This is a genomic window from Amycolatopsis sp. NPDC028719 (assembly GCF_055565395.1).
In genome coordinates this window covers 262,155-356,352 of sequence record NZ_JBVHUL010000008.1, presented here as the reverse complement: position 1 = coordinate 356,352, position 94,198 = coordinate 262,155, and the positions used below count along the sequence as shown (strand labels likewise).

Below are 94,198 nucleotides of genomic sequence, written 5' to 3'. Positions count from 1 at the left end.
TTCCCCCCCCCCCCCAAGCACCCAAGTGGGGCGTTCGGTGCGTGGGACGCACCGAACGCCACATTGGGTGCGTCTGACGCACCCAAGGCCACATTGGGGCGCTCGGGGCCAGGGTAGCTCCGAAGTCTGGGATACCAGACAGAACCACTCGGTGGGGCACTCCACCAGCGGTTCCGAAGGGGTGCAATGAGCCCATGCCGGAAAAAGTGCTCTTGGGCCCGGAACCGCTGACCGCCGCCCAGGTCGTCGACGTCGTCCGCGGCCACGCGCCCGTCGGGCTCACGGACGCGGCCGAGAAGAACCTCGCCGCCACCCGCCAGCACATCGAGAACCTCGCCCACGCCGTCACGCCCACCTACGGCGTCTCGACCGGCTTCGGCGCGCTCGCCACCCGTCACATCCCCGTCGAAAGCCGGACCGCGCTGCAGCGCAGCCTGATCCGCTCGCACGCCGCCGGGGCCGGGCCCGCCGTCGAGACCGAGGTCGTGCGCGGCCTGATGCTGCTGCGCCTGCGGACTCTCGCCAGCGGCTACACCGGCGTCCGCCCGGGCACCGCGCAAACGCTTGCGGCCTTGCTCAACGCCGGCATCACCCCGATCGTCCACGAGTTCGGCTCCCTCGGCTGCTCCGGTGACCTCGCGCCCCTCGCCGCCGTCGCGCTCGCGATGATGGGTGAAGGCGAAGTCGTCCACAACGGCGTGACCAAACCGGCCGAAGAAGCGCTGAAGCAAGCCGGCATCGAGCCGGTCGTCCTCGCCGAGAAGGAGGGCCTCGCCCTCACCAACGGCACCGACGGCATGCTCGGCATGCTCCTGCTCGCCGCCGCCGACCTGCACCGGCTGTTCGACGTCGCGGACCTCACCGCCGCGATGAGCGTCGAGGCACTGCTCGGCACCGACCGCGCCTTCGCCGCCGACCTGCAGGCCCTGCGCCCGCACCCCGGCCAGGCGACGTCGGCCGCGAGGATGTGGCAGGCGCTGCAGGGCTCGAAGATCGTCGAGAGCCACCGCGGCCCGGACTGCAACCGCGTCCAGGACGCCTACTCGCTCCGCTGCGCCCCGCAGGTCCACGGCGCCGCGCGCGACAGCCTCGCGCACGCCGAACTCGTCGGCGAGCGCGAGCTGATGTCCGCTGTGGACAATCCGGTCGTCCTCGCCGACGGCCGGGTCGAGTCCAACGGCAACTTCCACGGCGCGCCCGTCGCGTACGTGCTGGACTTCCTGGCCATCCCGGTCGCCGACGTCGCCGGCATCGCCGAGCGCCGCACCGACCGGATGCTCGACAAGGCCCGCTCCCACGGCCTGCCGCCCTTCCTCGCCGACGACCCCGGCGTCGACTCCGGCCACATGATCGCGCAGTACACGCAGGCCGCGATCGTCAGCGAGCTCAAGCGGCTCGCCGTGCCCGCGTCCGTCGACTCGATCCCGAGCAGCGCCATGCAGGAGGACCACGTCTCCATGGGCTGGTCGGCCGCGCGGAAGCTGCGCAAGGCCGTCGACGGCCTGACCACCGTCCTGGCCATCGAGCTGCTGACGGCGGCCCGCGCGCTGGACTTCCGGGCGCCGCTCGAGCCGTCGCCGGTCACCGGCCGCGTCCGGGACCTGCTCCGCACGAAGGTCGCCGGTCCCGGCCCCGACCGGCACCTGGCGCCCGAGATCGCGGCCGCCGAAGAACTCGTCCGCTCCGGCGCCGTCCTCGACGCCGCCTGTCTGGAGGTCTGAGAATGTCCCGCGTAGTCCGTGCCGCCCGCGGCACCCAGCTCACCGCCAAGTCGTGGCAGACCGAAGCCGCGCTGCGGATGTTCCACAACAACCTCGACCCCGACGTCGCCGAGCGGCCCGAGGACCTCGTCGTCTACGGCGGCACCGGCAAGGCCGCCCGCAACTGGGCCAGCTTCGACGCGATCACCCGCGAACTGACCACTTTGGACGTCGACGAGACGCTGCTCGTGCAGTCCGGCAAGCCGGTCGGCGTGTTCCGCACGCACGAATGGGCGCCGCGCGTGCTCATCGCCAACTCGAACCTGGTCGGCGACTGGGCGACCTGGCCGGAGTTCCGCCGCCTCGAGCAGCAGGGCCTGACCATGTACGGCCAGATGACCGCGGGTTCGTGGATCTACATCGGCACCCAGGGCATCCTCCAGGGCACGTACGAGACGTTCGCCGCCGTCGCGAAGAAGAAGTTCGGCGGGTCCCTGAAGGGCACGCTCACCGTGACCGCCGGCCTCGGCGGCATGGGCGGCGCGCAGCCCCTCGCCGTCACCATGAACGACGGCGTCGCGCTCGTCATCGAGTGTGACCCGCAGCGCGCGCACCGCCGCGTCGAGACGCGCTACCTCGACGAGGTCGCCGACAACCTGGACGACGCGATCGCCCGGGTCACCAAGGCCAAGCAGGAGAAGCGGCCGCTGTCCGTGGGTGTCGTCGGCAACGCCGCCGAGGTGCTGCCGGAGCTGCTGCGCCGCGACGTCGAGGTCGACATCGTCACCGACCAGACGTCCGCGCACGACCCGCTTTCGTACCTGCCCAAGGGTGTCAGCGTCGAGGACTGGCACGACTACGCGGCCAAGAAGCCCGACGAGTTCACCGACCGCTCGCGCGAGTCGATGGCCGACCACGTCGACGCCATGCTCGGCTTCCTCGACAAGGGCGCCGAGGTGTTCGACTACGGCAACTCCCTGCGCGGCGAGGCGAAGCTCGGCGGCTGCGAGCGCGCGTTCGACTTCCCCGGCTTCGTGCCCGCCTACATCCGTCCGCTGTTCTGCGAGGGAAACGGCCCGTTCCGCTGGGCCGCGCTCTCGGGCGACCCCGAGGACATCGCCGCGACCGACCGCGCGATGCTGGAACTGTTCCCCGAGAACGAATCCCTCGCCCGCTGGATCAAGCTCGCCGGCGAACGCGTCGCGTTCCAGGGACTTCCGGCGCGGATTTGCTGGCTCGGCTACGGCGAACGCCACCTGGCCGGGCTGCGGTTCAACGAGATGGTCGCCAGCGGCGAGCTGAAGGCGCCGGTGGTCATCGGCCGTGACCACCTCGACTCCGGCAGCGTCGCCTCGCCGTACCGCGAGACCGAGGGCATGGCCGACGGCTCCGACGCGATCGCCGACTGGCCGCTGCTCAACGCCCTGGTCAACACGTCTTCGGGTGCGAGCTGGGTGTCGATCCACCACGGCGGCGGCGTCGGCATGGGCCGGTCCATCCACGCCGGGCAGGTCAGCGTCGCCGACGGGACGCCGCTGGCCGCGCAGAAGCTGGAGCGCGTGCTGACCAACGACCCCGGCATGGGCGTCATCCGGCACGTCGACGCCGGCTACGACCGCGCGGCCGAAGTCGCCGACGAGCGCGGGGTGCGCGTGCCGATGCGAGACAACGCGTGAGTGCTTCCGGTTTCCTCGCCGAGATCGGCGACGTCGGACGCGACCCGAAGCGCGGTGGCTATTCGCGGCACGCGTTCGACGGGCCGGAACAGGACCTGCGCGCGTGGTTCGTCGAGCGCGCGCTGGGCCTCGAACTCGATGTCGAGACCGACCGCAACGGCAACATCTGGGCCTGGTGGGGCACGCCGGGGCGGGGCGCCGTCGTCACCGGCAGCCACCTCGATTCGGTGCCCGGCGGGGGCGCGTTCGACGGCCCGCTCGGGGTCGCGAGCGCGCTGGCCGCCGTGGAAGCCTTGCGAGCCAAGGGGTTCCGGCCCCGCAAGCCGCTCGCGGTCGTGGTGTTCGCCGAGGAGGAGGGCGGCCGCTTCGGTGTCCCGTGCCTCGGCTCGCGGCTGCTCACCGGCACGATCGACGTCGACAAGGCGCGCGGCCTGCGGGACGCCGACGGGGTCACGTTCGCCGAGGCGGCCGCGAAGGCCGGCTTCGACCCCGCTCGAATGGGGCCGGACCCGGAGCGGCTCGACCGGATCGGCCGGTTCGTCGAACTGCACGTCGAGCAGGGGCGCGGGCTGATCGACCTCGGTGCGCCGGTCGCCGTCGGCAGCACGGTGATCGCGCACGGCCGGTGGCGGTTCTCCTTCGTCGGCCAGGGCAATCACGCCGGCGCGACGCTGCTGGCCGACCGTGCCGACCCGATGCTGCCCGCCGCCGCGACCGTCACCGCCGTCCGGCGGCTGGCCCGCGCGGTACCGGACGCGCGGGCGACCGTCGGCCGGCTCGTGCCGACCCCCGGTGGCACCAACGTCATCGCGTCCACTGTGGACCTGTGGCTGGACGCGCGGGTGCCGGGTTCGGGCACGCCCGGCCTGGTCGGTGAGATCAGCCGGGCCGCTGCCGCCGCCGCGGAGGAGGAGGGGTGCCGGGTCACCGTGACCCGGGAATCCTATTCGGACGACGTCGTGTTCGACGACGCCCTGCGCCGGGATCTCGGGGGCTGGCTCGGCGGGCCGCCGGAGCTGCCGACCGGCGCCGGCCACGACGCGGCCATCCTGGCGGGGTTCGTCCCGGCCGGGATGCTTTACGTGCGCAACCCGACCGGGATCAGCCACTCGCCGGAGGAGTTCGCCGAGGCCGGCGATGTCGAAGCCGGTGCCGCGGCGCTGGCCACGGTCCTGGAGCGGCTGGCGCGATGACCCTCGGCCCGCGGGGGCGCCCCCCGTTTCCAGCCTATCGCTCGGCACCGACAGTTTTCTGGTGCGAACAGGCCTGGCTGCCCGGCGGGATCGCCCGCGGAGTCCGGATCGAGGTCTCCGACGGGCGGATCGCCGCGGTCGTGCCGGACTCGCCACGCGCCGGAAACGTCCTGAGTGGACTGACGCTGCCCGGTTTCGCGAACGGCCACTCGCACGCGTTCCACCGGGCGCTGCGGGGCCGGACGCATCACGAGCGGGGCACGTTCTGGACGTGGCGCGAGCGGATGTACTCGCTGGCCGCGCGGCTCGACCCCGACACGTACTACCGGCTGGCGCGCGGGGTCTACGCCGAAATGGTCCTGGGCGGGTACACGAGCGTCGGCGAGTTCCACTATCTGCACCACGCGCCCGGCGGGAAGCCGTACGCCGACCCGAACGCGATGGGGGAGGCGCTGCGCCAGGCCGCGGCGGACGCCGGGATCCGCTTGACGCTCCTGGACACGTGTTACCTCGCGGGCGGCATTGGCGTCGAGCCGGACGAGGTCCAGCGGCGGTTTTCCGACGGCTCGGCCGACGCGTGGGCTTCGCGCGTGGCCGCGCTCGAGGAAGATGGCCTGTTCCGGGTCGGCGGCGCGATCCACTCGGTGCGCGCGGTCCCCGAAGACGAGCTGTCCGAAGTGGACAACGCCGTGCCGGAAGCCCGGCCGCTGCACATCCACCTGTCCGAGCAGCGAGCCGAGAACGAGCAGTGCGAAGCGGCCACCGGGTGGACCCCGACCGGGCTGCTGTGGGACAACGGCGTACTCGGCGAACGGCTCACCGTCGTCCACGCGACCCACCTCACCGACCGGGACGTGCGGTGGCTCGGCGAATTCCGGGTCGGGGCGTGCTTCTGCCCGACGACCGAACGCGACCTCGGCGACGGCATCGGCCCGGCCCGCGCGCTGCGCGACGCCGGGGTGCGGCTGAGCATCGGCAGTGACTCCAACGCCGTCGTCGACGCCTTCGAGGAGACGCGGGCGCTGGAACTGGACGACCGGCTGGCCAGCGAAGAGCGAGGCAGGTTCACCGCCGAAGAACTCCTCGAAGCGGGCACCGGCCACTCCGCCGTCGGCTGGCCCGAGGTCGGTGCGCTCGCCGTCGGCCGGGGCGCGGACTTCGTCACGGTCGGCCTGGACTCGGTCCGGACGGCCGGGATCGAGCCGTCCGGGGTCCTGTTCGCGGCGTCCGGCGCCGACGTCCGGCACGTCGTCGTCGCGGGCCGCGAGGTTGTGCGCGACGGCGTGCACCTGCTCATCGAACGACCGGAAACCGTGCTGGCGAAGGAGATCGAGGCGCTGTGGCAATCCTGATCACGGGCATCGGCGAGCTCACCACGAACGATCCCGAGCTGGGTCGCTTGACTGACGCGGCCCTGGTCGTCAACGACACGAAAGTCGCCTGGGTGGGGCCGGCGGCCAACGCGCCGGACGCGGACGAGCGCGTCGACGTCGGCGGCCGCGCGGTGCTGCCGGGCTGGGTCGACAGCCACACACACCTCGTCTTCGCCGGCGACCGCACCGCCGAGTTCGAGGCACGGATGGCCGGAAAGCCCTACACGGCCGGCGGAATCGCGATCACGGTCGGCGCGACGCGGGAGGCGTCCGACGAGCAGTTGGCAGCGAACCTGCGTCGCCACGTCGACGAAGCGGCCCGGCAAGGGACGACCTGCCTGGAAACCAAGACGGGCTACGGCCTGACGGTCGCGGACGAGGCCCGGAGCGCCCGGATCGCCGCGGAGGTGGCCGACGAGGTCACGTTCCTCGGCGCGCACCTCGTGCCCCCGGGTGCCGACGCGGAGTCCTATGTGGACCTGGTGTGCGGCGAGATGCTCGACGCCGTCGTGGGAAGTGTGCGCTGGGCGGACGTCTTCTGCGAGACCGGCGCGTTCGACGAGGCGCAGTCGTCGCGGGTCCTGAAGGCCGCGGCCGGACGCGGGCTCGGTCTGCGCGTGCACGGCAACCAGCTCGGCGAAGGCCCGGGCGTGCGGCTGGCGGTGGAGCTCGGCGCCGCGAGCGTCGACCACTGCACGTACCTTTCGGACGCCGACGTCGAGGCACTGGCCGCTTCCGGCACGGTGGCGACTTTGCTGCCGGCGTGCGACTTGTCGACCCGCCAGGCCTTGGCCCCGGCGCGCCGGCTGCTCGACGCCGGCGCGACCGTGGCGCTGGCAAGCAACGCCAACCCGGGCAGCTCGTACACGACGTCGATGGCGTTCTGCGTGGCGACGGCGGTGCTGCAGATGCGCATGACGATCGAGGAAGCGGTCTGGGCGGCGACGGCGGGCGGGGCGAAGGCGTTGCGCCGCGACGACGTCGGCGTGCTGCGGCCCGGCGCGCGGGCGGACGTCCACGTCCTCGACGCGCCGTCGGTTACGCACCTCGCCTACCGGCCGGGGGTGCCGCTCACGAAATCGGTGTGGCGCGCCGGAGTTCCGGTGCGCTAACGTCGGACGCGAGGACGCGCGAAGACACAGTCCGGTATGGGTTAGTCCGGGCGGCACCAGCAGGCTTACCTGTGCGTCCCTTCCTCGGAAGCGACGAAGGGACAGCTGTGTCTGTGATCATCATCGGTGCCGGTCTGGGCGGCCTGAGCCTCGCCCACGGGTTGCGCCGCGCCGGAATTCCGTGCCAGGTCTACGAACGCGACGAGTCGGCCGGTGCGCGGAAGCAGGGCTACCGGCTGCACATCGGCGGCGCCGGCGATGCGGCGCTGAGCGAGGTGCTGCCTCCGGAGCTGCACGAACTCTTCCGCGCCACCGCGGGCCGGGCGCTGCCGCACACGAACGTCTACGACGACCGGTTGCGGCTGCTGACCCGCCTGGAAGACGAGGGCAGGCACCTCAACATCAACCGCTTCACGCTGCGGCAGATCCTGCTGCACGGCCAGGAAGTCCGCTACGGCAAGCGATTCACGCACTACGAGACCGACGATGACGGCGTGACAGCGCATTTCGCCGACGGGACCGCCGCGCGCGGCAGCCTGCTGGTGGGCGCGGACGGGATCACCTCGCCGGTGCGGCGGCAGTACCTGCCGCACGCCCGGGTCGTCGACGCCGGGCTCGTGCACCTCTACGGCCGGATCCCGCTCACCCCGGAAACCCGGGCGCTGTTCGAACCCGAAATGTTCGCGGTGTTCTCCATGATGCTCGGCCCGGACCGCACGATGGCCGGCTTCGCACCCGTCGACTACCCCGAACCGGTCGCCGACGCGTGCGCACGGCTGGTGCCGGACCTGCGGCTGCGCGACGACCAGCCGTACATGACCTGCTCGGTCGGGGCCCGCTGGGAAGTCGTCGGCCACTCCGAGGCCGAACTCGCCGCGATGACCCCGGGCGACCTGCAGAAGGTCGCGCTCGGCCTGGTCGACGGCTGGCACCCCCTGGCCCGCGCGATGGTCGGGCACTGGGACGTCCCGGCGACGTTCCCGCAGCCGATCCGCACGAGCGTGCCGATCGGGCCGTGGGAACCGTCGCGCGTGACGCTGGTCGGTGACGCGATCCACGCGATGAGCCCGGCCGGCGGCGCGGGCGCCAACACCGCGTTGCGCGACGGTGCGGCCTTGGCGTCCGCGCTGGCCACGGCCCCGCTGCTCGAGGCCGTGGCGGCCTACGAAGCCGCGATGGTGGGCTACGGGTTCGCGGCCGTGCGGGAGTCCGCCGAAAACGGCCGCCGGTACCTCGGGCAGAACCCGCTCACAGCGGAAGCGTGAACGGCGTGCACGTCGGCGTGGAGGACGCGTCGAGCGCGTGCAAGATCAGGCCGGTGACGTTCGGGTCGACTGCCTGGCTGAGGTGGCCCGACGCATCGGACGGGCAGAAGTCCTGCAACACGGTGTCCGTCGCGCCCGGCTCGTTCAGGATGCCGCTCGTGTACGCCGGGCCGGCCACGTGCACGCCGCCGCGGTAGTTCGCGCCGAAGCCAGCGAGAAGACGCAGTAGTCCCGGGCGGCGATTTTCGGCGCGTGGAAGAACCAGTTGACGGTGTCGTTCGCGCCGAGGCCGTGCACGAGCACGACGGGTTCCGCGTGCGCGGCCGACGGACGGCAGCCCCAGTCGTTCCAGCCGCTGCCCGGCGCCGCTTCGGCGACCGCCGGAGCGACCGCGCCTAAGACCTGGTCTCAAAACTCGGCGTGTCGCTAGGTGAACCAACGGCCCGCCCGTGGCTCCGCACCGCCCGCCTGTGGGCCCGGCCCGACGGACCGGAGGTCGGTCAGGGAGACTGGGGGCCAGTGCCCGCCCTCTCGACCTGGAGCCTTTGATGCCGCAAGGGACCGTCCGTTGGTTCGACGCCGAACGGGGTTTCGGCTTCCTCGCGCCCGAGGACGACTCGCCGGACGTGTTCGTGCACGCCTCCGAGATCGTCGGGGACGGCGGCGCGAAAGTGCTCCGCGAGGGTCAGGCCGTCGTGTTCGAGGTCGGCGAGAACGACCGCGGGCCCCAGGCGCTGCGCGTTCGCGTCACCGCCGATGCGGCCACCGGCAGCGCCGTGGGCCTGCTCGGCACCGTCAACTGGTACGAGCCGGGCAAGGGGTACGGCTTCGCGTCGCCGGACGGCGGCGGCGCCGACATCTTCGTGCACAGCTCCGCCATCGTGACCGGCGGCGTGGTCACCGAGGGGCAGCGGGTGGCCTTCCTGATCGTCGAAGGCGAGCGCGGCCCGCAGGCCGGGCACGTGATCCCGCTGGGAGCAGGGGCCGGCTCACCCGCTGCGGCTGGTATCGCGGACGGTGCCGACGGCACGGTGGCCTGGTACGACGAGGACAAGGGCTTCGGCTTCATCAACCCCGACTCCGGCGCCGGGGACGTCTTCGTTCACGCCCGGGCCCTGGCCGAGGGGCTGACGTGGCTCGCGGAGGGCGACCGCGTCGCCTACGAGGTGGCCAGTGGAGACAAGGGCCCGCAGGCCCGCGACGTGCACCTGGTCCGGGGCGCCGAGCCCCAGACGGCGCCGCAGCGGTCGGCACCTGCCGCGGCCGCAGGGCCGGCGGCGCGGGACGTGCCCGTACGAGGCGGCGAGGGCGTCGTCGCGCGCTACGACGCTGACCGCGGCTTCGGCTTCATCACCCCGGACGCAGGCGGCGACGATCTCTTCGCCCACGCGTCCGTGATCATGGGGTCGGAGCCGCTGCAGAAGGGTGACCGGGTCCGGTACGCGGTGCGTCAGAGCGACCGGGGTCCGCAGGCCGACCGCATCGAACGCCTCTGAAGAGGCGGCCCCACCGCCGCCGCCAGCACGGTCAGGATTCGCTTGACACCACCGTTGGTGACCCGCATCCCGTTGCCTCCAGTTACCCGTCAGTACGTGACGCAGATCATGATCAGTCACATCTCGCTGGAGGCGAGCTGGAAGAACGCTCAGAGTTGCCCGGTGTTCGTTGTGACAGGTGACAACGACGGCTTGCGGGCGCCGACCACGATCCCGGCCATCGCGACCAGGCCGCAGAGCCACGCGAACCAGTCGCCGAAGCGGGCGTAGAGGGTCTTGCCCGGCCCGACCGGGACGTCGGCGACGACCACCGTGAACGGGCGGCCGCCGGTGTGGGCGTCGGCCAGGACGTGGCCCCGCGCATCCGCGAGCATCGGTGTGCCGCGCGCCGCGCTCCACGCCACCGAGAAGCCGTTCTCGACGCCGCGGACCAGGGCGGTGCGGCTGTGCTCCCAGCCGTCGACGTCCTCGTCGGACGCCGGGATGAGGACCAGGCCCGTGCCGGCTTGGCCGTACTCGCCGCCGGGGTCGGCGAAGTTGACGTCCATGCACACCATGAGCCCGATCCCGGCGAGGTGCGCGAGTGCGGTGCCGGACGCGATGTTCGGCGAATCCCCGTTGTGCCACTTGTGGTATTCGACCGGAGCGCCGGACGGCGGCACGGCGAGAGCGGCGTTGAACCGGCCTTCGGGGGTGGTGTCGAGGACGCCGGTGACGACGTCGAGATTGCGCACCCGGGCGACTTCCGTGAAGGCCTCGACGAGCCGGGGACGACTGGCCTGGTCCACCGCGAAGGCCGCTTCCGGCAGCACGACGGCCTGGACGCCGTCCGGCAGCCGGCGGATCTGGTCCACATAGGACTGGATGAGCGCCTGACCGTCCGGGGTGGCGACGTCGACCGCCCAGCGGCTCTGTCCCGGCGCGACCAGGGCGATCCGCGTCGACGGCCCGGTGGCCGCCGGAACGCTCCAGAAGACGAGCGCGCCCAGCGCGGCGGCCACGGCGACCAGCCCGGTCAAGCGGGACCGGGCGCGTACGCCGGGGGCGAGCGCGGCGGCGACGGCGGCCGGGACGAACAGCACCAGGAACTCCACGCCCCAGCCGCCGGTGACCGCGGCGAGCCGCAGGACGTCCGGCCGGTCGGCCTGGGTGGTCATCAAGGTGCCCATGAGCCCGGTCGGGTTGAGCAGGGAAACGCCGTAGAGCGCGACGGTCCACAACGCGGGGGCGGCCAACGCCGCCAGAAAGCCGTGGCCGCGGCGGACCAGCAGCCGGAACAGCCCGGCGGCCAGCGCGAACAGGAGCGCGCTGCCGCCGAGGATCGCGATCGCCGCGGGGCGCGGGACCGCCAGCGAGTGCCAGAAGTAGCTCCAGGTGCCGGCGCTGCCCGCGAGGTAGGCGATGAACGCGCAGCCGAACGCGGCCGCGCCGGGGACGCGGGGCGCGAGCAGCAGGATCGGCAGTGGGGCCGGCCATGCGAGTTCGGGCACGGGATCCAGGCCCGTGCCGAAGAAGAACAACACGGCCGACGCCACCGTCGCGACGACCGCCCACCCCAGCTTGTTCATCACTGCCCCTTTCGTCCGGCATCGACCGTCGCAGGTGAAGCGGGCGAGGGCACTGGGCCGGACCACCGGGTTCCGGGTGGGGCTGTCCCCACCCCGGTTCATCGGAAGTTCAGGGAGCCGTCACGCGCCAGGGATCGGAGCGGGTCCTGGTGATCAGTAGCGTTGCCAACGAACAGCCTCCGGCTTCGGAAGAGGGCCGCCATGGACTTCTCGCTCATCGTGCTGGTGGTGATCGTCGCGGCGCTGGCCTTCGACTTCACCAACGGCTTCCACGACACGGCCAACGCGATGGCCACGTCCATCGCCACCGGCGCCCTGAAACCGCGGGTCGCGGTCGCCGTGTCCGCCGTGCTGAACCTCGTCGGCGCGTTCCTCTCGATCGAAGTCGCGAAGACGATCTCCGGCGGCATCGTCGACGACACGAAGGTGACCCCGGTGATCATCTTCGCCGGGCTGGTCGGGGCCATCGTGTGGAACCTGGTGACCTGGCTGATCGGGCTGCCGTCGAGCTCGTCGCACGCGCTGTTCGGCGGGCTCATCGGCGCGACCTGGATCGCGTCCGGCTCGGACGCCGTCCACTTCGGGAAGGTCGTCGAGAAGGTGCTGATCCCCGCGCTCGCCTCGCCGGTCGTCGCCGGGATCGTCGCGACGCTCGGCACCTTCCTCGTCTACCGGATCACCGCCCGCGCGAAGCAGGGCACGGTGGGCCGAACCTTCAAGGCCGGTCAGATCGCTTCGGCGTCGCTGGTGTCGCTCGCGCACGGCACGAACGACGCGCAGAAGACGATGGGCGTCATCACGCTGACGCTGATCGCGTCCGGCTCGCTCGCGCCGAACTCGGGTCCGCCGCTCTGGGTGATCCTGACCGCGGGCACCGCGATCGCGCTCGGTACCTACCTCGGTGGCTGGCGGATCATCCGGACGATGGGCAAGAAGCTCACGGAAATCCAGACGCCGCAGGGCTTCGCGGCCGAGACGAGCGCCGCGGCGGTCATCCTGACCTCGGCGCACCTCGGGTTCGCGCTGTCCACCACGCACGTCTGCTCGGGCGGCATCATCGGCTCCGGTCTCGGCCGCAAGCTCGCCGAAGTCCGCTGGGGCGTCGCGGGCAAGATGGTCGTGGCCTGGGCGCTGACGCTGCCCGCCGCCGCGATCGTCGGCGCGGTCGCCGCCGAGGTGTCGACGCTCGGGACGTGGGGCACCGTGCTGATCGGCCTCGCCGGGGTCGTCGTCGCGGTGGGCATCTACCTCGCGTCGAAGCGGAACCCGATCAACGCGAACACCGTCAACGAGTCCGAGCCGGTCGCTCAGCCGGCCAACGCCTGAGGAGCGCCGTGCACATCGATTGGGGTTCCCTCGGTCTTGTCTTCGTCGTCGCGCTCGCTTCGGTGGTCGTGCTGACGAGCCTCTTCTCCTTCGCGGTGGTGGGGCTCTCCCAGCGCGAGGCGGCCCGCGAAGCGGGTGGCTCGGGCACCGGCCCGCTGGCCGGGGCGGTCCTCTGCTTCGCGCTGTGCCTGGCGATCGTCGGTTACGGGATCTACCTGATCGTCGCCTGAGCGCGTTCCCGGAAGCCGTCCGGGAGCCCGCCGAGCAGGGGCTTGAGCGTCTCGCGGCGGGCGTCGCCCAGGTGGTTCAGCAGGTCGAGCGCCGGGGTCCACAGGTCTTCGTCGGCCCCGGCGGTGGTGATCAGCCGGCCGAGCCGGTGGGCCGGGAGCAGGCCGACGACGTGGTCGATGCGGTTCTTGTCGTCGAGCACGAACGCGATCCGCAGCAGGCCGGGGTCGTCGATCTCCTCGAGGGCCCGCCGCACGGTCGGGTCCGGCAGGTGCCCGACGAACCGGCCGAGGGTGATCCAGTCTTCCTTGCGCGCCAGCTCGGCCGCCACCGCGAGCACGGTTTCCAGGGGGATGCGCGAGATGATCGCGCTCGCCCGCCGCGGGTCGAGCTCGGCCGCGACCTCGGCGAGGAACCGCGGGTGCAGCCGCTTGGCGACGTCGACGCCGCGCGCGACGTCGACCACCCCGGCGATGCGGGCGCAGAGCAGCGGGCCGAACACCTTCTCGGCGATCTTGGCGAGCACCCCGCCGGGCAGCAGCCGCGCGGCCAGGGCCATCCGCTGCAGCACGGCGCCGTTCGCGTCGAACAGCGTGTCGGTGACCTGCACGCGGAACGCCTGCAGGTCGTCGGCGTCGACGCGGGCGAGGTACTCGAGCCGGGCGGGCTCGACACCCAGGACCCGGGCGAGTTTGAGGATCTCCGCTTCGGACTCGTAGCTCGCGGTCACAGCCCGACCGCCTTCCGGACCGCTCCGCGCAGCAACGCGGGGACGTACCGGAGGCCCTCTTCGCCCGCTTCGGCGAGCGCTTTCGCCTGCCGCCTGCGCGCGTCGCGCAGTGCGTCGGCGAGGTCCTGCCGCTCGTGCTCTTCGAGGGCCTCGATGCCTTCGGGGAGGTAGCCGCCCAACTGCTCGGCGAGTGTGCGCTCGGCCATGGTGGATCATGATGCATCATGCGGACATGACCATCGAGACGTCCACGGTCCGTGTCGGCGACCTCTCCGCCCACCTGGCTCGCCCGGCCGGCGGCTCTGGGCAGGGGATGCTGCTCCTGCCGATGATCACCGGCATCGGCGAGCAGGTGCGGGCCTGGGCCGGCGAGCTGGCCGAGCGCGGCATCACGACGTTGACCTGGGACGTCTTCCACGGCGCGAGCACCGACAACACCTCTCGCGAGGACCTCGGCGCGAAGCTGGGCGAACTGCGTGACGAGCCGGCTTTGGCGGAGCAGACGGTCTTGCTCGACCACCTGCTCGGCGACCTCGGCTGCACGTCGGCCGGGGTCATGGGCTGGTGCCTCGGCGGCCGGTTCGCGCTCCTGCTCGCCGCTCGCGACCAGCGGCTTTCCGGCGTCGTCGCGTACCACCCGACGGTCCGCGAGCCGGCGCCGCCGAACCACGACCTCGACACGGTCGCTTTGTCGACACGGATCACCGCGCCGGTGCTCGTCGCCTACCCGGAGGCCGACACCGTCGTCTCGCACGAGACCTTCGCCCGCCTGCAGACGGCATTGCAGTCCCGGTCGGGCGGCGCGACGTTCACCCAGCACTTCCCGGGCGCCGAGCACGGCTTCAGCGACTCCTCGCGGCACGGCACCACGGTCAACGCCGACGCGTACGCGCTGTCCTGGCCGCAGACGCTGGCCTTCATCGACACGCTGAAGGGTTGACTTTCGGCAGTGGTCGCCCGCCCGCGCGGCTTGTAGCTTCGTTCCTGTGCGGGAGGTGACGAAGCGCAGGTGGCGCGTGGTGCTGGACGTGCTCCTCGGGCTGTTCCTGGCTTTCACCGTGGTCGCCGGCACGGTCGAGACGCGGTCGTGGTGGGAGCTGGCCGGCGGCCTCGCCGTGGTCGCGGGCTCGGTGGCGACGGCTCGGCGGTACCCCGGCGTCTCGCTCGGCATCGCGCTGGCCGGAACGCTCGCCGTCCCGTTTCCCTACGGCGACCGCGTCCCGGTGTGGACGGTGTTCGTGCTGGTGGCGATGAGCTACCAGGCCGCGCTTCGGATGGAACGGGCCCGCCCCGCTGCGGTGATCGGTGGAGCCATCGCGCTGCTGGGCATCCCGGTGTCGCTGCTCGTAGCGCCCGACGGCCTCGGCGACTGGGGATCGATGATGGCGATCCTCGTGTTCGCGGGGCTGTCGCCGTGGCTGCTCGGCCGGTACGTCCGGGTGCGCGGTGAGCTCGCGCGCACCGGCTGGCGCCGGGCCGAGGAGATGGAAAGCAGGCAGCGCCTGGTCGCCGACCAGGCCCGGCTGCGCGAACGGGCGCGGATCGCCAGCGACATGCACGACTCGCTGGGGCACGAGCTGAGCCTGATCGCGGTCCGCGCGGCGGCGCTGGAGGTCGCGAGCGGGCTCGACGACGACCGGCGTGACGCGGCCACGCAGCTGCGGACCAGCGCCGCGGCGGCCACCGAACGGCTGCGCGAGATCATCGGTGTCCTGCGTGAGGACGCCGCGCCGGTCGAGCCGGTGCAGGGCGACCTCGGCGAGCTGATCGCGCGGGCCCGGGAGTCGGGGTTGCTCATCGACGCAGAAGTGGACAGTTCGCCTGCGCCGCCGATGGTGGCTCGCGCGGCGTACCGCGTGGTGCAGGAAGCCCTGACCAACGTGGCGAAGCACGCGCCCGGTGCCGCGGTGACCGTGCGGGTGACGAATACCGGTTCGCGGACTTCGGTGAGTGTCGTGAACGCGCCGCGGCCCGCCGGCCCGCTGCCTGGGGCCGTGTCCGGCCACCTCGGGCTGATCGGGCTGCGCGAGCGCGTCCGGCTCGTCGGCGGGACGCTGAGCGCGGGGCCGCGTGAGGGCGGGTTCGCCGTGATCGCGGAGCTGCCGCACGGCGCCGCGCCGGTCGAGGAGACCCCGGAACGGCGGGAGGCGGCCGACGACGCCGTCGGGCAGTCGACGTCGGCCCGGGCGCTGGAGCTGGCCCGGCGCGACGTGCGGCGCAGCCTGATCCAGGCGGTCACCATCCCGGTCGCGTTGTTCGGCGTGCTCCTCGCGGTCAGCGGGATCGCGTTCCTCTACCAGTGGAATGGCTCGGAGCTGCCCGGTGGCGCCTACGAGCGGATGCGGGCCGGGCAGTCGCGAGCCGAGCTGAACCTGCCGGAACGCCAGCGCGCGGCGCGTCCGGTGCGGGGCGAGCCGCCACCGGTGCCCGGCGCCGTGTGCGAGTACTACGGTGCCGGGAGATCGTGGCTGAACGACGACTACGCGGCCTACCGGCTGTGCTTCGCCGACGGGAAGCTCGTTTCGAAGGACTGGTTCGCCGAGGGGGATTCGTGATCAGGGTCGTGCTGGCCGACGACGAGGCGCTGATGCGGGCGGGGGTCGCGGCGATCCTCGGCGCGGACCCGGGGATCGAGGTCGTCGCCGAGGCCGGGGACGGGCGTGCGGCCGTGTCCCAGGCGCTCGCGACGCACCCGGACGTCGTGCTGCTGGACATCCGGATGCCCGGGATGGACGGGCTGGGCGCGGCCGCGGAGATCCGGCGGCTGCTGCCGTCGACAGGGGTCATCATGCTGACGACCTTCGGCGAGGACGAGTACATCGAGCGCGCGCTGGGGCTCGGCGCGGGCGGGTTCCTGCTGAAGTCGGGTGACCCGCGCGAGCTGCTGGCGGGCATCCACGCCGTCGCCGACGGGGCCGCGTTCCTCTCGCCGAAGGTGGCTCAGCGGGTGATCGCGCGGCTGTCGGGCGGCCGGCTTTCCCGGGCCGCGGCGGCGCGTTCCAAGGTGGCCGCGTTGACCCCGCGCGAGCGGGAAGTGCTGGCGCTGGTGGGATCCGGGCTGTCCAATGCGGACATCGCGGCGAAGATGTTCGTCGTCGAGGGCACGGTGAAGGCCCACGTGAGCACGATCCTGACCCGGCTCGGGGCGAAGAACCGGGTGCAGGCGGCGATCACGGCGTACGAGGCGGGACTGGCCGGGGGAGACGAGGCGGCCGCCAGCCGCTGATCGAGGCGCCGGCGCGGGCCGTCAGCTTCGTGGGGACGAGCCGCAGCAGGTTCATGCGCAGGGCCGTGAGCACCGTGCTGGTCACCTGCGGCCCGGCCTTGCCCGCCCGGACCGACGCGCGCGCGACCCGCTGGCTGCGCGGGCGCCGCTGCGCGTCGTAGGCGGCGAGGGCGGCATCGACATCGTCCATTGCGGACACGCTGTGGGCCAGCACGACGGCGTCTTCGAGGGCCTGGCAGCCGCCCTGGCCGAGGAACGGCGGCATCGCGTGCGCGGCGTCGCCGAGGAAGGCGACCCGGCCGCGGACGTAGGTTTCCAGGGGTGCGGCCAGGTGCTGGAGGTCGTGGTACAGCAGGGCTTCCGGCGGCGTCGCGTCGATGAGCGCCGGGATCGGGTCGTGCCAGTCGCCGAAGTGCTCCTTCAGGTAGGCCTTGAGGTCGGCCGGGCGGGCGCCGGGCTCGGTGACCGAGGAGGCGAACCAATAGACGTCACCGCCGGTCAGCGGGAGCACGCCGACCTCGGTGCCGGGGGCGAAGGTGGTGCTCAGCCCGGGGATCGTCGTCGGCCGGGCGACGCCGCGAAACGCCGAGCTGCCGCTGTAGATCGGCCCGGGGTGGTGCGGGAAGAGCGCGCGCCGGATCGGGCTGTGGATGCCGTCGGCGGCGACCACGAGGTCGGCCCGGAGTTCGCCGCCGGCGAAGCGGACGACGCCGTCTTCGGTCACTTCAGTGACTTCGGTGCCGGTCCGCAGGCAGCCGGAGGGGAGGGCGTCGCGCAGGCCGGCGATGAGATCGGCCCGGTGGATGCCGGCGAGCGGGCGCCCGTGAATGCGCTGAAAGCCGGCCGCGTCCCACCGGGCGACCCACCGGCCGCGGCGGTCGCGGAGGCCGCCCTGGTCCTGGGCGGCCAGGTGCTCGCCGAGGTCGACGCCGAGTTCGTCCAGGCAGCGCAGGGCGTTCGGCCAGAGCGAGATGCCGGCGCCGACGTCGCCGAACTCGGGCGCGCGTTCGAGGACGGTGACTGTCCAGCCCGCCCGGTGCAGCCCGATCGCGGCCCCCAGGCCTCCGATGCCGCCGCCGGCCACCACTGCTCGCATGAGTCCTCCTCTACACCTGTAGAGGACTCTACACCTGTAGAGTGCCCGGCGTGGACCGGCTTTCGCAGATCGGTGATGCGGCGATCGAAGTGATCGCGGCCGAGGGCATGCGCGGGCTGACGCACCGCGCGGTCGACCGTTTCGCCGGGCTGCCGCTCGGCTCGACGTCGTACTACGCGCGCACGCGGGCGGCGCTGCTCGAGCTGACGATGGCGCGGATGGTCGCGCTGGACCAGGTCTCGCCGCGGCCCGGCGGGCTGGCGGAGTCGATCGCGGGCTTCGCGTTCGAGTCGATCACGTCCGGCCGGACCCGGATGCTGGCCCGCTACGAGTTCGCCCTGGAGGCGACGCGGCGCCCGGAGCTGCGTGCGGTCTACGACGAAGGCGGCCTGCTGATCCGCCGCTTGGCGGTGGAGGCCCTGGCGGCCGCGGGGTCCGCCGACCCGGCCCGGCACGCGACGGTGGTGGTGAACTGGCTGGAGGGAACGATCTTCGACTCACTGGCCGGAACGGGTTCTCTTGCACCGCCGACGTTCGAGGCCTTGGTCGACAGCGCGCGGGAGCTCCTGGCCGGGATCGGGATCTCGAGTCCGTGAATGTCGCATTGAGGGACTTCAAGTCCCTCAATGCGACATTCACGGACTTCGGGCCGGGTCAGGCGTCCCGGCGGCGCAACACCTCGGCGCCCGCCAGCAGTGCCGCGCCGGCCCAGGCGGCGCAGATCAGCAACCCTGCCCACGGTGCGTACGGTGCCGGGGCCATCGTGATCGGGTTCGGCCGGCCGGCCTCGACCATCGCGTTCACCCCCGCGATGCCCGGGAAGTACGACACCAGCTCCGGCAGCCCCAGTGACGCCACGATCAGCGGCAGCGGCACCAGCAGCACGATCACCGTCACCAGCGTCCCGGCCGCGCTGCGCAGCGCCCAGCCGACGCCCGTGCACAGCAGCCCCAGCAACGCGAAGTACCCGCCCATGCCGGACGCCGTCGTGAAGCCGGCTTCGAGGGTCGTCGGGTGGCCGTGGCCGTCCTTGACCACCGCCGCCAGCGCCATGCCCGCGCAGGAAAGCCCTACGCCGTAAGCGAAGAGCACCGGCAGCAGCACCGCTGCCTTCGCCAGGGCCACGCGCGAGCGGACCGGTGTCCACAGCAGCGTCGACCGGATGCCGCCGCCGGTGTACTCGCTCGTTACGAACAGCGTCGCGAGCGCGATCACGGCGAACTGCGTCAGGTAGAAACCGCCGCCGAGGGCGATGGTGTTCGCCGCCTGGGGGTCGTCGTCGAAGTGCTGGGCGATCCCGGACAGGGTGCTGTAGCCCAGCATCAGCGCCGTCCCCGTGACCAGGCACCACCAGGTCGCCCGGACCGACCAGAACTTCGTCCACTCCGACGCCACCGCGCCGGACAAGCCGCCCGTCCGCACGCTTGAAGAAGGCACAGTCGTCATGCCGACACCCCGTACTCCACCGAAGAAGCGGTCAGTTCCATGTACGCCTGCTCGAGCGACGCCGTGCGCTCGGCGAGCCCGTGCACGCGGATCCCCAGCTCGTGCACCAGATCGCCGACGCGGGTGACGTCGAGGCCGTCCACCACCAGTTCGCCCGGCCCGCCGGGGTGCGTCGACCCGCCCTCGGCGCGCAGCCGCGCGTCGAGCTCGGCGCGTTCGCCGTCGGACGGGACACGCACCGAAACCGTGGTCCGGGAATTGCCCGCGATGAAGTCCGCGACCGCCGCGTCGGCCAGCAGCTTGCCCTTGCCGATGACGATCAGGTGGTCGGCGGTCAGCTGCATTTCGCTCATCAGGTGGCTGGAGACGAACACCGTCCGCCCTTCGGCCGCCAGCGAGCGCATCAGCTGCCGCACCCAGCGGACGCCGTCCGGGTCGAGGCCGTTGACCGGCTCGTCGAACATCAGGACACCCGGGTCGCCGAGCAGTGCCCCCGCGATGCCGAGCCGCTGGCCCATGCCGAGCGAGAACTGCCCGGCCCGCTTGCCGGCGACATCCGAAAGCCCCACGGTCGCGAGGACCTCTTCGACGCGGCTCGGCGCGATCCCGTTGCTGCGCGCCATGGCCAAGAGGTGTTTCCCGGCGCTGCGGCCGGGGTGCAGTGCCTTGGCGTCGAGCAGCGCGCCGACCTCGCGCAGCGGGTGCCGTAGCTCGGCGTAGCGCTTGCCGCCGACGAGCACCTCGCCCTCTTGCGGGTGGTCGAGCCCGACGGTCATCCGCATGGTCGTCGACTTCCCGGCGCCGTTCGGGCCGAGAAAGCCGGTCACCTGGCCGGGCGCGACGTCGCAGGTGAGCGCGTCGACGACCGTCTTTTCCCCGTAGCGTTTCGTGAGTCCCCTGAGCGTGATCATGGGCCCAGTCTGGGATTTCCGGGACGCCGGGGGCATCGGCCGACGGTCGCGGCCGGACCCCGACTTTCGGCAGGGGTCAGCCGCGGCGGCGGGTGTGCCGGGTCGGGACGGCGGCGGCCGGGTCCTCGGGCCAGGGGTGCTTCGGGTAGCGGCCGCGCAGGTCGGCGCGGACGGCGGGATAGCCGCTGGTCCAGAAGCCCGCGAGGTCCGCGGTGATCGCGGCGGGGCGGCCGGCGGGGGAGAGCAGGTGCAGCACGACCGGGACGCCGGCGAGCGTGGGTGTTTCGGTCCAGCCGAAGGTCTCCTGCAGCTTGACGGCGAGCACCGGCTGGTCGCCGCGGTAGTCGACGCGGATGTGCGACCCGGACGGGACTTCCAGGCGATCCGGGGCGAGTTCGTCCAGTTTGGACGCCTCGGGCCAGGGCAGAAGGGCCTTGAGGGCGGTGCCCGCGTTGATGTTCGCGAGGTCGGATTTCCGGCGCGCGTGCGTCAGGTCCAGCCAGGTGTCCACTTCGGACAGCAAGGTGGTGTCGTCGACCGCGGGCCAGGGCGCGCCGACGACGCGGTGCAGAAACGCCATCCGTTCGCGCAGGCGGATCGCGTCCTGGCTCCACTTGAGGAGGCCGAGGCCGTCTTCGCGGAGGCCGGTGACGAGGGCGTCGTGCACGTTCGCGTCACGCAGGGGTCGCTCGGACAGCGTGATGGCACCGAGCTTGCGGACGCGCCGGGCGACGACGTCGCCGTCCCAGGTGACCTCGTCCACTTCGGACACGGGGCCGACGTGCGTGGCGAGGGCTTCGTCGGCGGCCGCGGCGAGGCGGATGGTGCCGTGGACGCGGCCGGGGTCGCGGGTGGCTTCGGCGATGGCCAGCCATGCGGAATCGAGTCCGCTGCCGGGTGGGAGTTCGGCCGCGGTGCCGCCGGCCATGAGGTAGACGGGCGCACCGCCGGGACGCCGCCGGGCCAGCCGTTCGGGATGCGCGAGCGCGACGACCAGCGCGGGATCGGGCCGCCGCCCTCGGGTGGCTGTACCGGTTTCCGTCACTGAAGACTTCGCGGCCAAGGCCTCGAGTCGCCGCGCTTCGCGTTTCCAGCGCCGGGATCCTTCGTCGCCGGCCGAGCGAAGCCTTCTCAACTCGGCGTTGACGTCCGTCAGCGTCGCGCCCGCGTCGAGCAGCGCCACCACTTCGGCCGCCGCGCGGGCGCCGACCTCCGCGGCGCCGTCCAGCAACGCCCGCGCCAGCCGCGGGTGCAGCCCCAGCTCCGCCATCCGCCGGCCGCGGGCGGTGACCGCTCCGGAAGCGTCCGTCGCGCCCAGCGTGACCAGCAACGCCCGCCCCGCCGCCAGCGCGCCCTCGCCCGGCGGGTCCCACCACGCCAGCCCACTCCCGTCCGGCGTCGACCAGCACGCCAGCTCCAGCGCGAGCCGGGCCAGCTCGGCCGTCCGGATCTCCGGCTCCGGGTAGGCCGGCAGCAACGACTGCTCGTGCTCGGCCCAGCAGCGGTACGCCCGCCCGGGCCCCTCGCGGCCCGCGCGCCCGGAGCGCTGCGTGGCCACCGCCGCCGAGACCCGCACCGTCGCCAGGCCCGGCAGGCCACGCCGGTGGTCGACCCGCGGCACCCGCGCCAGCCCCGAATCCACGACCGCGCGCACACCCGGCACCGTCAGGCTCGACTCGGCCACCGCCGTCGCCAGCACCACCCGCCGGCGGGCACGCGGCCGCATCGCCTCGTCCTGGTGCGCCGCCGAAAGCCGCCCGTGCAGCGGCAGAACGTCCACATCGGACATCGACAGCAACCCCGAAGTCCGCGCGATCTCCCCCGCGCCGGGGAGAAAAGCGAGCACGTCACCGTCCCCTGAGGACAGTGCGGTCCGCACCGCTCGCGCGACGCACGCCTCGATGCGCTCGCTCCGCGCGGGCGGAACGTAGGAAAAGGAAACCGGATACGCCGGCGCCGTGGCCGTGATCACCGGGGCGTCGCCCAGGAGCGTGGCGAGCCGGCCCGCGGCCACCGTCGCCGACGTCGCCAGCAGCCGCAGGTCGTCCCGCAACCCCGCGCGGACGTCGAGCAGCAGGGCCAGCAGCAGGTCCGCGTCCAGGTGGCGCTCGTGGCACTCGTCCAGCAGCACCGTCGACACCCCGGGCAGCTCGGGATCCCCCTGCACGCGCCGCACCAGCAGCCCCGACGTCACGACCTCGATCCGCGTCCGCGCCGACACCTTCCGGTCGCCGCGCACGGCGTAGCCCACCGTCTCGCCGACCGGTTCGCCCAGGATCGCCGCCATCCGCGCCGCCGCGGCCCGGGCGGCCAGCCGCCGCGGCTCGGCGACGACGACGCGGCCGGAACCCGAAGCCAGCGCCAGCGGCACCAGCGTGGTCTTCCCTGTCCCGGGCGGCGCGACGAGCACCGCGGTGCCGTGGGCGTCCAGAGCGGAAAGGACCTCCGGCAGGACGGCGCGGACGGGCAGATCGGGCAGCTTCACTTCTCGGTGACCTCGGGTGGGGCGGGCAGCTGGTAACCGGACGGCCCGATGTTCGCGTTGAGCGAGCGCAGCCATTCGCCGGAGGAGATCATCTTGCGGATCGCGTCGTCGACCGCGGCCACGCCCTGGCCGTCGCCCTTGCGCAGGCCGACGCCGTAGCTCTCCTTCGAGAACGGCTTCCCGACGACCTTCAGCAGCTCGGGGTCGCGCGTGACGTAGCCCGCGAGGATCACCCCGTCGGTGGTCATCGCGTCGATCTGGCCGGCGAGCAGCGCGGTCACGCAGTCCGGGTACCGCGGGTACTCGACCAGCTGCACGGCCTGCGCGAACTTGTCCTTCACCTGCTGCGCCGGCGTCGACCCGGTGACCGAGCACAGCCGCCGCCCGTTGAGCGTCTCCGGGCCGGTGATGTCCGGGGACGTGCGCCGCACCAGCAGGTCCTGCCCGGTGGTGAAGTACGGCCCGGCGAACGCCACCTGCTGCTTGCGCTTGTCGGTGATCGAATAGGTCGCGACGACCAGGTCGACGGCGCCGGAGGTGAGGTCCGTTTCGCGCGTCGCGGACGTCGTCTCGCGCCACGTGATGTCCTTCGCGGCGACACCCAGTTCCGAGGCGACGAAAGTAGCGACATCGACGTCGAACCCGACGAACCGGCCGTCCACGGTGCGCTCGGAAAGCCCCGGCGCGTCGAACCGGATGCCGATGGTCAGGTGATCCGCCGCACTGGCGCGGGTCACCAGCGAGTCGGTCGGTGAGACCTTCGACGGACCGCAGGCCGCCGCCGTGACCAGCAGCAACGCCGAACCGAGGAGCGTCCGCCACCGCATCGCGCCCCTCCCTCCGCCACCGCCGTGCCCTCACGTAGTTCTCAGGTCCTCCCGTTAGCCTAAGTGCGTGGTGCGACCGTCCCAACCCGTACTGGACGCCGTCGGCACGCTCGCCCGGGTCGGGCTGGCGGCCGTCTGGCTCGTTTCGGGTGCGCTCAAGCTGGCGGATCCGGGACAGACGTTGATCGCCGTGAAGGCGTACGACGTGCTGCCGGACGCGCTCGCCAACCTGGTGGCCATCGCGCTGCCGCTCGTCGAGCTCGTGCTCGGGTTGTTCCTGCTCGCGGGCCTGGCGACCCGGTGGGTGGCCGCCGCCTCGGTGGTGCTGCTCGTCGTGCTCATCGCCGGCATCGCCCAGTCGTGGGCGCGCGGCCTGAGCATCGACTGCGGGTGCTTCGGCGGCGGCGGCCAGGTGGCGGCGGGGCAGACCGAATACCCGCAGGAAATCCTCCGCGACTCCGGTTTCGCGCTGCTGGCCGTCTGGCTGCTGGCGCGGCCGCGCACGCTGCTGTCCCTGGACGGCTGGCTCGCGCGAGGTCGCGGGAACTCTGACGAACCCGAGCCCGACTACTCGGGTATCGCGGAAGGGAACTGATACACAGTGGGTGGAGCTGAGCGGACCGCTCGGAAGCGTCGTCAGGCCGCACAGGCCGGGGGAGCGAGGGCGGTGGCCCAGGCCAGGGGCGCGTCGACCGACAAGCGGAAGTGGATCATCGGGATCGCCGCCGTGGTCGTCGTGGCCGCGCTCGTGATCGGCGGCGTGATCTGGACGATCTCGGACAAGAACAAGACCGACGGCCAGGTCATCGACCCCGGGAAGACCAGTGCGCTGGCCGGCGACGTCACACAGAAGCGCGACGGCGTCGTCGTCACCGTCGGCAAGGCGGGCGCGAAGGCCTCGATCGATGTCTACGCCGACTTCCTCTGCCCGATCTGCGGCCAGTTCGAGAAGACCTACAAGACCGACGTCGAGCAGGCGATCAACGACGGCAAGCTGCAGGTGCGCTACCACATGGTGCCGCTGCTCAACGACCGTTCCGACCCGCCCGGCTACTCGCTCGACTCGGCGAACGCGGCGCTGGCCGCGGCCGACGCCGGGAAGTTCCTCCAGTTCCACGACGCGCTGTTCGCGAACCAGCCCGAAGAGGGCAAGCGCGGCTACGACAAGGCGCAGCTGATCAAGCTCGGCGCCGACGTCGGCATCACCGATCCGGCGTTCGCGCAGACGATCAACGCCGGCACCTACGACCAGCAGGTCAACACGGCTTTCCAGCAGATCGAAAACGACCCGAAGCTGGCGCAGGACTTCGGCAACGGGCAGAGCGGCTTCGGCACGCCGACGGTCACGGCGAACGGCGCGATCGTCAACTGGCAGGACGCGGGCTGGCTCGCGAAGGTCACCGGCTGAGTCCGGGCAATTCGCCCACCCGGGTACGGACCGTGGTTTAGGCTGGATCCCGCACCAGGGGAACCGGGGGTGGCGCGCGCACGTCGCACCTTCCGGTGACAGGGAGGGCCAGTGGACGGTTCGCATCAGGGGTTTCACGTCGACGACGGCGCGTACGCGCGGTACGCCCGCGAGGTCGACCCGCTCGGGGACGACGTCAAGGGCGCGGCCGACAACCACGTCGGCCCGCACGTGACGCTCGGTGGCCACGGCTTCTCCGAGATGGGCGGCGAGTCCGGCTTCTCCGGCGCCTACAGCGGCCGGATGCGCGCGCTGCAGGAGCGGATGCACCGCGTCGGCGGTGGCTGGCGGCAGGTCGGCGAGGCGGCCCGGCAGACCGACCGCAACTACGCGGCGGTCGAGGGCGAGCACGGCGACGTCGTCCGGCGCCTCGGCGGCGACCTCGGGCAGGACCGCCCGTGACCGAGCACCACACCGACCAGCTCGTCCGGCACAGCCTGGAACCGACGAACCAGTTCGCGCAGAAGCTGCGGCACGACCCGGCCGCCATCGGCGGCGCGCGAGACGCGCACGTCGCGCTGCAGACGTCGGTGGGCCACACCCGTGACACCGCGGCCGACCAGCGCGTGAACCTGACCTCCGCCAGTTCCGGCGCGACGACCGACCGCGCCACCGCGACGTCGCAGAGCCTGGAGAAGGAGGTCCAGGACCTCCTCGACGAAAGCGCCGAGATCGAGAAGGCCGTCGCGGAGGCGGCCGAGAGCCTGCACGTCGGCGAGATCAAGAACGACCAGGTCCGCGACCAGATCATCAAGGAGATCTCGGCGTCGATGAAGGCGCTGGCGGCGGTCAAGTCGATCCAGCCGCCGGAGAGCCGCGCCGCCGCGTCGCGCGACATCCTGATGAAGCTGCAGACGAAGATCAGTCAGCTCACCGGCCAGGCCGCGACCTTCAGCGAGCAGACGATCAACCAGCTCACCGACATCGGGACCAGGCTCGGCGGTGGCGGCGAGCAGACGACGTCGGCGAGCAGCGCGTCCTCGACCAAGGTGGGTTCGTCCTTCAACAGCAACAGCGGCTACTCCGGCGGTGGGGACTCCGGAGGCGGCGGCGGTGGGGGCGGCGGCGGTGGCGGGGGCGGCGGCGCCGTGCACAAGCCGCGGCTGCCGGTCGCGATCCCGCCGCAGCCCGGCTCCGGCGTCGCGATCAACCTGCCCGGCGGCAAGCAGGTCATGGCGCCCAACGAAACCGCGGCGAAGGCCGTGCGCAACGCGCTTTCGCAGCTCGGCGTGCCGTACGTCTGGGGCGGGACCGCGCGCGGTCAGGGGCTGGACTGCAGCGGCCTGACCATGACGTCGTACCAGGACGCGGGCCTGCAGCTGCCGCGGACGGCGAAGATGCAGACGGTCGGGGCCGAGGTTCCCTCGATCGACCAGCTGCTGCCCGGCGACCTCGTCGTCTGGTCGGGGCACGTGGCGATGGTGATCGGCGACGGCCAGATGATCGAGGCCGGCGACCCGGTGCAGATCAGCAAGATCCGCACCACGAACGCGGGACAGTCGTTCATCGGCTTCTACCGCCCGACCGGCTAGGTTTCTCCGGTGGCCGAATTCGACATGGACCTGGCTTCCTCGCGGATCGCCGAGCAGGCGGACCGGGCCGGCGCGGAAGCCGAAGCGCGCTTCTCCCGATCCGGCCCGGTGGTCGGCAAGGCGTCGTCGCCGGACAGCACGATCGAGGTCCAGGTGGCGCCCGGCGGGTTGCTGACCGGGCTCACCATCCACCGGTCGGCGCTGCGGCACGGGTCGTCGGTCATCGCCGACCAGATCCTCGAGCTGGCGCAGCGCGCGACCCGCCGCGCGGGCGACAAGATGTACCACGCGCTGGCGCCGGTGGTGGACGCGTCGCAGCTGGAAGTCCTGGGCTATGAACCCATCCCGGACGACGACCCGGACGCCGACAGCTACTCGTACGGAAGGTGAGCGCGATGCCCACGACGCGTGAGCTGATTTCCCAGGCGCGGGCGCGCGAAGAGGCGATGGCGCGCGTGGACGAGCTCCTGGCGTCGGCGTCCGGCACGGCCCACGACCTCGACGGCCAGGTGGAGGCGACGGTCGACGGCCGCGGCAAGCTGCTGCGGTTGTGGCTGGCGCCGTCGGCGGTGAACCTGGGTGAGCGCCTGGGGCCGCTGGTGGTGGAGATCGCCCAGGCAGCCATGCGGGAGGCGACCCAGGACGGCTACAACAAGGTCGCTTTGCTGCTGGGCGAAGACATGACGTACATGATCGAGCAGATGACGGGCATGCCGGCGCCCGCGCGAGCCGAGGACGACGACCCGGGGATGACGGTCGAGGAGTTCCAGCGGCTGCGGGCGGAGCGCCTCGGTTCCGCGCCCCCGGAATCACCCGAACCGGTGACGAGCGTCGAGGACGAGGACGCTTATTGGGAGTCCTTCGACCCGGCTTCGTTGCGCTCGGATCGCTGAGCCGCCCCCGTTCTCCACGCTACCGGGGGCCACCGACAGTTCCGGTCAGTCCAGCTGCGCCACGAGGGCGACGACGTCGTCGAGATGGGCCGGCGTGGTCAGGTGCCCCATGCCCGGGAACACCCGGACGTCGCCGCCGAGCGTGCGGTGCACCGCCGGGCCCAGGCGGTGCGGCGGCAGGAAGCGGTCGTGCTCCCCGACTCCGACTACGCACGGCTGTCCGGCGCGGCGAGCCAGGAGCTCCCCCGGCAGCGGCGGCGGGGCCAGCGTCGTGCGGCAGCAGCGGGCCACCAGCGTCATCCACTCCACCTCCGTCGCGGGGGGTTCCTCGCCGGGGCCGACGAACAACCGCAGCATCCGGCGGGTGTTCGCCGTGGTGGGGCGCAGCAGCCAGAGCGTCGAGGCCAGTGCCAGGCGCGGGTTCACGCTCAGCCGCACGATCCCGGCCGGGGAGATCAGCGCGCGCGCCGCGATGCGGGGCGAGCCGGCGGCCAGGACGACGGCGGCCCCGAGCGAGTTGCCCACCAGCACGACGTCTTCGGCGTCCATCGCCGTGAGGACCTCGTCCACGACCTGGCCGTACCACGCGGACCTGTTTCGCCGGGGCCGGCGCGGGTCGCCGAGGCCCGGCTGGCCGGGCAGATCCACCACCGTCGTCGGCCGGCGGGCCGACAGCGCCCGCAGCCACGGCAGCGCCACGGCCGCCGTGAAGCTGGTGCCCGGGACCAGGACGACCCGAGCCGGGCCGGCGCCGGCGGAGGTCAGCTCCACCCGGCCCGCGCTGGTCGTCACCGTCCGGCGGTTGATCGGGAAGTCCGCTCGGGCCAGCGCTTCCGTGCACCACCGCTGCACCTCGCGCTGCCCGCGCGGGTTCTGGTAGACGACCGGCATCGCGCCAGTGTGGCTCACCCCAGCTGCGCGGTCGAGTTCGCGCCGTCCAGGGACTCGCGGATGATGTCCGCGTGGCCCGCGTGCTGGGCCGTCTCGTGGATCAGGTGCAGCACGATCCGGCGCGCCGACCAGATCTGCGGCTCCGGGGGCGACCACGGCGTCGTCGGCAGCTGGACCTCGACGTCCAGCGAGGGCAGCGAACGGACATGCGCGTCGGTCTCGGCAGCCGCGGCCGAGTAGGCCGAAAGCCAGTGCGAGAGGGTCTCGCTCATCGAGTACTGCGCCGTGTCGAGCATGCCGTCCGGGAGTGAGCCGTCCGCGGACTTCAGCACCTGGAGCCACAGGCGCTCGCCCGTCGCCAAGTGGCGGATCAAGCCGCCCAGGGTCAGTTCGCTGACCGTCGTGCGCTTCGCCGCGTCGGCGTCCGAAATGTCCCGGGTGGGGATCAGCAAGCGCTTCCGCACTTCCGCCAGCAAGCCCAGGAGGTCTTCGTGTTCGCGAGTCATGGGACGACCGTAGAAGCGAATTAGGCCAGTTCGTGACCGCGATCCGGAATCCCGGTGAGCGGAAACCGAGTTCGGTCAGAGGTCTGGACCAACGCGGAAACACTGTGTCTTAATTCAAGGCGTGAATTTCGGTCTCTCGACGAGGAGGACCCGGATGGGGCTCGGACGCAGACTGGGCATCGGCGCGCTGGCACTGGGGTTGCTGGTGGCGTCGGAGACTCCCGCCCTCGCCGGGAACAGCCCGGCGTACAAGGATTCCTGGCGCCCGGTGAAGGTCCGGGTCGCCGACCTGATGTCCCGGATGACCCTCGACGACAAGCTCGGCCAGATGATGCAGGCCGAACGCCTCGGGGTCGCCGGCCCGGCGGACGTCACCACCGGCCGGCTCGGCTCGCTGCTCTCCGGCGGCAGTTCGCAGCCGACCCCGAACACGCCGGTCACCTGGGCCGACATGTACGACGGCTTCCAGAAGGCCGCCCTCGCCACGCCGCTGGGCATCCCGCTCATCTACGGCGTCGACGCCGTCCACGGGCACAACGGGCTCTACGGCGCCACCGTCTACCCGCACAACATCGGCCTCGGTGCGACGCGCGATCCGCGGCTGGTGGAGAAGATCGGCCGTGCCACCGCGGAAGAGGTCTCCGGCACCGGCATCGACTGGGACTTCGCGCCCTGTCTGTGCGTCGCCCGCAACGACCGCTGGGGCCGTACTTACGAATCCTTCGGCGAGGTCCCGCAGCTGGCCACCGAGATGACGTCGATCATCACCGGCCTGCAAGGGCGTTCGCTCGATCGGCCGGGCTCGGTCCTCGCCACGGCCAAGCACTACGTCGGCGACGGCGGCACCGCCGGCGGTGTCAACGAGGGCAACACCGAGATCAGCGAGCAGGAGCTGCGTCAGATCCACCTGCCGCCGTTCAAGGCCGCCGTCCAGCGCGGCGTCGGGTCGGTGATGATCTCCTACAGCAGCTGGAACAGCGTGAAGCTGCACGCCAACTCGTACCTGATCAACGACGTCCTGAAGAAGGAACTCGGCTTCACGGGCATCGTCGTCTCGGACTACAACGGCGTCGACAAGATCGACGGCAAGACCGGCTTCACCCCCGAAGAGGTCGAAGCGTCGATCAACGCGGGCATCGACATGGTGATGGTGCCCTACGAGTGGCGGAAGTTCATCGACACGCTGCGCACGCTGGTCCAAGAAGGCCGCGTGCCGATGGCACGGATCGACGACGCGAACAAGCGCATCCTGACGAAGAAGTTCGAGCTCGGCCTCTTCGAGCACCCGCTCACCGACCGCCGGTTCCTGGCCACGATCGGCAGCAAGCAGCACCGTGACCTGGCGCGTCAGGCCGTCCGCGAGTCCCAGGTGCTGCTGAAGAACGAGAACCACGTGCTGCCGCTGTCCAAGCGCGAGAAGATCTTCGTGGCCGGCAAGAGTGCGGACGACATCGGCAACCAGTCCGGCGGCTGGACGGTCGGCTGGCAGGGCACCAGCGGCCCGGTGATCCCCGGCACCACGATCCTGCAGGGCATCAAGAGCACATCCTCGAACGTGACCTTCGCCAAGGACGGCACCGGGATCGACCAGAGCTACGACGTCGCCGTCGCCGTCGTGGGGGAGACGCCGTACGCGGAGGGCAAGGGCGACCGTCCACAAGGGATGGGACTCGACGCGACCGACCTCGCCACCCTGCAGAAGCTGAAGGACTCCGGGGTGCCGACGGTGGTCGTGCTGGTGTCGGGGCGTCCGCTCGACATCGCGGCGCAGCTGCCGGACTGGGCCGGGCTGGTCGAGTCGTGGCTGCCGGGCAGCGAAGGCCAGGGCGTCGCCGACGTCCTCTTCGGCGCCTACAACCCGACCGGCAAGCTGCCGGTGACGTGGATGCGCAGCGCCGACCAGCAGCCGATCAACGCGGGCGACGGCAAGCCCGCGCTGTTCCCCTACGGCTACGGCCTCCGCTACTCGCGCCACTGGTGACCGTTTCCCCGCCCCCACCGGAAGGAACACCCGCATGTCGTCAAGATCCCGCCGTCCGCTGATCCGGATATTGGCCTTCTTCGCCGCCTGCCTGGGGCTCACCCTCGGCGCTCCGGCCGTGCAGGCCGCGACGCCGTTCAAAGTGCTCGCCTTCTACAGCGGCACGTACGACGCCGCGCACATCAGCTTCGAGAAGGAGGCCAACGTCTGGTTCCCGAAGCAGGCGGCGGCCAACGGCTTCACCTACACCGCGACGACCGACTGGAACCAGCTGACGACCCTCACGCCGAGCCAGTACCAGGTGGTGATGTTCCTCGACGACCAGCCGCAGTCGCAGGCGCAGTTCCAGGGTTTCCAGCGGTACATGCAGGCGGGCGGCGCCTTCTACGGCTTCCATGTCACGGCCTACAACGACGCCGACACGCCGTCGTACGCCAACTGGTTCCACAACGACTTCCTCGGCACCGGCCGGTTCGCCTCGAACACGTGGGGCCCGACGGCGGAGACGCTGAAGATCGAGAACCGCACGCACCCGTCGACGGTGAACCTGCCGTCGACGATCAAGTCGTCGACGTCCGAGTGGTACGCCTGGCAGAACGACCTGCGCCAGAACGGCAACATCACCATCCTGGCGTCGATGGACCAGTCCACGTTCCCGATCGGCACCGACCCGAGCCAGACCTGGAACAGCGGGTACTACCCGATCGCGTGGACGAACAAGAACTACAAGATGATCTACTCGAACTTCGGGCACAACGCGATGAACTACGACACGAACACCGCGCTGTCCTCGACGTTCGAAAGCGCCGACCAGAACCGGTTCCTGCTCGACGGCCTGAAGTGGCTGGGCGGCGGCTCGACCACGCCGACCGACCCGGGCACGATCGACCCGTCGGCCTGGTACGCCGTGGCGAACAAGGCGTCCGGCAAGTGCGTCGACGCGCGCGCCGCGGGCAGCACCAACGGCACCGTGATCCAGCAGTACACCTGCAACGGCACCACGGCCCAGCAGTACCAGTTCGCCGCGACCAGCGGCGGTTTCGACCGGATCAACAACCGCACCAACCCGGCCGAGGTCATCGACGTCACGAACGTGGCGACGACGGACAACGCCGGCCTGCAGCTGTGGTCCTACAGCGGCGGGAACAACCAGCAGTGGCAGCCGGTCTCGGAGGGCAGCGGGTACTACCACTTCGTCGCCCGCCACAGCGGCAAGTGCCTCACCGTGCCGGGAGCGTCCACCGCGGACAGCGTCCAGCTGGTCCAGTCGGCCTGTGACGGCGGCGCCGCTCAGTCGTTCAAGGTCGCCTAGGGGGATGCGGCACGGCGCCTCCTCAGTTAACATGAATGCTCTTCACGTTGGCTGAGGAGGGTGCCGTGGTGCGCGGGAACCGAACGATCCTCGTGGTGGTGGCCCTGCTGGCCGGAATGCTGGCCGGCGTGAGTCCCGCGGTCGCGGTCACCCAGCCGTTCTTCTGGGGCGTCGCCACGTCGGGCTACCAGGCCGAAGGTTCGGCGCCCGACAGCAACTGGCGCCGCTATGAGCAGGCGAAGACGTCGTCGATCAAGGAGCCCTACCTCCAGTCCGTCGACTTCCGGCACCACTACGCCGAGGACATCGACCGCGCGAAGCAGCTCGGCGTGAACGTGTTCCGCTTCAGCGTCGAGTGGGCGCGGATCGAGCCGCGGCCCGGCCAGGTCGACCAGGCCGAGCTGGCGTACTACGACGACGTCGTGCACCGCGTCCTGGCCGCCGGGATGCGGCCGATGATCACCCTCGACCACTGGGTCTACCCGGGCTGGGTCGCCGACCAGGGCGGCTGGGACAGCGACCGCACGGTCGACGCCTGGCTCGCCAACGCCCGCCGCGTCGTCGAGCGCTACCGCGGCCTCGGCGCACTCTGGATCACGATCAACGAGCCGACCGTCTACCTGCAGAACGAGACCACCAACGGCGGGCTCGCCGGGTGGAAGCTGCCATGGGCGCAGGCGCGGCTGGTGAAGGTGCACCGCGCGGCGTACGACCTCATCCACCAGCTGGATCCCGGTGCGCTCGTGTCCAGCAACACCGCCTACATCCCGGCCGTGCAGGGCGTGCTCGACGCGTCGTTCCTCGACCAGGTGCGCGACAAGCTCGACTTCGCCGGCCTCGACTACTACTACGGCGCGAGCCTCGACAACCTCAGTGCCGTCCACGCGGCGAGCGGCGAGTTCTGGAAGGTGACGCCGCAGCCGGACGGGATCTACTACGCGCTCCGCTACTACGCGCGCAAGTTCCCGGGCCTGCCGCTGTACGTCGTCGAAAACGGGATGCCGACCGACAACGGCAACGCGCGTCCCGACGGCTACACGCGCTCGGACCACCTGCGCGACCACATCTACTGGGTGCAGCGCGCGAAGGCCGACGGCATGAACGTCATCGGCTACAACTACTGGAGCCTCACCGACAACTACGAGTGGGGCAGCTACCAGCCGCGGTTCGGGCTGTACACAGTGGACGCCCGCTCGGACGCCACGCTGACGCGCCGCCCGACCGACGCCGTGGCGGCGTACCGGCAGCTGATCACGGGCCACGGCGTCCCGGCCGGCTACACACCGGTGCGGCCACCGGGGTTCTGCTCGGTCGTCGACGGCCTCGGCAGCTGCCTCGACCCGGCCCGCTACCCGGGCCCGGTGGCCCCACTGGGGTAGCCCCAAGTCCGTGAATGTCGCATTGAGGGACTCCAAGTCCCTCAATGCGACATTCACGGCTTTCGCCGAAGCGTGTGACGACCGTCAGTCTCGTTCGATGAGGTGGCCGACCACGTCCGGGCCCGGGTGGGCGTGGCCCGAGCCGTCGCGGCGGACGTCGATCTCCGGCAGCTCCACCGGATCGCCGTTCTTCGCCGCACCTGCCGGACGCGGGCCGATCCACGCCACCCGCAACGCCGTCTCGCCCTTGAGGAACCGCTGTGCCCGGACGCCGCCCGTCGCGCGGCCCTTGGCCGGGTACTCGCTGAACGGCGTCACCTTCACGCTCTGACCTGTCGAGGTGATCACCATCGGCTCGCCGTGCTCGTCGTCGTCCGTGCGGATCGCTCCGAAGAACACCGCCGAACCCGCGCCCACGTTGATGCCCGCCATGCCGCCGCCCTTGAGGCCCTGCGGGCGGACCAGCGAGGCCGCGTACTTCAGCAGCGACGCCTCCGACGTCACGAACGCCAGCGTCTCCGTGCCGTCCGTCAGCCACGTCGCGCCGACCACCTCGTCGCCGTCCTTCAGCGAGATCACTTCGAACTCGTCCGACCGGACCGGCCACTCGGGCGAACAGATCTTCACCACCCCGGCCTTCGTGCCGAGGGCCAAGCCCGGCGAACCCGCCGCCTGCTCGCCCAGCGGCGCGATGCCGACGACCGTCTCGCCCTTCTCCAGCGGAACCAGCTCGCGCGCCGCCATGCCGCCGCGCAGGGAGACCGTGCCCGCCTGCTCCGGCAGCACCGGCAACGGCAGGACGTCCGTCTTGAAGGCCCGGCCTCGGCTGGTCACCAGCAGGATCTGGCCGCGCGCGGTCGTGTGGACCACCGCCGCCACCGCGTCGTGCTTCACGCGGCCGTTGCGCCGGCGCGTCTCCGTCGACTCCTCGGACTCCGCCGCCGTGCGCGCCACCAGCCCGGTCGCCGACAGGATCACCTGGCACGGGTCGTCCGTGACCTCCAGCGGACCGGACGGCTTCGACGCGGCCAGGACCTCCTTGAGGTCGCCGTCGATCAGCGACGTGCGTCGCTCGGTCGGGAAGTCCTTCGCGATCTTCGCCAGCTCCGCCGAGACCAGCTTCTTCAGCACCGACTCGTCGTCGAGGATCTTGGACAGCTCGGCGATCTCCTCGCGCAACCGCTCCTGCTCCGACTCCAGCTCCAGCCGGTCGTACTTCGTCAGCCGGCGCAGCGGGGTGTCGAGGATGTACGTCGCCTGGATCTCCGACAGCTTGAAGCGCGTCATCAAGCCGTCCTTCGCGGCCTGCGCGTTCTCGCTTTCGCGGATGAGCTTGATCACCTTGTCGATGTTCAGCAGCGCGATCAGCAGGCCGTCGACCAGGTGCAGCCGCTCTTCGCGCTTGCGGCGCCGGTACTTGGTGCGCCGCGTGACGACCTCGTAGCGGTGCCGAAGGAAGACCTCCAGCAGCTCCTTCAGCCCGAGCGTCTGCGGCTGGCCGTCGACGAGCACCAGGTTGTTGATGCCGAACGACTGCTCCAGCGGCGTGAGCCGGTAGAGGTCCGCGAGCAGCGCCTGCGGGTTGACGCCGACCTTGCACTCGATGACCAGCCGCGTGCCGTTCTCGCGGTCGGTGAGGTCCTTGACGTCGGCGATGCCGGTGAGCCGCTTGGACTTGTTGACCTCGTCGGTGATCTTCTCGATCACCTTCTCCGGGCCGACGCCGTAGGGCAGCTCGGTGACGGTGATCGCCTGCCGCCCGCGGCTGCCTTCGAGGGGCCCGGTCTCGACGTTCGCGCGCATCCGGACGACACCGCGGCCGGTCTCGTACGCGCGGCGCACCTCGTCCAGGCCCAGGAGACTGCCGCCGGTCGGGAGGTCGGGGCCGGGCACGAACTCCATCAGCTTGTCGAGCGTCGCGGACGGGTGGGTGATCAGCCACCGTGCCGCCGCGACGACCTCGCCGAGGTTGTGCGGGATCATGTTGGTCGCCATCCCGACGGCGATCCCGGACGTGCCGTTGACCAGCAGGTTCGGGAACGCGGCCGGCAGCACGGACGGCTCCTCGAGCGAGCCGTCGTAGTTCGGGCGGAAGTCGACGGTGTCCTCGCCGAGCTCGCCGACCAGCTGCATCGCCTCGGGCGACATCCGCGCTTCGGTGTACCGCGAGGCGGCCGGGCCGTCGTCGGGCGAGCCGAAGTTGCCGTGGCCGTCGATGAGCGGGACGTTCAGCGAGAAGTCCTGCGCCAGCCGCACCATCGCGTCGTAGATCGCGACGTCACCGTGCGGGTGGTACTTGCCCATCACGTCGCCGACCACGCGCGACGACTTCACGTACGCGTGCGTCGGGCGGTAGCCGTTCTCGTTCATCGAGTACAGGATCCGGCGGTGCACCGGCTTCAGGCCGTCCCGCGCGTCCGGCAGGGCGCGCGAGTGGATGACCGAATACGCGTACTCCAGGTACGAGTCTTCGATCTCGGTCTTCAGCGAGTTGTCGAAGACGTTCGCGCCGGCGCGGTCGAACGCGCTGGGATCGACCTTGGTGGTGGTGCCCTTGCGGCGTGCCACGGCTGAACTCCTTGGTAGCAGCGAAAATTAAGCGTCGATGGCGTCGCGGTCGATCCGGTCCGAAGAGGCGACCAGCCAGTTCCGCCGGGGCTCGACCTTCTCGCCCATCAGCAGTTCCAGCGCGCCTTCGGCGGCTTCGGCGTCGTCCATCGTGATCCGGCGGACCGAACGGGTGGCCGGGTTCATCGTGGTCTCCCACAGCTCGTCGGCGTCCATCTCGCCGAGACCCTTGAACCGCGGCACCGGCGTGACGATGCTCTTGCCCGCCCGCTCCAGCTCCGCGTACTTGGACTCCATCTCCTGCTGGGTGTAGGTGAAGTGCGTTTCCGCGTTTCGGCCCTTCGTGACCAGCTTGTGCAACGGCGGCATCGCCGCGTACAGCCGGCCGTCCTCGATCACCGGCCGCATGTACTTCGCGAACAGCGTGATCAGCAGCGTCCGGATGTGCGAGCCGTCGACGTCCGCGTCCGCCATCAGGATGACGCGGCCGTAGCGCATGGTCGTCAGGTCGAACGTGCGCCCGGTGCCCGCGCCCAGGACCTGCACGATCGACGCGATCTCGGCGTTCTTCAGCGTGTCGCCGAGGGACGCCTTCTGCACGTTCAGGATCTTGCCCCGCAGCGGCAGCAGCGCCTGGTACTCCGACACGCGCGCCATCCGCGCCGACCCCAGCGCGCTGTCACCCTCGACGAGGAACAGCTCGCTGCGGGCGACGCCGGTGGTGCGGCAGTCGACCAGCTTCGGCGGCATCGCCGCGCCCTCGAGCGCGGTCTTGCGCCGGGCCGCGTCCTTCTGCTGCTTCTGGGTGAGCCGGACGCGCGAGGCGTCGACCACCTTCTGCAGCACGACCTTCGCCTCGGACTTCGTCTTGCGGTCCTCGGTCCAGGCCTTCACGTGCTTGTCGACGATGCCCTGGATGACCCGGGTGATGCCGGCGGTGGACAGCTCGTCCTTCGTCTGCGACGTGAACTGCGGCTCCGGCAGCCGGACGTGCACGACCGCGGTCATGCCCTCGAGGACGTCCTCGATCGTCGGCATGTCCTCCTTGGGCTTGAGCAGCCCGCGGGTCTTGGAGATGGCGTCCTGCAACGCCTTCGCCATCGCGCGGTCGAAGCCGCGGCGGTGCGTGCCGCCGTGGACGTTGCGGATCGTGTTGGTGAAGCACTCCACCGTGCGCTCGTAGCCGGTGCCCCAGCGCAGCGCCACCTCGATCTCGGCGTGCCGCTCCACATTGGACTGCATGACGCCGGCCGCGTCCGCCGCGTTCTCCTTGTACGTGCCCTCACCGGTGATCAGCAGCGTGCCGCAGACCGGCTTCTCGCCCGACGGCGTGAGGAAGTCGACCATGTCGACCAGGCCGTGCGGGAAGTGGAAGGTCTCCTCGTTGATCGTGTCTTCGATCGCCGTGCGCAGCACGTACGTGACGCCCGGGACGAGGAACGCGGTGTTGCGCATCTTGGTCCGCACGGCCTCGACGTCCAGCGCCGCGCCGGACTCGAAGTAGCGCGCGTCGTACCAGTAGCGGATCGACGTGCCGCTGCGCTCGCCGCGCTTCATCTTGCCGACGAGGTTCAGCCCGGACCGGCGGGTGAACTTGGCTTTGGGGCCGGGCGCGTCGAAGGTGCCGGGGACGCCGTGCTTGAACGACATCTGGTGGACCTTGCCGTCCTGCTTCACCGTGACGTCGAAGCGGTGGGACAGCGCGTTGACCGCCGAAGCACCGACGCCGTGCAGGCCGCCGGAGGTCTTGTAGCCGGAGCCGCCGAACTTGCCGCCCGCGTGCAGCCGGGTCAGGACCAGCTCCACGCCGGACAAACCGGACTTCGCGTGGGTGCCGGTGGGGATGCCGCGGCCGTCGTCGTCCACCTGGACGCTGCCGTCGGCGTGCAGCGTGACGACGACCTTGGTCGCGTGGCCCGCGACGCCCTCGTCCGTCGAGTTGTCCACCACCTCGGAGAAGAGGTGGTTGATGCCCCGGCTGTCGGTGGAGCCGATGTACATCCCGGGGCGTTTGCGGACGGCTTCGAGACCCTCGAGATGGGTGAGGTCGTCGGCCCCGTACAAGGTCTCGGCAGTCACAGGGTCGTTCTCCCGGATCGTGGCTCGCGAAAATGCTGGTGATGGTGCGGACTCGGCCTGCACCGTACTGCAGGATATCCGCCACCCCCGACAACTTTCGCGCGCTCCCTGCTCCGGAGTGGCGCGCGCCGCCCGCTACTTGGGGTCGTAGCCCAGGTCGGGCCACAGGGCGAGCAGGGCTTCGATCTTCCGCGGGACCTGGAAGCTGTTCCGGAAGTTCGGCTTCTCGCCGATCGTCGCGAGGCCCTTGCGGAGCTCGCCGAACAGCGGCCTCGCGGCCGTCTCCCGGGTCAGGATGTAGCAGTAGGTGCGGCGCGGGTAGGCGAACTCGTCGGTGTAGGCCTGCAGCACGAGACCGGGGGCCTCGATCCGCGACCCGACCAGGGCGCGGCCCTGCTTCTGGCTGTAGACGCGGATCACGTGCACGCCCGGGCGGAGCGTGCGCGGCGGGTCCTGGCCCTGGCCGTCGTCGGCCCAGAAGAGCTCGACGCGGAACGGCTGTTCGCCGTTCTCGCCGGGGTGGGTGTATTCGCGCTGCAGCTCTTCGAGCCGGTAGGCGGCCTCGGCGTTCGGTTCGCCGCCCTCGACGAGGCTGACGAGGTACAGCTCGGCCGGGCGCGGCCAGGCGGGCCGGGGGACGTCGGTGGCTTCGGTCTCGGTCTCCGTCGCAACCGGTTCCGGCTCTTCGGCCGTCGGCGTGGCGGCAGCCGGTGACGTGGCGGGGGAGTCCGGCTCGGCCGGTGTGGCCGCGGCGGGCGGCGGGGAATCGGCTGCCTGCGGAACGGCCGGGGCCGGTGCCGCGGGCCGGACCGGCGACGGCGGCGGGGTCGGCGCCGCGGGGCGGACGGGCGACGGCGGCGCGGGGCGCACCGGGGACGGCGGCGGGGTCACGGCAGCGGGGCGGACCGGCGTCGCCGGGCGGCTCGTGACCACGGAGCGGGCGGGTGCCGCGGAGCGGACAGGGGGCGTCGTGCGCGGCGCGGTGACGAACTTGCCGGCGCCGTACTGCTCCAGGAGCGGCTCCAGGTCGCCCACCGTCAGCGAAGGGCCCGCCAGGTCACACCACTCGAGCCAGGCCTCCTGGGCCTCCTCGACGGTGTGCTTCTCATGCGAGACCGTCACGGCTTCGAACAGCTGCCGCGGCCCGGCGGCGGTGACGTCGGCGGAGCCGACCACCACGAACGACGGTTCGTCCTCGGCGATCACCAGCTTCGCGTTCAGCCCGCGCAGCGAGTGCACGATCACGCCCGCCTTCACCCAGTGCAGCAGGGCGTGCGGGCTCGTCGCACCGGACAGCACGGTGTCCAGGCTCGCGTCCGTGATCACCGTGTCGCCGGGTTCCAGCGGCAGCAGCGCCGCCGCACCGGGCCCCACGTGGCCGAAGGCGGCCACCAGGTTCCGGCGAGGCGCGAGCAGCGGGGTGATCGAACCCCAGATGTCGCGGCCCGTGAGAAGGCGTACCGAACGTTCTGCCAGACCCAGCCGACCGAGCTCCGCGTCCATGTCCATGACCTTACTTGGTGCCCCCTACGGCATTGACGGCCGGAATATCTCTTGCTTGGAAGTAGTTGAACGCGCATGTAAGATGGGGGTCGCGAAGGGAGCAGGTCATGCAGTTCGGAATCTTCACGGTGGGCGACGTCACGACCGATCCCACGAACGGCACCACCCCGACGGAGCACGAGCGGATCAAGGCGATGGTGCGCATCGCGCTCAAGGCGGAGGAGGTCGGTCTCGACGTCTTCGCGACCGGCGAGCACCACAACCCGCCGTTCGTGCCGTCGTCGCCCACGACGATGCTGGGTCACATCGCGGCCCGGACGTCCAAGATCATCCTGTCGACGTCGACGACGCTCATCACCACGAACGACCCGGTGAAGATCGCCGAGGACTTCGCGATGCTGCAGCACCTGGCCGACGGCCGCGTCGACCTCATGATGGGCCGCGGCAACACGGGCCCGGTGTACCCGTGGTTCGGCGAGGACATCCGCCAGGGCATCCCGCTGGCCATCGAGAAGTACGCGCTGCTGCGCCGGCTGTGGCGCGAGGACGTCGTCGACTGGTCGGGCAAGTTCCGCACGCCGCTGCAGGGCTTCACGTCCACGCCGCGGCCCCTCGACGACGTCCCGCCGTTCGTGTGGCACGGGTCGATCCGCAGCCCGGAGATCGCCGAGCAGGCGGCGTTCTACGGCGACGGCTTCTTCGCCAACCACATCTTCTGGCCGAAGGAGCACTTCCAGCAGCTGATCGCGTTCTACCGCCAGCGCTTCGAGCACTACGGCCACGGGACGGCGGACCAGGCGATCGTCGGGCTCGGCGGCCAGGCGTTCATCCGGCCCAAGTCCCAGGACGCGTGGAACGAGTTCCGCCCGTACTTCGACAACGCGCCGGTGTACGGCCACGGCCCGTCGCTGGAGGAGTTCACCGACCAGACGCCGTTGACGGTGGGCAGCCCGCAGGAGGTCATCGACAAGACGCTCACGTTCCGCGAGCACTTCGGTGACTACCAGCGCCAGCTGTTCCTGATGGACCACGCGGGTCTGCCGCTGAAGACGGTGCTGGAACAGCTGGACCTGCTGGGTTCGGAAGTGGTGCCGGTGTTGCGCAAGGAACTGGACTCGCTGCGTCCCGCCCATGTCCCGGACGCTCCGACGCACGCGTCGCTGGTCGCTGCTTCTTCGGCTTCTGTTTCGGAAGAGGTGTCGGCATGAAGCTCGCGGTGGTGACGGCGGGGCTGTCGGTCCCGTCGTCCACCCGGCTGCTGGCGGACCGGCTGGCGGCGGCCACGGTCGCCGCTTCGCCGTCGCCGGTGTCGGTTTCGGTGGTGGAGCTGCGGGACATCGCGCTGGACGTGACGAAGAACCTGCTGACCGGCTTCCCGAGCCCGGCGCTGCGTTCGGCGATCGCTTCGGTGGTCGACGCGGACGCGCTGATCGTGGTGACGCCGGTGTTCACGGCCGGGTACAGCGGGTTGTTCAAGTCGTTCTTCGACGTGCTGGACGCGGACTCGCTGGCGGGCAAGCCGGTCCTGCTGGGCGCGACGGGCGGCACCGAGCGGCATTCCCTGGTGCTGGACTACCAGCTGAGGCCGTTGTTCGCTTACTTGAAGGCGGATCCGGTGGCGACCGGGGTGTACGCGGCTTCGTCGGACTGGGGCGGGGCGTTGCAGCGACGCATCGAGAAGGCGGGGGCGGAGCTGGCCACGCTCGCCGCCGGCCGGCCCGAGGTGGCCTCGGAGCCGGCGTTCATCCCCTTCGACCAGCTGCTGGCGGGCGCGGGTGAATGATCCCGCTAGGGTGGGCTGATGGGGTCGATCAGGCAGGTCCAGATCACGTTCGACTGCGCGGAACCCGAGCGCGTGGCCCGGTTCTGGTGCGAGGTGCTGGGATACGTCGTCCCAGCACCCCCGGAGGGGTTCGCGAGCTGGGCGGAGTACGACGCATCGCTGCCCCCGGACCGCCAGGGGGCGGCGTTCGCCTGCGGTGATCCTTCCGGTGTGGGGCCGCGGTTGTTCTTCCAGCGGGTGCCCGAGGGGAAGGTCGTGAAGAACCGGGTGCACCTCGATGTGCGGGTCGGTACCGGGTTGGTCGGGGAGGAGCGCTTGGCTGCGCTTCAGGCGGAGTGCGAGCGGTTGGTCGCGCTGGGGGCGGTGCAGGAGCGGGTGCTTTTGGCCGATGAGTTCAATGAGTCTTGCATCGTGATGCGGGACGTTGAGGGGAACGAGTTCTGCCTCGACTGAGGTTTGAACTGGGGCTGCTGCGGGGTTGTGGCTTGGTTTCGCGCGGCCGGTGGGTTTGGGGCTAGCTGCCTCGAGGCCGGCGCGCTGGGAGTGGCCGGGAGAGTTGCTCGGTGGACAGGGCCGGTCCGCGCTGTGGGTGGTCTTTGGGGGCGGGTTCCGCACTGGTGGATGGTCGAGATGTGGGATCGCGCGATCAGTGTGTGGGCTGCCGGCGCGGCCGGTGCTGCCTGGAGCTTTGCTCGGTAGTACTGGCACTGGTGGAGTGTCGGGAGTAGCTGCATCGCCGATGCGGGTTCTGGGCGCTTGCGGGAGTTGCGGCCTTGAGGCGTGATCAGCCGAGCGTGGGTTGGGGATTGCTCGGGGCGTGGGTGTAGGCCCGTAGCCGGTTGGCTGCGGGCCTTTCCCGTGTGTTCACGCTGCGAATGGGAGTGGTTGGTGGAGGTTGTTGCGCCGGGGTTTTCGGCGTTTGTCCAGGAACACCGGGGGCAGGAATTCGGGTAGGCCGTCAGTGGCGATCCTTACCTGCCAACCCGAGCGGTGGAGCAACCGGTGATGGTGAGCGCACAGCAGGACCAGGTTGCTCGGCTCGGTCGGGCCGCCGTCAGCCCAGTGCCGGATGTGGTGACCTTGGCAGTGGCGTGGTGGGCGGTGTCAGCCGGGGAAGGCGCAGCCGCGGTCGCGCAGGTACAGCGCACGGCGGAGCGGGGTGGTGATCAGGCGGTGGTGGCGGCCGAGGTCGAGGGGTTCGCTGTGGGTGCCGAGGACTGCGGGGATGAGCTTGCAGTCACAGGCGTGGATCCGGGCTTCGGCCGCGGACATGGTGCCGAGGTCGCCGAGCATGGCCCGCCCGACGGTGGCCTTGGCCTTGGGCATGGTGCCGAGGGCGGCTTGATCGGGAGCTGGGTCGGGCAGGGTTCCGGTGTCGCCGAGCATGGTCTGGCCGATGCTCGACTTCAGGTCTGCCAACGAGACTGCGACCATCACGTGGGCTCGTTCGCCGGCTTGCATCGGCAGGTCTGGGGAGTTGAAGGCCAGGTCGATGGCGTCGGAGAAGGCGTCGCCGTAGCGTTCCAGTGGGGAGCGTAAGTCCGGGCCCTCGTCGGGACTGTGGCGCTCGGCGAGCGAGTCGAACAGGGCGCTGGCTCGGGCGCCGGTCTCGTCGTCGAACCGGCCGTTCAGCTCCCAGAATCCGGTTCTCTTGCGACGCAACGACAATTCGCGGCTGGAAATAGCCGGTTCGGTCTCGTCGGGTGCAGCACCGTCAGGGTCGAGGTGGGCCAGGATCCGTGCGCCGAGAGCGGCGACCTGCTTGTGCCCGGCTTTGGAGGCAAAGGACAGCAGGTGCGCCTCGGCGTCATCGCGGTGCTCGGGCGGGACCTGAGTCATCACCCCGACGATCGTGTCGATCATCGGGTTGCTCAACCGGCCATCAGACGCGGCAGCGCCGGTAGCGGGAGCCACAGCGGGAATGGGCGCGCCATCGAAGGCGCGGCTCGGGGTGAGGGCTCGGGCTCGCTTCACCACGGTCTCGGCAGCCGCCTTGGGAACGTCGGCGATGCTCGAAAAGCCGTGCGACAGAACGGTATTCGAACAACTCCATCACACCGCGGGACTCGATTTCCGCCAGCAGAGAACAGATCTCAGCCTCGGCAGACCGCACAACAGTGAGCAGCGCGGAGACGCGGTCGGCCAGAGCCACTGCGTCTGCTTGCCACACCGTTTCCCTGTCCATACAACAAGATTACCGAAGATCGAACGTATGTCATCACTCGAACTGGTGAGAACAAGTCCTCGGCAGGGACACCGTTGCGTGGGGAATCGGCGCTCTTGCACCGAGCGGCAAGCGACCACACGAAGCGCCAATTTCCCACGCCCCGGCGAAGCCGCATCTTTAAGACTGTGGGTAGTGAACCCGATAACGCAAGTGAGTAACTCCAGACCCGACAACAACTTCAACCTGCTCAAGCGAAGCGTTGGTGTCAAGCGAAGAGAAGTACCGAACCCCGGACCCGAGAAAGACGGGAACGAGATCAACCCGAAGCTCATCGAGAAGCCCGAGGTTCAAGCACTGCTGGGCAATGCTGGGCCCGGAGACCCCCACAGACCCATCCCCGGCAGCCAAGGCCAGCGAGACGGCCTCCGACACGGAAGAGACAAAGGTAAACGGCGCCAGATGCGAAGCGGGCCAATCCGAAGGCGGAGGCCGATGAGTGACGACGAAAGCCGCGCCACCACCAGGTGGATTGCCGCCCCAGCCATGGGTGTGGTCGAACACCCGCCGCCCGCAGACGAACGCGCCATGGCGGACCGTGTCCAAAAAGGACCGCAAGTAGTCCGCACTCGACGGAGACACGCGGAACGTCATCGGGTAGCCGACCATCGGCACCTCCACGTCTCCCGCGGTGTACCAGTCGAACAGCGGGCCGACCGAATCGTCGGGCCGCGCCACGAAACCGTCCAGTGACATGCAGAAGCTCGCGACGACGCCGGCCACCTCAGTCCGCCAGCATCTTGTCGAGACGCTCGTACGACTCCGTGATCCCGCGGCTCATCCCGCTCTCCAGCGCCGCGTCGCGCGCCTCGATCGAGGGGAACACCGAGTGGGTCACCATGCGCGTGCGGCCGCCGAGGTCGGTCAGCTCCATCGAGTCCAAGGTGACTTCGCCGGGTGCGCCCAGGAACTCGAAAGTCTGGACGATCCGGTCGGCGCTCACCGTGTGGTAGACGCCGCGGAAGCGGTACTCGCCGCGCTCGTCGCGGTGGATGTAGTCGTAGCTGCCCCCTGAGCGGGCGTCGAACTCGACGATCTCCATCTTCATCCTGTGCGGGCCCAGCCAGCGCACGATCAGTTCCGGGTCCGTGTGTGCGCGCAGGACCGCCGACGGCGGGGCCGCGAACTCGCGGGTGATCTCGATGAACGGCGTTCCGGGCTGCGCGGTGATCGTCGTGCTCATGGCGTTTCCTCCAGGTTTTCCAGGACGGCGTCGAGCCGCCGGTAGCTGCGTTCGGTGGCCAGCCGGTACGTGTCGATCCAGCTGGTGAGGGCTTCGAGGGCGGACGGCACGAGGTGGCACGGCCGGCGCTGCCCGTCGCGGCTGCGCGTGATCAGCCCGGCCTGCTCCAGCACCTGGATGTGCCGGGAGACCGCCTGCTTCGTGATCGCGAAGGGCTCGGCCAGTTCGTTGACCGTCGCTTCGCCGCGGGACAGCCGCGCGATCAGTGCCCGGCGGACCGGGTCGCCGAGGGCGGTGAACGCCCGGTTCAACGCCTCCTCGTCAACCGCCATCTTTATCAACCAATCTGTTTATCAAGTGATGTGTTGAATATAGCGCCGCTGTCAAGACCTGCCGAAAGTCGGGGGTGATCGACGTCGTCCGGCAGCGGCCGGGGACCTCGCCCGGTCCCTACGGTGACCCGCATGACCAGGCTTTTCCTCGTGCTCGCCGCGCTCCTGCTCGGCACCGCGACCCCGGCGGCCGCCGCAACGAACCACGACATCGACGGGTACGTCCGCGCGTACCTCGACCACACGGGCCTGCCCGGCGCCGCGGTCGCCGTCACCCGCGGCGGTGACGTCGTCCGCGTCGCCGGCTACGGCCACGACGCCTCGGCCGCGCCCCTGACCGCGGCGACCCGGCTGCCGATCGCGTCGCTGAGCAAGTCGATGACGGCCTTCGCGGTGCTCCAGCTCGTCGAAGCCGGCCGGATCGAGCTCGACGCGCCCGTGCCGCGCTACCTGCCCGAGTTCCGGCTCGCCGACCCGCGCGGCGCTCGGATCACCGTCCGGATGCTGCTGGACCAGACGTCCGGGATGGCCGACTCCACGTTCCCCGACTTGAAGCTGCCGCAGCCACACACCCTCGCCGAAGCGGTCGGACGCCTGCGTGACGCGGGGCTGGCGAGCGAGCCCGGGGCGGAGTTCCACTACCACAACCCGAACTACGAAGTGGCCGCCCGGATCGTCGAGGTCGTGGCCGGGCGGCCGTTCGCGGACTACCTGCGGACGCGGCTGTTCGCCCCGCTCGGGATGACGTCGAGCACCGCCGTCGACGCGCCACCGGCCGGGACCGGCGGGTACGTCCGGGCCTTCGGGTTCGAGGTCCCGGTGACCGAACCGGACTGGTTCACCGGCGGCAGCCACGGCGTCCTCACCACCGCCGAGGACCTCGCGAAGTGGCTGGCGGCGCAGCGGGACGGCGGCGGCGTGCTGGCCCCGGCGTCGAACGCGCTGGCGCACACCCCGGCGCCCGGCCGGGACTACGCGCTGGGCTGGACCGTCCGGGCGGGTCAGGTGGCGCACACCGGTGAGTGGTTCAGCCACACCGCGGCGCAGATCCTGCTCCCGGACGGCTACGGCGTCGCGGTGGTGACGTCGATGGGGATGGCGCTGGACAACGAGGCCGAACTGCTGGCCCAGGGCCTCGCGACCCTGGTCCAGGGCGGTTCGCCGGAGCCCGCGCTGCCGGCCGGGGTGGTCGCCGACCGGGTGCTCGCGGCGCTGGCGCTGATCACCGTGGGCCTCGCGGTCGTGGGTGTCCGGCGGGCCCGGCGGAAGCCCCGCTGGTGGCGGGTCGTGCCGCCGGTGCTGCCGCTCGTCCCGCTCGTATTCCTGCCTCAGCTGCTCGGGGTGGTATTCGCCGGAAGACGGGGTACCTACGCCCAAGTGCTCTACGTCTGGCCGGGCCTCGTGGTCGCGTTCGGCGTGGTCGCACTGGCGGGCTTGACCGTGGCGGTGGCGAGGGCGCGGGCTCTCGTGAGTGGCACGCGAGGCCGTAACCAGGAAGAATCGGGCGAAACGAGGGGAGACGCCCAGTGGGCATAGGCAAACAGGCGAAGAGGATCTCGATCGTGGTGGCGGGCGGCGTCCTGCTGGTGGTCGGGGTGCTGCTGCTCGTCCTGCCCGGCCCTGGCCTCCTGCTCGTGCTGGCGGGGCTGCTGCTGCTCGCGTCGGAGTTCCCGGCGCTCGAGCGGTACGTCGACCCCGTGCGCGACCGCGCGATGAAGGCGGCCGAGGACAGCGTGTCCTCGCCCCTGCGGATCGCCGGCTCGGTCTTGGCGGGGCTGGCGCTGCTGGCGGCGGGGATCGTCTGGGGCACGGTCAAGTCGCTGCCGTTCAGCGGCTGGAGCACCGGGTCGAGCCTGATCCTGTCGTCGGTGATCCTCTTCGCGCTGCTGATCTGGAGCTACCGGCGGGTCAAGAACCGCCGGGAGGCCGCCCACAGCGGCTGAGGAGGATACTGTCGGCGCCATGAGCGCCGGATTCCAGCGAGCCCGGCGGCCCGAGCAGATCGAGGCGCGCCGCACCGCGATCCTCGCCGCCGCGCGAGAGCTCCTGGGCGAGCGCCCGGTCGCCGACATCAGCCTGCGGGAGCTCGCCTGCCACGTCGGGCTGGCGAAGTCCAATGTGCTCCGCTACTTCGACAGCCGCGAGGCGATCTTCCTCGAAGTCCTCGACACGGCGTGGACGGCGTGGCTCGACGACCTCGAAGGAAAGCTCGGCGACCCGGCACCGGCGGATCCCGGCTTCGCGCGCGAAGAGCGTGTCGCGGGCAAGATCGCCGTGACGCTGGCCGAGCGGCGGTTGCTGTGCGAGCTGATCAGCGCGATGGCGCCGGTGCTGGAGCGCAACATCTCGCCGGAGTTCGCCCGCAGCTTCAAGGGCCGCGCCGCGGCCAGCACCGAGCGGCTCGGCGCGCTGGTCCGGGCGCGGGTGCCGGAACTGTCGGCCGACGGCGCCCGGCAGTTCGCCCTCGGCGTGGTGATCCTCGTGTCGGGGGCGTGGCCGTACGCCAACCCGACCGACGCCGTCGCGGCGGCCACGGCCGAGCTGGGCGGGGCGCCGTCGTTCGCGGCCGGGCTGGCCGAAGGGCTCACGAACCTGCTGGCCGGGCTCGTCGCGCGGCGGCGGTGACGATGTCCGTGTTCTCGAGCACGGACTTCTCGTAGCCGTTCTCGGCGACTTCCAGCATCGCCAGGCCGAGCTCCCGGTTGGTCGTCACGAAGCGGGGGAACAGCCGCCGCAGCACCGGGTACAGCGGCATCGCGACGCGGTAGAGCGTCCGGTACAGCGTGGTCTTCGACGTGATCCCGGGCAGCGGCTGGATGTAGCCGGGGCGGACGGAGAACGTCCGCAGCGGCAGCTTCGCCAACGCGTTCTCCGTAGCCCCCTTGACGCGCGCCCAGCGCACGCGGCCGCGTTCGGTGCTGTCGGTGCCGGCCCCTGCGACGTATACGAAAGTGGTGTCTGCCGGCAGCTTCCGGGCCACCGAAAGGGTGAGCTCGTAGGTGATCCGCTCGTACTCCTCCGGCGCCACGCCGACCGACGACACCCCGAGGCAGAAGAAGCACACGTCGTACCCGGTGATCGGCTCGAGGGCGAAGAGGTCCTCCTCGACGCGTTCGGTCAGCTTCGGGTGGTCTTCGCCGAGGGCGGACCGGCCGATCGCGAGCACGGCCTCGACCCGGTCGTCGAGCAGGCACTCGCGCAGCAGGCCCTGCCCGACCATGCCGGTCGCGCCGAACAGCACGGCCCTCATCGATCGGCGACCGGCAGCAGCCCGCGCTCCCCGAAGACCTTCTTCGCCACCGCCGTCGCGTTCAGCGCCCGCGGGAACCCGCAGTAGGCGGCCGACTGCAGCAGCGCCTCGACGATCTCGGAAGGGGTGAGCCCGGCGTTGAGCGACGCGTTGACGTGCACCTCCAGCTGCGGCTCGCAGCCGCCGAGCGCGGTCAGCATGCCGAGCGTGACGAGCTGCCGATCGCGCGGCACGAGCTGCGGCCGCGTGTAGATCTCGCCGAACCCCCAGGAAACGAGGCTGTCGGCCAGCTTCGGCGAGATGTCGGCGAGACCGTCGAGGACGCGCTGGGCGGTCTCTTCACCGTTGAGGTCGGTCAGGGCCTGGTGGCCGCGGGCGAAGCGATCATCGGTCATGCCGGCGACGGTAGCGGCTGGAGTGGACTCCAGGGCAACCGGCGGAGGGCCGCACCGGGGAGTTCCCGGTGCGGCCCCACGTCAGACGGCGTTCGTCTTCCGGCTCGCCACCGCGCTCGGATCGACGTAGTAGCTCGTGTACGACGTGTCCGTGCGCTGGCCTGCCGCGTTGGCGCTCCACGCGTCCACGTACAGCCAGATCTTCGTGTCGGTCGCCGGGGCGGTGAACTCGAACGTCCCCGTGCCGTCGGCGCCCGGCTGGACCACCACGTCCGGACCCGTCTCGCCGTTCGGCCGGATGTGGTAGCCGTACGCGGCCAATCCCGGCTGGACCGGCGTCAGCGTGCAGTGGACCAGCTGGCCGGGCCGCAGGTTGCCCTTCCCGTCACACGTGAGCGGCGGGGCGGCGGACTTCGGGTAGAAGCGGTAGTAGCCCGCCGCGTGCGAGTTCGAGCCGTCGGCGAACGTGCTCGTCACGTCGAGGTACTGCGTGTCGGTGCTGAGCGGCGTCAGGGTGACGCTCGCCGTGCCGTCCGGCCCCGCCGGCACCGTGACCGGCGCCGCCTGGAGGTACGTGTACGTGTAGCTCACGACGCCGGGAATCGACGAGGAGAACGTGAACGTGCCCGGCGTGGTGACGTAACCACCTTCGCAGCACTCGGGGAAGTCGGTGCTCGTGACGGTGGGCCCGTCCGAGCCGACCACGACGCTTTCCTCGTTCGTCGCCGACTCGAGCCCGGCCGCGGTCGTCGTGTGCACCCGGATCGTGTGGTAGTACGGCCGGTCCGGCACCACGGTGACCTGCGCCGTGCCGTCCGGTCCCACCGGCACGGTCGCCGGCTCGCCGTAGTCCCAGTCGTAGGTGAACGACGTCGAACCCGGAAGGACGGCGTGCAGCGTCAGGACGACCGGCTTGCCGACCATGGCGTCGGCCGGCGCGTCGACGGTGGGCGCGCCCCGGTCGATCGCGATCTGGCCGCCGCCGGGGCCGGACAGGTTCCCATTGGTCATCCGCGCCCGCACGCTGACGCGGTAGGACTTCGTGACGTCGGCCGGCGTGACGGTGATCGTCGCGGTGCCGTCCGGGCCCGCGGGCAGGGTGACCTCCGGGTCGTTGTCGATCTTGTAGAGGTACTCGGTGGCGCCGTCGGTGCCGTGCGGGCCGAACGTGCACTGCCGTGTCTCGCCGAGGAAGGCCTGGGCCGGCGTGCAGGTCATCGAGGGACCGTTGCGGGCCACGAAGAACCGGTAGTCGCCCGACGGCCCGTGGTTCCCGGCGGCGTCGAGGCCGTACGCCGACATGCTCATCGGGCCGTCGTCGCGCGGGGTGTACCGGACGGTGGCCGTGCCGCCGGGGCGGTCGGCCGCGACGTAACCGCTGTCGGTGTAGCCGGCCTGCCACTGGAAACCGGTGATCGCGGTGTCCCCGCCCGCGTCGAGCGTGAAGTCGCCGGGGATGCCGACGCCGCCCTTGCCGGGCACTTCGTACACGTAGTCGGTCGAAGTGATCACCGGTGCCGTGGCGGGCGGGGTGAAGTCCGTGGTGAACCGGCAGGTTTCGCTCCACGGGCTCGCGGCCAGGCTGTCCTTCGCCCGCACCTGCCACGCGTAGGTGACGCCGTCCGCGAGCTGCGTGCCGGGGTCGAAGTACGCGCCGGAGCCGTAGACGTCGTCCGTGCCGGTCGCGCGCTGCTCGGGGTGGTCCACCGGCCACCAGGCGAACTCGGCCGAGAAGCTGTAGTCGTCGGGATCGCTGACGGTGGCCGACATCGCGGCGCCGCCGTGGCGGACGAGCGGCGTTTCCGCGCAGGTGTGCGTGCCGGTCTTCAACGCGGTGGGCGTCGCGGGCGGCTGGTTCTTCTGCATGCTGACGTACAGCAGTGGCCGGTACGTCCGGCCGAACCGCGGGTTGTACTGCTGGCTGTCGGGCAGCCGCAGCACCATCGTCAGCGAAGTCCGGCCGGCGTCGATCGCCTGCTGCACCGCGCCTCCGGCGTCCCAGTCGAGGTAGTCCGACGGACAGACGTCGAGACTGCCCGGGCCGGCCAGCTTGGTCAGCTCGCGGGGCTGGTCGTTCCAGGTCGGCGCCTTCTTCGCCGGCGCCGTGACCCACAGTTCGGTGCCGCGCGGCGCCGAGCAGTCGGTGACCGCGGTCTCCCGGCCGGACAGCTCCGCGTAGAGCACCTTGGCGCCGCGCAGCCCGGAGAGGTCGAAAGTGAAGTAGGACTTCGCAACGTGCTTCTTGCCGTGGTCGAGCTTCGCGCCGATCGGGGCGTCGCCGGCCGGATCGGCGAAGTTCTTGTCAGGCTGGGCCGAATCGATGTACGACCACGACGCCGACTGGATCGACGTGTACTCCGTGGCCGAAGCCGGGAGCGCCGTCCCGGCCAGGATCAGCGCCGTCGTGACGGCGAGGACGCCCGCTCCGGCGGGTAGGAACGATCTTCGAGAGCCCAAAAGGCTCACCCCCTGAATGCGAAACCCGGGGACCGCGATCGCGGTCCCCGGGCACCACACGCTTCAGGTGTGCTTTCGGTTGCCTACTTGCCGCTGGAGTACAACGCGCTCACGTCCGCGTCGGACAGTGCCCGGTCGTAGACGTGGACCTGGTCGACCGCTCCGTTGAGGTAGTCGACCGGGCCGCCGCCGTACTTGCCGCGGCCGATCACCGTGTGGCCCGTCGACGCGTCGCCGAGGCAGACGCTCTTCGTGGCCGCCAGCTGCCCGTCCACGTACAGCTTCAACGTGCCCGAAGCCGCGTCGCGGACGCCGACCACGTGGTACCAGCGGTTCGGCTCCGGCGCCGTGGGCGCCAAGGCCCGCGTGCCCACGAAGCTCATCGCCAGCCGGTGGTCCTGACCGGAGTACTGCAGGAAGAACGCGCTGGTGCTGTCGCCGTCCTGGCTGACGATCGTCTGGAAGCCGTCACCCACGGCGTTGAACTTGACCCACGCCGCCGCGCTGTAGCTGCCTTCGGTGTTCACCAGGGACGCGCCCGTGTCGGCGTACTGGCCCGACCCGTTCACCGCCAGCGCCGAACCGCTCTTGCCCGCGGTCCAGGACGCGCCGCCGACGAGCGTCGCGTCGTGGTTGCCGACGACGTCCTCCGCCACCGTGCCGGTGTTCTCGTCGAACGGGTACGCGGCGATGCCGTCGATCCCCGGCGTGCCCGCGGGCACCGAAGGACCGGACGTCACCGGAGCACCCGTCGCGCCCTTGATCACCGCGAGGTTCGCCGCGCGGACCGCCGCGAAGTCCATCTTCTTCACCTGCCGGTCGTAGGTGAAGAAGCCGTTGACCTCCTTCTCGACGTCGGTGGTCTGCGTGTACACGCCGGCCGAGACGCCGCACCGCTGGGCGACCAGCAGCAGGCGCTGCTGGAGCTCGCCGTAGCGCCGGGTCAGCGTCGCGCTGTCGGGCTCCATCTCGTAGGCGAAGCTGCCCGCCGGGTCGAACTCGTGCCCGGCGACCTTCAGGCCGAGACCGCCGTACTCGCCGTCGACAGCCGCTCGAGTGCCGGTCTGCACCGGCGTTCCGGGCCCGGTGTAGGTGTGGTCGTCGTAGATGTCACCCTTGCCGCTGTCCGGTTCGGACCGGCAGCAGTTGACGCCGGATTCGGCGTTCACCAGCCGCGAGGGATCCCACGACTTGACCTCGTCGGCGATGCGGCCGACCTCGTAGTCGCCCCAGCCTTCGTTGAACGGCACCCACGTGACGATCGACGGGAAGCTGCGGTGCTGGTCGATCATCCGCTTCATCTCGGACTCGTAGTTGACGCGCGACGCCGCCGACGGCTCCACGTCGTCCTTCATCGCCGGCATGTCCTGCCACACCATGAGACCCAGCTTGTCGGCGTAGTAGTACCAGCGGTCCGGCTCGACCTTGATGTGCTTGCGCACCATGTTGAAGCCGAGCGCCTTCTCCTGCTCCAGGTCGAACTTCAGCGCCGCGTCGGTGGGCGCGGTGTAGATGCCGTCCGGCCAGAACCCCTGGTCGAGCGGGCCGACCTGCATGACGAACTTGCCGTTGAGCAGCATCCGCTGCTTGCCGTCGGCGGTCTTGCCGACGCTGATCGACCGGATGCCGAAGTACGAACCGACTTCGTCCCCGCCGGACAGCCGCACGCGCAGGTCGTAGAGGAACGGGTCGTCCGGCGACCACAGGTGCGGCCGGTCCACCTTGAGCTTCAACGGCTTGTTCGCGTCACCGGACACGCGCCCGACCGGGCGGCCGTGGTCGTAGGCGACGGCTTCGACGCGCTGCTTCACCGGCCCGCCGACCACGGCGTTCACCGTGACCGACCCGGAAGCCACGTCCGGGGTGACGTCGAGCCGGTCGATGCGCGCGGACGCCACCGGTTCCAGCCACACGGTCTGCCAGATACCGGAGGACGGCGTGTAGAAGATGCCGTCGCCGGGCTGGCGCTGCTTGCCGATCGGCTGCCCGCCCTGGTCGTTCGGGTCGGCGACGCCGACGACGACCTCCTGGGCCTTGGCCGTGGTCAGCGCGTCGGTGACGTCGACCGACCACGCGTCGTACCCGCCGGTGTGGCGGCCGACGGTCTTGCCGTTGACGATCACCGTCGTGTCGTAGTCGACGGCCTGGAAGTGCAGCAGCAGCCGCTGCCCGCCCTTGCCGACCTGCCAGTTCTTCGGGACCTCGAACGTGCGGCGGTACCACATGTTCGTTTCGTGGCGCATGATCCCGGACAGCGCGGACTCGACCGGGTACGGCACGAGGATGCGCTCGCCGAGCGTCTTCCCGATCGGCGCGGCCTCGCCCGGGGTCGCCTTGGCGAACTCCCAGACACCGTTGAGGTTCTGCCACTTGTCGCGGGTCAGCTGCGGGCGAGGGTAGTCGGGAAGGGCGTTCGACGGCGAGACGTCCTTCGTCCACGGCGTCGACAGCGGCGGCGTCAGCCGTTGCCACTGGGGTGCGTCGGCGGCGCTCGCCGCGGGGGCGGTGCCGAGGCCGGCGACCGCGACGGCGAACGCGGCGGCCGCGGTCAGCCATCTCCGGGTTTTTCGGGCAGGGCGGAACATCGTTGAGACCTCCTGTGGGGGGACGGGGCTCAGCGGGTTCGGGAACGCGCCAGCAGGCGCTGGATCACCACGACGACGAGCAGGAAGGCCCCGCTCACCACCGTCTGGTAGTTGGAGTCGAGGGTGCCGATCTGGTTGATGACGTTCTGGATCAGCGTGCGCAGCAGCACGCCGACGAGGGTGCCGATGATCGTCCCGGCGCCGCCGGTGAGCAGCGTGCCGCCGATGACGACGACGGAGATCGCGTCGAGCTCGGTGCCGACGCCGATCACCGTGACACCGGACTGCAGGTACGCGGCGGTGAGGACACCGGCGAACCCGGCGAGCGCGCCGCTGAGCGTGTAGAGGCTGATCTTGGTGCGGGCCACCGGAAGCCCCATGAGCAGCGCGGACTGCTCGGCGCCGCCGATGGCGAACACCGACTGGCCGAACCGGGTACGGCGCAGCAGGAGCCCGCCGAGCGCGAACAGGACCAGCGTCAGGTACACCGGCACGCCGACGCCGAAGATCGTGCCCTGGCCCAGCCAGAGGAACGCCGAGCCCGGGTCCACTTTGTACGTCGTCGCGCCTTCGGACGTCAGGGCCAGCAACAGACCCCGGGCGAACAGCAGGGAAGCGAGCGTGACGATGAACGGCGCCATCCCGGTGCGCGCGATGAGCACGCCGTTGACGAACCCGATCAGCGAGCACACCGCCAGCGGCAACAGGATCGCGACGACGAGTCCGTACTGCGCGCCGTACGCGGCGAGGACGCCGCCGAGCGCGTAGTTCGAGCCGACCGACAGGTCGATGCCGCCGGAGATGATCACGAACGTCATGCCCAGCGCGATCACCGCGAGGAACGAGCCCTGCAGCACGAGGCTGCGCAGGTTGTCCGCGGTGCCGAAGTGCGGGAAGGCGAACCAGGCGGCGGCGATGCCGAGCACGAGCACGACGGCCGCGCCCTGGCGCTGCAGGACGCCGGCGAACGCGGCGCCCGACGCGCTCGTCTGGCTGGTGGTGGCGGTCATCGGCTGCTCCGCTCGCGCGCGACGTAGACCGCGACGACGATGATGGCCGCCTGGACCATCTGCGCGGTGGAGTCCGGCAGGTTGTGCTTGATCAGGGTGGCTTGGACGAGCTGCATGAGCAGCGCGCCGAACACGGTGCCGAGCACGCGGACCCGGCCGCCGGTCAGCGGCGTGCCGCCGACGACCACCGCGGTGATCGCCGACAGCTCCATGAGCAGGCCGACGTCGCTCGGGTCGCTGGCGCCCAGCCGGGACGTCGCCAGCACGCCGGCCACCGCGGCCAGCGCCCCGGAGATGACGTAGACGCTGATGAGCACGCGCTTCACCGGCAGGCCGGCCAGGGTGCTGGCGGGGCGGTTGCCGCCGACCGCGACCAGGTGCCGCCCGAACGTCGTGCGCTGCACGACCAGCCCGGCCAGCACCGCGAGCACGCCCGCGACGATCACCATGACCGGGACGCCCAGGAAGTCGCCGGTGCCCAGTTCCAGGAACTCCGGGTTGCGCACCTGGACGAGCTGGCCGTGGGCGATGACCAGGGCGAGCCCACGGCCGCCCACCAGCAACGCCAGCGTCGCGATGATCGGCTGGATTCCCAGGTAGGCCACCAGGTAGCCGCTGAACAGGCCGGAGATCACGCCCGCGATGATGGCGACGATGATCGCCATCAGCGGCCCCGCGCCCAGGTAGAGCGGGATGAGCGCGGCGGAGATCGCCATCACCGAGCCGACCGACAGGTCGATGCCCTCGGTGCCGATCACCAGCGCCATGCCGAGCGCGACGATGCAGACCGGCGCCGCCTGCACGAGCTGGGTGCGGAAGTTGGCCGCGGACAGGAAGTTCTCGGTGAACGCGATGTTGAACAGCAGCAGCACGACGACGGCCAGGTAGACGCCGTAGTTCTGCAGCCACGCCGTGACTTTCGCGCGGTCCGGGGCTTTCGTCAGGGTGGCGCTAGACATCGTTGTCAGCCTCGGCTGCGATCGCGGTCAAGACGTTCTCCTCGGTGATGCGGTCGCCGGTCAGCTCGCCGACGACCGAGCCGTCGCGCAGCACGACCACGCGGTCGGAGCCGTCGATCAGCTCTTCCAGCTCGGACGAGATGAGCAGCACGCCGAGCCCTTCCTGCGCGAGCTCGTCGATCAGCGCCTGGACCTCGGCCTTGGCGCCGACGTCGATGCCGCGCGTGGGTTCGTCGAGCAGCAGGATCTTCGGGCCGGTGGCGAGCCAGCGGGCGAGCAGCACCTTCTGCTGGTTGCCGCCGGACAGCTCGGACACCTTCTGCTCCGGGCCGGCCGCCTTGATCCGCAGGCGCTCCATGAAGATCTTGACGACCTTGTCCTGCTTGGCCTTGCTGACCAGGCCGAACGGCGAGAGCGTCGGCAGCGCGGCCAGCACGATGTTCTCGCGGACCGACAGGTTCGGGATGATCCCGTCGGTCTTGCGGTCCTCGGCCAGCAGCGCGATCCCCGCCCGCATGGCGGCGGCGATCTTGCCCTTCTTGAGCGGTTTTCCGGCCAGCAGCACGGATCCGCCGTCGAGGGGGAAGGCCCCGACGATGGCCCGCGCGGTCTCGCTGCGGCCGGAGCCGAGCAGGCCGGCGAGGCCGACGACCTCGCCGGGCCGGATGCTCACCGAGACGTCGTGCAGCTTCCGCATGCCGGACAGGTTTTCCGCCTTGAGCAGCGGTTCGCGCTCGACGTCGTGTTCCTCGCCGAACGCCGTGACGCCCTCTTCGCGGATCTGCTTGATCTCCCGGCCGAGCATCTTGGACACGAGCTCGATGCGCGGCAGGGTGGCCAGCGGTCCACTGTGGACGACCCGGCCGTCGCGCAGCACGGTGACGCTGTCGCAGACCCGGTACAGCTCGTCCATCCGGTGGCTGACGTAGACGATCGCGATGCCTTCGGCGTGCAGCCGGTTGAGCACCTCGAAGAGCGTCTCGACCTCGCGCGGCTCGAGCGACGACGTCGGCTCGTCCATGATAACGACCTTGGCGTCGGTCGAGACCGCGCGGGCGAGGGCGACCATCTGCTGCGCGCCGACGCCCAGCGTGTGCAGCGGGCGCTTGACGTCGTCGTCGATGCCGTAGCCCTTGAGGAGCTCGCGGGCGTCGGCGTACATCTTGGACCAGTCGACGAGCCCCGCCTTGGTGCGCGGCTCGCGGCCGAGGAAGACGTTGCCGGCGATGCTCATCAGCGGGACGAGGTTGACCTCCTGGTAGATCGTGGAGATCCCGGCCCGCTGCGCGTCGATCGGCCGCTTGAACGTCACCGGCTCGCCGAGGTGGCGCACCTCGCCCTCGTCGGGCTGGTAGACGCCGGTGAGCACCTTGATCAGCGTGGACTTGCCCGCGCCGTTCTCACCGACCAGCGCGTGCACCTCGCCTGGTCGCAGCGCGAAGCTGACGTCGTCGAGCGCGAGGGTGCCGGGGAACCGCTTGGTCACCCCGGCCACCTCGAGCACCGGTGCGGTCGTCATGGCGACGTCCTCCTCGGTGGCTGCCGTCATCAGTACGCGTTCCCGACCTTCTGCGCGGCGTTGGTCTCGTCGTACTGGTCGTCGGTGATCACGACACTCGCCGGGATGGCCTCGCCGTTCTCGAACTTCTGCAGCGTCTGGAAGGCCAGCGGGCCGAAGCGCGGGTTGGACTCGATCACGGCGTTGTAGCTGCCGTCGGCGATGAGCTGCACGGCGTTGCGGGTGCCGTCGATCGAGACGACCTTGACGTCCTTGCCCGGCGCCTTGCCGGCGGTCTTCAGCGCGTTGACCGCGCCGACGCCCATCTCGTCGTTCTCGGCGTAGACCGCGGTGATGTCCGGGTGGCTCTGGATGAGCTGCTCCATCACGGACTGGCCCTTGGACCGGTCGAACTCACCGGTCTGCTCGGCGACCACGGACAGCCCTGGCGTCTTCGCGAGCTCGTCCTTGAAGCCCTGGGTGCGGTCGGTGGTCACGTTGTTGCCGGACGAGCCGAGCAGGATCGCGACCTTGCCGGTGCCGCCCGTCGCCTTCGCCATGGCCTGCGCCGCGCGCTTGCCCTGCTCGACGAAGTTCGAGCCGATGAAGGTCAGGTAGTCGGTGCACGGCTGCGACGTCACCTTGCGGTCGATGGTGACGACCGGGACTTTCTTGGCCTTCGCCGCGTCGAGGGCGGGCTGGAGGCCGTCGGAGTTCAGCGGCGCGACGACGAGCAGCTGGGCGCCGCGGTCGAGCATCGACTTGATGTCGCTGATCTGCTTGTTGAGGTCGCTCTGGGCGTTGGTGACGAGCAGCTTGTCGCTCGCGATGCCGAGCTTGGCGGCTTCGTCGCGAATGGACTGCGTCTCGGCGATCCGGAAGGGGTTGGCTTCCTTTTCGGACTGTGAGAAACCGACTACCGCGGTCTTCAGGTCGACCTTGGCGTAGCCGGTCTTTTCGAGCGTGCAGCCGTCGGCGGACGGCGCGACGGACTGCGCGGACGCGGCCGGCCCGCCGCCGCTGGAGGGGGCGGCCGGGGTCTCTTCGCGGCTGGTGCAGGAGGTGAGGGTGAGCGCGGCGGCGGCCGCGGCGACCAGGACCAGGCGGGGACGGGTGGACAGAGGCACGGTGACTCCTCGGGCAGCGACGGTGGTGGCCCGCTCACCGGGGTGATCGGAGTCACCGCGGGAGCCTTGAGGTACTTTTTACATCGTTGGAACAACGTTGTAAACCGGCAAATTCTCGCTATGCTGCGTGCTCACCACCTGAGAAGGAGCCGCCCGTGACCGTGACGCTCAAGGACGTCGCCACGCTCGCCGGAGTGTCGGTGAAGACGGTGTCGAACGTGGTGAACGGCTACGCCTTCGTCAAGCCGGAGAACCGCCGGCGGGTCGAGGAAGCCCTCGCCGTGACCGGGTACCGGCCCAACGTGGGCGCGCGCAACCTGCGTCGCGGCCGCACGGGGTTCCTGGCGCTGATGGTGCCGGAGCTGTCGATCCCGTACTTCGGCGAGCTGGCGGGCCTGGTCATCACGGCGGCGCAGAAGCGCGGCTGGAGCGTCCTGATCGAGCAGACGCAGGGGACGCGCTCACGGGAGCGCGAGACGCTGTCGTCGCTGGGACCGCACCTGGTCGACGGCGCGCTGGTGCACCCGGAAGCCCTGGAGGCGGCGGATTTCCCCTCACCGGGGGAGATCCCGCTGGTGATGCTGGGCGAGCACGCGGTCGACGTGCCGATCGACCACGTGGCGATCGACAACGTCCTGGCGGCGCAGACGGCGGTGTCCCATTTGGCATCTTTGGGGCGCACGCGGATCGCGGCGATCGGGCGCAATCCGGCGCGTGGGACGTCTTCGCAGCGGTTGGCGGGGTACCGCACGGCGTTGTCCGCGGCCGGTCTGTCCTATTCGGACGCTTTGGTGGCCCCGGCGGAGAAGTGGCACCGGTCGGTGGGGGCGGCGGCGATGCGGTCGTTGCTGGCTCTTCCGTCGCCGCCGGACGCGGTGTTCTGCTTCAACGACCTGCTGGCGATCGGCGCGCTCCGGGCGGTGGCGGAGCTGGGGCTCCGGGTGCCGGAGGACGTGGCGATCGTGGGGTTCGACAACAACGAAGAGAGCGCGTTTTCGCTCCCGGCGCTGACGACGATCGCCCCGGACAAGACGGCCTTGGCCGAGGCGGCGATCGACCTCGTGCACCGGCGCATCACGGGGGACAAGGCCTCGCCGGCGCAGGACATCCAGACACCGTTCGCGCTGGAGATCCGGGAGAGCACCCGCGGCGCGGGCGCCTGATCAACAGGGTGCGACGGCACCGGCACCATCTGCTCCGGACCTGGGGAGCGGCCGGTCCCGGCCCGTTCACCGAAGCCAACCCCGCCCGGCAAGACTCCCGGCCGTGCCGATGCAGTGAATGACCCATTCACCTCGTCCGACGACATGAATGACTCATTCCTGTCATCACGACCCGCCGCCCAGAACACCCGCAACCGTCAACGAACCTCAGGCGCGCGACACTGGATGGACGTCTCGCGTACCCAGAGGGTCGGTGCGGCGGGCGAGCCCGCGCCCCTTCGGAGTGTCCGGGACGGATCCGAAACTGTCGGGGGTGGCGGTTAGGTTCGGGGCATGCTGACCACGCTGGCCGTTGAGAACTACCGCTCGCTGCGTGACCTGGTGCTGCCGCTGTCCGGGCTGACCGTCGTCACGGGACCGAACGGCAGCGGCAAGTCGAGCCTGTACCGCGCGCTGCGGCTGCTTGCCGATGCCTCACGCAACGGCGCCGTGGCGGCGCTCGCCCGTGAAGGCGGGCTGCCGTCGACGCTGTGGGCGGGTCCGCAAAACGGGGCGCGTCCGGGCAAGCCGGTTCAGGGCACGGTGCGCACCAAGCCGGTCGGGCTGCGGCTGGGGTTCGCGGGCGACGAGTTCGGCTACGCGCTCGACCTGGGCTTGCCGGTACCCGGCGAGACGATGTTCAACCTCGACCCGGAGTTCAAGCGGGAGGCGGTGTGGGCGGGGCCGGTCCTGCGGCCGGCCGCTCTGCTGGCCGACCGCGCGGGCCCGGTGGTGCGCACCCGGGTCGAGTCCGGCGGCTGGGGTGACGAGCGGTTCGAGATCCGGCTGTCCGACAGCATGCTGAGCGAGTTCGCGGACCCGCGGGCGTGCCCGGAGCTGCTCGTGGTCCGCGAGCGCATCCGCTCGTGGCGGTTCTACGACCACTTCCGCACGGACGCGTCGGCCCCGGCCCGCCGATCCGTCGTGGGGACCCGCACGTTCGTCCTTTCCCACGACGGCGCGGATCTGGCGGCGGCATTGCAGACCATCATGGAAGTGGGCCGCGCCGCGGACCTGGAGTCGGTGGTCGACGCGGCGTTCCCGGGGTCCCGGGTTTCGATCGTCTCCCAGGACGACGGCCTGCTGTCGGTCCGCTTCCACCAGCACGGGCTGCTGCGTCCGTTGTCGGCGGCGGAGCTGTCGGACGGGACGCTGCGGTTCCTGCTGTGGGTGGCGGCGTTGCTGACCCCGCGGCCGCCGGAGCTGCTGGTGCTGAACGAGCCGGAGACGAGCCTGCACCCGGACCTGCTCCCGGCCCTGGCCGCCTTGGTCGCGACGGCGGCGAAGGAGACCCAGCTGGTGGTGGTTTCCCACGCTTCGCCATTGACCCGGGCGCTCGCCGAGGTCGCCGAGGTCGGGACTTTGGAGCTGGAGAAGGAAGGCGGGGAGACGAAGCTGGTGGGCCAGGGCCGCCTGGACCGGCCGTCCTGGTACTGGCCCGGCCGCTAGCCGGACGTGCGAAGGCCGCACCGGGAACTCCCGGTGCGGCCTCCCCCGACGACGTCACACGCGGATCACTTGACCGGCATCGTCACTTCGTAGATGCGGGTCTGCTGGGCGGCCGCCGCGCGGAAACCGTTGGCCCACAGCGATTCCACCCGCGAAGCTTCTTCCGGGTTCGGGTTCGCGTTGGTGCACGACGGGCCGGGGCCGCCACCCGACATCAGCTCCGAGCACGGACCCTCGTAGTGGTCCGGCAGGCCCAGCGCGTGGCCCGTCTCGTGGGCCGTGATGCGGGTCTGGTCGTACTGCTCCGCCTGCGTGTAGTCGATGAAGATCGTGCCGCTGCCGTGGCCGTCCGTCTGCGCGTACGAGCCCCGCGGGTCGTTGCCTTCCGTGTAGTGCAGCGTCGCGCCGGAGGAGCTTTCCTGGAGCTTGACGTTCGACACCGCCGCGTTCCAGTTGGCGGCGCCCGCGTTGATCCGGTCGCGGAAGGTGGGGGCGTCCGAGGTGTCGTAGTAGACGATCGTGGCCGCTTCGGCCCGCGCCGGGGCCGCGAAGGCCGGGGCCGCGGTGAGCGGGGTGGCGATCATCGCCAGCGCGACGGCGGCGCCGGGCAGCAGGTACTTCCTGGACATCGGGACGACTCCTTGCCGTGGGGAATTTGCCGGGTTTGCGCGCGCTGGGTGTCGAACTTACGGAATCGCCCGGCTCTTGTGACCCGACTTTCGTACTGCGTGGCGAACGGTGATTTACCAACCGCGGCGGAGTCTTGACATGCGTGAGGACGCATACGAGGATGCGCCGTCCGGCTCAGCCGACGGGGTCCGCCAGGGGGATCGTGCCCTCGCGCAGACGCGAGGCACGCCACGCCAGATCGTCCCTGACCAGCGGCTTTCCGCAGTTGTCGCAGGTCGCGCCCGGGCGGGTGAGCTCGCCGCAGCCGACGTGCACGAGCTGCATCGGGCCGGCCGCTTCGTCGGACGACGTGTACGCGTCACCCCACGCCCCGAGTGCGTGCAGCACCGGCAACGCGTCCGAGCCGGCCTTCGTCAGCCGGTACTCGTGGCGGGTCCGGCCGCCGTCGCGGTAGGGGAGCTTGGTCAGCAGGCCGCGGTCGACGAGCTTGGCCAGCCGGGTCGTCAGCACGTTGTCGGCGATGCCGAGCTGGCTGCGGAAGTCCTCGAACCGGGTGGTGCCCGCGGTGGCGTTGCGCAGGATCAGCAGCGTCCACGGCTCGGCGAGGACGTCGGCGGCCCGTGCGATCGGGCAGGCCGTGCCTTCCCAGGTGGTGCGGCGGCTCATGAGTGTGATCCCTCCTACCTGACTTGCTTGGAGCAAGTCTACGCCGTACAGTCGGCCGTAGCTAGCTTGCAAATAGCAAGTCAGGTGCGAGAGGAGCTCGTCATGGAGATCACGGGTGCGGTGGCGCTGGTCACCGGAGCCAACCGGGGACTCGGCCGGCGGTTCGCCGCCGAGCTGCTCGAGCGCGGCGCGGCGAAGGTCTACGCCGCCGCGCGCAACCCCGAGTCGGTCGACCTGCCGGGGGTGGTGCCGCTGAAGCTCGACGTCACGGACCCCGAGTCGATCCGGGAAGCCGCGAAGATCGCCGGAGATGTCACGCTGCTGGTCAACAACGCCGGTTCGTCCACCGGGTCGACGTTGCTCGGCGGCTCGCTCGAGAACATCAAGCTGGAGATGGACACGCACTACTTCGGCACCCTCGGCGTGACGCGCGCGTTCGCGCCGATCCTCGAGCGCAACGGCGGCGGCGCGGTGCTGAACGTGCTGTCGGTGCTGTCCTGGTTCACCTCGCCCCAGGTCGCGGCCTACTCCGCCGCCAAGTCGGCGGCCTGGTCGATGACCAACGCGCTGCGCCTGGAGCTCGCGGCGCAGAAGACCCAGGTGACCGCGCTGCACGTCGGCTACATGGACACCGACATGGCCAAGCACGTCGACGGCCCGAAGGTCGACCCGGCGGTCGTGGCCGGGCTCGCTCTCGACGGCGTCGAAGAAGGCCGCTTCGAGGTTCTCGCCGACGACCTCAGCAAGAACGTGCGGGCCGGGCTGTCGGGCGACCTCGCGGGGCTGTACCCGGCACTGGCCGGCTGACGAAACCGATTCCGCGCTTTGTCACATTCGGATGATTTTCGCCGTTCCGGGGTTCTCCGGGACCCCGGAATGCGGAGGGTCCGGCGCCGGGCGTATGAATGGGCGGGTGGCGGAGAAAGTCGAAGCCGGAATCGGCCGGACGAGGAACCGCTGGGGCGAAGGCGAACGGCTGCGCGGGGAAATCCTGGCGGCCGCCGGCCGGTTGCTGGCCGAGCTCGGCGGCGAGGACGGGCTGACGATCCGCGGGGTGGCGCGCGCGGTCGGCATCGCCCCGGCCAGCATCTACCAGCATTTTTCCGACCGCGCGGAATTGGTGCGCGGCTTGCTGGAGCACGAATACGCGCGACTGGCGGAATCGATGCGCGCGGCGGAAGAGACGCTCGGCGAAACCGACGTCGTCGGCCGGGTGCGGGCGCAGATTCACGCGTACTGCGCGTTCGCCATGGAGAACCCCGGGCATTACCGGCTGATGCTCGCGAACGGCGCGTCCCGCGCCGAGCCCGGCGGCCGGGCGGAAGGTCCGCTGCTGGACCTGATCGACCGCCTGGCGGCCGGCTTCGAGCGCTGCGTCGAGGCCGGCCACGCGCTGCGCGTCACGCCGGGCCGGGCGGCGGCGGTGGTGTTCGTCGGGGCGCACGGGCGGGTCGCGTTGTTCCACAGCGTGCTCAACCGGACGGGGGCGGAGATGGTGGAGCCGTTCGTGGACGAGCTCGTGTCGTTGGTGTTCGCTTGATCGGCCGTGTGGCGAAGTTCCGGGAGGATGCTTAGCATAGCTATGTAAATCTCCGGCAGCTTCGGGAGGTATCCGGTGGACGGCGTGCCCGCGTTTCCGATGACCCGGCAGTGCCCTTTCGACCCGCCCGCCGAGCTCGGCGAGCTGCCGCCGGTCTCGCGCGTGCGGCTGTGGAACGGCAGCACGCCGTGGCTGGTCACCCGCTACGACGACGTCCGCGCGGTCCTGCGCGACTCGCGGATCAGCGCCGACTCCGACCGGCCCGGCTACCCGCACCAGAGCGCCGCCTCGGCGGCCCGGCGCAAACGCGCGAAGTCGTTCATCACCATGGACGGCGCCGAGCACGCGGCCCAGCGGCGCCTGCTCACCGGCGACTTCCTCGTCAAGAAGATGGAGGCGCTGCGCCCGGCGATCCAGCGCATCGTGGACGACCTCGTCGACGAGCTGCTGGCCGGCCCGAAACCGGTCGACCTGGTGACGGCGTTCGCGCTGCCGGTGCCCTCGCTCGTGATCTGCGAGCTGCTCGGCGTGCCGTACGAGGACCGGGAGCTGTTCCAGGACATCACGAAGGTGATGGTGTCGAGGACGGCGACCCCTTCGGAGGCGGTCGAGGCCACCGAAGAACTGCTCGCGTACCTCGGCGGGCTGGTGGAGAAGAAGGTGTCGGCCCCGGGCGACGACGTCCTGAGCAAGCTGGCGGTTTCCCAGTACGCCACCGGGAAGATGACCGCCGAGGACGTCGCGTCGATGGGCCAGCTGCTGCTCGTGGCGGGCCACGAGACGACGGCGAACATGATCGCCCTCGGCACGGTCGCGCTGCTGGAGAACCCTGCGCAGCTCGAGCTCGTGCGCTCCGGCGACGCGGACCTGCTCCGCCGCGCCGTCGAAGAGTTGTTGCGGTACCTGAACATCACGCACACCGGACGCCGCCGGGTGGCGACCGAGGACATCGAGATCGGCGGCGAGGTGATCCGCGCGGGCGAGGGCGTCATCGCGGCGGGCGACGCCGCCAACCGCGACGGCGCGGTGTTCGCGGAGCCGGACCGCCTGGACGTGACGCGCGAGGCCCGCCACCACGTCGCGTTCGGGTACGGCGTGCACCAGTGCCTCGGGCAGACGCTGGCGCGGGTGGAGCTGCAGGTGGTCTACGGGACGCTGTACCGGCGCATCCCGGGACTGCGGCTCGCGGTGCCGGTGGAGGAGCTGGCCTTCAAGGACGACATGCTGGTGTACGGGGTGCACTGCCTGCCGGTCACGTGGTGACTTTCTCGCCGAAGACCATCCGGTGGGCGCGCGCGGTGTCCATGTACTCGCGGACGCTCGCCGTCGGCGTGGAAACCGTGGAAGGTGACGGAAACGTCGCTGACGAAGAAGCGCGGGAAGTCCACGGCGAGAAACTGCACGATCGCATCGCGCCCGACCAGGTGCGACGGTCCGCCGAGCGCGACGGCGGTGGCGTTCCCGGCCGGGGCCGGCCATTCGGCGTCTTCGGTGAAGACGGCGGCGATCCGGCCGGCGTCGTGGGTGGCGAACTCCCGCCAGGCGTGCTGGACGATGTCACGGCTCATGCCCGAGAACCCTGGGCGGAACAAGGGGTTCCGGGCCGGCAGGTTCGCGACGTCGTCACACCGCCCGGCGCAGGGCGTCGAGGTCCTCGGTCAGCCGGGCCCGGAGGAACCGGGCCCGGTCCGCGTCGTCGTCCTGCCGCGGGGTCATCTCGACCAGCATGATCAGGTCGAGGTAGACCCGGTACAGCCCGAGCCGCGCCCACGCCGGCATGCCGAACTCCGCCGGGCCGCCTGCCGCGCGGTAGCCGTCCAGCAGTTCGCGGTCCGGTTCGCGGAACAGCGTCAGCGAGACGAACTCCGCCACCGGGTCGCCCCAGAACGCCCGCTCGGCGTCGATGATGCCGGACACGCGGTCGCCGTCGAGGAGGATGTTGCCGCGCCACAGGTCGAAGTGCACCAGGACCGGCGTCGTGACCAGCTCGAGGAGCGGCTCGTGCCGGCGCACCAAGTGCGCGATCTCCGCGGCCGGCCGCGGCAGCTGCACCCGGTACGCGACGGCGTCCGCGAGAACCGCGTCCGCCATGGCCGTGAACGCCGCCGGCCACGTCGGGTGCGGCGGGTCCTGCGGGTAGCCGAACCCGTCGCCGGTCGTCTTGTGCAGCGCGGCGACGATCCCGCCCAGCTCGGTCCGCAGCCGCGGATCGGCGTCGGGCACCTGGGACCACGGCACGCCCGGGAGTTCCGTCATCAGCAGGAATCCCGGCCCCGCGGCGACGACGGACGGCAGCGGACCCGGGACCCGGCGGTAGTACTCCGCTTCCGTGGCCAGGAGGTCGTGCTCGTAGGACAACCCCGGCGCGGACGGCGCGATCTTGAGCACCAGCCGCCGCCCGTCGGCGAGACTCAGCCGGATCGCCGTGTTGTAGGTGCCGCCACCGATGTCCTCGCTCGCCATCACCGAAGCCGGGTCGATGCCCGCCGCCGCCAGAGCCTCTTCCGTGCGCACGGAAGAGAGTCTGCCACTAGCCGCCGAGCTTCTCGCTGGCGTCGGCGAGGTCCTCGGCCGTCGGCGCGTCGTCCTGGGTGAGCGCGCGCCGCCAGTAGCCGGTGAACTCGATCGCGCTCTTGTCGAGCCCACGCTCGCCGACGAGGTGACGCCGCAGCGACCGCACCATCCCCGCTTCGCCCGCGAGCCACGCGGCCACCGAGCCCGATCCGAGCGAAACCCCGCGCACGGCTTCGCGCAGCCGGCTGCCGTGCGCGGCGCCGTTCCGGTGCAGCCAGTGGACTTCGACGGGCAACGGCTGTTCCTCCGCCGCGTCCGGGACCTCCACGAACACCATCGCACTGTCCATTTCGGACAACAGGGTGGCGATGGCGGGCAGCGCGGTCTCGTCCCCGGCCAGCAGCACCGTGTCCGCCTTGGGTACCGGACGGCGGTAGGCGGCGTCCGGGCCGTAGCGGCCGAGGACGTCACCGATCGCCGCGGTCCGGGCCCACGCCGTCGCCGGGCCGTCGGTGCCTCCGGAGTGCAGCACGAAGTCGACGTCGATCGTCCCGCCGTCCCGGCCGCGCACCGTGTAGCTGCGCATCACCGGCCGCTCGTCCTCGGGGATCGCCAGGTACGCCTGGTACCAGCGCATGACGTCGTCGTCGCCCGACGGCAGCCGCACCGGGCGGCCCGGTGGCGGGAACAGGAGCTTCAGCTGCTGGTCGGGCCACGGCTCCAGGTCGGCCAGCCCGGAGCCGGCGAACGTGACGCGCACGGTGCGCGGGGTCGGCCGCCGCACCGCCGTCACTTCGAGCAGCCCGGTGGGGTTCACGGCTTCCCCAGGTATTCGCGCAGGTGGCGGGCGGTGAGCGTGGAGGCGTGCTCGACGAGCGCGGCCGGGGTCCCTTCGAACACCACGCGGCCGCCGTCGTGCCCGGCGCCGGGGCCGAGGTCGATCAGCCAGTCGGCGTGCGCCATCACGGCTTGGTGGTGCTCGATGACGATCACCGTGTTGCCCGCGTCGACGATCCGGTCGAGCAGGGCCAGGAGCTGGTCGACGTCGGCGAGGTGCAGGCCGGTCGTCGGCTCGTCGAGGATGTAGGTCGAGCCCTTCTCGGCCATCCGGATCGCCAGCTTGAGGCGCTGCCGCTCGCCGCCGGAGAGCGTGGTGAGCGGCTGGCCGAGCGTCAGGTAGCCGAGGCCGACGTCGCCGAGCCGGTCGAGCACCCGCCGCGCGGTACCGGAGGAGAAGAACTCACGCGCCTCGGCGACGGACATCGCCAGCACCTCGCTGATGTTCTTGCCGTGCAGTTCGAACGTCAGCACCTTCGGCGTGAACCGCTTGCCCTCGCACTCTTCGCAGACCGACGCGACGCCGGCCATCATCGCCAGGTCGGTGTAGATCACCCCGAGGCCCTTGCAGTGCGGGCAGGCGCCCTCGGAGTTGGCGCTGAACAGGCTCGCCTTGACGCCGTTGGCCTTGGCGAACGCCGTGCGGATCGGGTCGAGCAGGCCGGTGTAGGTCGCCGGGTTGGACCGCCGCGACCCGCGGATCGCCGACTGGTCGACCACGACGACGTCGTCGCGGTGGGCCAGGGAGCCGTGGATCAGCGACGACTTCCCCGACCCGGCCACGCCGGTGACGACGGTCAGGACGCCGAGCGGGACGTCGACGCTGACGTCCCGCAGGTTGTGCAGCTTGGCGCCGGTGATGCGCAACTGGCCCGACGGCTCGCGGACCTGCTCGCGGAGTGTGACCCGGTGGTCGAAGTGGCGGCCGGTGAGCGTGCCGGACGCGCGCAGGCCGTCGACGCTCCCGGTGTAGCAGAGCCGGCCGCCGTCGGTGCCCGCGCCGGGGCCGAGGTCGACGACGTGGTCGGCGATCCGGATGGTCTCCGGCTTGTGCTCGACGACCAGGATCGTGTTCCCCTTGTCCCGCAGGCAGAGCAGCAGGTTGTTCATCCGCTCGATGTCGTGCGGGTGCAGGCCGACGGTCGGCTCGTCGAAGACGTAGGTGACGTCGGTGAGGCTGGATCCCAGGTGCCGCACCATCTTCACGCGCTGCGCCTCGCCGCCCGAGAGCGTCGCGGACTCGCGGTCGAGGGAGAGGTAGCCGAGGCCGATCTCGACCAGCGAGTCGAGGGTGTCGCGCAGGTTGCCCAGCAGCGGCCGGATCGACGGCGCGTCGAGGGTGCGGACGAACTCGGCGAGGTCGCTGATCTGCAGGGCGGCACAGTCGGCGATGTTCTTGCCGTCGATCTTCGCCGACAGCGCGGCCTGGTTCAGCCGGGCGCCACCGCACGCGTCGCAGGTCTTGAAGGTGGCGGCCTTCTCGATGAACGCGCGCAGGCGCGGTTGCAGCGACTCGGTGTCCTTCTGCAGGTAGAGCCGCCGGACCTTCACCGCGAGGCCCTCGTAGGTGATGTTGGTCTTGCCGACCTTCACCTTGCACGGGCCCTTGTGCAGCAGGTCGTCGAGCTGTTCGGGCGTGAAGTCGCGGATCGGGACGTCCGGGTCGAAGAAGCCGCACGAGAGGTAGGTCTGCACGTACCAGTTGTCCGGCGTGAAGCCGGGGACCTGGATCGCGCCGTCGTGCAGTGAACGGTCGAAGTCGAGCAGGGCGTGGACGTCGAGGTCGGACACCCGGCCGAGGCCCTCGCACGCCGGGCACATGCCTTCGGGCAGGTTGAAGCTGAACGCGCCGGACGTGCCGACGTGCGGTTCGCCGAGCCGTGAGAAGGCGATCCGCAGCATCGCGTAGGCGTCGGTCGCGGTGCCGACCGTGGAGCGCGAGTTGGCGCCCATCCGCTCCTGGTCGACGACGATGGCGGCGCTGAGGTTCTCCAGCAGGTCGACGTCCGGGCGCGACAGGCTCGGCATGAACGACTGGAGGAAGGCGCTGTAGGTCTCGTTGATCAGCCGCTGGGACTCGGCCGCGATGGTGCCGAAGACCAGGGACGACTTGCCGGAGCCGGACACGCCCGTGAACACCGTGAGCCGGCGCTTCGGGATGTCCAGGTCGATGCCGGTCAGGTTGTTCTCCCGGGCCCCCCGGACCTCGATCACGTCGTGGGTGTCGGCGGCCCGCCTGGGTGAGGTCATACCGTCCTTCTCGATAGTTTAGGCTGTAAAGTGATTCTCGATCGTACAATACTTTAGGGTGTAAGGAGTCGGCAAGGTGGTCGTCTTCGCGGGTCAGGGCGACGCCCGGCGGTCCATGGAACTGCTGTGGGGGCCGCGCGTGGTCGCGCCACGCACGGGCCCGGGGCCGAAGCCGGGCCTGTCCGTCGAGGCGATCGTCGCGGCGGCGATCGACATCGCCGACGCCGAAGGCATGGCGTCGCTGTCGATGCGCGCGGTCGGGGAACGCCTCGGCCGCACGGCGATGGCGCTCTACACGTACGTGCCGGGCAAGACCGAGCTGGTCGACCTCATGTACGACCGCACGCTGGGGGAGCTGCCGTCGTCGTACCCGGTGACCGACGGATGGCGTGCGGCGGCTTTCTCGCTGGCCGATGAGCTGTGGAACCTGCACCTGCGGCACCCGTGGCTCCTGCAGGTCTCGCCGGCCCGCCCGGTGCTCGGGCCGGGGGAGTTCCACGTGCAGGAGACGCTGCTTTCCGTCCTGGCCTCGACCGGGCTCCCCCTGGCCCGCGTCCGGTGGGTGGTGTCGGCACTGTTCAACATCGTCCGCGGCTCGGTCCAGGCGGCGGCGGAGTCCCGCCAGGCGGCGCGCGAGACCGGACTGTCCGAAGAGGACTGGTGGGGGGCGCGGTCGGCGTTGCTCGGGGAACTGGTGCCGGACCTGACGGCGCGTTTCCCGACGGTGTCCCGGCTCGGCGCGTCGGTGGAGGCCGCTTCCGGCGACGAGCCTTACTTGGAGCGCGAGGCGCGGCTGTCGTTCGAAGCGGGGCTGGAGCTGCTGCTGGACGGCGTCGAGGCGGCGATCGTCAAGGCTTCCGGGCCTCGATGAGGAACCGGGTCGTGTGGGCGATGAAGGGGCCGTCGCGCTCGATCTTCTCGTGCAGCTCCCGGAGCTTGCCCCGGTACTGCTCGACCGTGAAGCCCGGGACCATCCAGATCACCTTGCGCAGGAAGTAGACCACCGCGCCGATGTCGGAGAACTCGGTGCGCAGGGACTCCGACCGCAGGTCCGTCACCTCGAGGCCCGCTTCCGAAGCCGCCTTCACGGCGTGGTCCGGATGGCGGCTGTTCCTGGTTTCCGCCGGCTGCGGGCCGAGGAAGAACTCGACCAGCTCGAACACGCTCGCCGGCCCGACCTGCTGGGAGAAGTACGCCCCGCCCGGCCGCAGCGCCCGGGCGATCCCGGCCCAGTCCGTCGTCACGGGGTGGCGGCTGGAGACGAGGTCGAACACGTCGTCGCCGAAGGGGATTCCCTCGGTGGCCACGACGACGACCCCGCGCGGACGCAACCGCGCCGACGCCCGGGCGACGTTCGGCGGCCACGATTCGGTCGCCGCCATCAGCGTTGGCAAGGACGGGCAGCCGTCGAGGACTTCACCGCCACCGGTCTCCAGATCGAGCGCGGCGTGAACGCCCGCGAGCCGTTCGCCCAGCAGCCGCTGGTAACCCCAGGACGGCCGCTGTTCGGTGGCGCGGCCGTCGAGCCAGGAGAAGTCCCAGCCGTCGACGGACACCGCGGCGGCTTCGGCGACCAGTTCGTCGAACATGCCCCGATGGTCACAGGGCCGCCGGCGGCCCGCCACCCGATTTCCGCTCCGGCGGCGGTGGCACCGGCTTGGCCAGGGCGACCGCGGAGAAGTCGACGACGACCTGGCCGCGCCGGGTGTCGACCGTGCACGTGGTTTCGTCGCGGGCCACGAGGTTCCCGAGAGCGTCGGTGAACCCGCCTTCGATCCGATATCGGACGACGACCCGCGTCCCGAGCGGCAGTTCCCGCAACAGCTTCACAGCCGCGCGCTCAGCTCGTCGTCGGACGGCTCGACCAGGAACGTGCCGTCGTCCCAAACGATGGTGGGGATCCGGCGCGCGCCGTCCTGCAGCTCGCGGACCCGGCGCTCGGCGTCCGCGTCGGCCTCTACGTCCACATAGGAGTATTCGACGCCCTCGCGGTCGAGCAAGGCCCGGCTGCGCTTCACGTCCGGGCACCAGGAAGCGCCGTACACCGTCAAACTCACGAAACAACCTCCGAAACAGCGTCGGGAACGGGCAAAGGGTGCCCCAGCTCGGTCAGCCAGCCGCGGAACACCCGGTGCAGCGCCTCCGCCCCGACGACCTCGCCGAGCGGCGGCAGCTCCCGCGGGTGCACCACGAACCCCCGCTGCTGCGGCCCGCCCAGCCCGCCGTGCGAGCCGACGTGCGTCTCGAACGGCGACGCCTGGTCCGAGTCCGGGTCGTAGCGGCTGTTGATCATCACGTCCGCGCAGTGCGGGAACGTGTCGACCCGGCGGGTCAGGTCCGCCGCGTGCGGGCCGTACGGCAGCAGCGGGTCCTCGCCGATGACGACGCCCGTCGCCAGCCGGTGGAGGCCGTCGCGGCCCAGGACCACCGGGCCGAACTCGCGGCTGCGCACCAGCAGGAACCCGACGCCCGGATGATCCACCAGCGACGGCAGCAGGTCGGGGAACTCGCGCTCGATCGTCTCCAGCTCGACGCGGCCCTCGTGCTCGGTGAACGACACCATCGCGACGTGTCCGGACACGACCACCACCACGCCCGGCGCCACGCGGGTCACCGCGCCCGGCGAGCCGGACGTCGTGCGCGGCCGGTTTTCGGCGCACTCCGCGTCCTCCACCCGGGCGCGCAGCCGGCGTGCGATCAGGCCGCCGCTCTTCGTCGCCTCCGCCAGCGCGGCGTTGATCTGCCAGCTCTCGGCCTGCCGCCGCTTGCCCGCGGCGGGCGACGGCGAGCCGCCGCACATCCGTCCGACGTACGCCTCGATCGTCTCGCCGAACCGCTGTGAGAAGGCCTGCCCCTGCGTCTGGCCGTGGTCCGACAGCGCCACGACGTGGTAGCGGCGCGGCGCCAGCCGGCTCGCCCGGTGCAGCCGCGCGATCTGCTGGTCGATCGAGCGCAGCACCGACAGCGTGTCGAACCGCTCGATGCCGGAGTGGTGCGCGACCTCGTCGTAGCCGAGGAAGTCCGCGTACACCACCGGCCGCCCGGCCAGCATGTCGCCGAGGATCGCCGACACGACGACGTCGCGCGCGATCACCGTGGTGCCCGGCCGGGCCAGCGGGTACCAGCCGCCACGCGAGACCCGCGGTACGACGCCGGCGCGGCGCTGGCGGACCGACGCGCTGATCTCGCGGAAGACGTCGGCGAGCGCGACGACGAACGTCCGCAGTGCGTTGATGGGGTTCGCGAAGTAGGCGTAGTAGCCCGCGCCGAGCCGATCGCGCTGGCGGTGGCGCAGGCCTTTCGGCACCAGCACCGGGATCGAGCTCATGGTGAGGCTGACGTGGCCGGCGTCGCCGGAGAAGAGGTTGCCGCGGCTCGCGCCGTCGCCCGACAGCAGGCCGCCCCCGTCGGAGTGGCGCCGCTCGATCTCGGCCGCGTCGGTCGGGTGCGCGCACGCCATCACGTGGTCGCGATCCTTTTCGTACCAGCGGAAACCGAGGATGTCGTGGTTGGAGCCGTGCAGGATGCCGCAGACGCTCGCCCCGGTCTGCGAGCTCCAGTCGGTGTGCCACGGCGTCAGCGTGTGGCTGCCTTCGGAGAGCCAGGCGGCGAACGTCGGCATGTCGCCGTCGCGGATCGCGCGGCGGACGGTGTCGAACCCGAGGCCGTCGATCTGCAGGAAGACGACACCGGCCGGCTGGTCGGCGTCGCCGGGCGCGGCGGCGTGGCGACGGCGGCGGCGGTTCGCGCGGCGGAAGAAGATCTCGTCCTCGTCGATGGCCAGCCCGGCCGAGATGAGCGCCCCGACCCCGGCCATGGCGACGGTGACGATCACCGCCGTCCGGAAGCCGACCAGCTCCACGCCGGGCACCGTGTGGAACACGGCCAGGGTGCCCGCGCCGAGCAGCAGGAAGCCGAAGAGGCCGAAGGTGAAGAACGCCAGCGGGTAGGCGATGCGCATGACCAGCGGCCAGCCGACGCCGGCCAGCAGGCCGAGCAGCAGCGCGCAGACGGTCGGCTGCCACCAGTGCGTCATCCGGAAGCCGGGCAGGAGGACGTCGAGCAGGCGCAGTGCGCCGGTCACCGCGGCCCACACCAGCAGAACGCGGGCGACGGCCCGGCCGCCGCGCAGGAGCCGGCCCTTCGGCGCGGACGTCGTCACACTCGCTCCCCCGTCTTCTCCTTGGCCTTGCGCCGCCACCGGGCGATCAGGTTCATCAGTACGGTGACGAGCAGGACCAGGACCGTCGCCAGGACCGTCGCGATGATCGGCGAGTCGAAGATGCCGCCGCTGAGGATGCCGAGCAAGCTGTACGCGGTCGCCCAGAGCACGCACGCGAGCAGCGCGGCGGGCAGCAGGCGCCGCCACGGGTAGCTCAGCGCGGCGGCCGCGAGCAGCACCGGGATCCGGCCGGCCGGGACGAGCCTGCCGATCACGACGAGCTGCCAGCCGCGGCGGGCGAACTGGTCGCGGGCCTTCTCGAGCCGTTCGGCGGGCTGGCGGCGGCTGATCCAGCGGAACGCGGCTTCGCTGCCGAGGCGCGGGATCCCGAACGTCACGACGTCGCCGAGGTACGCCCCGAGCGTGGCCAGGACGAGGACCAGCGGCAGGGACAGGTGGTCGGTGGTGGTCGCGACGGCGGCCGCGGCGCCGACCACCGCGCCGGTGGGCACGATCGGGATGACCGAGCCGAGCAGCACACCGCCGAACAGCGCCGGGTACCCGATGGCGGCCGGGTCGGTCCAGTTCACGCGCGGTCCGTCGCGGTCGGGAGGACGACGTCGGCGCCGGGCTCGGTGAACAGGACTTCGGTGGCGATCTTGGTGTTGCGCACGTGAGCGGCGAACTCCCGCGGCGGGTCGGCGAGCAGCCGCCGCATCCGGGCGGTGCGTTTCAGGCCGGGGACGGCGAGGGTGCCCCAGTGGACGGGCACGGCGGCGCGGGCCTGGACGACGGCGGCGGCCTTCGCGGCGCGGGCTGGGTCCAGGTGACCCGGCCCGAGGTTCGGCCCCCAGCCCCAGACGGGCAGCAGGGCGACGTCGACCGGGCCGAAGCCCGCCATGCCGTCGAAGAGGTCGGTGTCGCCGGCGTTGTAGATCTTCGTGGCCGGAGTTTCGATCAGGTGCCCGATCGCGGGACTCTGGGGGCCGTGGGTGAGCCGCGGGCCCCAGCGATGTCCGGAGTGGACGGCTTTCGTGGCGGTGATGTCCAGCGCGCCCTCGGTGAGGGTCTCGCCGGGCGCGATCTCCTCGACGTTCTCGAAGCCCTTCTTGGCGAGCCAGGCCCCGGCCCCGCGCGGGACGACGATCCGGGTGCGCTTGCCGAGCAGCTTGAGCGAAGGCAGGTGCAGGTGGTCGCCGTGCAGGTGCGAAAGGAGGACGAGGTCGACGTCCGCGTAGGCGCCGGGGGCGGGTACCGGCACGACGCGGGCCAGTCCGCCGACGCGCGCGGTGAGCACGGGATCGGTCAGCACGACCCGGCCGGCGAGTTCGAGCCGGACGGTCGAATGGCCGAGGAAACGCAGGTTGAAGCCGCTCACGCTGTCGAGTATCGCCCTCGCGCGAAACGATCGCCCCTCGGAGTGGCGCGAACAACGCCCTTCAGCGACCGGCGGCTCGAGCGCGCCGGGCCCGGCGCGCCGCGAGCCGGATGCGGAGGCGACGGCGGGCTCGGCGCCACCGGGCGCGCAAGTCCGTGCGGAGGGCCTGCTCCGCCGCGTCCGGTAGGCCGGCCGCCCGGAGCAGCCGGGCGATTTCGCACTGCTTCGGCGTCGGGGATCCCCGCACCTCAGCGACCGGCAGGCAGCAGGGACGAGATGCGCAGCGACGACGTCCCGATCCCCGTCGGCCCGCCGAACGTGCTTCCCGCCATCGGGTGGTACCGCAGCTCCGCCTCCGTGTACCGGCCGACGTTCTCGTGCCAGTTCACGATCCCCGCCATCCAGTTCCGGAACTCCTCGACGTACTCCAGCAGCATTTCCTGGACGTCCGGGGCCACGGCGTAGTCGCGGAACAGCGCGGGCAGCTCGACGGTCGCCGCGTGCGTGAACTCCGCCAGGCGCGCCGCCGTCAGGTCGTTGACCACCTCGAACGCGCGGTCCTCGGGGCAGTCGAGGAAGTTCCGCACCACGAGCACCGCGTTGTGCAGCTCGCCTTCGTACTGGATCTCCTTGCGGTACGAGTAGAGGTCGTTCACGAAGCACGCGTAGTCGGTCGCCGAGTGCTCGATCGCCTGGACCGGCCGCGTCCGGTACAGCTCCGGCGGTACCGCACGCCCGTGCCCGAACCGCGACAGGCTCATCGTGAGGTCCGAGCCGAACGTCCGGCGCCGCATCTCGACGTAGTCGATCGGGTCCGGGATACGGTTCTGGGCCTGGTTCGCCAGCTCCCAGAGCCAGCTCGACGTCATCTTGTCGACCGCCCGCCGCACCGCGAGCCGGTGCTCCGGGGGCATGTCCGCCGTCGTCCGCACCCAGACGTCGGCCAGCGCCGCTTCCAACGGCGTCGACGGCGTCGAAGAACCCTCCATGACCGCCGACAACCGCAGGTTGCACGCCTTCGCTCCGGCGAGGTCGCGCGTCGCGCCGAACATCACCGGGTAGTAGTCGTCGGCGTACGTGCCCCAGGTCAGCCAGTCGCTGGTGACGTCGAGGCCGTCCGCCGTCGCGTCCGGGTCGATGCCTGCCGCGCACAGCGCCAGGTCGGCCGCGCGCAGCCGCCGCTCGTCCCACACCACGCCGTCGAGCAGGCCCGTCCGCCGCGCCCAGTCCACGTTCCGGCGGCGGCAGGCGTCCAGGTGCGGGCTCAGCCGCAGCGGGAACGGCGGTGCAATCGACGGCCGGGGCGGGGAAACCGTCCGGAACGGCGTGGCCGAAAACGACCGCAGCCGCTGCGGGGCCGTCGCGAGCACCGAGCCGAAGATGCGCGCCGCCGACGTCCCCAGGCCGGTCGCGCCGCCCAGTTCCGGACCGCCGCGGCTTTCCAGCGCTCCTTCGTTCATGTACCGGCTGGACCGCAGGTGCCATTCGTGCCCGCCGGACTGCCAGTCCTGCAGGCCCTTGACGTAGGCGAACGTCGCCGCGCGGGCGGCCGGGTCGACGCCGTGCTCGTCGAACAGCCCGGGCACCTCGGTGAGCGCGGTGTGCTCGAACTGGTGCAGCCGCGAGGTGATGAGGTCGTTGACGGCGTCGGCCGCCTCCTGCGTCGTGAGCCCGAGGAACTTCTCGAACACGAGCACGCCGTTGGACAGCTCGCCCTCGTCCTGCACCTCCCGCTGGTAGGAGAACAGGTCGTTGCGCAGGTGGACGCTGTCGGCGAAGCAGTCACGCAGCACCTCCAAGGGCCGCGACGCGGCGATCTCGTCCGGCACCTCGGCGTGCACCGAGTGCTCGACGAGGTTCGCCGACCACGGCGCGCCGCCGACCTTCCGCCGCATCTCGACGTACTCGATGGGGTTGGCGAGCCGGCCTTCGTTGATGTTGGCCAGCTCCCACAGCGACTCTTCGAGAAGCGCCTTCGTGCTCTCGACGAACCGGCGCCGCCAGCCGGCCGAGCGGTGCGGGATCGTCCGGTTCCACAGGTCGGTCAGGCCGCGCTCGACGGGGTTCTCCGGCGTCGCGGTGATCTCGCCTTCGGCGGGCATGAACAGGTCGAGCCGGTCGAGGTAGGTGCGCGCGCTGTCGATGTCGCCGGTGCGCTTGTACAGCTCGAGGAAGTGGTCGTCGAAGTAGAAGACCCAGACGTACCAGTCGGTGATCAGGTCGAGCTCGTCGGCACCGGCGTCGGGGTGGGTGTAGGCGCAGAGCAGGGCGTAGTCGTGGGAATCGAGGTCGTGCTCGTCCCAGATCACGGTGCCGTGCTGGGGGACGTCGATCATGTCCATCCCGTACGCCCACGCCTTGCTGTGCGCGCGGGCCCGCTCGAGGTGCGGGTTCACCCGCGCCGGGTAGGGCATGTAGAACTCGGGGAGGACGAACGGCTGCTGAGGCACCCCGTGAGGCAACCAAACGAGGCCGGTGCCCGCCAAGGGAAGCAGGCCGGATGCACACGAACGGGCCGGGCGCATCCCCCGGCCGGCCCAGCGGTGTGCACGGGCCGGTCGGCGCTCGGCAGTCCGCCGTCGCACGATGGAGGACGTACCCGAGGCGAGGAGAGCCCGATGACCGAGACCCGAGTGGTCGACAACCCCGACGAGAGCCGCTACGAGGTCTGGGCGGGGGACAAGCTGGCTGGGTCCGCGTACTACGACCAGCGGGGCGACCTGACCGTGTTCACCCACACTGAAGTCGACGACGCGTTCGCGGGACAGGGGCTGGGCAAGGCCCTGGCGGCCGGCGCGCTCGACGACGTCGTCGCGCGGGGCCGGACGATCGTGCCGGTCTGCCCCTTCATCGCCGGATACCTGAAGAAGAATCCGGGCTACGAGGACCACGTTCGCTGGCCGAAAGGGTGAGTGTTACGCGGAGCGAGACAGCGTCACGGGCCTGAGTTGAGAGGTATGTCCGGATCTGCTGGTTATTAACCAACCTTAGTCGGTGGTGCGTTGGTTGCTCGGCAACGAAAGTGACCGGCGCAGGCTTCGAACCGGCAACCTGGAGGAAGTTGATGACTCCCCGGAAAACCGCCCTCAAGACCTTCGCCGTCTTGTCGGCCGCCGCGCTGACGTCCGGCGTGTGCGCCTCGGCGGCCACTGCGTCCCCACTGGCCTTCTCCGAACTGCAGGCCACCGCCGTCAGCAACGCCACGCAGGTGGCGAGCACCCTGGGTGCCACGTCCGGTGGCATCTACCTGGAGAACGGCAAGGCCGTCGTGAACGTCACCGACGACGCGTCGGTCCAGAAGGTGCAGGCCGCCGGCCTGACCGCGAAGAAGGTCAAGCACACCTTCGCCGCGCTCACCGGCGTCAAGAACCAGCTGGACGCGGTGCGGAACGTGCCGCAGACCGCGTGGGGCATCGACACCAAGACCAACCAGGTCGTGGTGAAGATCTACGACGCGGCCAGCAAGGAGACCTCCGACAAGGTCGCCGCGGCCGCCGCGAAGTACGGCGACAGCGTCCGGGTCGAGCACCGCACCGGCAAGCTCGAGCTGCACATCGCCGACGGTGACGCGATCCAGAACAGCCAGGGCCGCTGCTCGCTCGGCTTCAACGTGACGCGCGGTGGGGAGCCCTTCCTGCTCACCGCGGGCCACTGCACCAACCTCGGCGGCACCTGGGCCGGCGGCGACGTCTCCGGCGCGCAGGTCGTCGAGAGCGACTGCCCCGACGCCGACTCCGGCCTGCTGACCCGCCCGAACGGCACCGGCCCGGGCGAGATCAACACCGGCCAGGCGATCACCAGCGCCGCGGAGCCGACGGTCGGCGAGCAGATGCAGAAGCAGGGCTCGACCACCGGGGGTGGCAGTGGCGAGATCACCTCGGTCGACGAGTCGGTCAACTTCGACGTCGGCGTCCTGAACCACGAGTTCGGCACCACCGCGCACACCGACCACGGTGACTCCGGTGGCCCGGCGTACGACGGTTCGAAGGGCCTGGGCACGCTGTCCGGCGGCGACACCGTGACCAGCTACTTCTACCCGCTCACCTTGGAGCTGCAGGCCTACGGCCTCGAGCTCGCCTGAAAATCGAGTCCCGCGGGGGCCTCTTCACACGCGTCGAGGGCGCGTGAGGAGGCCCCCGTTTCCCGTTAGAGCCGCTTCGCGCGGTAGACGGCGTCGGTGTGGTGACCCTCGCCGCGCGTCTCGCAGGTCTCGACGATCCACTCCCAGGCGTCGCCGAGGTAGGTCGTGATCTCCTCCGGCTCGAAGAACAGCTCCTCCGGCGGCCTCTCACCGTCGAAGTCGCGCATGGCCTTCGGCGAATGCCCGACGACCAGCAGCGACCCGCCGGGCCGGACGGCCGCCGCGGCCGCCGTGAAGACCTTGCGCCGCAGGTCCGGCGGCAAGTGCATGTACTGCGCCGAGATGAGGTCGTAGGTCTCTTCGGGCTGCCAGGTGAGGATGTCGCGGTGCAGCCACCGGACGTCGACGCCCCGCTCCTTGCCCGCGGCTTCGGCGCGGGACAGCGCGAGGGTCGAGATGTCGGCACCGTCGACCGTCCAGCCGTGCTGCGCGAGCCAGATCGCGTCGCCGCCCTCGCCGCAGCCGAGGTCGAGCGCGCGCCCGGGTTCCAGCCCGGTGACCTCGGAGCTGAGGTTGCGGTTCACGTTCCCGCTCCAGATCTGCTGGTCGTCGCGCTGGTAGAGCGCTTCCCAGAAGTCCTGCTTGAGCATGTTCTCGACGGTCATCGGCTGCTCGTGCGTGTGCGCCATGGTTCCTCCTCGGTGACGTCCCCAGCATGCGGAGGTCCGGACCGAAGAAGCAAATCGCGTTGCCGATCCGGCAACTCGGGCCGGGTCCGCGAGGTCGTGTTCCGGTCGGCGGGAAAGTCGAGCGGGTAAGGGCTTTCCTCGGCGAAGATGGCGCCATGAGCGAAGAGCGGGAAGTCGTGGTCACCGGGGGCGGCACGGGCATCGGGCTGGCGATCGCCGCCCGGTTCGCGGCGGCGGGCGAGCGGGTCACCGTCACGGGCCGCCGCAAGGACGTGCTGGAGGCGGCCGCGGAACGGATCGGCGCGCGGGCGGTGTCGTTCGACGCGAGCGACCCGGCGGCGGTGCAGGCCGCGCTGGCGGAGCTGCCGGCGCGGGTGGACGTCCTGGTCAACAACGCCGGTGGCAACACCGATCGCGTCCGGGAGGCACCCACGGACCTGGCCGGGGTGGCGGACGCGTGGCGCGCGAACTTCGACGCGAACGTCGTCTCCGCCGTTCTCGTGACGACTGCGTTGAAGCCGCGCTTCGCGGACAACGTGCGGGTTGTGACTCTTGGCTCTGTCGCGGCGAAGCAGGGCTCCGGTTCCTACGGTGCGGCGAAAGCGGCGATCGAAGCGTGGAACACCGACCTGGCGCGGCAGCTCGGCGCCACCGGTTCGGCCAACGTCGTCGCCCCGGGCGTCATCCTCGACACGGAGTTCTTCCACGGCACGCTGACCGAAGAATGGCTCAGCTCGCGGATCTCCGTGGCGCTCAACAAACGGGCCGGCGCACCGGAAGAGGTCGCGGAAACCGTGCAGTTCCTGGCTTCGCCGGGAGCCGGGCACGTCACGGGACAGGTCGTGCACGTGAACGGCGGCGCTTACGGGGCCCGCTAGGCCATCCGGGTCGGAAGTGGGTCGAATGTCCCACGACGGCACCGGTTCTCTCCATGGTGGAAGGACCTGACCCACCGGAAGAGAGGTGTGATCCGCCGTGACGGCAGCATCCGAAATCCCGGCCCTCCCCACGGCACGACCGGCCGGATGCCCGTTCGACCCGCCCGAAAACTACGCCACGCTGCGGGAAACCGCGCCGACGTCGCGGGTGCGCTGCCCGGCCGGCATGGACGCCTGGCTGGTGACGCGGTACAGCGACGTCCGCGCGGTGCTCGCCGATCGCACGATGAGCTCGCGCGGCGCGTCCTCGGTGCACGTCCACCCGGGCGCCGACCTCGACGAGGAGGTCAGCCCCGGCTCCATCATCCAGCTCGACGGCGCCGACCACTCCCGCATCCGGAAGATGGTGATCGCGGAGTTCACCGTGCGGCGCGTGGAGGCGATGCGCGGCTACGTCCAGGAACTGGTGGAGAGCCACCTCGACGCGATGCTCGCGCGCCCCGGCCGCGCCGATCTGGTCGAGGACTTCGCGTTGCCGATCCCGTCGCTGGTGATCTGCGAGCTGCTGGGCGTCCCGTACGCGGACCGTTCGCGGTTCCAGCGGCAGAGCGGGTTTCTCGTCAGCACCGACGCCACGCGCGAGGAAGGGCAGCAGGCGTACGACGAGCTTTCCGGCTATCTGGCGGAGCTCTTCGACGACAAGCGGCGGAATCCGCAGGACGACCTGTTCAGCAGGCTGATTTCCCGCGGTGCCGCATCCGGTGACCCGCTGACGGTGGAAGAGCTCGTCGTGCTCGGGCTGAGCCTCCTGGTGGCGGGCCACGAGACGACGGCGAACATGATCGCGCTCAGCACGCTGGTGCTGCTGGACCATCCCGCCCAGCGCGAGGTCGTGCTTTCCGCGCCGGACCGGGCGGTCGAGGAGCTGTTGCGGTACCTGTCGGTCGTCCAGTTCGGCGTGCTGCGCTACGCGACCGCGGACGTGCAGGTCGGTTCCCGGTCGGTGAAGGCGGGGGAGTGGCTGGTGGCGGCGCTGAACTCGGCCAACCGCGACGAAGAGCTGTTCCCCGGCGGCGACAAGCTCGACTTCCACCGGGAGTCGCCGCGCACCCACGTCGCGTTCGGTTTCGGTGCGCACCAGTGCATCGGCCAGCAGCTGGCCCGCGTCGAGCTGCAGGAAGCGCTGACGCGGCTGTTCCGCCGGGTGCCGGACCTGCGGCTGGCGGTGCCGCGGGAGTCGTTGGCGTACAAGCACAACACGCTGGTCTACGGGGTGCGGGAGCTGCCGGTCGCCTGGGGGTGAGAATGGCGGCATGACAGGATCACCGGCCCGGCGGCTGTGGGCGGCCGTGGAACCGCTGCACGCGGTCGTCTACTTCGCGCCGGAGACGGCCGCGGCGGCGAAGGAGGCCGGCCTGCGCGGGTACTGGATGGGGTACTTCGCGGGCCGCCTCGCACCGCTGGGCCCGATCGGCCCGACGGCGGCGACGTCCGTGCTGTTCGGCTTCGCCCCGGCGATGGTGGCGCGGGCCCTGCCGGACGCGTGGTCGTTCGCTTCGCCGTCGGACGTGCTCGATTCTCGGCTTTCTGCCGTCGAAGCCGCGCTTTCTCGTGCGCTGGGGCCTTCGGGGCACGACGAACTGGCGTCGCTGCTGGAGCAGGCCGCTTCCGCGTGCCGCTTCGACGGGCGCCCGTTGGCGGCGGCGTGGGCCGCGGTGCCCCGGCCGGCGGGGGTGCTCGCCCGGCTGTGGCTGGCGGCGACGGTGCTGCGCGAGCACCGCGGCGACGGTCACGTGCTGGCGGCGGTCCACGCGGGGCTGACGGGCCTGGAGACGACGTTGACCCACATCGGCGACGGCGTCATCGCTCGCGGCGACGTCCAGCCGCACCGGGGCTGGTCCGACGCGGACTGGGAGTCTGCGGTTTCTCGCTTGGTGGCCCGCGGCCTGCTGGATTCGTCCGGCCGGCTGACGGTTTCCGGTCTGGAGGTGCGGCGCCGGATCGAGGAGGACACGGACCGGCTGGCGGCGGCCCCGCTGGAGGCGCTCGGCCCGGCCGGTCTGGCGCGGCTGCTGGAGCTGGCCGTCCCGCTGAGCCGGGCGCTGATCGACACGGGCGTGATCCCGGTCCCGAACCCGATGGGCGTCCCGCGTCCGTGAGTGTCGAATTCACGTGGTCCCGTTCGACGCACCGGTGAAAGCACCCGGACATCGGAGGGAACCATGACGTTGCTCGCCGGCAAGAACGCGATCGTCTACGGCGGCGGAGGCCGCATCGGCACGGCCGTGGCCTGCGCTTTCGCAGAGGAAGGCGCCCGGGTCTTCCTCGCGGGCCGCACGCGCGGCCGGCTGGAGGAGGTCGCCACGCGCATCCGCGCGGCGGGCGGATCGGCCGAGGTGGCGGAGGTGGACGCCCTGGACTCGCGTTCGGTCGACGACCACGCGGACGCGGTGGCGGCCCAGGGCGGCGTGGACATTTCGTTCAACCTGATCAGCCACGGCGACGTCCAGGGCACGCCGCTGATCGACATGTCCCTGGCCGACTACGAGCGCCCGGTCCTGACGGCGGTCCGAACCCAGTTCCTGACTGCTCGCGCGGCGGCCCGCCACATGGTGAAGCAGGGATCAGGCGCGCTCCTCTTCTTCGGCGGCGCGGGCGAACCCGTGCGCGAGTTCGCGGTCGGCGGGTTGCAGGTGGCGTTCCACGCGCTCGAGGCGATGCGCCGCCAGCTGGCCGCGGAGCTGGGCCCGCGCGGGATCCGGACGGTGACGCTCCGGACGGGCGGCATCCCGGAGACCCTGCCGGCGGAGTTCGAAGCCCGCAAGGAGATCGAGGAGAACATCGCGGGCAAGACAATGCTCGGCCGAGCGGCAACCCTGGCCGACGTGGGAGCGGTGGCGGCATTCGTGGCCTCGGACCGAGCCCGCACGATGACGGCCTCGACGGTGAACATCAGCTGCGGCGCCTTGGTGGACTAGCGACGGCTGGCGGCGGTGGGCCGGAGATGCGTGGTTGTGGCGTCCTGGCTTGCCGCGCCCGGCCGCTCACCTGCCGGTGCTTGCCGTCATGCCCCAGTTCGATCGTCGGCCAGGGCAGCGCGCTGCCCGGGGCGTTCGCGTACCGCTCGTCACTGCTCCGCGATCAGCCGCCGCACCGCGTCCACCACCAGCCCTCGGCGTTGCTCGCGGGAGAGGGTCGTGCGTACGCCGAGTTCCGAATTGGTCGTTGCCCACGCCGTCGAGATCGACTGGATCAGCACCAGCAGCTCCATGGGTGTGTAGTGCTTGGACAGTCTCCCTTCGTCCTGTGCTCGCTGCAGGTCGTGCAGCCGGATTTCGTTGGCCAGCACGATTTCGGTGACCCACTTGCCGTCGGGGCGCTCCAGCCGGTGCCAGACCGCCAGCCGCAGCGTCTCCGGTTGCTCTTCGTACCGGTCGAAGAGCTTCCCGGCGTAGCCCGGCAGGTCGTCGGTGTCGACCGGGACCTCGAGGACGAACTTGCCGACCGATTCGCCGAACACCGTGTCGAACAGGCTGTCCTTGTTGGTGAAGTACTTGTAGAGCATCGCCTTGTTGCAGCCGGCGGCGTCCGCGATCCGGTCCACGCGGGCGCCTGCGATGCCCCGTTCCGCGAACTCCTCCGTGGCGGCGGCGAGCAGTCGCCGCTTCGTGTCCGCCGCATCTCTCATACCCGTCACGGTAGCAACTAACTGGTTGGTTGACAAACTCGCCCGGCAGGTGTTCTCTAGAGGTAACCAACCGGTTGGTTAGCCGGTGCGGACGAGCGAGGAGAGGCATCATGAGCAGGACTTGGCTGATAACCGGCAGTTCCCGGGGGTTCGGGCGGGAGCTGGCGCGGGTCGCGCTCGAGGACGGCGACCGGGTGGTCGCCACCGCTCGCCGGCCGGAGCAGCTGAAGGATCTGGTGGCCGAGTACGGCGACAACGTCCGGGTGTTCGCGCTGGACGTGACCGACCCCGCGGCCGCGCGGGAGGCTGTGGCCTTCGCGGTGCGTGAGTTCGGCGGGCTCGACGTCGTGGCCAACAACGCCGGGTACGCGAACAGCGCGCCGATCGAGGACATGGCGGAGGACGACTTCCGGGCGCAGGTCGAAGCCAACTTCTTCGGCGTCGTCAACGTCACTCGCGCGGCTTTGCCGGTGTTCCGCGAGCAGGGTTCGGGGCACTTCCTGCAGTTCTCGTCGGTCGGCGGCCGGGTCGGCGGGTCGCCGGGGCTGGGTGCGTACCAGGCGGCGAAGTTCGCGGTGGAGGGGTTCTCCGAGGTGCTCAACGCGGAGGTGAAGCCGTTCGGCGTGAAGGTCACGATCGTCGAACCGGGCGCGTTCCGCACGGACTGGCAGGGCGCCTCGATGGAGCGCGCACGGGTCCGCCCGGAGTACGACGCCTCGGTGGGCGAAATGCACCGCCTCCGCGACGCGACGGACGGCAGGCAGGCAGGCGACCCGGCCCGGGGAGCCCGCATCCTCGCCGACGTGGTCCGGCTGGACGCACCGCCGCTGCGTCTCCTGCTCGGCGCGGACGCGGTCGAAGCGGTGCGGCGGTCGGATCGTGCCCGTGGGGCGGAAGTGGAGGAGTGGGCCGAGGTGAGCCGCTCGGCGGTGTTCACCGCGGAATGAGGCAGGTGCCAGGGCGTGGTGGGGGAGCGAGCGAAGGCGGTGGTGCGATGGGCGCAGACTGGCGGCCGAGCGTGGGGTGACAGTGGCAGCTGTGGTGGGCGGTTACCGGCGGCAGTAAGTGCACGGGCGGCCTGAGTCGAGCGTGATTCCGGTGCGGGTCATGGTTGTCTCGGCGACGTTGCGGGCGACGCCGAAGAGCCTCGGTCTTGGTGAATGGCAGCTGCGGTGGCGTCGCCGGCGGCGGTAGGTGCAGAGGCGGCCGAGTGTGGGCGGCGTTGGTGGCAGCTGCGGTGGGCGTTCCCGGCGGCGGTAGGCGCAGGGCTGCCGAGCGTGGGCGCAGCTGTGGTGGGCGGTTACCTGCGGCGGTAAGTGCGGGGTGGTCGCGCAGGGCGGCTGGGCCGGGGCCTTGCTGATGGCAGCCGTCGTGGCTTCCTGGCAACTGTGGGTGCCGGGGCAGCCGGGCGTGGGTAGCGCCGGCAGCAACTCCGGTGGCGGACCAGCGGCGCAGGCGCTGAAGACCCGAGCGGTGCGCAACGAGTCCCAGCTCACGCCGGCCCGCGAAGGCGGCGAAGTCCGGCAACGCCAGGCGGGCCGACCTCAAGCGCGTCGCTGAGGCGACTCCCGTTGCTCGACCACCAGCCGCTGGTGCCGGGCGGCGCGGACGCGGTCGCCGCAGGTTGTCGAGCACCAGCGGCGGCGGGCGTGCTCGCGGAAGAAGAACCGTACGCAGCCGTGGGCTTCGCACGGGCGGACCAGGGGGCCGAACTCGCCGGTGACCACGTCGATCGCGTCGCGGGCGAGCGCTGCCAGGGTCTCCTCCAGGCTGCCCGGGCTGGTGCTGTGCCACTCCCGGTGCGGCCCGGCCGGCCAGGTGAGCTGCGGCGCGGCGGCGTCGGCGCGGGCGGCCGCGTTCACCGTCTCCACCGCGGCCGCGGCCGGTGAGCGGTCCTCCGCCAGTGCGGCCAGCAGCTCGCGGACCGCCGCACGTAGATCTGTGACGCGGCGAAGGTCGTCCGCGTCCAAAATGGCGGCGGGCAGGTGCAGCCACTCGGCGGCCGCGTGGGGCTCGGCCAGGTCGTCGACCTCGCCGCCGGTGGCGAGCCGGCGGGTGTTGACCAGCGCCAGCGCGGGGGAGCGCTCTTCGCCGGGTGCCGCAGTGACCACGTTCGCCTCCCGAAGTTCGTCCTTCATCTTCCAGGCTCGTTGACAGCCTACGCCGTCTAATGGATAAATGAGAAAGTATCCATGAGACGCGAGGAGAAACCGATGGTCGCCGTGTATCACCGCTTTGCCACCGTTGCCGGGCGCCGGCTGTTCTACCGGGTGGCCGGGCCCGCCGACGCTCCCACGATCGTGCTGCTCCACGGGTTTCCGACGAGCTCGCACATGTACCGCCACCTCATCCCGGCGCTGGCCGACCGCTACCACGTCGTCGCGCCCGACTACCTCGGCGCGGGTGCGTCCGACGCGCCGCCGGTCGGCGAGTTCACCTACACCTTCGACGCCCTCGCCGAGCTCACCCTCGGCCTGCTCGACGAGATCGGCCTCGACCGCTTCGCGCTCTACATCCAGGACTTCGGCGCCCCGGTCGGCCTGCGCATCGCGGCCGGGAACCCGGAGCGGGTCACCGCGATCATCACGCAGAACGGCAACGCCTACGTCGACGGCCTGGGTGCCGGGCTGCCGCAGCGGCTCGCCGCCGGCACGCTGACGGACGAGGACCTGCGCGGCATGGTCAGCCTCGAAGCCACGCGGGCGCAGTACCTCGACGGCGTGCCCGACCCGGCGCTGGTCAGCCCGGACGTCTGGATCCACGACCAGGCCCTGCTCGACCGGCCCGGCGGCGCCGAAATCCAGATGGCGCTGCTCGCGGACTACCACCACAACATCGGCCTGTACCCGAAGTTCCACGAGTACTTCCGGACCAGCCAGGTCCCGCTGCTCGCCGTCTGGGGAGGCAACGACGAGATCTTCATCGCCGACGGCGCCCGCGCCTACGCCCGCGACCTGCCCGACGCCGAGATCCACCTGCTCGACTCGGGTCACTTCGCGCTCGAAACGCACTTGGACGCCATCGCCGGCTACGTCCGGGGGTTCCTGGGCCGGGTGGTGGGCTGAAAAGCGTTGCCCCGCACCAAGATCCGCTGAGATCCCGTAGGTGACGGCCGGACAGCCCGGCCGTCACCCCGGGAATGTCGTACCCGCGGACTAGACTCTACATCGGGGGCACTTCATCCGGCTCCTGGCGCACTTCCCTTGCACGCCAAGGACTTCTCAACCGCCCAGCAACCGCGAGAGCGCATCCCGGGCTTTCGCGTCCTTCGCCGCCAACGCCGTCAGCTCCTGCGCCAGCGCCGCGAGCCAGTCGTCGACCGCGGTCTCCTTGCGGCTGATCACCACGCCCCGGACCACCTGGTGGATCTCCGCCGCGACCCCGCCGTGCTTCCCGGTGCTCAGCACCAGCACCCGGTCCGGCGTCCGGACCCGCACCGCGACCGCCTGGCCGTCGCGGCCCGCGACGCGGTCGGCGAACGTGCGGCGCCGGTCGACCTCGACCATGCCCGGCGGCAACGCGCTGCCCAGCGTGTCGGACAGGATCCGGTGGTAGGACTCGACGTCCGCGCGGTCCGTGCGCAGAGCCGCCGCCACCAGGTGGAAGTCCAGCTCCCCGCTCATCAGTCGGTCAGGGGCAGCACGAGCTGCGGCTTGGCGATGTGGTGGTCGGCGCGCAGCGGCTTCACCGCCGTGCCGATCGCGAAGAACTCCGTCGTGTGCCCGCCCCAGCGGTGCGGCAGCGACAGCAGCTGCACCCCGACGATGCCCTCCGCCTCCAGCTGTTCGGCTTCCGTCTGCATCCGCGACATCGCGAGCTCGCGCGCGTCGTACAACGCCTCGGTGTACTGCGGGATCTCGACGTTCTGGCCGATGTTGCCCATCATCTGCCGGAACCGCTGGTGCGCGATGTGGTAGACGCACGTGCCCATCACCATGCCCAGCGGCGCGTAGCCGGCCTGCACCAGCGTCCAGAAGTCCTGCCCGGACAGGTCCGAGGTGAACGGCTTCCCGGTGTTGTTGCGCCATTCGCCGGGTTCGTCGGCCTTCACCGCGGTGCCGACGGCGATGAACTCGGCGAGGTCGCTGCCGAACTCCTTGAACTCGATCTCCAGGCGGACCGCGACGATCCCGTCGGCGCCGAGGACGTCCGCCTCCGCCTCCATTCGGGACATCGCGAGCTCGCGGGCGTGGTACATCGCCTGCGAAAGCCGGTCCAGCTCCTGGTTCTTGCTCCACCGTCCCATCTGGAACCCGACGTGGTAGATGCTCGAGCCGAGCACGAGCCCGAGCGGCCGGAACCCGGCTTCGCGCACGAGGAGGAACTCGTTGACGCTCAGGTCGGACGTGAAGAGGCTGGTCTTCTGGCCCGGCCGCATCTCGGCGAGCCGGCGCATCGCATCCTCGGGGATGTGCTGCGCGGCGGGATCCGCGGTGGTCACGAGGCCTCCTCAGGAACGGTTCAACGGCAGGATCTTGAGCGCGCTGGTCGGGGCGGCGCGGCCTTCGTGGAAGCGGGCGATCGCGGTGCCGGTGACGGTGGCGATGCCGGCCACCGCGACCTCCTGCACCGGCCAGGTCCGCAGCGTCATGCCCGAGACGATGCCGCCGTCGGCGCCGCAGTCGCGGATCGCGCGGGCGAACTCCGCCCGCGCCGCACCGCGGACCTCGGTGACGACCTTCGTCGGCGCGTCGACTTCGGTGTTGCCGGCCAGCGGGTTGACCTGGTACTGCATGTTGTAGTCGAAGTGCGCGCGCCCGGCGACGCCGACCGCCATCCGCACCGGCACCCAGCCCGCCTGCATCAGCTTGCCGACGTCCTGGCCCGGCAGCTCGGTGGTGAACAGGCGGCCCGGCCGCTGGTCGGTTTCGGCGCGCACGGCCGTGCCGAGGGCGGTGAACTCCTGCATCACGTCGTCGAGCGCGGTGAGGGTGACCTTGATGCCGAGGACGCCGTCGGCGCCGAGGGCGGTGGCTTCCTGCCCGAGCCGGTCGAGCGCGGTCGCGTAGCCCTGGCGCAGCATGCCCGAGAGCAGCTTGACCTGGTCGGCGGCCCACGCGCTCGGCCCGGTCCAGCCGACCTGCTGCACGACGCAGCCCATGACCTCGCCGACGGGGGTGAAGCCGGCCACTTCCGCTCCGACGGCGCCGGGCACGCTCAGCAGCGACGTCTTCAGCCCGGACGAGGCGTAGCGCTCGACGCGGACCCGCGCGACGGGCGGCAGGCCACGACCGTCCCACTCGGGCACTGGCTGACCTCCTTCGACCGGACTTTCGCTTCCATCGTGGCACGGATCCGCGCGGGCAGGAGGCGCGCGCGGGGTGATCAACGGGTATGTCCGGAAGGTCCGGTCGTCCCCGGGTTTCGGGAACTCACCGGCGGGCCAGCGGCAGCACCGGGAGCGACGTCGTCGGCGCCGGACCCGGACCGAACCGCGCCACCGCCGTGCCGAACACGCTCGCCACCGCCGTCGCTCCCGTGTGGCCCAAGGCCCACGCCCGCACCGTCGTCGACGACACCAGGCCGCCGTCCGCGCCCGATTCACGCACCGCCGCCAGGAACTCCGCCCGCGCCGCCGCCCGGACGCTGGTCACCAGCTCGGTCGGTACCGCCGCCTCCGCGCCCGGCCGGTCCGTCATGGCGATGTCGAACGCCGTCGCGCCGTCGATGCCGATCGCCAGCGTCACCGGGACCCAGCCCGCCAGCAGCAGCTTCGCCACGTCCGGACCGGACAGCCCCGTCGTGAACGGCCGCGGCGGGCGGACGCCGCGCACCGCGCGGACCGCCGTGCCCAGGACCACGAACTCGTGGACCGCCGCGCTCACCCGGGTCACCGTGCAGCCGATCGCCAGGACGCCGTCCGCGCCGAGCGAAACAGCTTCCTCGCGCAGCCGGTCCAGGGCCGTCGCGTAGCCGCGGCGCAGGCCCGATGTCACGTCCTCGGAGCGTGAGACGACGCAGCCCATCACCTCGCCGATCGGCCGCAGCCCCACCGCTTCGGCGCCGACCGCGCCCGGCACCGACAGCAGCGACGTCCGCAGTCCCGACGCCGTGTACCGGCCGGCGCGCGGGTGCACTAGCGCCAGCTGTCGTCGCCGAAGCCGAGCGTCACCGGGCCCCGGCGGGACGTCTCGGCGATCGTTTCGGCGGGCAGGACGTCGTCGAGGAACGCGTAGTCCGCGCGCCGGTTGCGCGCGTGCCATTCCGCGATTTCGTGCCAGCCCGGTGCGGCCAGCGCGCCGCCGAAGTGCTGGACCGACAGGCCGGCCGTGAGACCGGCGAACCGCAGCCGGTCCGCCAGCGGCCAGCCGGTCAGGGTCGCCGCGACGAACCCCGCGCCGAAGACGTCGCCCGCGCCGGTCGCGTCGAGCACGTTCACCGGCAGCGCCGGGATGTCCGCCGTCTCGCCGGTGGTGGCGTCGACGGCCAGCACCCCGGCGGCGCCGCGGGTGATCACCGCGACCGGGACCAGGTCGGCGAGCGCCGCCAAGGCCGCTTCCGGGGTGTCCGTGCGGGTGTAGCGCATCGCTTCGACGTCGTTGGGCAGGAACGCGTGGCAGCACGCCAGCTGCTCGAGCAGCGCGGCCGACCACGCCTCCGACGGGTCCCAGCCGACGTCGGCGAACACGAGACTGCCGGCCTGGTGCGCGGTGTGGACCCACTCGGCCGTGTCGAGCCCGATGTGCGCGACGGTCGCGCGGCTCGGCGGCGGCGAACCGGCCAGTTCGGCGACCGGGACGGGCGGCGGGTGGCCGTGCGTGACCATCGCCCGGTCGCCGGCGTAGGCGAGGGAAACGGTGACGGGGGAGTGCCACTCCGGGAACCGCCGCGACCGCGACAGGTCGATGTGCTCCTGCCGCGAAAGCACGTCCCAGCAGTAGCGCCCGTAGACGTCGGTGCCGAACGCCGCCGCCAGCGACGTCCGCAGGCCGAGGCGGCTCAGCGCCACCGCGAAGTTCGCGATGCCGCCCGGTCCCGAGCCCATGCCGCCCGTCCACACCTCCGTGCCCGGCTCCGGCGGTCCTTCGAGCCCGGTGAAGACCAGGTCGAAGAACAACAGGCCGGACAGGAAGACGTCGATGTCGGGTGCGGACTCGGCCGGCACGGGCACCTCCGGGACTCGAGGATGCGCACGAGCGTGCTTCAGGTGCGCGAAATACGCAAGAGACGCGCAAACTCGCTCGTCTGATGAGCGCGTTTGACTGCTATCGTCCCGGCATGCTGCCCCAGCGCCGCCACGAGCTGATCCTCCGGGCTCTCCGCGCGGAGGGTCCGGCGCCGGTCGGCGTGCTGGCCGAACGGCTCGGTGTCAGCCAGGCCACCGTGCGCCGCGACCTGGTGCGGCTCGACCGCGAGGGCCGGTTGACCCGCGTCCACGGCGGCGCGATGGCGGCCGACGACGAGCCGTTCGCGCGCGTGGCCACCGAACGGGCCGACGACAAGGACGCCGTCGCCCGGCGCGCGGCGGGCCTGGTCGCCGACGGCGACACCGTGCTCCTCGACATCGGCACGACCGCGCACCGGCTGGCACGGCACCTGCGCGACCGCGCGCTGACGGTGATCACCAGCAGCCTCGCCGTCTACGACGAGCTGAAGGACGCCGACGACGTCCAGCTCGTGCTGCTCGGCGGCGTGGTCCGGCGCAGCTATCACTCGATGGTGGGATTCCTGACCGAGGACGCGCTGCGCCAGGTCCACGCCGACACCGTCTTCCTCGGCACGAGCGGCATCCGCGGCGACGGCCACGTGATGGACTCGACGGTGGTCGAGGTGCCGGTCAAGCGCGCGATGGTCGCCGCGGGCGACCGCGTGGTGCTGCTCGCCGACGCGGGGAAGTTCCCCGGCACCGGCCTGGCCCGGGTCTGCGGCCCGGACGCGCTCGACGTCGTCGTCACGAGCCCCGGAGCCCACGAGCCGACCTGTTCGGCGTTGCGCGAGGCGGGCGTCGAGGTGCTGCGATGAGGTTGGCGATCTTGGGTGGCGGCGGGTTCCGGGTGCCGTTGGTGCACGGCGCGTTGCTGGCGGGCGGCGGCGTCACCGAGCTGGTTCTGCACGACGTCGATGCCGGGCGGCTCGCGGCGATCGAACGCGTTCTCGCCGAGCAGGCCGCCGGCGCGAAGACGGCGCCGCGGGTGCGGACCACCACCGATCTCGGCACCGCACTGTCCGATGTGGACTTCGTGTTCTCCGCCATCCGCGTCGGCGGGTTGCGCGGCCGCCGGATCGACGAGCAGGTCGCGCACGCGGAAGGCGTGCTGGGCCAGGAAACCGTCGGTGCCGGCGGGATCGCCTACGGGCTGCGGACCGTTCCCGTCGCCGTCGAACTGGCGCGGAAGATCGCGGAGTTGGCTCCGCACGCGTGGGTCGTCAACTTCACCAACCCCGCCGGGATGGTGACCGATGCGATGGCCGCCCACCTCGGCGGCCGCGTGCTCGGCATCTGCGACTCGCCGGTGGGGCTGTGCCGCCGCGTCGCGCGCGCTCTCGGGATCGACCCGGCGGCGGCGTGGTTCGACTACGCCGGCCTCAACCACCTCGGCTGGCTGCGCGCGGTCCGCGTCGGCGGTGAGGACGTCCTGCCGCGGCTGCTCGCCGACACCGGGGCGCTGGAGTCGTTCGAGGAGGGCAAGCTCTTCGGCGCGGACTGGCTGCGTGCCCTCGGCGCGCTGCCCAACGAGTACCTGCACTATTACTACTTCGCCCGCGAAGCGATGAGCCCGCAGTCGCGCGGGGCCCAGTTGCTGGAGCAGCAACGCGGGTTCTACGCGGAACCTTCGCTGGCGTCGTGGGAACGCACGCGATTGGAGCGCGAAGCGACATACATGGCCGAGACGCGCGAAGGCGAGCGTGACGATCTCGAAGGCGGCGGCTACGAGAAGGTCGCCTTGGCGTTGATGCGGGCCATCGCGTACGGCGAACGCGCGACGCTGATCCTCAATGTCCACAATGGATCCGCGCTCCCGGGGGTGCCGGCCGACGCGGTCGTCGAGGTGCCGTGTCTCGTCGACGCGAACGGCGCCCGGCCCCTCGCCGCCGCGCCACTCGCCGGGCACGCGCTGGGTCTGGTGACGGCGGTCAAGGCCGTCGAACGCGCGACGATCGAAGCCGCGACGACGGGTTCACGCGAGGCCGCGGTGCGGGCGTTCGCGCTGCACCCGCTGGTCGACTCGGTCTCCGTGGCGCGGCGGCTGCTCGACGCCTACGCCGTCGCGCACCCGGAACTCGCTTACCTGGCTTAGCAAAGTTCGCGCAGCAGCGGCGCCAAGCGGTGGGCGAGGTCGGCGTCGACCAGCTCGATCTCGCCGATGAGGAGTTCGGTGACGGCCCGGAACGGCGTGGTCAGGTCGTCGAGTCCGCGGACGAGCGTCGCCTCGAAGGGCCTGGTGACGTCGGCGGGCAGCTGGTCCAGGCCGCGGCCCTCGACGGCGGGAACGCCGTGGCGCAGGCAAGCCAGGCTCAGCGTGAACTCCCGGACCCGGCCGATCATGTACTCGGCCTGCCAGCCGCGGCCGCGTTCGATGCTCGACCGCGCGTGCAGGGCGTGGAGCCAGGCCAGGTCGATCAGCCGCCGTGCCTCCGGAGGTCGTGACTGCGGGCGGTCCCGGGGCGTGCCGAACAGCAGCCGGAACTTAGGCGTCGTCGCGCCGAAATCCGCCTCCGG

The 94,198-nt window shown here is 71.2% G+C and carries 91 protein-coding genes and 1 pseudogene (1 of these 92 running past the window's edge); 44 read left to right on the top strand and 48 right to left on the bottom strand.

What is annotated here, in order from left to right; genetic code table 11:
* The first annotated feature begins 194 nt into the window (after positions 1–194).
* The 6 genes from hutH to ACZ4TR_RS34285 all read left to right on the top strand — a co-directional run bounded on the left by hutH (position 195) and on the right by ACZ4TR_RS34285 (position 8,319).
* Positions 195–1,721 carry a histidine ammonia-lyase gene (hutH, locus tag ACZ4TR_RS34310; RefSeq protein ID WP_465291909.1) on the top strand — a complete coding sequence of 509 codons (1,527 nt, stop codon included), beginning with the start codon at positions 195–197 and terminating at the stop codon, positions 1,719–1,721.
* 2 nt (positions 1,722–1,723) lie between these two features.
* Complete coding sequence (gene hutU / locus ACZ4TR_RS34305; protein ID WP_364520767.1) at positions 1,724–3,376, top strand: urocanate hydratase; 1,653 nt, start codon at positions 1,724–1,726, stop codon at positions 3,374–3,376.
* Positions 3,373–4,569 (top strand): allantoate amidohydrolase, encoded by a 1,197-nt coding sequence (locus ACZ4TR_RS34300; RefSeq protein WP_465291907.1) that lies wholly within the window; start codon positions 3,373–3,375, stop codon positions 4,567–4,569. Before hutU ends, ACZ4TR_RS34300 begins: the two co-directional genes overlap by 4 nt.
* Positions 4,566–5,921, top strand: coding sequence for a formimidoylglutamate deiminase (locus tag ACZ4TR_RS34295; protein ID WP_465291906.1), 1,356 nt, complete (start codon positions 4,566–4,568; stop codon positions 5,919–5,921). The genes ACZ4TR_RS34300 and ACZ4TR_RS34295 overlap by 4 nt, the downstream gene beginning before the upstream one ends.
* Positions 5,909–7,054, top strand: coding sequence for an imidazolonepropionase (gene hutI, locus ACZ4TR_RS34290; protein ID WP_465291904.1), 1,146 nt, complete (start codon positions 5,909–5,911; stop codon positions 7,052–7,054). The genes ACZ4TR_RS34295 and hutI overlap by 13 nt, the downstream gene beginning before the upstream one ends.
* A gap of 107 nt (positions 7,055–7,161) precedes the next feature.
* The gene (locus ACZ4TR_RS34285) at positions 7,162–8,319 is read left to right on the top strand and encodes an FAD-dependent oxidoreductase (protein ID WP_465291902.1); all 1,158 of its coding nucleotides are present in this window, start codon (positions 7,162–7,164) and stop codon (positions 8,317–8,319) included.
* On the opposite strand, the gene ACZ4TR_RS34280 is transcribed toward ACZ4TR_RS34285, so the two are convergent.
* Positions 8,303–8,503 carry a hypothetical protein gene (locus tag ACZ4TR_RS34280; RefSeq protein WP_465291900.1) on the bottom strand — a complete coding sequence of 67 codons (201 nt, stop codon included), beginning with the start codon at positions 8,501–8,503 and terminating at the stop codon, positions 8,303–8,305. The two genes, ACZ4TR_RS34285 and ACZ4TR_RS34280, sit on opposite strands and share 17 nt — an antisense overlap.
* A gap of 364 nt (positions 8,504–8,867) precedes the next feature.
* On the opposite strand from ACZ4TR_RS34280, the gene ACZ4TR_RS34275 reads away from it, so the two are divergent.
* Positions 8,868–9,815 carry a cold-shock protein gene (locus ACZ4TR_RS34275; RefSeq protein WP_465291898.1) on the top strand — a complete coding sequence of 316 codons (948 nt, stop codon included), beginning with the start codon at positions 8,868–8,870 and terminating at the stop codon, positions 9,813–9,815.
* Positions 9,816–9,964: 149 nt separating this feature from the next.
* Here ACZ4TR_RS34275 and ACZ4TR_RS34270 read toward each other — a convergent pair whose 3' ends face one another.
* Positions 9,965–11,383, bottom strand: a complete 1,419-nt coding sequence (locus ACZ4TR_RS34270; RefSeq protein ID WP_465291896.1) for a carbon-nitrogen hydrolase family protein — start codon at positions 11,381–11,383, stop codon at positions 9,965–9,967.
* 201 nt (positions 11,384–11,584) lie between these two features.
* On the opposite strand from ACZ4TR_RS34270, the gene ACZ4TR_RS34265 reads away from it, so the two are divergent.
* Entirely contained in the window at positions 11,585–12,709 is a 1,125-nt protein-coding gene (locus ACZ4TR_RS34265; RefSeq protein ID WP_465291894.1) for an inorganic phosphate transporter, read from the top strand.
* A gap of 8 nt (positions 12,710–12,717) precedes the next feature.
* On the top strand, positions 12,718–12,939 hold the full coding sequence (locus tag ACZ4TR_RS34260; protein WP_465291892.1) for a hypothetical protein: 222 nt from the start codon (positions 12,718–12,720) through the stop codon (positions 12,937–12,939).
* Here the strand turns inward: ACZ4TR_RS34260 and ACZ4TR_RS34255 are convergent.
* Positions 12,921–13,667 carry a hypothetical protein gene (locus ACZ4TR_RS34255; RefSeq protein ID WP_465291890.1) on the bottom strand — a complete coding sequence of 249 codons (747 nt, stop codon included), beginning with the start codon at positions 13,665–13,667 and terminating at the stop codon, positions 12,921–12,923. The genes ACZ4TR_RS34260 and ACZ4TR_RS34255 overlap by 19 nt on opposite strands.
* Positions 13,664–13,873 (bottom strand): hypothetical protein, encoded by a 210-nt coding sequence (locus ACZ4TR_RS34250; protein ID WP_086863938.1) that lies wholly within the window; start codon positions 13,871–13,873, stop codon positions 13,664–13,666. Before ACZ4TR_RS34250 ends, ACZ4TR_RS34255 begins: the two co-directional genes overlap by 4 nt.
* Before the next feature lie 26 nt (positions 13,874–13,899).
* Between ACZ4TR_RS34250 and ACZ4TR_RS34245 the strand changes: the two genes are divergently transcribed.
* The 3 genes from ACZ4TR_RS34245 to ACZ4TR_RS34235 are packed head-to-tail and all read left to right on the top strand — an operon-like array spanning position 13,900 to position 16,893.
* Entirely contained in the window at positions 13,900–14,607 is a 708-nt protein-coding gene (locus ACZ4TR_RS34245; protein ID WP_465291888.1) for a dienelactone hydrolase family protein, read from the top strand.
* 46 nt (positions 14,608–14,653) lie between these two features.
* Positions 14,654–16,222, top strand: a complete 1,569-nt coding sequence (locus ACZ4TR_RS34240) for a sensor histidine kinase (protein WP_465291887.1) — start codon at positions 14,654–14,656, stop codon at positions 16,220–16,222.
* Entirely contained in the window at positions 16,219–16,893 is a 675-nt protein-coding gene (locus tag ACZ4TR_RS34235) for a response regulator transcription factor (protein WP_465291885.1), read from the top strand. Before ACZ4TR_RS34240 ends, ACZ4TR_RS34235 begins: the two co-directional genes overlap by 4 nt.
* Here the strand turns inward: ACZ4TR_RS34235 and ACZ4TR_RS34230 are convergent.
* A complete protein-coding gene (locus ACZ4TR_RS34230; protein WP_465291883.1) occupies positions 16,838–17,989 on the bottom strand; it encodes an FAD-dependent monooxygenase in 1,152 nt (383 codons plus the stop codon). The two genes, ACZ4TR_RS34235 and ACZ4TR_RS34230, sit on opposite strands and share 56 nt — an antisense overlap.
* A 107-nt stretch (positions 17,990–18,096) precedes the next feature.
* On the opposite strand from ACZ4TR_RS34230, the gene ACZ4TR_RS34225 reads away from it, so the two are divergent.
* Entirely contained in the window at positions 18,097–18,585 is a 489-nt protein-coding gene (locus ACZ4TR_RS34225) for a TetR/AcrR family transcriptional regulator (protein ID WP_465292014.1), read from the top strand.
* A gap of 58 nt (positions 18,586–18,643) precedes the next feature.
* On the opposite strand, the gene ACZ4TR_RS34220 is transcribed toward ACZ4TR_RS34225, so the two are convergent.
* The 4 genes from ACZ4TR_RS34220 to ACZ4TR_RS34205 all read right to left on the bottom strand — a co-directional run bounded on the left by ACZ4TR_RS34220 (position 18,644) and on the right by ACZ4TR_RS34205 (position 23,658).
* Complete coding sequence (locus tag ACZ4TR_RS34220; protein ID WP_465291882.1) at positions 18,644–19,435, bottom strand: ABC transporter permease; 792 nt, start codon at positions 19,433–19,435, stop codon at positions 18,644–18,646.
* Positions 19,432–20,346 carry an ATP-binding cassette domain-containing protein gene (locus ACZ4TR_RS34215; protein ID WP_465291880.1) on the bottom strand — a complete coding sequence of 305 codons (915 nt, stop codon included), beginning with the start codon at positions 20,344–20,346 and terminating at the stop codon, positions 19,432–19,434. The genes ACZ4TR_RS34220 and ACZ4TR_RS34215 overlap by 4 nt, the downstream gene beginning before the upstream one ends.
* A 76-nt stretch (positions 20,347–20,422) precedes the next feature.
* Positions 20,423–22,831, bottom strand: a complete 2,409-nt coding sequence (gene hrpB / locus ACZ4TR_RS34210) for an ATP-dependent helicase HrpB (protein ID WP_465291878.1) — start codon at positions 22,829–22,831, stop codon at positions 20,423–20,425.
* Positions 22,828–23,658: a glutamate ABC transporter substrate-binding protein gene (locus ACZ4TR_RS34205; protein ID WP_465291876.1), complete on the bottom strand. Its 831-nt coding sequence runs from the start codon at positions 23,656–23,658 to the stop codon at positions 22,828–22,830. Before ACZ4TR_RS34205 ends, hrpB begins: the two co-directional genes overlap by 4 nt.
* 67 nt (positions 23,659–23,725) lie before the next feature.
* Between ACZ4TR_RS34205 and ACZ4TR_RS34200 the strand changes: the two genes are divergently transcribed.
* The 6 genes from ACZ4TR_RS34200 to ACZ4TR_RS34175 all read left to right on the top strand — a co-directional run bounded on the left by ACZ4TR_RS34200 (position 23,726) and on the right by ACZ4TR_RS34175 (position 27,551).
* Positions 23,726–24,253: a MauE/DoxX family redox-associated membrane protein gene (locus ACZ4TR_RS34200; protein WP_465291875.1), complete on the top strand. Its 528-nt coding sequence runs from the start codon at positions 23,726–23,728 to the stop codon at positions 24,251–24,253.
* 72 nt (positions 24,254–24,325) lie between these two features.
* Positions 24,326–25,066 (top strand): DsbA family protein, encoded by a 741-nt coding sequence (locus ACZ4TR_RS34195; protein ID WP_465291874.1) that lies wholly within the window; start codon positions 24,326–24,328, stop codon positions 25,064–25,066.
* Between the two features lie 111 nt (positions 25,067–25,177).
* The gene (locus ACZ4TR_RS34190) at positions 25,178–25,528 is read left to right on the top strand and encodes a hypothetical protein (protein ID WP_465291873.1); all 351 of its coding nucleotides are present in this window, start codon (positions 25,178–25,180) and stop codon (positions 25,526–25,528) included.
* A complete protein-coding gene (locus tag ACZ4TR_RS34185) occupies positions 25,525–26,658 on the top strand; it encodes a C40 family peptidase (RefSeq protein ID WP_465291871.1) in 1,134 nt (377 codons plus the stop codon). Before ACZ4TR_RS34190 ends, ACZ4TR_RS34185 begins: the two co-directional genes overlap by 4 nt.
* A 9-nt stretch (positions 26,659–26,667) precedes the next feature.
* Positions 26,668–27,048: a YbaB/EbfC family DNA-binding protein gene (locus tag ACZ4TR_RS34180; protein WP_364520791.1), complete on the top strand. Its 381-nt coding sequence runs from the start codon at positions 26,668–26,670 to the stop codon at positions 27,046–27,048.
* A gap of 5 nt (positions 27,049–27,053) precedes the next feature.
* The gene (locus ACZ4TR_RS34175) at positions 27,054–27,551 is read left to right on the top strand and encodes a YbaB/EbfC family nucleoid-associated protein (protein ID WP_465291869.1); all 498 of its coding nucleotides are present in this window, start codon (positions 27,054–27,056) and stop codon (positions 27,549–27,551) included.
* A 45-nt stretch (positions 27,552–27,596) separates the two neighbouring features.
* On the opposite strand, the gene ACZ4TR_RS34170 is transcribed toward ACZ4TR_RS34175, so the two are convergent.
* On the bottom strand, positions 27,597–28,442 hold the full coding sequence (locus ACZ4TR_RS34170) for an alpha/beta fold hydrolase (protein ID WP_465291867.1): 846 nt from the start codon (positions 28,440–28,442) through the stop codon (positions 27,597–27,599).
* Positions 28,443–28,456: 14 nt separating this feature from the next.
* Positions 28,457–28,948, bottom strand: coding sequence for a mycothiol transferase (locus ACZ4TR_RS34165; protein WP_465291866.1), 492 nt, complete (start codon positions 28,946–28,948; stop codon positions 28,457–28,459).
* A gap of 154 nt (positions 28,949–29,102) precedes the next feature.
* Between ACZ4TR_RS34165 and ACZ4TR_RS34160 the strand changes: the two genes are divergently transcribed.
* The 3 genes from ACZ4TR_RS34160 to ACZ4TR_RS34150 all read left to right on the top strand — a co-directional run bounded on the left by ACZ4TR_RS34160 (position 29,103) and on the right by ACZ4TR_RS34150 (position 33,620).
* Complete coding sequence (locus tag ACZ4TR_RS34160; protein WP_465291865.1) at positions 29,103–30,929, top strand: glycoside hydrolase family 3 protein; 1,827 nt, start codon at positions 29,103–29,105, stop codon at positions 30,927–30,929.
* A gap of 34 nt (positions 30,930–30,963) precedes the next feature.
* Positions 30,964–32,241, top strand: a complete 1,278-nt coding sequence (locus tag ACZ4TR_RS34155) for a ThuA domain-containing protein (RefSeq protein WP_465291863.1) — start codon at positions 30,964–30,966, stop codon at positions 32,239–32,241.
* A gap of 68 nt (positions 32,242–32,309) precedes the next feature.
* Complete coding sequence (locus tag ACZ4TR_RS34150; protein WP_465291862.1) at positions 32,310–33,620, top strand: family 1 glycosylhydrolase; 1,311 nt, start codon at positions 32,310–32,312, stop codon at positions 33,618–33,620.
* 84 nt (positions 33,621–33,704) lie between these two features.
* On the opposite strand, the gene ACZ4TR_RS34145 is transcribed toward ACZ4TR_RS34150, so the two are convergent.
* The 3 genes from ACZ4TR_RS34145 to ACZ4TR_RS34135 all read right to left on the bottom strand — a co-directional run bounded on the left by ACZ4TR_RS34145 (position 33,705) and on the right by ACZ4TR_RS34135 (position 39,770).
* Positions 33,705–36,188, bottom strand: a complete 2,484-nt coding sequence (locus ACZ4TR_RS34145) for a DNA gyrase/topoisomerase IV subunit A (RefSeq protein ID WP_465291861.1) — start codon at positions 36,186–36,188, stop codon at positions 33,705–33,707.
* Between the two features lie 27 nt (positions 36,189–36,215).
* Positions 36,216–38,267: a DNA gyrase/topoisomerase IV subunit B gene (locus ACZ4TR_RS34140; RefSeq protein ID WP_364520799.1), complete on the bottom strand. Its 2,052-nt coding sequence runs from the start codon at positions 38,265–38,267 to the stop codon at positions 36,216–36,218.
* Positions 38,268–38,402: 135 nt separating this feature from the next.
* Positions 38,403–39,770, bottom strand: coding sequence for a phospholipase D-like domain-containing protein (locus ACZ4TR_RS34135; RefSeq protein ID WP_465291859.1), 1,368 nt, complete (start codon positions 39,768–39,770; stop codon positions 38,403–38,405).
* A 107-nt stretch (positions 39,771–39,877) separates the two neighbouring features.
* On the opposite strand from ACZ4TR_RS34135, the gene ACZ4TR_RS34130 reads away from it, so the two are divergent.
* From ACZ4TR_RS34130 to ACZ4TR_RS34120, 3 genes are read left to right on the top strand one after another with little or no spacing between them, the layout of a single operon-like run.
* Complete coding sequence (locus tag ACZ4TR_RS34130) at positions 39,878–40,978, top strand: LLM class flavin-dependent oxidoreductase (protein ID WP_465291857.1); 1,101 nt, start codon at positions 39,878–39,880, stop codon at positions 40,976–40,978.
* Complete coding sequence (locus tag ACZ4TR_RS34125; protein WP_465291855.1) at positions 40,975–41,553, top strand: CE1759 family FMN reductase; 579 nt, start codon at positions 40,975–40,977, stop codon at positions 41,551–41,553. The genes ACZ4TR_RS34130 and ACZ4TR_RS34125 overlap by 4 nt, the downstream gene beginning before the upstream one ends.
* A gap of 18 nt (positions 41,554–41,571) precedes the next feature.
* Positions 41,572–42,006 carry a VOC family protein gene (locus tag ACZ4TR_RS34120; protein ID WP_465291853.1) on the top strand — a complete coding sequence of 145 codons (435 nt, stop codon included), beginning with the start codon at positions 41,572–41,574 and terminating at the stop codon, positions 42,004–42,006.
* A 411-nt stretch (positions 42,007–42,417) separates the two neighbouring features.
* Here ACZ4TR_RS34120 and ACZ4TR_RS34115 read toward each other — a convergent pair.
* The 4 genes and pseudogenes from ACZ4TR_RS34115 to ACZ4TR_RS34100 form a co-directional block, all read right to left on the bottom strand.
* A pseudogene (locus ACZ4TR_RS34115) lies at positions 42,418–43,738 on the bottom strand (HNH endonuclease signature motif containing protein).
* Positions 43,739–43,897: 159 nt separating this feature from the next.
* On the bottom strand, positions 43,898–44,500 hold the full coding sequence (locus tag ACZ4TR_RS34110; protein ID WP_465291851.1) for a dihydrofolate reductase family protein: 603 nt from the start codon (positions 44,498–44,500) through the stop codon (positions 43,898–43,900).
* A 1-nt stretch (position 44,501) separates the two neighbouring features.
* Positions 44,502–44,960, bottom strand: a complete 459-nt coding sequence (locus ACZ4TR_RS34105) for an SRPBCC family protein (RefSeq protein WP_465291849.1) — start codon at positions 44,958–44,960, stop codon at positions 44,502–44,504.
* The gene (locus tag ACZ4TR_RS34100; RefSeq protein ID WP_465291848.1) at positions 44,957–45,292 is read right to left on the bottom strand and encodes an ArsR/SmtB family transcription factor; all 336 of its coding nucleotides are present in this window, start codon (positions 45,290–45,292) and stop codon (positions 44,957–44,959) included. The genes ACZ4TR_RS34105 and ACZ4TR_RS34100 overlap by 4 nt, the downstream gene beginning before the upstream one ends.
* 132 nt (positions 45,293–45,424) lie before the next feature.
* Between ACZ4TR_RS34100 and ACZ4TR_RS34095 the strand changes: the two genes are divergently transcribed.
* Genes ACZ4TR_RS34095 through ACZ4TR_RS34085 form a run of 3 tightly spaced genes read left to right on the top strand, consistent with a single transcriptional unit; the run spans position 45,425 to position 47,917 of the window.
* The gene (locus ACZ4TR_RS34095) at positions 45,425–46,828 is read left to right on the top strand and encodes a serine hydrolase domain-containing protein (protein WP_465291846.1); all 1,404 of its coding nucleotides are present in this window, start codon (positions 45,425–45,427) and stop codon (positions 46,826–46,828) included.
* Positions 46,819–47,235 carry a PGPGW domain-containing protein gene (locus tag ACZ4TR_RS34090; RefSeq protein WP_465291845.1) on the top strand — a complete coding sequence of 139 codons (417 nt, stop codon included), beginning with the start codon at positions 46,819–46,821 and terminating at the stop codon, positions 47,233–47,235. Before ACZ4TR_RS34095 ends, ACZ4TR_RS34090 begins: the two co-directional genes overlap by 10 nt.
* Positions 47,236–47,254: 19 nt before the next feature.
* Positions 47,255–47,917 (top strand): TetR/AcrR family transcriptional regulator, encoded by a 663-nt coding sequence (locus ACZ4TR_RS34085; protein ID WP_465291844.1) that lies wholly within the window; start codon positions 47,255–47,257, stop codon positions 47,915–47,917.
* Here ACZ4TR_RS34085 and ACZ4TR_RS34080 read toward each other — a convergent pair.
* From ACZ4TR_RS34080 to ACZ4TR_RS34045, 8 genes are all read right to left on the bottom strand, one after another.
* Positions 47,877–48,542 (bottom strand): Rossmann-fold NAD(P)-binding domain-containing protein, encoded by a 666-nt coding sequence (locus ACZ4TR_RS34080; RefSeq protein WP_465291842.1) that lies wholly within the window; start codon positions 48,540–48,542, stop codon positions 47,877–47,879. The genes ACZ4TR_RS34085 and ACZ4TR_RS34080 overlap by 41 nt on opposite strands.
* Positions 48,539–48,937 carry a carboxymuconolactone decarboxylase family protein gene (locus tag ACZ4TR_RS34075; RefSeq protein ID WP_364520942.1) on the bottom strand — a complete coding sequence of 133 codons (399 nt, stop codon included), beginning with the start codon at positions 48,935–48,937 and terminating at the stop codon, positions 48,539–48,541. Before ACZ4TR_RS34075 ends, ACZ4TR_RS34080 begins: the two co-directional genes overlap by 4 nt.
* Before the next feature lie 81 nt (positions 48,938–49,018).
* Entirely contained in the window at positions 49,019–51,403 is a 2,385-nt protein-coding gene (locus ACZ4TR_RS34070; protein WP_465291841.1) for a DNRLRE domain-containing protein, read from the bottom strand.
* A gap of 74 nt (positions 51,404–51,477) precedes the next feature.
* On the bottom strand, positions 51,478–53,979 hold the full coding sequence (locus ACZ4TR_RS34065) for a LamG-like jellyroll fold domain-containing protein (RefSeq protein ID WP_465291839.1): 2,502 nt from the start codon (positions 53,977–53,979) through the stop codon (positions 51,478–51,480).
* 29 nt (positions 53,980–54,008) lie between these two features.
* Entirely contained in the window at positions 54,009–54,989 is a 981-nt protein-coding gene (locus tag ACZ4TR_RS34060) for an ABC transporter permease (RefSeq protein WP_465291837.1), read from the bottom strand.
* A complete protein-coding gene (locus tag ACZ4TR_RS34055) occupies positions 54,986–55,948 on the bottom strand; it encodes an ABC transporter permease (RefSeq protein ID WP_465291835.1) in 963 nt (320 codons plus the stop codon). The genes ACZ4TR_RS34060 and ACZ4TR_RS34055 overlap by 4 nt, the downstream gene beginning before the upstream one ends.
* A complete protein-coding gene (locus ACZ4TR_RS34050; protein ID WP_465291834.1) occupies positions 55,941–57,497 on the bottom strand; it encodes a sugar ABC transporter ATP-binding protein in 1,557 nt (518 codons plus the stop codon). The genes ACZ4TR_RS34055 and ACZ4TR_RS34050 overlap by 8 nt, the downstream gene beginning before the upstream one ends.
* A complete protein-coding gene (locus ACZ4TR_RS34045; protein WP_465291832.1) occupies positions 57,497–58,573 on the bottom strand; it encodes an ABC transporter substrate-binding protein in 1,077 nt (358 codons plus the stop codon). Before ACZ4TR_RS34045 ends, ACZ4TR_RS34050 begins: the two co-directional genes overlap by 1 nt.
* Before the next feature lie 155 nt (positions 58,574–58,728).
* Here ACZ4TR_RS34045 and ACZ4TR_RS34040 point away from each other — a divergent pair, with 155 nt between their 5' ends.
* Both ACZ4TR_RS34040 and ACZ4TR_RS34035 read left to right on the top strand, forming a co-directional pair.
* Positions 58,729–59,736 (top strand): LacI family DNA-binding transcriptional regulator, encoded by a 1,008-nt coding sequence (locus ACZ4TR_RS34040; protein ID WP_465291831.1) that lies wholly within the window; start codon positions 58,729–58,731, stop codon positions 59,734–59,736.
* Between the two features lie 333 nt (positions 59,737–60,069).
* Positions 60,070–61,224, top strand: a complete 1,155-nt coding sequence (locus ACZ4TR_RS34035; protein ID WP_465291829.1) for an AAA family ATPase — start codon at positions 60,070–60,072, stop codon at positions 61,222–61,224.
* A 65-nt stretch (positions 61,225–61,289) separates the two neighbouring features.
* Here the strand turns inward: ACZ4TR_RS34035 and ACZ4TR_RS34030 are convergent, their stop codons facing one another.
* Together ACZ4TR_RS34030 and ACZ4TR_RS34025 are read right to left on the bottom strand one after the other, a co-directional pair.
* On the bottom strand, positions 61,290–61,853 hold the full coding sequence (locus ACZ4TR_RS34030) for a snapalysin family zinc-dependent metalloprotease (protein WP_465291827.1): 564 nt from the start codon (positions 61,851–61,853) through the stop codon (positions 61,290–61,292).
* Between the two features lie 175 nt (positions 61,854–62,028).
* Entirely contained in the window at positions 62,029–62,520 is a 492-nt protein-coding gene (locus ACZ4TR_RS34025) for a winged helix-turn-helix transcriptional regulator (RefSeq protein WP_465291825.1), read from the bottom strand.
* Between the two features lie 102 nt (positions 62,521–62,622).
* Between ACZ4TR_RS34025 and ACZ4TR_RS34020 the strand changes: the two genes are divergently transcribed.
* From ACZ4TR_RS34020 to ACZ4TR_RS34010, 3 genes are all read left to right on the top strand, one after another.
* A complete protein-coding gene (locus tag ACZ4TR_RS34020; RefSeq protein WP_465291824.1) occupies positions 62,623–63,327 on the top strand; it encodes an SDR family oxidoreductase in 705 nt (234 codons plus the stop codon).
* Between the two features lie 169 nt (positions 63,328–63,496).
* Positions 63,497–64,060: a TetR/AcrR family transcriptional regulator gene (locus ACZ4TR_RS34015; protein ID WP_364521014.1), complete on the top strand. Its 564-nt coding sequence runs from the start codon at positions 63,497–63,499 to the stop codon at positions 64,058–64,060.
* A 99-nt stretch (positions 64,061–64,159) separates the two neighbouring features.
* The gene (locus ACZ4TR_RS34010; protein WP_465292012.1) at positions 64,160–65,323 is read left to right on the top strand and encodes a cytochrome P450; all 1,164 of its coding nucleotides are present in this window, start codon (positions 64,160–64,162) and stop codon (positions 65,321–65,323) included.
* Here ACZ4TR_RS34010 and ACZ4TR_RS34005 read toward each other — a convergent pair.
* The 4 genes from ACZ4TR_RS34005 to ACZ4TR_RS33990 are packed head-to-tail and all read right to left on the bottom strand — an operon-like array spanning position 65,206 to position 69,661.
* Entirely contained in the window at positions 65,206–65,628 is a 423-nt protein-coding gene (locus ACZ4TR_RS34005) for a nuclear transport factor 2 family protein (RefSeq protein WP_465291823.1), read from the bottom strand. The genes ACZ4TR_RS34010 and ACZ4TR_RS34005 overlap by 118 nt on opposite strands.
* A 55-nt stretch (positions 65,629–65,683) precedes the next feature.
* Positions 65,684–66,574 carry a phosphotransferase gene (locus ACZ4TR_RS34000; RefSeq protein WP_465291822.1) on the bottom strand — a complete coding sequence of 297 codons (891 nt, stop codon included), beginning with the start codon at positions 66,572–66,574 and terminating at the stop codon, positions 65,684–65,686.
* A 16-nt stretch (positions 66,575–66,590) separates the two neighbouring features.
* Positions 66,591–67,391 (bottom strand): siderophore-interacting protein, encoded by an 801-nt coding sequence (locus ACZ4TR_RS33995; RefSeq protein ID WP_465291821.1) that lies wholly within the window; start codon positions 67,389–67,391, stop codon positions 66,591–66,593.
* On the bottom strand, positions 67,388–69,661 hold the full coding sequence (locus tag ACZ4TR_RS33990) for an ATP-binding cassette domain-containing protein (RefSeq protein ID WP_465291820.1): 2,274 nt from the start codon (positions 69,659–69,661) through the stop codon (positions 67,388–67,390). The genes ACZ4TR_RS33995 and ACZ4TR_RS33990 overlap by 4 nt, the downstream gene beginning before the upstream one ends.
* A 76-nt stretch (positions 69,662–69,737) precedes the next feature.
* Between ACZ4TR_RS33990 and ACZ4TR_RS33985 the strand changes: the two genes are divergently transcribed.
* Complete coding sequence (locus tag ACZ4TR_RS33985) at positions 69,738–70,532, top strand: TetR/AcrR family transcriptional regulator (RefSeq protein WP_465291819.1); 795 nt, start codon at positions 69,738–69,740, stop codon at positions 70,530–70,532.
* Here the strand turns inward: ACZ4TR_RS33985 and ACZ4TR_RS33980 are convergent.
* The 7 genes from ACZ4TR_RS33980 to ACZ4TR_RS33950 form a co-directional block, all read right to left on the bottom strand.
* Complete coding sequence (locus ACZ4TR_RS33980; RefSeq protein WP_465291818.1) at positions 70,510–71,250, bottom strand: SAM-dependent methyltransferase; 741 nt, start codon at positions 71,248–71,250, stop codon at positions 70,510–70,512. The genes ACZ4TR_RS33985 and ACZ4TR_RS33980 overlap by 23 nt on opposite strands.
* 10 nt (positions 71,251–71,260) lie before the next feature.
* On the bottom strand, positions 71,261–71,491 hold the full coding sequence (locus ACZ4TR_RS33975; RefSeq protein WP_465291817.1) for a putative acetyltransferase: 231 nt from the start codon (positions 71,489–71,491) through the stop codon (positions 71,261–71,263).
* Positions 71,488–71,718 carry a glutaredoxin family protein gene (locus tag ACZ4TR_RS33970; protein WP_364520962.1) on the bottom strand — a complete coding sequence of 77 codons (231 nt, stop codon included), beginning with the start codon at positions 71,716–71,718 and terminating at the stop codon, positions 71,488–71,490. The genes ACZ4TR_RS33975 and ACZ4TR_RS33970 overlap by 4 nt, the downstream gene beginning before the upstream one ends.
* A complete protein-coding gene (locus ACZ4TR_RS33965; RefSeq protein ID WP_465291815.1) occupies positions 71,715–73,823 on the bottom strand; it encodes a phage holin family protein in 2,109 nt (702 codons plus the stop codon). The genes ACZ4TR_RS33970 and ACZ4TR_RS33965 overlap by 4 nt, the downstream gene beginning before the upstream one ends.
* On the bottom strand, positions 73,820–74,413 hold the full coding sequence (locus tag ACZ4TR_RS33960) for a DedA family protein (RefSeq protein WP_465291813.1): 594 nt from the start codon (positions 74,411–74,413) through the stop codon (positions 73,820–73,822). Before ACZ4TR_RS33960 ends, ACZ4TR_RS33965 begins: the two co-directional genes overlap by 4 nt.
* Entirely contained in the window at positions 74,410–75,201 is a 792-nt protein-coding gene (locus ACZ4TR_RS33955) for an MBL fold metallo-hydrolase (protein ID WP_465291811.1), read from the bottom strand. The genes ACZ4TR_RS33960 and ACZ4TR_RS33955 overlap by 4 nt, the downstream gene beginning before the upstream one ends.
* A gap of 248 nt (positions 75,202–75,449) precedes the next feature.
* Positions 75,450–77,615, bottom strand: a complete 2,166-nt coding sequence (locus ACZ4TR_RS33950) for a terpene synthase family protein (RefSeq protein ID WP_465292010.1) — start codon at positions 77,613–77,615, stop codon at positions 75,450–75,452.
* 204 nt (positions 77,616–77,819) lie between these two features.
* On the opposite strand from ACZ4TR_RS33950, the gene ACZ4TR_RS33945 reads away from it, so the two are divergent.
* Both ACZ4TR_RS33945 and ACZ4TR_RS33940 read left to right on the top strand, forming a co-directional pair.
* The gene (locus ACZ4TR_RS33945; RefSeq protein WP_364520966.1) at positions 77,820–78,113 is read left to right on the top strand and encodes a GNAT family N-acetyltransferase; all 294 of its coding nucleotides are present in this window, start codon (positions 77,820–77,822) and stop codon (positions 78,111–78,113) included.
* A gap of 152 nt (positions 78,114–78,265) precedes the next feature.
* Positions 78,266–79,282, top strand: coding sequence for a S1 family peptidase (locus tag ACZ4TR_RS33940; protein ID WP_465291809.1), 1,017 nt, complete (start codon positions 78,266–78,268; stop codon positions 79,280–79,282).
* Positions 79,283–79,347: 65 nt separating this feature from the next.
* Here the strand turns inward: ACZ4TR_RS33940 and ACZ4TR_RS33935 are convergent, their stop codons facing one another.
* On the bottom strand, positions 79,348–79,971 hold the full coding sequence (locus ACZ4TR_RS33935) for an SAM-dependent methyltransferase (protein ID WP_465291807.1): 624 nt from the start codon (positions 79,969–79,971) through the stop codon (positions 79,348–79,350).
* A gap of 155 nt (positions 79,972–80,126) precedes the next feature.
* Here ACZ4TR_RS33935 and ACZ4TR_RS33930 point away from each other — a divergent pair, with 155 nt between their 5' ends.
* The 4 genes from ACZ4TR_RS33930 to ACZ4TR_RS33915 all read left to right on the top strand — a co-directional run bounded on the left by ACZ4TR_RS33930 (position 80,127) and on the right by ACZ4TR_RS33915 (position 83,827).
* Positions 80,127–80,849, top strand: a complete 723-nt coding sequence (locus ACZ4TR_RS33930) for an SDR family oxidoreductase (protein ID WP_465291806.1) — start codon at positions 80,127–80,129, stop codon at positions 80,847–80,849.
* A 97-nt stretch (positions 80,850–80,946) separates the two neighbouring features.
* Positions 80,947–82,152, top strand: a complete 1,206-nt coding sequence (locus ACZ4TR_RS33925) for a cytochrome P450 (RefSeq protein WP_465291804.1) — start codon at positions 80,947–80,949, stop codon at positions 82,150–82,152.
* A 10-nt stretch (positions 82,153–82,162) separates the two neighbouring features.
* On the top strand, positions 82,163–83,008 hold the full coding sequence (locus ACZ4TR_RS33920; protein WP_465291802.1) for an SCO6745 family protein: 846 nt from the start codon (positions 82,163–82,165) through the stop codon (positions 83,006–83,008).
* Positions 83,009–83,071: 63 nt separating this feature from the next.
* The gene (locus ACZ4TR_RS33915; RefSeq protein WP_465291800.1) at positions 83,072–83,827 is read left to right on the top strand and encodes an SDR family NAD(P)-dependent oxidoreductase; all 756 of its coding nucleotides are present in this window, start codon (positions 83,072–83,074) and stop codon (positions 83,825–83,827) included.
* A gap of 149 nt (positions 83,828–83,976) precedes the next feature.
* On the opposite strand, the gene ACZ4TR_RS33910 is transcribed toward ACZ4TR_RS33915, so the two are convergent.
* Positions 83,977–84,537 (bottom strand): TetR/AcrR family transcriptional regulator, encoded by a 561-nt coding sequence (locus tag ACZ4TR_RS33910; protein WP_364520973.1) that lies wholly within the window; start codon positions 84,535–84,537, stop codon positions 83,977–83,979.
* A gap of 110 nt (positions 84,538–84,647) precedes the next feature.
* Between ACZ4TR_RS33910 and ACZ4TR_RS33905 the strand changes: the two genes are divergently transcribed.
* Positions 84,648–85,484, top strand: coding sequence for an oxidoreductase (locus ACZ4TR_RS33905; RefSeq protein ID WP_465291799.1), 837 nt, complete (start codon positions 84,648–84,650; stop codon positions 85,482–85,484).
* Positions 85,485–86,081: 597 nt separating this feature from the next.
* Here ACZ4TR_RS33905 and ACZ4TR_RS33900 read toward each other — a convergent pair.
* A complete protein-coding gene (locus tag ACZ4TR_RS33900; protein WP_465291797.1) occupies positions 86,082–86,675 on the bottom strand; it encodes a CGNR zinc finger domain-containing protein in 594 nt (197 codons plus the stop codon).
* A 75-nt stretch (positions 86,676–86,750) separates the two neighbouring features.
* Here ACZ4TR_RS33900 and ACZ4TR_RS33895 point away from each other — a divergent pair, with 75 nt between their 5' ends.
* The gene (locus ACZ4TR_RS33895; RefSeq protein ID WP_465291795.1) at positions 86,751–87,602 is read left to right on the top strand and encodes an alpha/beta fold hydrolase; all 852 of its coding nucleotides are present in this window, start codon (positions 86,751–86,753) and stop codon (positions 87,600–87,602) included.
* Positions 87,603–87,758: 156 nt separating this feature from the next.
* Here the strand turns inward: ACZ4TR_RS33895 and ACZ4TR_RS33890 are convergent, their stop codons facing one another.
* The 5 genes from ACZ4TR_RS33890 to ACZ4TR_RS33870 all read right to left on the bottom strand — a co-directional run bounded on the left by ACZ4TR_RS33890 (position 87,759) and on the right by ACZ4TR_RS33870 (position 91,642).
* Positions 87,759–88,160: a hypothetical protein gene (locus ACZ4TR_RS33890; RefSeq protein ID WP_465291793.1), complete on the bottom strand. Its 402-nt coding sequence runs from the start codon at positions 88,158–88,160 to the stop codon at positions 87,759–87,761.
* Positions 88,160–88,978, bottom strand: a complete 819-nt coding sequence (locus tag ACZ4TR_RS33885; protein WP_364520978.1) for a heavy metal-binding domain-containing protein — start codon at positions 88,976–88,978, stop codon at positions 88,160–88,162. Before ACZ4TR_RS33885 ends, ACZ4TR_RS33890 begins: the two co-directional genes overlap by 1 nt.
* 9 nt (positions 88,979–88,987) lie before the next feature.
* Entirely contained in the window at positions 88,988–89,785 is a 798-nt protein-coding gene (locus ACZ4TR_RS33880) for a heavy metal-binding domain-containing protein (protein WP_465291792.1), read from the bottom strand.
* A 124-nt stretch (positions 89,786–89,909) separates the two neighbouring features.
* Positions 89,910–90,614 carry a heavy metal-binding domain-containing protein gene (locus ACZ4TR_RS33875; protein WP_465291790.1) on the bottom strand — a complete coding sequence of 235 codons (705 nt, stop codon included), beginning with the start codon at positions 90,612–90,614 and terminating at the stop codon, positions 89,910–89,912.
* Positions 90,614–91,642 carry a PfkB family carbohydrate kinase gene (locus tag ACZ4TR_RS33870; RefSeq protein ID WP_364520981.1) on the bottom strand — a complete coding sequence of 343 codons (1,029 nt, stop codon included), beginning with the start codon at positions 91,640–91,642 and terminating at the stop codon, positions 90,614–90,616. Before ACZ4TR_RS33870 ends, ACZ4TR_RS33875 begins: the two co-directional genes overlap by 1 nt.
* A 113-nt stretch (positions 91,643–91,755) precedes the next feature.
* Here ACZ4TR_RS33870 and ACZ4TR_RS33865 point away from each other — a divergent pair, with 113 nt between their 5' ends.
* Both ACZ4TR_RS33865 and ACZ4TR_RS33860 read left to right on the top strand, forming a co-directional pair.
* Positions 91,756–92,499 (top strand): DeoR/GlpR family DNA-binding transcription regulator, encoded by a 744-nt coding sequence (locus ACZ4TR_RS33865; protein WP_465291789.1) that lies wholly within the window; start codon positions 91,756–91,758, stop codon positions 92,497–92,499.
* The gene (locus ACZ4TR_RS33860) at positions 92,496–93,776 is read left to right on the top strand and encodes a 6-phospho-beta-glucosidase (RefSeq protein ID WP_465291788.1); all 1,281 of its coding nucleotides are present in this window, start codon (positions 92,496–92,498) and stop codon (positions 93,774–93,776) included. Before ACZ4TR_RS33865 ends, ACZ4TR_RS33860 begins: the two co-directional genes overlap by 4 nt.
* On the opposite strand, the gene ACZ4TR_RS33855 is transcribed toward ACZ4TR_RS33860, so the two are convergent.
* On the bottom strand, positions 93,773–94,198 hold the 3' portion of the coding sequence (locus ACZ4TR_RS33855; RefSeq protein WP_465291786.1) for a nucleotidyltransferase family protein. The gene runs 300 nt beyond the window's last position; the window shows 426 of its 726 coding nt (coding positions 301–726); its start codon lies beyond the right edge, outside the window; its stop codon occupies positions 93,773–93,775. The two genes, ACZ4TR_RS33860 and ACZ4TR_RS33855, sit on opposite strands and share 4 nt — an antisense overlap.

Coding starts and splice junctions, on each gene's coding strand:
- hutH (WP_465291909.1), top strand. CDS start 195: ATGCCGGAAAAAGTGCTCTTGGGCCCGGAACCGCTGACCGCCGCCCAG.
- hutU (WP_364520767.1), top strand. CDS start 1,724: ATGTCCCGCGTAGTCCGTGCCGCCCGCGGCACCCAGCTCACCGCCAAG.
- ACZ4TR_RS34295 (WP_465291906.1), top strand. CDS start 4,566: ATGACCCTCGGCCCGCGGGGGCGCCCCCCGTTTCCAGCCTATCGCTCG.
- ACZ4TR_RS34275 (WP_465291898.1), top strand. CDS start 8,868: ATGCCGCAAGGGACCGTCCGTTGGTTCGACGCCGAACGGGGTTTCGGC.
- ACZ4TR_RS34270 (WP_465291896.1), bottom strand. CDS start 11,383: ATGAACAAGCTGGGGTGGGCGGTCGTCGCGACGGTGGCGTCGGCCGTG.
- ACZ4TR_RS34265 (WP_465291894.1), top strand. CDS start 11,585: ATGGACTTCTCGCTCATCGTGCTGGTGGTGATCGTCGCGGCGCTGGCC.
- ACZ4TR_RS34250 (WP_086863938.1), bottom strand. CDS start 13,873: ATGGCCGAGCGCACACTCGCCGAGCAGTTGGGCGGCTACCTCCCCGAA.
- ACZ4TR_RS34245 (WP_465291888.1), top strand. CDS start 13,900: ATGACCATCGAGACGTCCACGGTCCGTGTCGGCGACCTCTCCGCCCAC.
- ACZ4TR_RS34230 (WP_465291883.1), bottom strand. CDS start 17,989: ATGCGAGCAGTGGTGGCCGGCGGCGGCATCGGAGGCCTGGGGGCCGCG.
- ACZ4TR_RS34225 (WP_465292014.1), top strand. CDS start 18,097: ATGCGCGGGCTGACGCACCGCGCGGTCGACCGTTTCGCCGGGCTGCCG.
- ACZ4TR_RS34220 (WP_465291882.1), bottom strand. CDS start 19,435: ATGACGACTGTGCCTTCTTCAAGCGTGCGGACGGGCGGCTTGTCCGGC.
- ACZ4TR_RS34215 (WP_465291880.1), bottom strand. CDS start 20,346: ATGATCACGCTCAGGGGACTCACGAAACGCTACGGGGAAAAGACGGTC.
- ACZ4TR_RS34205 (WP_465291876.1), bottom strand. CDS start 23,658: ATGCGGTGGCGGACGCTCCTCGGTTCGGCGTTGCTGCTGGTCACGGCG.
- ACZ4TR_RS34175 (WP_465291869.1), top strand. CDS start 27,054: ATGCCCACGACGCGTGAGCTGATTTCCCAGGCGCGGGCGCGCGAAGAG.
- ACZ4TR_RS34170 (WP_465291867.1), bottom strand. CDS start 28,442: ATGCCGGTCGTCTACCAGAACCCGCGCGGGCAGCGCGAGGTGCAGCGG.
- ACZ4TR_RS34165 (WP_465291866.1), bottom strand. CDS start 28,948: ATGACTCGCGAACACGAAGACCTCCTGGGCTTGCTGGCGGAAGTGCGG.
- ACZ4TR_RS34160 (WP_465291865.1), top strand. CDS start 29,103: ATGGGGCTCGGACGCAGACTGGGCATCGGCGCGCTGGCACTGGGGTTG.
- ACZ4TR_RS34155 (WP_465291863.1), top strand. CDS start 30,964: ATGTCGTCAAGATCCCGCCGTCCGCTGATCCGGATATTGGCCTTCTTC.
- ACZ4TR_RS34135 (WP_465291859.1), bottom strand. CDS start 39,770: ATGGACGCGGAGCTCGGTCGGCTGGGTCTGGCAGAACGTTCGGTACGC.
- ACZ4TR_RS34130 (WP_465291857.1), top strand. CDS start 39,878: ATGCAGTTCGGAATCTTCACGGTGGGCGACGTCACGACCGATCCCACG.
- ACZ4TR_RS34125 (WP_465291855.1), top strand. CDS start 40,975: ATGAAGCTCGCGGTGGTGACGGCGGGGCTGTCGGTCCCGTCGTCCACC.
- ACZ4TR_RS34120 (WP_465291853.1), top strand. CDS start 41,572: ATGGGGTCGATCAGGCAGGTCCAGATCACGTTCGACTGCGCGGAACCC.
- ACZ4TR_RS34105 (WP_465291849.1), bottom strand. CDS start 44,960: ATGAGCACGACGATCACCGCGCAGCCCGGAACGCCGTTCATCGAGATC.
- ACZ4TR_RS34100 (WP_465291848.1), bottom strand. CDS start 45,292: ATGGCGGTTGACGAGGAGGCGTTGAACCGGGCGTTCACCGCCCTCGGC.
- ACZ4TR_RS34095 (WP_465291846.1), top strand. CDS start 45,425: ATGACCAGGCTTTTCCTCGTGCTCGCCGCGCTCCTGCTCGGCACCGCG.
- ACZ4TR_RS34085 (WP_465291844.1), top strand. CDS start 47,255: ATGAGCGCCGGATTCCAGCGAGCCCGGCGGCCCGAGCAGATCGAGGCG.
- ACZ4TR_RS34080 (WP_465291842.1), bottom strand. CDS start 48,542: ATGAGGGCCGTGCTGTTCGGCGCGACCGGCATGGTCGGGCAGGGCCTG.
- ACZ4TR_RS34075 (WP_364520942.1), bottom strand. CDS start 48,937: ATGACCGATGATCGCTTCGCCCGCGGCCACCAGGCCCTGACCGACCTC.
- ACZ4TR_RS34065 (WP_465291839.1), bottom strand. CDS start 53,979: ATGTTCCGCCCTGCCCGAAAAACCCGGAGATGGCTGACCGCGGCCGCC.
- ACZ4TR_RS34060 (WP_465291837.1), bottom strand. CDS start 54,989: ATGACCGCCACCACCAGCCAGACGAGCGCGTCGGGCGCCGCGTTCGCC.
- ACZ4TR_RS34055 (WP_465291835.1), bottom strand. CDS start 55,948: ATGTCTAGCGCCACCCTGACGAAAGCCCCGGACCGCGCGAAAGTCACG.
- ACZ4TR_RS34050 (WP_465291834.1), bottom strand. CDS start 57,497: ATGACGGCAGCCACCGAGGAGGACGTCGCCATGACGACCGCACCGGTG.
- ACZ4TR_RS34035 (WP_465291829.1), top strand. CDS start 60,070: ATGCTGACCACGCTGGCCGTTGAGAACTACCGCTCGCTGCGTGACCTG.
- ACZ4TR_RS34030 (WP_465291827.1), bottom strand. CDS start 61,853: ATGTCCAGGAAGTACCTGCTGCCCGGCGCCGCCGTCGCGCTGGCGATG.
- ACZ4TR_RS34025 (WP_465291825.1), bottom strand. CDS start 62,520: ATGAGCCGCCGCACCACCTGGGAAGGCACGGCCTGCCCGATCGCACGG.
- ACZ4TR_RS34020 (WP_465291824.1), top strand. CDS start 62,623: ATGGAGATCACGGGTGCGGTGGCGCTGGTCACCGGAGCCAACCGGGGA.
- ACZ4TR_RS34010 (WP_465292012.1), top strand. CDS start 64,160: ATGACCCGGCAGTGCCCTTTCGACCCGCCCGCCGAGCTCGGCGAGCTG.
- ACZ4TR_RS34005 (WP_465291823.1), bottom strand. CDS start 65,628: ATGAGCCGTGACATCGTCCAGCACGCCTGGCGGGAGTTCGCCACCCAC.
- ACZ4TR_RS33990 (WP_465291820.1), bottom strand. CDS start 69,661: ATGACCTCACCCAGGCGGGCCGCCGACACCCACGACGTGATCGAGGTC.
- ACZ4TR_RS33980 (WP_465291818.1), bottom strand. CDS start 71,250: ATGTTCGACGAACTGGTCGCCGAAGCCGCCGCGGTGTCCGTCGACGGC.
- ACZ4TR_RS33950 (WP_465292010.1), bottom strand. CDS start 77,615: ATGCCCTACCCGGCGCGGGTGAACCCGCACCTCGAGCGGGCCCGCGCG.
- ACZ4TR_RS33945 (WP_364520966.1), top strand. CDS start 77,820: ATGACCGAGACCCGAGTGGTCGACAACCCCGACGAGAGCCGCTACGAG.
- ACZ4TR_RS33940 (WP_465291809.1), top strand. CDS start 78,266: ATGACTCCCCGGAAAACCGCCCTCAAGACCTTCGCCGTCTTGTCGGCC.
- ACZ4TR_RS33935 (WP_465291807.1), bottom strand. CDS start 79,971: ATGGCGCACACGCACGAGCAGCCGATGACCGTCGAGAACATGCTCAAG.
- ACZ4TR_RS33930 (WP_465291806.1), top strand. CDS start 80,127: ATGAGCGAAGAGCGGGAAGTCGTGGTCACCGGGGGCGGCACGGGCATC.
- ACZ4TR_RS33920 (WP_465291802.1), top strand. CDS start 82,163: ATGACAGGATCACCGGCCCGGCGGCTGTGGGCGGCCGTGGAACCGCTG.
- ACZ4TR_RS33915 (WP_465291800.1), top strand. CDS start 83,072: ATGACGTTGCTCGCCGGCAAGAACGCGATCGTCTACGGCGGCGGAGGC.
- ACZ4TR_RS33910 (WP_364520973.1), bottom strand. CDS start 84,537: ATGAGAGATGCGGCGGACACGAAGCGGCGACTGCTCGCCGCCGCCACG.
- ACZ4TR_RS33905 (WP_465291799.1), top strand. CDS start 84,648: ATGAGCAGGACTTGGCTGATAACCGGCAGTTCCCGGGGGTTCGGGCGG.
- ACZ4TR_RS33900 (WP_465291797.1), bottom strand. CDS start 86,675: ATGAAGGACGAACTTCGGGAGGCGAACGTGGTCACTGCGGCACCCGGC.
- ACZ4TR_RS33895 (WP_465291795.1), top strand. CDS start 86,751: ATGGTCGCCGTGTATCACCGCTTTGCCACCGTTGCCGGGCGCCGGCTG.
- ACZ4TR_RS33890 (WP_465291793.1), bottom strand. CDS start 88,160: ATGAGCGGGGAGCTGGACTTCCACCTGGTGGCGGCGGCTCTGCGCACG.
- ACZ4TR_RS33865 (WP_465291789.1), top strand. CDS start 91,756: ATGCTGCCCCAGCGCCGCCACGAGCTGATCCTCCGGGCTCTCCGCGCG.
- ACZ4TR_RS33860 (WP_465291788.1), top strand. CDS start 92,496: ATGAGGTTGGCGATCTTGGGTGGCGGCGGGTTCCGGGTGCCGTTGGTG.